Origin of the sequence: Nocardioides terrigena, assembly GCF_003047265.1 — a bacterium.
Taxonomy (GTDB): Bacteria; Actinomycetota; Actinomycetes; order Propionibacteriales; family Nocardioidaceae; genus Nocardioides; species Nocardioides terrigena.
Genome location: NZ_PZYY01000001.1, coordinates 454,311 through 568,625, shown reverse-complemented (window position 1 = coordinate 568,625; position 114,315 = coordinate 454,311). Strand labels below are relative to the sequence as shown.

Here is a 114,315-nt window from a genome sequence, read left to right as displayed (position 1 = left end):
CCCACAACGGCTGGATGCTGGCCACCTGCCCCGTCAGCGCAGCGCTCGTCCACCGGTGGGTGCCGCGCGAGGAGCACCTCCTGCACGAGCTGTTCGGCACCGAGTACGACGCCTACCGGGCCACGGTGCCGCGCTACCTGTGACGTGGTGAGCAGAGCGGGTCGCCCTCGACGGCAGACGCCCGTGGCCCCCGCCATCGGCGGGGGCCACGAGTCGCGGAGATCAGGCCAGCACGCCGCCAATCGTCATCACGCCGTCCGGGTCGTAGGTCCGGATCGCCCGGCGCAGCCGCGCGAGGGTCACCTCGTCGTACGCGTCGACGTACTCCTCCGGCGTGAACGTGAAGTTAGGCAGCCGGTGACCACCCACCCACGGTGCCAGCGCGTCGAGGATCGCGGCGGCGTGGTCCTCCACGCCCGGGATCTCCGAGATGCCGACGATGAGCAGCGAGTACGCCGCGGCGCGCGAGGCGAAGGCGCTCGGGTGCTCCCCCGACCGGGCGAAGGCACCTCCGAGCTGGCGGACCTCGACCAGGATCTGCGGGGAGACCACGCCCGGCCCCGTCAGCGCGAGCAGCGCGTCGACCGCCTCCTGCGGGAAGTCGGTGAGCACGTGGCCAGCCTCGTAGGCCGGGGTCGGGTCGAGCGGGTCCGTGTGGACCGAGTCGATCGCGGTGTAGGGCTTCTCGGCCACGTCGTCCAGGATGACGGGAGCCGCGGCACGCATCGCGGCGAACCGGCGCTCCCCCTCCTCGGCCGACCCCGTCCACACGAAGCGCACCGACAGCGTCAGTCGCCCGGCGAGCATGGGCGGCACTCCTTCCATGTCGGGGAGCTGGAACAGGGCGATCGACGTGGTGCCCAGCTCGGGCAGGTCGTCGGACCAGTGCAGCCAGCGCTCGATGACGGTCGCCGCGTCGTCCCCGTCGAACCACAGCGAGCCGCCGTAGAACCTCGGCTGCTCGACAAGATCGAACTCGATGGCCGTGACGATGCCGAGCATCCCCTTGCCACCGCGCAGGGCGAAGAAGAGGTCCGGGCGCTCCGTGTGCGTCACCCGCCGGAGCTCACCGTCGCCGGTGACGACCTCGATGGCGCGCACCTTGTCGCTGGCCAGCCCGTAGGTGCGGGCCATCGGCCCGAGCCCACCGCCGGTGGTGTAGCCGACGATGCCGACGTCGGTGATCGATCCGGACAGGGGCGCGAGGCCGTACGGCGCGGCGGCCTCCACGACCGCGAGCCACTTCACGCCCGCCCCGACGCGCGCCCAGCCCTCCGGGTGGACGACCACCTCGTCGAGCTCCTTCGTGGTGACCAGCAGCTCGGTGGTGAGGTCGGCCATGGGGCCGTGGCCGGTGGCCTGCGGGGTGACGCGGATGCCGTGCCGGGCCGCGAAGCGCACGGCCTCGACGATGTCCTGGGCGTCGTGCGCCGCGAGGACGGCCGCGGGCCGGACCGGGATGGCGACGTTCCAGGGCGAGACGAGTGCGTCGTACCTCTTGTCGCCGGGCACCGCGACGGTGCCGATGGTGAGTGCGTCCAGCTCCCCGAACGGTGCGGCGTACGCGGTGCTGGTCTGTGCGATGGTCATTGTTCCTCCGTGTGGTGTCGTCGTTGACCCGACGAAGGTGCACCCACACGGTTGAGGAGGACTTGCGCCCGACTTGAGTCCTTGTGCGGAATCAGTCGTCTGACGGCCGTTGCGGGGCGAGAAACAGCCCGTTCGGGTCCGCAGATCGACGGATCCGGTCGAGGCGTTCGTACGCCGTCGCCGACCACCCGCGCCGGGCGGCGGCCTCGTAGGCCATCGAGAGGTACGACGCCCGGGACGTCCAGGGGGCCAGCGAGTCGAGGACCCGCGTGGCGTCCTCGCGCACGGCGCTCCAGCCCGTGCCCACGTCGAGCCCGACGCCCAGCACCAGGAAGGAGCCGTCCAGGTGGTCCAGCGCACCGCCTCGGGGGGCCGGCCGCGCGAGGGCTCCACCGAGCTGGCGCAGCTCGACGAAGAGCAGCTGGCTGCCGGAGCCGGGACCGGCCGTCGCGATGAGGGCGTCCACCGCGTCCGGCGGCAGGCCGTGGACCAGGACGCTGTTGGCGTAGACCGCGGTGGGTTCCTGGGGGTCGAGCTGGAGGTGCGCGATGTCGGCGGCGGGCACCTCCGCGAAGCTGTCGGTCTCGGGCCCGAGGGCACGCAGCGGAGCAAGGGCGCGGGCAGCCGCCCCGGCGTCGCCCACCGCCACCGCGTCGAGCATGACGAGCCGCCGGCCGCGGATGTCGGGGGGCATCCACTCCTCGTCGGGCACCTGGAAGATCCGGGCGACGCTGGTCACCGACTCCGGCGCGTCCGCGGTCCACTCGCCCCACGCGGTGAGGACCCGCCGCGCGTGCCGCCAGTCCCAGGCCAGCATCCCGGCGTAAACCGTGCGGATCGGTAGCAGGTCGAACTCCAGCGCCGTGACCACCCCGAAGCCGCCGTGGCCGCCGCGGGCCGCCCACAGCAGGTCCTGGTCCTGGTCCTCGGTGGCGCGCACGAACGTCCCGTCCGCCATCACCAGCTCGACGGCGGTGATCGCGCTGCACTGCAGGCCGTGCTGCCGGGCGTACCAGCTCACCCCGCCGCCGAGCGAGGACCCGACCACGCCCACCCCGGGGCTGGACATGTGCATCCCGGCCAGTCCGACCTTGCCGGCCCGGGCGATGACGTCGCCCCACAGCACGCCGGCCTCGGCGCGCGCCGTACGGCTGGCGGCGTCCACGCGCAGCCCGGTCATTGCCGAGGTGCGCAGGAGCACGGCGTCGCCGAGCCGCCCCGCGAGCGGAGGCGCTCCGTGGCCGGTGCCCTGGGGTGCGATCCGGAGACCGGACGCCGCGGCGGCTCGCACGATCCGGGCGACCTCATGAGCATCGGCCGGGTAGGCCACCGCCGCTGGGTGCTCGTCCACCTGGAGGTTCCACGGCATCCGCGACTCGTCGTAGAGGGGGTCCCCGGGCAGGTGGACGGCACCGCCGGCCAGCCCGCGGAGCGCCTCGGCGTCCGCGGTGGGGAGGGGCGTGGGCTCGGGCACGGTCACCACCTCATGGGCTGGGCACGCCAGCATGGCCGGGGTGACTTGAGGATGACTTGAGCCGCCGGGCCATCCGCTCGTGGAGGAGCGCCCGCTCGCCGGCCGGGATGTCGGCGTGGATCGCGTCGCGCACCAGCGGGTTGACGAACTCAAGCGGCTGGCCGTCGACGAGGATCTCCCCGCGAGCCAGCACGTCGAGCGCCGCCGCCACGTCCTCCTCCGAGTGCTGCGCCAGGTCGGCCACCGTCACCAGGTCGGCCGCCGGACCGAGTACGGCCACCGCCCGCGCCACCGTGGTGACGGCCGCCGGCATCCGGCGCAGCCGGAGCGTCACGAGCGACGTGATCGCGCGCGACCCCACTGCCCGGACCGTGTCGACGTGGGCCGCGTCGGGCGGGACACCTTGGTCGGCCAGCGCGCGCAGCAGCTGGCGCAGGAGCAGCGGGTTGCCCGAGGTCATCCGGTGGCAGGTGGCCACGAACGTGTCCGCACCACGACCGAGCCGATCCGTGACTAGGTCGGCCGTGCCCTGCTGGGTCAGCGGCGCCGGGTGCAGCACCGAGACCGACTCGTTGCCGGCAAGCTCGGCCAGCAGGTCGTCGGCCTCGTGCGCCTCACCGGTGCGCATCGCCAGCACGACCAGCACGGGCAGTCCCTCGAGTCGCTTCACCAGGTAGGCGAGGAACTGCAGCGACGGCTCGTCGCCCCACTGGATGTCGTCCACGCACAACACGAACGGGGCGGTCTCGGCGAGCTGCGTGGTGAGCTCCCACAGGCCGCGGAGCACGGCGAAGCGGTCGTCCCGGCGTACGACGTCGTCGACGGCCGCGTCGAAGAGCTGCCGCACCACACCGAAGTCGAAGCCCTGCTCCAGGGCGCTGCTCCGTGCCGACCTCACCGGGACTCCGATGCCGGCGGCCAGCCGGCGCACCTCCTCTAGCAGCCGGGTCTTGCCGATGCCGGCGGGGCCCTCGATCAGCAGGCAGCCGGAGACCCCGGCGCCGAGCTCCTCGAGCATGGTGCGCAGGACGGCCATCTCGCGCTCCCGGTCGACGAGCCCGTCGGGGGTCCGGGGTCGCGGGACCCGTCGGGTGGCGTCCTCCGCGACCGCGATCGCGGGCGTGGGAGCGTCGAGGTCCGGCGACTGGGCCAGCACCTCCGCCTCGAGCGAGCGCAGGGCGGGACCGGGGTCGACCCCCAGCTCGTCGGCGAGCACCTCGCGGGCACGACGGAGCGCCGCCAGCGCCGCTGCCTGGCGGTGTGCCCGGTAGAGCGCGAGGGCGAGGAGGCGCCAGCGCTCCTCGCGAAGCGGGTCCTCCGCGACGAGCGCCTCGAGGTCGCCGATGACGAGCTGGGCCTCACCGAGGTCGAGACGTGTGGCGAGGAGGCGTTCCCGGGCCAGCGCCCGGAGCTCGGCGAGCCGGCCGATCTCCGCCTCCGCCCAGGCCTCCCCCGCGTAGTCGGCGTAGGCGGGTCCTCGCCACAGCCGGAGCGTGGTCTCCAGGGTGCACACCGCATCACTCGGCGCCTGGCCCGACGCCGACTCGACGGCCGTCTCGAACTCCCATGCGTCCACGGCGTCCGGCGGGACCCGCAGCACATAGCCGGGGCCGGCGCGGACGATGACGCCGTCGCGTTGCCGAGCCGTCGCGTCGGGCTCGAGCCGCCGGCGCAGGTGGCTCACGTAGGCCTGCAGCGCACCGGTGGCGTTGGCCGGGGGGTGGTCACCCCACACGCAGTCGATCAGCCGATCGGCTGGGACCACCTGGTCCCGCTGGATGATCAGACCCGCGAGTACGGCGCGCTGGCGCCGCCCGCCGAGGTCCACGACCGCGCCGTCTCGCGTGGCCGTGAGCTCGCCGAGCACGTGCAGGTGAAGGTGCGGCTGTCCGTCCACCCCACTTCCTCGCGTCGTCTCCGTCGAGGATAGGGCTCAGTCAGGGGTGCTTGCTGCCCCGAATTTGGGCACGCGGGCTCACGTCGAGACCCTCCGGGGCCTTGCGAGCCCAGCCTCTTGGGGACGGCTGCCGCTACAGGTGCTCGAGCTTGGCGTAGGGGCTCGTGACGCGCACCGTCTTGTCGCCGAAGTCGATCGACACCGCGTGGGCCTCGACATTGATGACTCGCCCGAGGCCGTAGAGGTCGTGGCAGACCTGGTCGCCGACGGCGTACACCTCGATCTCCAGTTCGGGCTTCGGCTGGAAAGGGCTCGAGGACTTGCGCGTGGACCAGGATGAGGACGTCATAGGAGTCCAGTATGCGCCAAGGCCGAGGGAAGTGTCGCTATCGCGGGCGCATCGGCCCACGAGGGGCGGGTTTCTCACCCTGGTTCCTCTCCGTCCTGTCCGCGGAGGGCAGCGACCTTGCGCCCTCTGCCCCGGCGGTGCTGTCGCATCGACCACGACCTCCCTAGTGTCTCCCGCTGGTCAACACCACATCGGTTAGCGCGATCTGCGCCACCATCCACTTGCCCACCCATCCACCAACCTTCTGGAGCCCGCCGCCCAGCAGCACACCGAAACCAGCCCACCGGCGAGCAACGCCCTGTTGGGCTGTTAAACCCTCATGGCGCGCGCCGTCTCTCGCATCCACGTCGAAGGTGCCTCGCGTCCTCCGGTCCGAGCAGGGTGCGGCCCGAGGTCGGGACCCGGACCAAAACCACGGTCATTCTGTCGAGCAGGATCATCACGTGTTCAGGGAAGGGCGACGTATTTCCCAAGACAACAACCGAGCCTGCCACTCTGGATTCGTCAACGCGGCACACGCAGGTGCGGCCCTCGGTAGGATCACTCAAGTTTCCCTCACATGCCGCTTTGAAGATATTTTGAAAGGACCGCATCATGGTTGAAGGCACACTTGGTGCTCCGCAGGTTCCGGACTTCCTTCGCGCCAAGAGTGACCGCGCAGTGAAGCGGGAACTAAAGGGGATCCTTCAGAGCTACCACCACTATTGGGACATCCTTGCGGAGCTTCTTCAGAATTCTCGGGATGCGATAGAGCGACGCAAGGCCGAGCAAGCGAGCGCCGGAGTGCCTGTCGACGAAGGCAGGATCCATGTAATTGTCGACGCGACTCAGCGGTCAGTCGAAGTCATCGACAATGGAACCGGCATCGCTTCCGCATTCATCGAAGAGGTTCTTGCTCCGGGCGGGGGAGATAAGTCATCGCACGATGATCAAGTTGGCGAGAAGGGCGTCGGTCTCACCTATGTGGCATTCAGCGGGGATGACTTCTCATTAGCCACAACGTCCGGGACAGACTCGACCGCTTGCACCCTAACTGGTGCGTCAAGTTGGGTCTCAGCCGACGACCAGTCGGTCTATCCGCCCAAATTCGAACTGCTTGATTCGAAACCAGCTCCGGCGGGATTTGAATCCGGGACATACACCTCCATACGAGTCGGTGGAATCCCTCAACGAGCATCAACGGATCTCTTCTCCCTCACTAGTGACCAGTTAAAGTGGGTCCTGCGCACGCGTACGGCTATTGGAGATACTCACCAGCTCTTGCGGGGCGAGCCCCTGCCCGCAACGACGGTTACCTACGCGTGGACCTCGGTCGACGGCGAGAGCATCACCGCGCCCATTGCGTTTGGATATCCGGAGCTTGCGGGCCCTGGCGCGGCTCCTATCGATGAGGTCAACAGCAACTTGGTTGGCAAGACAGACGCGGCATCGAGAAAATACCTCACTGGGAAGGTCGTGACGGGCCACAGGGTGATCGGAAGTGGAACGGACACACTGCGCGTTTACGGGGTCATGCTTCCAGGCAACCGCGCAGTCGACGCCTTGGCCGAGGCGTACCACTTAGGTGTGGACGAGGACGGTGCAAGCGCAATCCTCAACGCAGGTATATTCGTTGTCACGAAATCAATGCCAACAGGAGTCGCCATTTCTCCAGCTCAGCGAGGCGCATATCCGGCGTACTACAAACGCTGCATCTTTCTGGTCGAATCCGACCGCATCGATTTCGATCTCGGTCGCAAGTCGATGCACTGGCAGCACGAACGCCGACTGCAGAACGCTGTCGCTGACCTGTTCGTTCAATTCGAACGTGTCGCGAAGTACCAAGCCCCCTCGGAGACCTCGCCAGTCGCGCCCACGCCGGAAACTTCCGCTGAGCGCAAGCAGCGAATCAAAAAGATGTGGGAGCAAGCAGAAGGTCGCCATCCCCTCGGCTGGCCGGGTGTGGCATTCGCGAAAGTGCCGACGAACCAGGAGGCCGCCGTCGCAGCACTCTTCCACGAGTTGCTAGGCGCGCAACAGATCAAAAATATCCGGCCTCTTGCCGCCGGCTACTCGACCCAATATGACCTTCTCGCTCACTACGTCGGCGGTGGCGAAGAATTGCCGATCGTGATCGAATTCAAAGACAAACTCGAGAGCGTGCTGTCTGACTTCCGCGATGGCGTGAAAGCAATTGGAGACATCGATCTCTTGGTTTGCTGGGACGCCAATCAAATCAAGATCGCAGAGGTTGGACTACAGCTCAACCCCGAACCCAACCCACCGTACGACGGGGTGACCCACCAGTTGCATCTGCCGGCTGAAATCAGTCCGGAACCTATACCCGTGATTGTCTTGAAGAGTCTCCTCGAGAAGACGGTGGCACCTTAGGCGTCCACCTCAAGGCACTACGAAGCGGACCGCTCCGGGATAGGAGCGGTCCGCTTTCACGTCGGGTACTCGACCTAGGGAGCGGTCGAGCGAGCGCTAAGCATCAAACCCATGACGATCGAGACCGCGAAGGGTTCGCCTGTCGCCGCGCTCGGCGCGAAGCACTTTCAGACTGCATCGAAGCCGAGTTCGACTGCCTTATCCAAGAGCTGCAGGAGTCGCACAGATTGCGCCTCAGACGGAAACCCGGCCTTTCGGCCGATGACCAAGTCAAGGATCCCTGAGTGGATCGGAGACAAGATCCTCTTCTCTCGAGCAAACTCCTCCAAGGCCAACCACTCTGACGCCTGCTTCGCAACCACCTTCGCCTGTGCGTCGATGCCTTTGTCGATCTTCTGAATCTGCACCGCGTCCTTGCGCCGCTCAGCGGCCTTCTCGCGGGTACCCACGGATCGAAGGAGCTCTGGAGACAGATCGTGAGGCACCTGACGGACCAGCTCCCAGCACTGCTCCCTTTTTGCCCACTCGGTTACGTTCAGGACAGGCCTCTTGTCAGACAGCAGGACGAGCTGGACCTTCTCGCCAATCCTCAGGCACTCCTCGACAACTTCGGGGGAGACTGCTTGCCGCGCCCAGATTGCCTCAAGGTCGAAGACACCACCCTTCGCCTGCCTTCCGACTTCGTGCGCAAGCTTGGCGACGGAGTACGTGGTGTAGTTGGCTAGGTAGCCCTTCTCGTACCAAGGCGCTTTGGCAATTGCGGACCGGACGGTCTCGAAGAGGATGCCCTTCGCGACCAGCTGCTTCCAATAGAGCTCGTTGAAGGCAAGATCAGACGCCTCCCACTTCTGCGCGACCAGGTCAGCGAACGCCATGAAGTTGCGCTGGGCGCCCGCGCTGACCATGTGCGGGCGCATTCCCCAGGTCACTTCGTACTTCGCAGCTGCGGTCTTGTCGATCATCTGCGCCTTTGGGTACTCCGCTTCGAACTTGCGCTGTTCCGCTGTGGTGCGCTTGCTCTTTTCGTTCTGATAGGAACCACGTGTCCGCTCGTAGAACCACTTGGTCTGGAAGTTGACCCCCGGCTGAGCGGGAACCAGTACGCGCTGAGAGAGTTCAGCAAGCCTCACGTGGAACGGGCTGTTCGAGAAGAAGTCGGCCTCGCTGACCCGGTTCTGGCTGTTGGCATACCTAGAGATGAGCGGAATCATCTCGGTGGCCACCTGAGGCTCGACGACAACGAGTTTCATCTGGACGTAAACGTCCTCCAAGGAGGATCCCTTGTTCTCACGCTTCACGTAGAACAGCGACGCGGTCGTCTGGCCGCCATTGACGATCTGCAGATCGGTGATGGCAGCGATCCCCGCACCCGTAGTCGAGACCGCCGTTGCGGTCGCCGTGATGCCATTGTTGTAGGCCAAGAAGTTGGCCGGTGAGGCGGCGACCGTCGACCGAATCCCCTTGTTCACCTTCCCCCGATTACTGAGGTACGAACGGACGTTCCCCTCCAACAGACGGCTCCCGTGCCTTCCGTACAAGTCCGCAAGCATGTTGGCCGGCACAGCCGCCAGGTAGGTGGTGAGCCTGCTCGCAGAGTCGACGACCTCGAGAGCGGCCAACCCATCGGGCTGCCATTCGGTGAGGTCGACAACCAGCGACTCGCGGCCCGTCAGGGACTGCTCGACCTGATGCAGCCGCCGAGCGTCCCACGTGTGAAAGTCAACGGGAATCCCACCGACCACCGTTGACTCCAACGCCTTCGTCGTGGCGCTGAGGCTTCCGTCGGTCAAAAGGTAAAGGCGGTAGCGGCTGACATTCCGTCCCCGACGGCGAAGATCCTCGGCTAGCTGGAATTCAGCGGTGCTCTCCTCCCGCCCCTCTCGGAACGCTCCGCTGATTGCCTCCTCTAGGAAGAACTGCAACGCCCTGAAGCGGCTGCTGACGTCAGTGGTCGTTAGCGAGGTCATGTCTTCGCCGCCGTCGTACAACGCCACCGCAAGCGCCACCGAGTTGTCGCTGTCGTCGAGGTCGAAGCCGTGGACAGCCAGCTTGCGGCGAGCGTTGCCAATTCCCTCGAAGTCGAGAACCTGCAGGTTCTCGATCTCCTCCGCGCCGGCCAAGCGTTCAGCGACCTCGCCAAGAAAGGCCTCCTTGCTGAAGGTCTGCTCAACCGCCGCTCGTGCGCTTGCTCGGTTCAGCAGGTCTCGTCGGAACTCCTCGAGTTGCACCCGAATCCCTACACCTTCTCGTATGCGGTTTTGAACGGTTCGAGCGCAGACAGCACCAGCTCGTACCTGACAGCTTCCACACCCAGCACCAGTTCCTGCGCTCGGATCGCGGGGAACTCCGTTGTCACCTTGTACGTGGATACGGATTGCACCTTGAACCATGTCTCGCCGTAGTAGTCATCTGTGAGATCCACGCCGAGTCGCTTCAGCCGGGCATCGAGCTCACCTCGGCCCACACCGCTGTCGTCCAACCGGCCGACGGCTTCTTCGACCAGGAGAAGAAGATTGATCGCATCACCCTCGGCCTGGGGAACTTGGGGAGCCATGAGAACGATGAGTTCCATCTCCTCCGCATCGAGTTGTTCAGCGCTCGAGATCTTCACGGTTCGAGCAGTCGGGCCGACAGCCTTGATTTCGTGCAGCCCAGAAGACGCGTAGTAGAAGTCCTGGGGTGACCCAAGCGGCCCGAGCCAGCCAGCCAGCGCGTCACCGAACGCGTGTGATGCAGACGCTCGCCGGCACAGGAACCAGATCTCACCCACAAGTCCTCGAAGCGCCTCGATTCCCAACCGATGCAAAGGAGTTGGGGTGAGTAGACGCCGCCACTGAGCAAATACCGCCGACATGAGGCGAAGTGCGTCGTCCTCCGACCCAGCTCCCCTGGTGCGGTCCACGACGTCGACCGCAAGGCGGATGAAGACCTCAAGGAACTGAGCATCCTGAAGAGTCAAGGTGAGTACCCAAGCAGGACCGTGCTGCGCTCGGTCAACTACAACGACATCCGCCAACTCAGGGAGCGCCGGCCGTGCGGCACTTCGAACCTGGACTCGTGGACGCCCTAAGTCACTTGCGCCCACATAAATCTCAAGCGGATGTTCCACTTCTGCCAGTTGGACGCCGACACTTCCGAATGCCAAGTCCGTGCGCCACTTATTCTCGAAGCCAGTCTCACTCATCGTCCACCCCGTCCACGTCCAAGAGCTCGTCACCCGCGTGTTCTTCGAATGCAGCTCCTTGCCAAGCCCCGAGCGCGACTGAGTTCAGCATGTACTTGATCTCGGCACCCTTCTCGTCCGCAGCCCCTGGAATGCCGACCTTGACTCCGACGAGGTGGTCGATGCCGGACTCCCTAATGGCTTTCAGCAGTTCAGCGCCGGTCGCATCATGGTTCGTTGCCGGGCCCGACTTCTTGTCGGGCGTCGCCTTCAGGCTCGGCTCGACCAGATAGATGAGCAGAACCGGTTTGCTCAACGAGGAGTAGACCTCGGGCTCCGTGAGGCGGTGATCCACGGCTTCCCCGGCCCTGGCAACATCCGTGCTACCCGCCAATCTGGAGCTGCTTCCCGAGACGCGCAGAGGGATCACATCGACCCCACTGACTCGAACCGCGGCCGATGAGGCGACCGCCCTCGTCGGACGTTGCAATGTGAGGCGGTCCGACAGCGTGACGGCGCTGCCCTTGCCCGGGATGAATCCCACTGTCCAGCGCTTGAATCGCTCGGTCTTCGTGGTGCGGACGAACGAGGCCAACGCGGAGTCGGCGAAGAACGGATCCCCGACAAAGGCCACGTACTCGTCAAGGAAACGCGCCACGATTTCACGATCCACGTCGTGGATCGCTCGCACAGTGCCTGTCCCGTCATCCCACGTTGCACCGGGATGCTCGAACTCGACGGCCGCGACCATTCGACTGACGGCTTCGTGATTGTCCGCAATGACGGGGATGGCGCTGCTCAACCTGACTGTCTCAAGGTTCTTCGCACCGGCAACGTTCACGGTCCAAGCCTTCACCTCCGCGGCCTTCATCTTGTTCCGCGCAGTAATCAGCAACGACTCGGGATGCATGCGCACGCGAAGCCCGAAGTCCTTGGGAGTCAGTCCCTGCTTCTTCATGGCTCTTAGCTGAGCTCGCAGGTCGTCCACGATCCCGGCCACGTATCGGAATTGATGGGCCACTTCCTCAGGAATCCAGACCCGACAGACATCGTCGTAGTTGGGTCGGTATCCAAACCAGCGAGCCATCTGAAGCAGGGTGTCCGAGGCTCCCACGAGGCGGTGGAAGTAGCTGACGGTTAGGCCCTCGAGGGTCAGACCACGGCTCAGGACGTCGCCGCCCACCGCGATCATCCGATCTGTTTCGACCTCTGTCAGGTCGGCAGCGTTCCGCACCCGGTCGGAGTTGATGAGCTTCACTCCCACGCCGTTGACGGCAGCCTTCAGGAAACGGGACAGGGAATCCCAGTCGGCAGCCGTCCCGCCGTACTGCACGCCGTACGTCTCACGCAGTCGGGCCAGCTCGTTATGTTCCAATCCGCCTGCTGAACCCACTGCATGCAACTCGACTGCGTTCCTGATCCGCTCGAACTCGACTTCTATGAGTCCGTGCACCTGGGCCTGCACGCTCTTGAATCGAGAGACATTGACCAGCATGGCGCGCGGGCTGCTGTCCCCCCGTTGTTCACGAATCGCAGAAGCCACGACGAAGGTACGGAGGGCCTCATGCAGCGAGGCGGGAAGAGCCGCAACGTGTAGGTGGGACTTGTGCCTGTAGGGGAAGTGCTCGTCAGCGTCGGTCAGGTCAACCAGGCGATCGGAGTCAATGACGTCCTCGGTCCCGAAGTACGCCGCACTGCCGACGTAGTTCGTGGGCGCCTCCAAAGTCCTGATGTAGTCCTGCGGGAAGAGATCGTCCCCCAGCGTCTCGTCCTCCGTCTCGTGGTCGATGAACACATTCGCAAACGGTGTCGCCGTGAAAGCGAGGTACGACGTTCTCGTTGCTAGGCCCAGCACTTCACGGATCAGTGCGTTGATGACCGTGGGCGAGTCTTGGTCCTTGGTGTTGACCGACGCATAGTCGGACTCGTCGTCAATGACGAGCATTGGAACGTCGAGTTGCGCGGATCCGTTCCGTTGCGCCGCCACCCAGTCGCGAACATTCTCCAGGGCCGTCTTGTTCTTCTTGATGACGAAGACGAGCGGGGTCGGAGAATTGGGGTCCACCAAGATGCTCGTCGCCTGCTTCGAGGTCTTCCGGAAGTCGGTTGCCTGGGTGGTCATGGCTTGCGCGCCAACGAACCCAGCGACGTGCCACTTCCCCACTCCAAAGCTTGCCGACTCGCGTGATGTGTCGCGGCCCAGCAGCCCCTCGTCGACGCGGAACTGGGTCTGCTTGCGAAGTGCTTCGGTCCCACCCGCGAGCAGGATGATCAACTTGTATCCGGCGTCCGCTGCGCGATTGACAACCCCAAGGTAGGTGGCAGTCTTCCCCGACTGAACATCTCCGATGACCAGTCCGCGCCGCTTCCAGCTCCCCTCACGGGTGGGATCCCCGAGGCAGTTGAGCACCTCGCTGGTGGCTTGGTCGAGGCTGCCTACAACGCTCGGAGAGAATCCCTTACTGAAGAGCAACTGCTTGTACGCGACCCAGCGCTGCCAGCTGATGCCGTCGTGTCGCTCCGCCAACCAGTCCACGTACGTGGGTGCAACCAGAGTAGTACCCTCGTCCATAGTGATCTTGACGCGAGACTTCACGATCTTTCCGATGACGATCCAGTCGGCGTTACTCAGATCGTCGTAGAGGCCCACTGACTTGAAGAACGACACCTCCTCATCAATGGCCAATACAGGCACAGGAGGTGTCGGGAACTTCTTGTCCAGCCGGATGAGCAGCATCTGGACCACCTCGTGGTCTGCCAGCTTGTTCGTCTCCTGATGGGCCACATTCATCTCTCGGCCAAGACCTTTCGCAACGTGGATTCGAACTCGCTGGATGAGCCGTAGGGCTCCATCCCCAGCAGCATGGAAATGAAGTCATCCACGTCCGGATGCGTGTCGAGGAAGACAGGTCGCAGGCTCACCGCGCGCTTCACCAGCTCCTCAACTTGAGCGCGATCCTGGATGCTGACTCCGTCGTCACTCAGTCTGTTGTGCGCGTCCACAACCGGAAACGACTGCTCCATCACGTCAAGCAGAGCAGCAAACTGGGCCAGCTGCGCCGGATCCAGTGCCTCACAGAAGTGCCGCAGGAGGGGGTGGTGACGGTTCACCTCGTATCGAAAGTCCTTGTCCCTCTCGACAACCACATCCCAGACCCTGGTAAGAGAGTCGTCCGCCTTGAGCTTGCGACCGCGGAATCGCTGAACGCGCTCACTCGGAGCCACCAGCTGCCCCGCGAGCGTGCGGAGGGCATCCCGCATCTCGCGCGGTGGCGTCGCCTGCGACTTCTTGATGTCGAGCGCCCAGAGATGGTCGAGCGAATTGGGCACATCGACCCGCACGCGAGCGAGCTTGGCCATCTCGGACTTGGGGTTGAGACGGAACCAGGTGCCCCAGATGACGAGCCGGCCACCCCTATAGATGTAGAACCCCTGGCTGTCCCGCAGCGAGCCCGCGACCATCGCCTTCCGCTTCTGCTGGATCGTCATCTTGTTGATGAATGGAAGCGTGTATGCCTGCACAGGAAGCGACACCCCGTCGACCCGAATCGTCTCGTCTCGACGCTGGGTCGCTTTGGAAGACGAGACGAAGGGGTCCAAAGTGTCGACTGAATTCCCGTTGAAACTGATCTGCACTTTTGCGCAGCCGTCGCCGGTGGCGAATCGGTGAAAAACCAGTTCGCAGTGTGACCGCACCCTCATCAAAGCGGCGTCGAAGTCGGCCTGAGTGGATCCCTCCGTCATGGCGAGAAGGTCCAAGTCTTCCCACGACACCAAAGTGCCGTGCTCGCTGTCATCGAACCGCTCCCAGCCCCATAGGCCTTCTGCTTCTGCAGACTCCAGCTCTAGGACAGCCCAAGTTCCCGATGCGACCACGTGCTCCAGGTCCCAACGCAGAACCGTGGTGACGCCGTCACGACGTGTTGCGATCGTCAGCCTTCTGCACTGCGAGAGCGAAGCTGTTTTGAGGCCAAGTCCGAATCGCCCGAGGTCCGTGGCATTGCGCACCTCGTTGGGGCTCCTCGCGGCCAAGCGCATGGCGCTCAGTGCAGTCGCCCGATCCATACCCGCACCATCGTCGAGAATGGACAATCTGAGTGGACCCGACGGCGACGCGAGCACATCGATCTGCGATGCGCGCGCCGCTATCGAGTTGTCCAGCAGATCGGCCACGGCGGTCTCGAACGAGTAGCCAACCGCTCGCATCGACTCCAACAGATGCGGATCGGGCGCGAGCTCGATCTCCTTCAAAGCCTTCCCCCACTGAACTAGACCACCGACGATGCAGACTAGCGTCGCGATCGACTCGTCGCTCCAGAAACTAACGAAAATGGCTTTGCCGGGGGCCAGCACTCACCCCAAGAGGTCGGCCACAACCTCACCGATCCGCTTGGCAAGCAGCGGTGGAACTGCATTACCAACTTGGTGATACTGCTGCGTTCGATTGCCGACAAACAGGTAGTTGTCTGGAAAGGTCTGCAGTCGCGCTGCTTCTCGGACAGTGAGGCTGCGCATCTGCTCAGGATCCGGATGGATGTAGTAGTGGCCATCCTTCGCGATATGCGAAACAACGGTAGTGCTGGGTGACACCCACTGTTGGACCCGGAACCTGTCCGCGAACGGAGCGTCCGTCCTCGATGCGTTCCTATGGTTGGGAGCGAGCTGGGCCGGGAGGTCCATGACCTTGGGTGACTTGCCTCTCCCGGCCAGGTACGACAGGTACGCATACCGCTGCAAGTCGCTTGGCATGTGACGTCGCGCCTCGTGCAGGGTGATCCCACTCAGGGATGAATCGACTAGCCACTCAGCAAGCTCGCCCCTGATTCGCGACCGATACGGCAGCCATCTGTCGCCCAGCTCAGGCACTGCGTCGCGCTGAGGCTCCCGCTCGCCGGCCAAGGCGGCTGCGAGCATGCGTGACTCGTGCCAGGCGGACGGCGAATCGTTCGAGACTGGACTGATTCGGGACCGAATGGCGGGCAGGTCACCGATCACATCCCGCACCGAAACCTGCCCCTGCTTGCCCAGAACCATGGATGCGCGGGACGTCAGGTCCGACCGCACTCCCAACATGATCACCCTGTGGCGGCGCTGGGGAATGCCGTGCTCCTCCGCCCGGATGATGAAGTCAGAGGGCTGCAGGTCCGCAGCCGCCACCGGAACGACCAAAGAGCGAATCTCATAGTCCAGGCCCATTCGCGGACTCTCCAGGTCGGCCTTGATCCGTTCGAAGATCCGCCCGCCCTCGTGTTGCGACGACAGCATCCCCTTGACGTTCTCCATGACGAAGACGGCAGGCTCGAACTTCGCGATGATGTTGAGGTACTCGCGATACAGGACGTGCTTGTGATCGTCCTTGAAGCTTGGATCGCCGACCCTGCGTGAGCGCCCCGCGAGGGAGTACGCCTGGCAGGGCGGGCCTCCGATGAGCACCCACTCCCCGCCACCAGCGTTTCGTAACCGCTCTGCGATGACAGAGTCAGAGATCGCCCGAGTCTTCTCCCCCAGCTCAATCCGCCGGACCTCCTCGTCGGCCTCCTTGGCGTGTCCCTCGACGTCAGGGTGACGGTAGAAGTCCGTGAGACTCGTCCTTCCCGCCAATAGATCGACATAAGGCGCGGGTGTATGTCCAGTCACGCGCCGCAGGCCGCGGAAGGTGGCTCTGAGCTTCAGCGTCTCGCAGGCCCAGGGGTCCATCTCGATGGAGACCGCTGTGCTGAACCGTTGCTCACCGTTTGGGTCGTGCAAGGCCGAGAAGCCTTCGTTCAAGCCGCCGGGACCGGCGAACACGTCAATGACGGGGATGCTCACACTCGTTACGCCCTTCGTTCTCGTACGGCTTCGCAACGGGCCCGGCCCGTTGTTCGCTTGATTGACAGCATCCCTCAACGCACCGACAACGGGACGGGTGCCGCGCTGTTCCGACTTCGACCGGCGGCGTTCTGGTCCCCTGTCGTAGTTTGACCAAGTGGCCACCGAGCACGCCCGACCGGACCCTGCGACTGAGGAAGTTCGCCGCAGGATGCGAACGCAGCGTCGCGGCGACACCGCACCCGAACTGGCCCTCCGCAGCGAGCTGCACGGCTTGGGTCTCCGGTTCCGTGTGGGCGTCAAGGTACCGGGCAACGCGCGGCGAACGATTGACATCGCGTTTCCGAAGCAGCGCGTCGCCGTCTTTGTCGACGGCTGCTTCTGGCATCGCTGTCCCGACCATTCGATCCCAGCCAAGAACAACTCCGACTGGTGGGCAACGAAGCTCGAAGCGAACGTCGCCCGCGACGTTGAGACGACTGCGTTGCTCGTCGACCAGGGCTGGCAAGTGGTCCGCGTGTGGGAACACGAAGACCCGACGGAGGTGGCCGCCTCCATCAAGAAGCTGGTTCGGCCGAGCTGACGCCCAGTGCTGCCTAGATGGCGAGGGTCCAGCGCGAAGCCGCACCGCGGGAGGTCGGCGCGAGCTGACCTTCGTTCCTGAGATGCTGAGCCGCCCACCGGAGGTCGTACTGCCACGTGTAGAAGAGGTCGCCGCTCGCCCGCAGCTGCGGCTCGTTCTGCAACCAGACCTCGCGTGTGACTTCAACGACGGTTCCCGACCCTCCGAGTTGACGCAGAGCATCGAGGACCAGATTCGGCAGGTGTTGCTTGGTGAGCATGATCAGAGCTCATCACAGGATCGGTATACCCAGCAGCAGATTCTGGACTTTCACCGACGAGGACGAGGGCGGACCGCATGACGCGGCCCGCCCTCGACGTACTCATCAGGTCAGCTGCAGCCGCTGGTGCTCCCGCAGCCCTCGCAGACGTAGCAGGAACCAGCCGGCCGCATCTTCGTGCCGCAGGTCATGCAGAGCGGCGAGTCGACGGCGGTGCCGGTGAGCTTCTCGAAGAGCTCGGCCGTGGTCTTGGCCTCGGCGGGGGCCGGCTTGGCCGCAGCCTCGACGACCTCCTCGGCGTCCACGACCTCGGCGACGACCGGGTGGTCCTCGACGAGCTCGGCGGCGGAGCCGGTCTCCTCGACGATCGGCTCGTAGGAGCCGGTCTCGAGGTGGCGCTGGCGCTCGTCGGCCGAGTAGATGCCGAGCATCGAGCGCTCCTCGAAGGACAGGTAGTCCAGGGCCAGGCGGCGGAAGATGTAGTCCATGATCGACTGCGACATCCGCACGTCCGGGTCGTCGGTGAGGCCGGCGGGCTCGAAGCGCAGGTTGGTGAACTTCGAGACGTAGGTCTCCAGCGGGACGCCGTACTGCAGACCGATCGAGACGGCGATCGAGAACGCGTCCATCACACCGGCGAGGGTCGAGCCCTGCTTGCCGAGCTTGAGGAAGACCTCGCCCAGCTGGCCGTCGTCGTGGGCACCCGAGGTCATGTAGCCCTCGGCGCCGCCGACCGTGAAGGACGTCGTGCGCGAGACGCGCGACTTGGGGAGGCGCTTGCGGGTCGGGGCGTAGACGACCTTCTCGACGACCTTGGTCGCCGCGGCGTCCTTGGCGTCGGCCGCGTCCTTGGCGTCCTTCTTGGCCTTGCCGCCACCGTCGGAGAGCGGCTGGCCGACCTTGCAGTTGTCTCTATAAATGGCCGTCGCCTTGAGGCCGAGCTTCCAGGACTGCATGTAGACGTCCTCGATCTCCTCCACCGTGGCGTTCTCGGGGAGGTTGACCGTCTTGGAGATCGCGCCGGACAGGAACGGCTGGGCCGCCGCCATCATCCGCACGTGGCCCATGGGCTTGAGCGAGCGGGCGCCCATCGCGGTGTCGAAGATCTCGTAGTGCTCGAGCTTGAGGCCCGGGGCGTCGATGACGTGGCCGTGCTCGCCGATGTATGCGACGATCGCCTCGACCTGCTCGGGCTGGTAGCCGAGCTTGCGCAGCGCCCGCGGGATCGTCTGGTTGACGATCTGCATGGAGCCGCCGCCGACGAGCTTCTTGAACTTCACCAGGGAGAAGTCGGGCTCGATGCCGGTGGTGTCGCAGTCCATCATGAAGCCGATGGTGCCGGTCGGCGCGAGCACCGAGGCCTGCGCGTTGCGGAAGCCGTTGACCTCGCCGGTGGCGATGACGTCGGCCCAGGCCTCGGTCGCGAGCTTGAGCACGCGGCCGTCCTCGGTGTGCAGCACGCGCACCTGGTCGTTGGCGGCCTGGTGCTTGCGCATGACCCGCTTGTGGGCGGTCGCGTTGCGCTGGTAGCCGGCGTACGGGCCGACGATGCCGGCCAGCTCGGCCGAGCGCTTGTACGACGTACCGGTCATGAGCGACGTCAGCGCGGCGGCCATGGAGCGGCCACCCTCGGAGTCGTAGCCCAGGCCCATCGCCATCAGCAGGGCGCCGAGGTTGGCGTAGCCGATGCCGAGCTGGCGGTAGTCGCGGGTGGTGTCGCCGATCGACTCGGTCGGGAAGTCCGCGAAGCAGATTGAGATGTCCATCGCGGTGATGATGAACTCGACGGCCTTGGCGAAGAGCGCGGCGTCGAAGGTGTCGTCGTCCTTGAGGAACTTGAGCAGGTTGAGCGACGCCAGGTTGCACGACGAGTTGTCGAGCGACATGTACTCCGAGCACGGGTTGGACGCGGTGATGCGGCCGGTCTCGGGGTTGGTGTGCCAGTCGTTGATCGTGTCGTCGTACTGCAGGCCCGGGTCGGCGCACTCCCACGCGGCGACGCTGATCTTGCGGAACAGGTCGCGGGCGTCGACGGTCTCGATGACCTCGCCGGTGCCGCGCGAGCGCAGCCCGAACTCGGTGCCCTCCTCGACCGCGCGCATGAACTCATCGCTGACGCGGACCGAGTTGTTGGCGTTCTGGTACTGGACGGAGGTGATGTCGGCGCCACCGAGGTCCATGTCGAAGCCGGCGTCACGCAGGGCGCGGATCTTGTCCTCCTCGCGCGCCTTGGTCATCACGAACTCCTCGATGTCCGGGTGGTCGACGTCGAGGACGACCATCTTGGCCGCACGACGCGTGGCGCCGCCCGACTTGATGGTGCCCGCGGACGCGTCGGCGCCGCGCATGAAAGAGACCGGTCCGGACGCCGTACCACCGGAGGAGAGCAGCTCCTTGGAGGAGCGGATGCGGGAGAGGTTGAGGCCGGCACCGGAGCCGCCCTTGAAGATGAAGCCCTCCTCCTTGTACCAGTTGAGGATCGAGTCCATCGAGTCGTCGACCGAGAGGATGAAGCAGGCCGAGACCTGCTGCGGCGACGGCGTACCGACGTTGAACCACACGGGAGAGTTGAAGGAGAAGTACTGGTTGACCAGCAGCCAGGTCAGCTCGTGCTCGAAGATCTCGGCGTCGCCGTCGGTCTTGAAGTAGCCGTGGTCGATGCCGGCCTTGGTGTAGGTCTTCACAACCCGGTCGATGAGCTGCTTGAGGCTCCACTCACGCACGTCGGAGCCGACGGCGCCGCGGAAGTACTTGGTGGTGACGATCGTGGAGGCGTTGACCGACCAGAAGTCGGGGAACTCCACGCCGCGCTGCTCGAAGACGGTCTCGCCGGTCTTCCAGTTCTGCTGGACGACGTCGCGACGCTCCCAGGTGATGGCGTCGTAGGGGTGCGTGCCCTCGGTGCTGAAGACGCGCTCGAGGGCCAGGCCCTCGCCCTTGCCCTGCTTGGACGCGGCGCCGGTGCTCACCGTCTCGGTCATGGGTTCTCCTCTGGATCCCTCGTGCTTGGTCAACTCTGGTGGTCAGCCGAACTGCTCGGCTGGGAGTGGTACGCCCGGCACGCCGCTTCCCCACGACGTGCCGGGCAGTCTGTGTCAGCCCGTGGGGGCTGGATGTGCCGCCTCGTCCGGGGCGACCTCGTCGGGGACGAGGCGCTCAGCACGGAGGGTTTCGAGGCTCGCCGCTGACGCGTCGAGCACCTCAACCACCGGACTTCCTTCTTCTCGCTCCGCTCGGAGAAGGGAGATCTCGTCCTCGAAGTCGTCGGCGCTCTGGAAGGCGCGGTAGACGCTGGCGAAGCGGAGGTAGGCCACCTCGTCGAGCTCGCGCAGCGGGCTCAGGATCGCGAGGCCGACCTCGTGGGCCGGGATCTCGGCCTGACCGCTGAGGCGCAGGGCGTCCTCGACGGCCTGGCCCAGGCAGGCGAGCTGGTCCTCGGTGACCGGGCGGCCCTTGCACGCCTTGCGGACGCCGGCGATCGCCTTGTCCCGCGTGAACGGCTCGGTCGCGCCGGAGCGCTTGAGGACGGTCAGCTGCATCTGCTCGACGGTCGTGAACCGCTTGGCGCAGTCGTTGCAGGTGCGACGGCGGCGGATCGAGCTGCCGTCGTCGGCGACGCGGGAGTCGAGCACACGGGTGTCGGTGTTGCGGCAGTAAGGACAGTGCATGTGCGGGCCTCCCCCCTCGCTCGTCCGGTCGGTCGTCGGGGCGCGCTGCAGACACCCCTCATGGGGTGTCAACGCCTGTGGACCAGCCGGTGATTCCTGTGGACAAGTAGCCTCTGGCTGTGAGGTCAACACCCGGTCCCTGTGGACTAGATGTGGAGAACCACAACGGTGTAACTACTAGATGTAGTGGTAACCGTACGTTGGCGCGGGGACATGTGCAAGTGGTTCGAAATGATCATCCGGGGCGTCGCAGGGGGCCTCGGTAAAACCGCAGGTCAGTGCCCTCGAGGGGTTCCAGATCGGGTCCCGGATGGCCCGTTCGGGCGGCGTGTCGGGGGTCTCGCCGGGAGTGTTCCGGCCCCACGGTGAGCCGCCATCGGACACAATGCTCCCGTGGCATCTTCGGGGAAGCGGGCAGGGTCGCGGCGTGGCCCTCGCCAGAGCGGCGGGGTCAACAAGACTGCGCTCGCGTTGGCGGTCGGGATCACGCTGTGCGTGGTCGCGTGGGGCTACCTCGTCTACCTCGCCATCGACTTCGGCACGTCGGCACGCAGCGGCGAGTCCGGCTCCTGGGCGCTCCTGGCGCTGGCCTCGATCGGTGCGATCGCCTGCCTGTTCACCGGGCTGCTGCTGATCGCCCGGCTGATGCGGACACTGGGCATCACCGCGCCCCCCGACGACGAGCCCTCCGAGCCTGCTCCCCCGCGCGTCCCGGGCGGACGCAGAGCGGCCCGCTGAGCGGCGTACGACGTGGTGCCGTGCGCGCCCAACGGGCCGGTGCGGTGACGCTCGCGCGTCGGTGACCTCAGGTCACTCGTGCATCGAGCGCGGGATGCTCGCGTTGGCGATGCGGTTCTCGGCGTCGATCATCCAGGCGAGCTGCTCGAGGCGCTCGAGGATGGTGTGGATGATGTCGGCGGACGTCGGGTCGGCGGCGTCCACCTCGTCGTGGATGCGGCGGCCGGTGCCGGCGACGGCGTACAGCGCGGCGACGATCGCGTCGACGCAGTCCGCGGTGTCGATCTCGTCGGCGGGGAACTCGCTCAGCGACGTCTTCGCGGCGACGGTGGCGGCGCGGGCGTCGGGCGTCACGTAGACGGCGCGCATCCGCTCGGCGACGACGTCGGAGAACTCACGCGCGGCGTCGACGACCTCGTCGAGGGCGAGGTGGAGGTCGCGGAAGTTCTTGCCGACGACGTTCCAGTGGGCCTGCTTGCCCTGGAGGTGGAGGTCGGTGAGGTCCACGAGGAGCTGCTGGAGGTGGTCGGCCAGCTGCTGGTCGGCCTGGAACGCCGGGTGGGCGGTGTGCGTGGGGCGGGGTGCGGTCTGGGTCATCGTGAGTTCCTCTCGTCGGGTGCGAGGGCCACTCAACCCGCTTTTCTGGAACGATTCCAGTAAGGGAAGGCTCTCCTCGTCGCGCTCAGCGGGTCCGGAAGAAGCGGACCGTGTACGCCGCGACCTGGCCAGGCACGCCGTCGACGACGATGCCGCTGACCGTCACCCGGGCCGTGCCGACGGGCCTGCCCGGCCACCCGCGGGCGGGCATCTCCCAGACGAGGGTCGGCTTGCCGACGCCGTTGTCGGGCGTGCGGAGCTTGATGCCCTGTATCTCTTGCCTTCTGTATTCGACCTCGACGCGCGCCTGGGAGAAGTCCGTGTCGTCGGCGCCCGAGCTGAGCGACCAGCGGCCGCGGGGGTCGAGGCGACTCGGGAACCAGCCCGCCGTCGGCCACGACACCCATTGTGGGTTGGGTGCCGCTTCGTCGAAGGGCGAGCCGAAGAGGTGGGTGACGTTGGCAGTGCGGGTGCCACCGATCCCGACGGCGTCGAGGTAGGGGTAGAGGAGCCAGCGCCGGTGGCCGACGCGGTGGTTGCCGCCTCCCCAGTCGTCGAGGTACGCCTCGATCTTGTCGCTGTTGCTCTCCCGCGACGTGCCCTCGTAGAGGTTGGACTCCCCGGCGGCGTCGTAACCCGCGCGCGTCCAGCAGGGCCAGTCCCGCGGCGGGTAGTGGCTCACCGCGTGCTTGGCGGTCATGATCAGCGCGGCCGCCTGGGCCTGCCTCACCGTGCTCGCGTCGAGGGTGAGCGGGGTCAGGCCGGACATCCGACGGGCGAAGTTGATGGCGTTGAGCTGTCGCTTGGTGGATCCGTTGGCGAGCCGTCCCGGTCGGCACCGCTCGGTACTGCCACCTCGCCAGCGCGGCCTGCTCTGCTGCCCGCGGACCCACAGTCGCCGGTAGGCACCCTTGACCGCCGCCTTGCTGCTCGTGTCGATGGCGGTCGTTGCTCGTGGGGTGACGGGGCCGGTGATCTCGTACGTGGCGCGGGGCAGGTCATCTCCCGTGGCGGCGTTTGCCTGGGCGAGCGGCGCAGCCAGCAGGGGCAGGACGAGCAGGGCGGCGAGCGAGCGGCGTACGCGCATGGTCTGGCCTATCGAGCGATGGGAGTGGCGAGAACGTACTCCCCCGCGGCCCCGCGCGTCGTCCATCGTCGTCCGCCGTCGTCCACAGGGCAGGAAGTAGGGGTCGATCTCGCGGCGCTCTTCGCTTAGTTTCTGTTGCGTCGGCCGTGCTCGGGCATGGATCCGGCGATCTCGGGAAAGAAGGTCTTCATGAAGCTTGGCCCCGTACGCCGCGCTCTCGCGGCCGCCTGCGTCCTGCCGCTGGTGCTCGCCGGCTGCTCCGACGCCGCACCCACGCCGGAGATCCCCGACCCGACGACCTCGTCGCCGTCGCCCTCGGCGGACGAGACGGAGACGGGGCCGGTGGAGCCGACGCTTCCGCCGGAGGCGGAGGGGGATGGGGTGGAGGCCGCGGAGGCGTTCGTCTCGCACTTCTACGCGAGCGTCGACTACGCACAGGCAACCGGGGAAACTGAGCAACTGCGAAGCCTCAGCTCGAAGTCCTGCGCAGCCTGCGAGGGCGGCGCAGAGATTATCGAGCGCGTCTACAAGCAGGGCGGCGCGATCACCGGCGGCGACCACGAAGTCGAAGCAGCGCAAGTGACTGGCACTCGGCGCGTTGGGGATGCCGGCTCGCTCTACTACCTGTCCGTTCGAGTGAGCCGCACAGATCAAACCGTCACAGGTTCCAAGGACCTCGATGGCGAATATCCGGCCGCGACGCAGGCCCTGCGCTACGAATTGTTCTCGAGCAAGGTCGGATGGCAGGTATCCAAGTGGTACGCGAAATGAAGGCAATTGTCATGGCGATCGCCGTCGCACTCGCGTTGGTGAGCTCCGCGACAGCGGCATCGAGTCAGGGCGACGACTCTCAGAACCAGCCGCAGCCGTCATCAACGGCAACAGTGAATCCGAATCCGGACGCTGGCATCTACGAGCTTGGAGGCGAGGCAGCCACTCCCCCGGAACCGGGCTCGGCCGACGGAGGAGCTTCATCCGAAGGTGCCACTGAGACTGTTGCGACTCAAACTGCGCTCCCTCCCGGTGAGTGGGTCCAGTCTCAAGCGTGCAACACGATTGCCGCCTCTGGATGCGTCGAGCAATTCAGTTGCCCCGACGGCTCGCCACCCATCGTGTGGACGTACGTCCTTGCTGACGGCGGCCAACTCGGGGAGTACACGCAATGCCCCGAGGATCCTCCGCCAACGGCGGAGACCACCCCGACACAGACCGCCGACATCCCCGCTGAGGTTCTGAACGCCTTTAAGCGAGTCGCGCTCCCCCAGTCCACGATCAACGTGCAACCGCCCGGCGGCGAGACGCTGGTCAACCTCCCGACGATCCTGTCCACGAGCGCGGAGCGGCACCAGATCCCGGTCCACCTCGGCAGGGTCAACATCGACGTGCTGCTTGAGGTGTGGCCGAGCCGGTTCGTGTGGCACCACGGAGACGACACCAGCCAGGAGACCGCGGTCCCGGGCCAGGCGTGGACCGAGGGAGCCGACATGGGCGACCTGATCACCCACACCTACGCCAAGACGTCCGAGGGACTCGACCTCAGCGTCGACACGACCTGGTCCGCCCAGTTCAGGGTCGTGGGCCAGCCCACCTGGCGACCGGTCGACGGCACCGTGACCATCGACGGCACCCCCGTCACCGTCGCCGTACTCGAGGCCAAGCCGCAGCTCGTCCGCTGACCGGGGCGCCGGGAAGATGGCGGCCCACGAGATCCACCGGGTGGACCAGGTGGGCCGCTATGTCCGAGCGACCCGGCCGGGGGCTCGAGAGGGGTTTGCGCGCCGACTGCGACCTGAGGTCGTGGGTACCGCAGGTCGCACTCCGCGGTGCGGGCCTGGAAAGGGGGCCGAGAGTGGACTACGAGCTGAGTCACCGGGCGACTCAGCTCGCAGCGGCCGCGAGCACCCCCGAACAGGCCCCAGAAATGCCGCAAGGGGCGGGCCTGATGGGCCCGCCCCTTGTCTTCCCCGGTCCCGCCAGCCGGGGTCGAGTCGACTGGCGGAGAACTAGAAGGTCAGTCGACGCTGACCGGCACGCGGAGCTTCTGCCCCGCGGAGAGCGCGACGGTGTCGAGCGCGTTGAGGCGCTCGATCTCGCGCATGGTGGTGCGGACGTCACCGGAGTCGGTGAGGTCGGAGGCGATGCTCCAGAGGCTCTGGCCGGGCTCGACCATCACGATCTCGGTGGCCGGCGCCTGGCCGGCCTCGTTGGTGCCGACGGCGACGGAGCCGAGGAAGAAGCCGGCCATCAGGACCAGGGCCAGCGACGCCAGGAGGACGACGACACGGCCCCTCCGCGTCAGCCGCACCGACGACCGCGACGACGTGCGGGCGGTGCGCGAGCTGCGGGTCGGGGCAAAGGCGGGCGAGACGGTGATGGTGCTCATGTTGGCCTCCAGGGGAAGAGTCAGCCGGTGGGTGGTGTCGATCGGTTGATCTGGGATCTGTCTAGAGGAAGCCACCGACAACGCCGCCGAGACTGCCGATGACGTCGTCCGTGGATCGCTCAGGTGTTCGATCGAGCACGTGTTCGACAGTAGAGCGTGTGTTCGAACGACGCAAGGGGTTAGACGAACATTTGTTCGACGTGTCGCACCGCCGACCCCGAGCGACACGCGGTTCGAACAAATGTTTGAAGTCGAGTCCGCGACAGGACTACGGTTGGCGTCAACGCAGCACGGACAGGCCCAGCAGCAGGACCGCTCAGGAGGAACCCCATGGCCAGCAAGGACCGCAAGGGCAAGGTCGTCGAGATGCCCGACGGCCCGCCGGACGCGACCGGACTCACCCCGCGTCAGCAGCGCGTCCTCGCCACCATCAAGGAGGCCATCGAGACGCGCGGCTACCCGCCGAGCATGCGCGAGATCGGCGCGGCCGTCGGGCTGACCAGCTCCTCGAGCGTGGCCCACCAGCTCAAGGTGCTGGAGGAGAAGGGCTTCCTCAAGCGCGACCCCAACCGTCCGCGCGCGATCGAGGTCTTCCTGCCCGAGCTGATGGCCGCGCGCCGCTCCATCTCCAGCGCCGACGAGACCAGCATCGACGAGACCGACATCGGCAACACGGCTCCCCCGGCGACGTACGTCCCGATGGTCGGCCGCATCGCCGCCGGTGGACCGATCCTGGCCGAGGAGCAGATCACCGAGGTCTTCCCGCTGCCCAAGTCGCTGGTCGGCGAGGGCACGCTCTTCCTCCTCGAGGTGTCCGGCGACTCTATGATCGACGCGGCTATCTGCGACGGCGACTACGTCGTCATCCGCCAGGAGCAGACGGCGTCCAACGGCGAGATCGTCGCCGCGATGATCGACGGCGAGGCGACCGTCAAGACGTTCCAGCGCAAGGACGGCCACGTGTGGCTGCTCCCCCACAACGACGCCTACGACCCGATCGACGGCACCCACGCCACGATCCTCGGCAAGGTCACCGCGGTCCTGCGCCGCATGTGACCCACCCCGGCCTCTGGGCCGGTAGACCCCGGGATCCCCTGACACCCGTGTCGGGGGTACCGCCGGGAAAATCCCGATGCGCCCGGGCGCCTCGCCGCGAACACTGGACCGATGGCCTCACTCGTCGCTCCCGCAGTCCGGACCCGTACGGCGCGCACCATCCCGCCGGTCCGTCGGTCGGGTCTGCGCGAGCTCGGCGTCCTCGCGCTCGTGTACGTCGGGTACGCCGTCAGCCGGGTGCTGGCGGACGACTCTCTGGCCCCGGCGGTCACCCGTGCCGTCCGCATCCTCGACCTCGAGCGGACTCTGCACCTCGACGTCGAGGGCAGCCTCAACCGCTGGTTCCTCGAGCACGACACCATCGGGGTGGTGGCGTCGTTCCACTACGCGAGCGCCCACTACCTGCTGACCCTCCTGGTCGTCGTCTGGCTCTACGCCCGGCACCGCGCGGCGTACGGACCGGCACGTCTCGCGCTGGTCGGTGCCACCGGCGTGGCGCTGCTGGCCTACCTGGCCATGCCGACCGCCCCGCCGCGGCTGATGGACGGCTGGACCGACCTGCTCGCCGTGCACTCCGCCGCGGGCTGGTGGGGCGGCGACGCGTCGGCGCCCCAGGGGCTGGGCTGGCTGACCAACCAGCTGGCGGCGTTCCCGAGCATGCACGCCGGGTGGGCGCTGTGGGTCGCCCTTGCGGTCAGCCACGTCACCCGGCGACGGGCCGTCGCGGCGCTCGCCTGGGCACACGCGCTGGTCACCGCCGTAGTCGTCGTCGGGACGGGCAACCACTGGGTCCTCGACATCGTCGCCGGCTGGGCGGTCGTGCTCATCGCCTGGCGGACCGTGGGCCCGCAGCGGCGGTACGACGAGGCCACCGTCGACGTGGGCGGCACCTCGTCACGCCTCGCTGACCGGCGCTGACCAGGAACGTGGTCTGCTCACCGCCCCCGGCAACGCCCCCGCAGGACACACCGGACAGCGGTCAGCCAGCCACCCGGCGAAGCGCAGGAACGTGGCCTGCTCACCGCCCCCGGCGAGGGAGCTCGACCCTCAGCCCGACGCGAGCCGCGCGAGAGCCTTCCGCACGAGAGCGGGGTCGGTGGTGGTCCACATCGGCGGCAGCGAGGCCTTGAGGAAGCCGCCGTAGCGCGCGGTGACCAGCCGGGGGTCGAGGACGGCGACCACGCCTCGGTCGGTGGTCGTGCGGATCAGCCGCCCGGCCCCCTGCGCCATCAGCAGGGCGGCGTGGGTGGCCGCGACCTGCATGAAGCCGTTGCCGCCGGCCTTGTCGGCCGCCCGCTGGCGCGCGGACATCAGCGGGTCGTCGGGGCGCGGGAAGGGGATGCGGTCGATGATCACCAGCTGGCAGGTGTCGCCCGGCACGTCGAGGCCCTGCCACAGCGACAGGGTACCGAAGAGGATGGTGTGCGGGTCCTCGACGAACTGCTTGGCCAGCTCGGGCAGCTGGGCGTCGCCCTGGGCCAGCGTCGTCAGGTGGGGCAGAGCGGTGCGGACGTGCTCGGCCGCGGCCTCGGCGGCCCGCCGCGAGGAGAAGAGCCCCAGGGTGCGCCCGTCGGCGGCGTCGACGAGTTCGCAGATCTCGTCGAGCTGACTCTTGACCAGACCGTCGCGGCCGGGCGGCGGCAGGTGGCGGGCGACGTACAGGATGGCCTGCTGGCCGTAGTCGAACGGCGAGCCGACGTCGATGCCGCGCCACGGCAGCACCCCGTCGGCGGTGTCGGCCGGGGCCGCGGCGCCGTCCTCGACCCGCTCGGTCGGCTTGAGCCCGATCGAGGAGGCCACGGCGTTGAAGTCGCCGCCGAGCATCAGGGTGGCGCTGGTGAACACCACCGTCTTGTCGGACAGCAGCTTGTCGCGCATCTGGCCCCACACCTGCAGCGGCGCCACGTGCAGCCGCGGCGGGATGCGGGTGGACATGTGGGGAGGCGGCTCGCTGAGCCACAGCACGTCGGACTCCAGGTCGGCGGCCATCCGCTCGGCGTTGGCGAAGACGTCCTGCACCATCCCCTTGGCCTGGGTGCGGCCGGGGTCGGCCTCGCCGCCGTCGCCGGCGCTCTCGCGCGGGTAGGCCGACAGGCAGGTGCGCGCGGCGTCGCGCACCAGGGCCAGCGCCTCGCCGAGCTGGTCGGGCATCCGCTCGATCCGCCCGGCCATGGTGGCCTCGAAAGCGTCCGACAGCGCGTCCGCGGCCTCGGCCAGCGCGTCGGCCGAGCCGTCCTCCACGATCCGCTGCGAGCGCCGGGCGGCCCGCTCGACGTCGTTGACGGACAGCTCGTCGGTGGCGGCCTGGGTGACCCGCGCGGTGAGCTCGTGGGCCTCGTCGATGACCACGGCGTCGTACTCCGGGATCATCGGGACGCCCTCGATCGCGTCGATGGCCAGCAGCGAGTGGTTGGTGACGATGAGGTGGGAGCGCTGCGCCTTCTCCCTGGCCAGCTCGGCGAAGCACTCCTGGCCGAAGGGGCACTTGGCCGCCCCGAGGCACTCGCGGTGGTTGACGCTCACCTGGCGCCACTCACGGTCGGTGTGCCGCGGCGCGTTGTCGCGCTCGCCGGAGCCGCCGTCCTCGGCCTCCTTCTCCGCCCAGCCGCGCAGCTCGAGGACCGTCTCGGCCATCGACCCCACCGGGACGTCGACGAGGGCGCCCTGGTCGTCGGGCACGCCCTCGCGGATGCGGTGCAGGCAGGCGTAGTTGGAGCGGCCCTTGAGCACGGCGTACGACGTGTCGACCTTGCTGCCCCCGGGCGCGCCGGCCACCGCCGACATGAGCCGCGGGATGTCGCGCTCGACGAGCTGGTGCTGCAGCGCCAGGGTCGCGGTCGCGATCACCACGCGCTGGTCGTGGAGCAGGCTGGGCACGAGGTAGGCCAGCGACTTGCCGGTGCCGGTGCCGGCCTGGACGAGCAGGTGCTCGCCCTCGGTGAAGGCGCTGGCGACCGCCTCGGCCATCCGGACCTGGCCGGTGCGCTCCTGCCCCCCGAGCGCCGTCACGGCCTCGTGGAGCAGGGGGGTCACACCGGAGTCGGAAGTTGGCACCGGAGCACCCTATGCGCCGACACCGACACAGGCCGAAGCCACTCCACAGGACCGCCACCTGGTGACGGACGGTCCGGGAGGGGACGGGTCAGATGACCGCGCCGGAGTCGTCGAGCTCGCGGACGACCTTCTCCTTCTTGACCCGGCTCATCGGCGCCCGCTCCTGGAGGTAGGTCACCAGCGGCGTGGCGGTGAAGACCGAGGAGTAGGTGCCGACCACGAGGCCGATGAGCAGGGCGATCGCGAAGTCGCGCAGCGAGTCGCCGCCCAGCACGGCCAGCGCCACCAGGATGAACATGGTGCCGAGACCGGTGTTGATCGTGCGTGGCATCGTCTCGATCGCGGCCCGGTTGGCCATCTCGTTGAAGGAATCCTCCGGTCGGGACCCGTGCCAACGCTCGCGGATGCGGTCGAAGACCACCACGGTGTCGTTGACCGACAGACCGATGATGGTCATCGCGGCGGCCAGGAAGATGCCGTCGATCGGCTTCTCCAGCCACGCGAAGATCCCGACGACCAGGATCACGTCGTGGGCCATCGCGACCACGGCGGAGACGCCGAAGGTCCACTTGAAACGCACCGCGAGGTAGAGGAGCTGGGCAGCCAGGGCGATGCCGAAGGCGATGAGGGCCTTGTCGCGCAGCTCCTGGCCGAGGGACGCACCGATCGTCTGGTCGTCCTCCTTGGTGACGTCGCCTCCGATCTCCCGGAGGGCGTCCTCGATCCGCTGCTCCTCCTCGTTGGAGATCACCCCGGTGCGCACGGTGAAGTCGGCGGTGTCGGCGCCCTGCACTACGGCCTCGGTGAAGCCGGCGTCGGCGATCGCCGCGCGGGCCTCGTCGACCGTGACCTCCTCCGAGACCGAGTAGTCGAGCTGGCGACCCCCGGAGAACTCGACACCGAGGTTGAGGCCCTGGGTGACGATGCCCGAGACGGCCAGCACGAGCGCGGCCCCGGAGATCCCGAGCCACATCTTGCGCTTGCCCATGATGTCGAAGTCGGAGCGGTCGAGCCACGCGCGGACCCGGCCGATGTTGCCGAGGCCGCTGACGGCCGGGTGACGCTCGACGGCCTTGTTGGAGACGCTCAGCTCGGAGAGCACCCGGGCGATGACGAGCGCGGAGATCATCGACGCGATGACACCGATCGACAGCGTCACGCCGAAGCCCTTGATCGGCCCGGAGCCGAGGATGAAGAGCAGGGCGGCCGCGAGCAGGGTCGTGACGTTGGAGTCGATGATCGCGCTCCACGCCTTGTTGAAGCCCACCGCGAGGGCACGCCGGAGCCCGGCCGACGGGTAGGCGGCGTACTCCTCCCGCGCGCGCTCGAAGACGAGCACGTTGGCGTCGATCGCCATGCCGATGGCGAGCACGAAGCCCGCGAGGCCGGGCAGGGTCAGGGTGGACCCGAGGGCGAGCAGCATGGCGTAGGCGATGAGGGCGTACGACGCCAGCGCGATCGTCGCCATCGCGCCGACGAGGCGGTAGACCACGATGATGAAGATGCCGGTGAGGATCAGGCCGATGATGCCGGCCTCGATCGAGGCGTCGATGGCCTCCGCACCCAGGGTCGGCCCCACGAGGCGGTCGGAGATCAGCTCGAGCTCGAGGGGCAGTGCGCCGCCCTCGATGAGGGCCGACAGGTCGCTGGCCGTGGCCAGCGTGAAGTCGCCGGTGATGTCGGTGCTGCCGGTGATGTTGGCGCCACACTGCACCTGCACCTCGGGGCTGGAGATGACCTCGCCGTCGAGGACGATGGCGATCCGGCGCTGGTCGCCGGTCGCGCACGCGGCGTCGCCGGAGAGCTTGCCGAAGGCGTCCGAGCCGGCGCCGCTGAAGTCGACCGCGACGGCGTAGCCGACGCTGTTCTCCCGCTGCACCGCCTCGGCGCCGGTGATCTCGTCGCCCTGGAGGGCGGTGGGGCCGATCTCGAGGAACTGGCCGTCCTCGGCCGGGAGGACCTCGTTGCCCTCCTCGCTGGGCTCGGCGTCCGGGCCGTTGGCCACCGCCACGACCGGGTGCACGCTCAGCTGGGCGGTCTGGCCGATCCGCTCCTCGGCCTCCTGCGCCTCGTCGTCGTTGGTGACGCCGGGCAGCTCGACCAGGATCCGGTTGTCGCCCTGGCGGACCAGGGTCGACTCCGCGACGCCGAGGGCGTCCACGCGGCCGCGCAGCACCTCGACGGTCTTGTCGACGTTGGCGGCCGTGGCCTCGGTCGTCTCGGTGTCGTTGGCCTCGAAGACGAACTGCGCGCCACCGCGCAGGTCGAGGCCCAGGTTGGGCTTGACGCCCAGCGCGATCGCGGCACACCCCGCCAGGAGACCGAGGACGAGGAGGAAGCGAAGAACGGCACCGCGTGACATGCGCGACATCCTCTCCCACGACTGGTGAACGCCGTCAATCGCCTCTCCGATCGCGGCGTGACGCGAGTGGCTCACGAGACGGGCCGGGGTCATCCGTGCCGCACGCGCGAAGATGGTTGACTCGTCGTATGCGTAGGGAGGCGGACCGCCGGCCATCGACCAGGCCGACTTCGCGGCCCCCATCGGCACCGACCATCCCCACCGCACGGGGTGCCGGCGAGCTCCTCCGGCTGCTGCGCGAGCACGAGGGACTGACCCGCAGCGAGCTCATCGAGCACACCGGGTGGTCGCGCTCCACGCTCGGCGCCCGCCTCGACTCGCTGACGGCGGCCGGCCTCGTGCAGAGCTCCGGGGTCGGTGCGTCCACCGGCGGGCGGCCCGCCACGCGGCTCTCCTTCCACCCCGGGGCGTACGTCGTCCTGGCCGCCGACTTCGGCGCCACGCACGTCACCGTGGCCCTCACCGACCTCGCCGGCACGGTCATCGCCGAGACCACCAGCGAGCTGCACATCGCCGACGGCCCCGAGCCGGCGCTCGGCTGGCTGGTCGACGCCGCTCGGCAGCTCATGGACGGGGCCGGCGCCACCACCGCCCAGCTGGCCGGCATCGGGATCGGCCTGCCCGGCCCGGTCGAGCACACCACCGGCGTGCCGATCAAGCCGCCGATCATGCCCGGCTGGGACGGCTTCAAGGTCGCCTCCTGGGTCGAGGAGCGCCTCGGCGCCCCGGTCTACGTCGACAACGACGTCAACCTGATGGCCCTCGGCGAGCACGCGAGCGCCTACCCCGGCGTCGACCACTTCGTCTTCGTCAAGGTCGCCACCGGCATCGGCGCCGGCCTGATCAGCGGCCGTCGGCTGCACCGCGGGGCCGTCGGCTCCGCCGGCGACCTCGGGCACGTCCGGGCGCCGCACGCGCCCGACGTACCGTGCGAGTGCGGCAACACCGGCTGCCTGGAGGCCGTGGCCAGCGGCCGCGCGATCGCCGCTGCCCTCTTTCCCGACCGCCCGCGCGAGGACATCGGCACCCGCGAGGTGCTCGAGCTGCTCGAGCGCAACGACACCCGGGCCACCGCCGCCGTGCGCCGTGCCGGGCGCGACATCGGCGAGGTGCTCGCCACGGTCGTCAACCTGCTCAACCCGTCGGTCATCGTCGTCGGCGGCAGCCTCGCCGCCGGCGCCCCGAGCCTGATGGCCGGGATCCGCGAGGTGGTCTTCGCCCGCAGCCTGCCGCTGGCCACCAGCCACCTGGACCTGGTGCCGTCGCGGGTGGGCTCACGGGCCGCCATCACCGGGGCGGCGGTCACCGTGATCGAGGAGTTCCTCCAGCCCGACAGCGTCGACGCGCGGCTGGCCACCCTCGACGTGACCGCCTAGCCGACGGCGTAGGCCTCGAGCTCGCCGGCGAGGTCGGCGTTGGCGCGGCCGCTGACGAGCGAGCCGTCACCGGTGTGCTCCAGCGAGGAGATCTCGCCCTCCTGGTGCAGCCGGTTGATCAGGTCGCCGCGCTCGTAGGGAAGCAGCACGGAGAACTCGACGGTCGGGCGCGGCAGGTCGGCCTCGAGCGCCGTGATGGCGTCCTCGATACCCTCCCCGGTCCGGGCCGACACGACGACGCTGTGCGGCTCCCGGGCGCGCAGCCGGGCCAGCACGAGCGGGTCGGCGGCGTCGGCCTTGTTGATGACCACGAGCTCGGGGACCTTGTCGGCGTGGATCTCGGCGAAGACCCCCCGCACCGCGGCCAGCTGGCCCTCGGGGTCGGGGTGGGAGCCGTCCACGACGTGCAGGATCAGGTCGGACTCGGCGACCTCCTCCAGCGTCGAGCGGAAGGCCTCGACGAGCTGGTGGGGCAGGTGCCGCACGAAGCCGACGGTGTCGGACATCGTGTAGATGCGCCCGTCGCGGGTCGTCGTACGCCGGGTGGTCGGGTCGAGGGTCGCGAACAGCGAGTCCTCGACCAGCACGCCGGCGTCGGTGAGCCGGTTGAGCAGCGAGGACTTGCCGGCGTTGGTGTAGCCGGCGATCGAGACGCTCGGGATGTGGTTGCGCGAGCGCTCCTGGCGCATCGTCTCGCGGGTGCCCTTGAGGTCCTTGAGCTCACGGCGCAGCTTGGCGATCTTGGTGTTGATCCGGCGCCGGTCGGTCTCGATCTTGGTCTCACCGGGACCACGACCGCCGATGCCGCCGCCGTCCGCACCGACCCGCCCACCGGCCTGGCGGGACAGGTTGCCGCCCCAGCCGCGCAGACGCTGCTTCATGTACTGCAGCTGCGCGAGCTCGACCTGGGCCTGGCCCTCCTTGGACTTCGCGTGCTGGGCGAAGATGTCGAGGATCAGCCCGGTGCGGTCGATGGCCTTGACCTTGAGCTTGTCCTCGAGGTTGCGCAGCTGGCTGGGGGCCAGGTCGCCGTCGAGGATCACAGTGTCGGCGCCGGTGGCCTGCACGATCTCGCGCAGCCCGTCGACCTTGCCGCGCCCGATGTACGTCGCGGGGTCGGGCTTGGTGCGGCGCTGGTAGATCGCGTCGAGCACCTCGGAGCCGGCGGTCTCGGCGAGCAGGGCGAGCTCGGCCATGGAGTTCTCGGCGTCGGTCACGGTGCCCTCGGTCCACACCCCGACGAGCACGACGCGCTCGAGGCGCAGCTGGCGGTACTCGACCTCGGTGATGTCCTCGAGCTCGGTGCGCAGTCCCGCGACCCGGCGCAGCGCGTGGCGGGCGGCGAGGTCCTGCTCACCGGTGGTGAGGTCCTCGTCGAGCTCCTCCGGGTCCGGGCCGTCGGCCGACACGAGGTCGACGTCGGAATCGCCGTCCGCGTCGACCTCCTGGTCGGCGTAGCCGCTCTCCCAGTCGGATCCACCGTCGGGGTCGGCGTCCCAGGCGCGGGTCGCGTCGAGCTCGGCGTCGAGGCTGAAGTCAGGTGCGTTCGTCATATGCCGTCAAGAGTAGGCCGACGCTCCTGATACCGCGAGGCGATTAGGAGCCCCCGCCCACCAGCGCGGTCAGGGCCGGCTCGGCCACCTCGCGGGGCAGGTGCCCGAGCATGACGAGCTCGGCCATCCCGTGCACGGTCGCCCACAGGGCCGCGGCCAGCGCGGCCGGGTCACGCCCCACGAAACCCGGGACCTGCACGAGGGCCGCCACCTCGCGGGAGAGCAGCTCCTCGTTGCGCGTGATCAGCGGCGCCATGTCGGCCGCCGGGTCGCCGGGCGGGCAGTACTCCGGGTCGAAGACCAGCGCGAACGACTGCGGGTGGTCGGCCGCGTAGCCGACGTACGCCGCACCGAGGGCGCGGACGCGGTCGACCGGTCCGGCGGCCGCTTCCACGGCCGCCTCCTGCGCCTCGAGCAGCTCGCGCATCGCTCGGACGCCGAGCGCGTGCAGCAGGGCCGCCCGGTCCCCGAAGTGGTGGTAGGGGGCGTTGTGGCTGACGCCCGCCCGCCGGGCCACCTCGCGCAGGCTGATGCGCGCCGCCGGCTGGGTCTCCAGCAGCGACAGCGCGGCGTCCTCCAGCGCGGACTGGAGATTGCCGTGGTGGTAGGCCGAACTGGATCTTGACACGAGCAACATGGTACCGGACAGTGGACACTGTCCAGATTGTTGACGCTGTCCAGATCAGGAGATCACCATGACCCGCATCCTCGTCATCGACGGCCACCCCGACCCCGACTCCCTCACCGCCGCCCTCGCCCGGGCGTACGTCGAGGGGGCGGGCGACGGCGCCGTCCTGCTGTCCCTGCGCGACCTCGCGATCGACCCCGACCTCCACCGCGGCTACCGTGCCGGCCAGGAGGTGGAGCCCGACCTCGCCCGCGCCCGCGAGCTCCTCGAGTGGAGCGAGCACGTCACCGTGCTGACCCCGGTCTGGTGGGGCTCGGTGCCGGCGCTCCTCAAGGGCTTCCTCGACCGCGCCCTGGTCATCGGCTGGGCCTTCCGCTACCGCGACGACGGCCGTCCCGAGGGCCTGCTCGCCGGTCGCACCGGGCGCGTGGTGGTGACCTCGGACTCCCCGCGGTGGTACCTGCCCCTCGTCGGGGACACCACCGTCAAGCAGCTGAAGGGCCGGACCCTGGAGTTCTGCGGGATCACGCCCGTCCGGGTCACGCGCTTCACCGACGTGCGCAACGCGGCCGACGACCGCCGCGCGCAGTGGGTCGACCGGACCCGGCGGCTCGGCGCCGCCGACGCGGGGGTGGAGAGCCGCCCGCGCACCCCCGCCGCCTGACCCGTCCCCCCGGGAGGGTGCACCCGCGCACCCCCTCCTCAGGGGTGAGGTGGAACAACTCTCTGCGGTCCTGTCAAATCCGGAACACCTGTCCACCCGAATGACCTTCGACACACCAGCCGGGCGGGAGCCCGGCGGCCGCCGGGCCCGACCCGGGCTCCGACGGCTTCTGACCTCGCACACGGTGCGACATCCAGATGGAGGAACGAATGTTCGGCAAGACAGTAGTGCGCGACATGATCAGCAGGAGTGCCGAGAACGAGGCGGACCGCCGCCTCTTCCTCAAGTCCGCGGGCGTCGCCGGCCTCGGCGTCGTCGGAGCCGGTGCCCTCGGCGCCGGTGCCGCCGCTCCCGCGCAGGCCGCCGGGATCAGTGACGGCGCGGTGCTCAACTTCGCCCTCAACCTGGAGTACCTCGAGGCCGAGTTCTACTCGTACGCCGCGTTCGGCGAGGGCCTCCCGGACAAGCTCACCTCGGGCAAGGGCAAGAAGGGCGGCGTGAAGGGCGGCCGCCAGGTCTCCTTCAAGACCCCGGCCGTCCGTCGCTACGCCGAGGAGATCGCCGGCGACGAGCTCGCCCACGTGAAGTTCCTGCGCACCGCGCTGGGCTCGGCCAAGGTGTCCCGCCCGGCCATCGACATCCAGGGCAGCTTCACCGCGGCCGCCACGGCTGCCGGGCTGATCCAGCCCGGTCAGACCTTCGACCCGTACGCCAACGAGGACAACTTCCTCCTCGCGGCGTACATCTTCGAGGACGTCGGCGTGACGGCGTACAAGGGCGCCGCGCCGCTCATCAAGAACAAGACGTACCTCGAGGCGGCGGCCGGGATCCTGGCCGTGGAGGCCTACCACGCGGGCATCGTCCGCTCGGCGCTCTACGGCAAGGGCCTCAACAAGGCCGCCAAGGCCATCTCGGACGCCCGGGACAGCCTCGACGGCAAGACCTGGCTCGACCAGGGCATCGGCTACTCGGGGGCGGCCAACCTGGTGCCGACCGACAAGAACGGCGTCGCCTTCAGCCGGTCCGCCGGCCAGGTGCTCAACGTCGTCTACCTCAACCCCAAGTCGGTGACCAAGGGCGGCTTCTTCCCGCGTGGCGTCAACGGCGCGATCAACCGCAGCGCGTGATCGCCGTGGCCGTCACCGACGCACTGGGCGTGCTCGTGCTGGGCCTCGTGGCCCTGCGCACGCTCTGGGTGCTCGTGCACCCGGCCGCCCACGTCGCGAGCCAGCGACCGGGGCACTGGTCGCGTGAGGCCGACCGGGTCCTGCTCCGTCTCGACGGACGCACCCGGACCTGACCGGTCGCGGCCCGGGTGAGCGGGAGGCGACTCCCGTCCGACCTCACCCGGGCCGCGGCCCCCACCGAAGGAGCACCACCGTGTTCGGAATCGGACTGGCCGAGCTGGCCGTCATCGCCTTCTTCGGGGTGCTGGTCCTCGGCCCCGACAAGATCCCCGGCCTGGCCAGCCAGGCCGCCCAGGCGCTCAAGGCCGCCAAGCGGCTGTCCGACGGCGTGCGCGACGACCTGCGCAGCGGCCTCGGCGAGGACTACCAGGACCTCGAGCTGCGCGACCTCCACCCGCGCGAGCTCGTCCGGCGACAGCTCAGCGAGGCGATGGCGAGCGAGCAGGCCGACACCACGACCGACCCCGTCGACGACACCGCCGACGAGTACGACGAGGACTACGACGGCCCACGACACCGAGCCGCGACACCTCTCCACGAAGGGAAGACGGCATGAACTCCACACTGACCACACAGCTCATCGGCGGGCTGGGGGGCACCGAGATGCTCATCATCCTGGCCGTCGTCGTGCTCCTGTTCGGAGCCTCCAAGCTCCCCGAGCTCGCCCGCGGCAGCGGCCAGGCGCTGCGCATCTTCAAGGCCGAGACCAAGGGCCTCACCGACAGCGACCCCGCGCCGGTCACCGACCCGGTCGCGGCCCACGTCGACCCGGCCCCCGCACCCTCCGCTGCACCGTCCGCCGCACCTTCCACGGCGCCGTCCTCCGTGGCGGGCGACCCGACCGCCCCGCGCGGCTGAGCGGGCCGACCATGGCGATCGCGACCGTCGTCGACCTGGTCCAGGGGTCCCCGCGCCGGCCCGTCTCGGCGACGGGACGGATGGCGCTGGCCGACCACCTGCGGGAGCTGCGGGCCCGGATGATCCGGTCCGCCCTGTTCCTGGTGGTGACGTTCGCGGTCGCCCTCTACTTCTTCGACCCGCTGCTCGACCTGGCGCTCGCGCCGTACAACCAGGCACGTGGCCTCGTCGGCGCCGACACCCAGACGACGGCGTACGTCGCGGGCGCCACCGGACCGCTGCTGCTGCACCTCAAGCTGTGCGGCGTCGCGGCCGTGATGGCGTCGAGCCCCTACTGGCTCTACCAGGTGTGGGCGTTCGTGGTGCCGGGCCTGCTGCCGCGGGAGCGACGGTGGTCACGGGTCTTCGCCGCGATCGCCGGCCCGCTCTTCATCGGCGGCGTCGTCCTGGGCTACTACGTCCTCCCCAAGGGCCTCGAGGTGCTGATCGGCTTCACGCCCGACGGGCTCGAGAACCTCGTGGAGTTCGGCGACTACTTCTCGTTCCTGAGCCGGATGCTGCTGGTCTTCGGGCTGGCCGTGGAGCTGCCGTTCTTCCTCGTGCTGCTCAACCTCGCCGGTGTCGTCACCGGCGCCCAGCTGGGCCGGCACCGGTCGCTGATCTTCCTCGGCACGGTCGTCTTCGCGGCTATCGCGACGCCGTCCACCGACCCGTTCTCGATGCTGATGCTGGCCGCGCCGATGGTCGTCCTCTTCGGCCTGGCCGAGGTGGTCGCCCGGCTGATCGACCGCACCCGGGCCCGCCGGGCCGCCGCTCGTCCCGGTGCCCGGGCCGACGACCCCGCCGCAGACGCCACCGGGGACCCGACCGACGACCTCGTCGACGCCTGAGGAGACGAACCCCCGTGTTCCAGACGAAGCCCTTCGCCGCCCCGCCCCGCCGTCGCACCCCGGGCGACACCGACGTGATCGCGCCGCAGTCGCGCCCCGGACGCCTGTGGCCGCTGATGGGTCCCGCGTTCGTGACGGCCGTGGCGTACGTCGACCCGGGCAACTTCGCCACCAACATCACCGCCGGCTCGACCTACGGCTACCTGCTCGTGTGGGTGATCGTGGTGAGCAACGTGATGGCGATGCTCATCCAGTACCTCTCCGCCAAGGCGGGCGTCGCCACCGGCATGAGCCTCCCGGCCCTGTGCCGGGCGCACCTCCCGCGTCCGGTGGTGCGTGGGTTGTGGGCGCAGGCGGAGCTGGTCGCGATCGCGACCGACCTCGCCGAGGTCGTCGGCGGCGCCCTGGCGCTCAAGCTGCTCTTCGACCTGCCGCTGCTGGTCGGCGGCACGATCACCGCCGTGGTGGCCTTCGCGCTGCTCGGCCTCAAGCGCACCACCCACCGGCACTTCGAGTTCGTCATCACCGGGCTGCTCGGCGTCATCCTGGTCGGCTTCGTGTACGACGTCGCGATCAGCGGGGTCGACCAGATGGCCGTGCTGGACGGCACGCTGCCCCGCTTCGCCGGAGCCGACAGCATCCTGATCGCCGCCGGCATGCTCGGCGCCACCGTGATGCCGCACGCCATCTACCTGCACGGCGGGCTCACGGCCGAGCGCTACCGCCCGCGCTCCGAGGACGAGCGCCGGTCGGTGATGCGCAGCCAGCGGATCGACGTGGTCACCGCGATGACCATCGCCGGCTTCATGAACCTCTCGCTCCTGCTCGTCGCCGCCGCGGCGCTGTCCGGCCAGGGCATCGACACGATCGAGGGCGCGCACGCCGGGCTCGGCGACTCGCTCGGCCAGGCGTCCGCGCTGCTCTTCGCGATCGGGCTGCTGGCCTCGGGCTTCGCGTCCAGCAGCGTCGGCACCCTCTCCGGCCAGATCGTGATGGAGGGCTTCCTGCGGCGCCGGATCCCGGTGACCCTCCGCCGGCTGGTCACCCTGCTGCCCGCCCTCGCGGTGATCGCCCTCGGCGTCGACCCGACCACGGCGCTCGTCGGGTCGCAGGTCGTGCTGTCGTTCGGCATCCCGTTCGCCCTGGTGCCGCTCATCTGGTTCACCCGGCGCAGCGACGTGATGGGGTCGCTGGTGAACCGCCGGGTGACGACGGTGGCCGGCGCCCTCGTGGCCGCGGTGATCATCGCCCTCAACGTCGTGCTGCTCGCCCAGCTGGTGTGACGCCCGCCTAGCGTCGGCGCACCCGCACGACCCTCGTCCGGTCGGCGGCGCACTCGGCCACGCCGAGGACGTAGGTCCGCTGGACCGAGGCGTAGTACTTCCCGGGCTGCCGGGGCAGCCGGACCGCGTAGCGGCCGGTCGGGGACGACCTGACCACGGCCAGGCGCCGGTCCTTGCCCGGTCGCTTGTGCCAGAGCGCCACCGCCTGGTCGCGCCGGCAGGAGCGGAGGTCGGAGGAGAGCCGACCGGTCAGCCGACCGGTCGCCTTGCGCACGGTGAGCGACGCGGTGCGCGCGGCTCCCGGGCAGCCGGTGGTGGTCGAGGCGGGGAGGCCGGCGCAGCCGTCGTCCCGGTCGGGCACCGCGTCGCCGTCGTCGTCGAGGTCGCAGTCGTTGCCGGTCCCGTCGCCGTCGGAGTCGACCTGGGCGGGGTTGGCCAGGGTCGGGCAGTTGTCCCCCACGACGACACCGTCACCGTCGCGGTCGCCGTCGCAGGCGTCACCGGTCGCGTCGGCGTCGAGGTCGGCCTGGTCGGGGTTGGCCACCCCGCGGCAGTTGTCGCCGTGGTCCTCGACGCTGTCGCCGTCCGCGTCGCACGAGGACCGCGTCACCGTGATCGACCACGCCGTGAGCCGACCCGCCACCTGGGTGGCGTGGTTGTCGACCACGAGCCGCCAGGTCCGCTGGATGCTGAGGCCGTCGTGCAGGGTGAGCGACTGGGCCGGGAGGTAGCGACCGGCCGGCGAGCCGTCGGCGTACGGCGCGGCGGCCTCGTCGTCGAAGGTCAGCGCTCCGGGCTGCGCCCCGGGACGGTCTCCCGCGGCCTGCAGGACGTTGGTCGCGCCCTCGCTCGCGCCCAGCGCGACGGTGAGCTTGCCGCCGCGCTCGTGATTGATCGTGTACGAGACGTCCACGTCCTCCACGGCGGCGGCGTCCTCCACCACGAGCGGCACCCGGGTCCGCTGGATCTCCCCTGCCGCCGGCGCCGGCGGGAGCTCGACGGCACCCCCGTCGTAGGTGTGGGTCACGACGCACGGCACCACGGTCGCGGCGCTGGCCGGACTCGCGGTGGTGGTGGTCGGCGCGGCAGCGAGGGCGCCCGCCAGCAGGGTCAGCAGAGCGGCACGGATCCCGAGAGTCATCGCAGTCATGGCGCGCACAGGGTAAGCACGACCGGTCGCGCTGTGCACCCGACCGGCAGAAGTCAGGCGCGGTGCCGGCCCGCGCCCACGGACTCGCGGGCGTCCAGGAACCCGAGGTCGACGAACTCCTCGCACAGTGCGCGCACGTCGTACGGCGTGTCCGTGGGGCCGAAGGCCAGCACCGGGATGCCGCAGGCGTTGAGCCGCTGGAGCAGCGGGTGGCCCGACGCCAGGTCACCGACGAGGACGAGCACGTCGACGGCGGAGTCCCGGGCCAGGTCGACGGCGTCGATGGTCATCGCGACCATCGATCGCTGGTCGTGCTCGGTCGGGAAGTGGTGGACCGGCTGGATCGCGTGATGGCGCAGCTGCGGCATCCACTCCTGGGAACCCATCGGGCTCCAGTCGCCGTAGGCACGCGACACGCTCACGGTGCCCTCGTCGACCAGCGCGTCGAACAACCCGTCCAGGGACTCCGGCAGGGTGGTGTGCGCGTCGATGAGCACGCCCATCCGCCGTGACGGCGTGGACCGGGGCAGCTCCTTGCGGCGGCGGGGCAGCGCGGCGCGCGGGTCGTCCGGCGCGGTGTCGACCGCGTCGTCCGACGACTCGGGGCCGGTCCTCTCCTCGGCGGTCGGCAGCTGGATCACGTCGCCGTCCGGGCCGCCGCTCGCCCGCAGGTCGGTCCGGGTCGCCATCCACTGGCGCACGAGGGCGGAGAGCTCGAGGCTCCTGGGCTCGGCGTCGGGCTCGGGCTCGGGCTCGGCGTCGGGCTCAGCCTTGGCCTTGGCGGGGGCCTCGGCTTCGTCGACCGATGCCTCCTCGACCGCCGTGGGATGCACGGGGTACGCGTCCGGGTCGTCCCCGGCGGGCACGGGAGTCTCCGCGCTGACCCTGGGCATCGGGACGTCTGCCTGCGAGACGTCCTCTGCCCGCGGCGCGAGTGCCGCGTCGGCCGCGCCGGCGGCCTGGGCTGCCTCGGCAGCGCGCAGCGAGGAGTGGATCAGCTCGCTGAGCGAGACCTCGCCACCCTCGTCCGCACCGTCGCGCGATGCGGGCTCGCCGGTCCGGCCGTCCCGCGCCTTGGACGCGTTCTGGGCATTGTGCTGGAACCACCGCGATCCGTACGCCATGTCTGGTTCACCATCCCCCCGGAGGCAACTTGTTGTCGCCCCGACAGTGCACCCGTCACGAAGGGCTGTCCGTGGACCTGTCCAGATGTTGACGGTTTGTGGGTGATCTGTCTGGACCAGCGGCCCTCGGTGCTGCCACTCGAGGACCACCCGTCCCACTGGTCACTTGGGTGGCATCCGGATGCCGCCGTCGACGCGGATCGTCTCACCGTTCATGTACGAGTTGGTGAGGCACTCGACGACCATGCTGGCCAGCTCCTCGGCGCGCCCGAGGCGCTTGGGGAAGAGCACCGACTCGCCGAGCTTGGCCTTGAAGGCCTCCGGCTCGGGGAACGCGTCGTAGATCGGGGTGTCGACCAGGCCGGGCGCGACCGTGTTGAGGCGGATGCCCGACGCGGCGAGGTCACGGGCCACGGGCAGGGTCATCCCGACCACGCCGCCCTTGGACGCGGAGTACGACGCCTGGCCGATCTGGCCGTCGAACGCCGCCACGGACGCGAGGTTGACGATCGCCCCGCGCTGACCGTCCGCGTCGGCCTCGTTGCGCGACATCAGGGTCGCCGCCTGGCGTGTCATGTCGAAGGTGCCGATGAGGTTGATCTCCACGACCTTGCGGAAGGCGCCGAGGTCGTGCGCGGAGGCGAGCTCGCCGTCGCGGCCGATGGTGCGCTGGGCCCAGCCGATCCCGGCGGAGTTGACGCACGCGCGCAGCGGGGCGATCTCCGCGGCGGCCTCGACGGCCGCGGCGATCTGCTCGGTGTCGGTCACGTCGACGCGCGCGAAGACGCCCTTGATCTCCTCGGCGAGGGCCTCGCCCTTCTCCGCGTCGATGTCGGCGACCACGACGATCGCGCCGCGGGCGGCGAGGGCGCGGGCGACGGCGGCGCCGATGCCCGACGCTCCTCCGGTGACGATGGCGGAAGCTCCGGTGATGTCCATGCGCGCGAGCATATTCGGCGCTCCCCCCGGCCCGCGCGCGGCATCGGCCCGCCCGTCCCTGCGCGTGTGCGCAGCTCTCGGGTGTGGTCGGGGCCTCTTCCCTGCGCACGTGCGCAGCACTGGAGGTTGATCACACTCATTTCCCTGCTCACCTGCGCAGGAATGGAGGGTGAACCCACGCGTTTGCCTGCGCACCCGCGCAGGAATGGAGGTCGATCCCACCCGTTTCCCTGTGCAGGTGCGCAGGGAAGAGGACCAGCACGCCCGTCAGAGCTGCGCAGGTGCGCAGGGAAGAGGACCGGCACGCCCCTCAGAGCTGCGCAGGTGCGCAGGCAAATGGAGCAGCGCCCTCGCCAGAGCTGCGCAGGTGCGCAGGTGTCAGAGGTCGGTCTCGCCCTCCGCGACCAGCACCGCCGGCCCGGTCATGAGCACCCGGTCGTCCTCGGTCCACACGATGTCGAGGCGCCCACCCGGGACGTCGACGCGGTACGACGTGCCGCGCGGCGCGTCGTCGGCCAGCGCGGTCGCGACCATCACCGCGCACGCGCCGGTGCCGCAGGACCGGGTCTCGCCCGAGCCCCGCTCGTGGACGCGCATCGCGACGTGCCGCTCGCCGCGGCGTACGACGAACTCCACGTTGACGCCGTCGGGATAGACGGCGTGGTCGTAGCCGGGCTCGGTCAGCAGCGAGCCGGCCTGGGCCAGGTCGTCCACGAAGGCGACGGCGTGCGGGTTGCCCGTCGCGACGTGCCGGGCGGCGTGGCCGGTGCCGTCGACGGTGACGGTCGTGGCGTCGTACACCTGCGGGGTGCCCATGTCGGCGGTGAGCAGCCCGTCACCGGCATCGCCGACGACCTTGACGCCGTCGCGGGTGCCGATGGACACCGGGTAGGGCTCGCCCTCGTGGTCGTGGAGGTAGCGGGCGAAGACGCGCACGCCGTTGCCGCACATCTCGCTCGTCGAGCCGTCGGCGTTGCGGTAGTCCATGAACCACCCGTCGTCGCCGCGGACCGCGCGCAGCACCCCGTCGCCGCCGATGCCGGCGCGGCGGTCGCACAGCGCGCGGACCCGGGCGGGGTCGAGGTCACCGTGGACGGTGCCGTCTGCGTCGGGCAGGACGACGAAGTCGTTCTCGGTGCCGTGGCCCTTGAGGAAGCGGTAGCTCACTCCCCCAGTGTGGCAGGACGAACCAGCGCGGCAGCACGAGCCGGTCGGCCAGCCGTCACCGGACCACGCTGTGCCGCAGGCAGGCGAAGTCGCGGTTGCGCGCGACCTCCTCCAGCCGCAGCTCGACGTGGCGGGGCAACACCGGGGCACCGGCCCCGAGGGTGACGGGGGCGTACTGGATCCACACCTCGTCGAGGAGCCCGGCGTCGTGGAACTGTCCGACGAGGTCCCCTCCGCCCACCAGCCAGACGTCCTTGCCGGCGGCGACCTCGAGCGCCGCCGCGTGCACCTGCTCGACCGGGTCGGCGGAGAACGTCACGGCCTTGACCGGCTCGAAGGTGCGGTGCGTCATCACCCAGGTCGGCAGGTCGCCCCAGGGGTCGTCGTCGTGGTCGAGGATCCACTGCCAGGTCGTGGCGCCCATGACGCAGGCCCCGATCCGCTCGCGGAACGACGCGTAGTGCATCGGACCCTGCTCGTCGATGTCGCGCGAGGTCAGCCAGTCGAGCGAGTGGTCCGGCGTCGCGATGAAGCCGTCGAGCGAGCAGCCCGTGTAGTAGATGGTGGTCATGCCTCGTACCTCCTGCGGTTCCAGGTGATCGGATCACCGTCGTCGATCTCGTGGCCGCCGGCGCGGAGCATCAGCCGCGCCAGCTGGCGCCGGTGGGCGCCGAAGGACAGGACGTGCGCGATGACGCTGCCGACCTGGAAGGACTCGGGCGGGTCGCACAGCGCGTCGATGAGCCGGTCGTCCCACGCGCCCCGCTGCTCCACGTCGCGACAGACCGCCAGCCAACGCGGGGCGATCGCCTCGTGCCTCGCACGGAGGCTCGCCGGGTCGTCGGACCCGCGGTCGGGGAAGTCGGCACCCTCGAACGCCGCGACCCAGACCTCCTTGCTGAAGACCTGGTGCTCCAGCACGCTCGCCGCCGACGGCTCCTCGCCGTCGAAGGACAGCACGCTGTGCCGCGGCAGCACCTCGCGCCGGTAGTCCTCGTCGGGGACGGACGCCGCCACGTCGATCAGGTGGGCGGTGTCGTCGATGTCGTGCTGGACCAGCTGGGCGGACACGTGCATGGGATGGACCTCCTCGGACTCGTGGACCCACAGGCTGAGCGGCGGGTGGAAGTGCACGCCGTTGGGCGCGGGGAGCCAGTGCGCGCGGACGTCACCCGGACCGGCGAACATGCTCGGCGGGACGCCGTACGCCCGGACGAAGGCGCGGCCGAACCCCTCGACGGACTCGTAGCCCGCCTCGAAGGCCGCGTCGGTGACCGACAGCCCGCGCGAGATGCGCCAGGCGCTCCGCTCGAGCATCACCCGACGGCGCAGCGCCACCGGCGTCTCGCCCGTGCCGCGCGCGACCTCCCGGCTGAAGTGGAAGCGCGAGGCGTACGCCGAGCCGGCCATGTCGTCGAGCCGCTGGTTGTCCTCGTCGAGCACGGCGTCGAGCAGCTCGCGCAGGCGGTCACGTCCGGTCACGGACCCAGTGTGGACCGGTCGGGTGCCGGAGCACCCGACCGATCTTGCTCACCCCCGAGGCCCGGACGAGGGCCGGGACGGGGGCCGGAACTACCGCGGGTCGACGACCCTCGCCGCTCCGCCGCCGCGCCGCACCGGCTCCGAGACCGCGGTCATCAGCCCGCCGGGGCCGAACTCGATCGCGGTCGCCGCCCCGATCTCGGCGGCGCTGGTGAAGGCGTCGCCGGCCGGAGCCAGCTTGTGGGCCAGGGCCGTGAGCCCGGCGCCGTACGCGGTGATGAAGTCCGGCTCGGCCGTGACGTTGGCGGTGTTGCGCTGCGAGGCCCGCGGCGCCGCGATGGCACCGGCGACGCCCATCCGCAGGTCGATCCGGTTGACCAGCATCTGCAGCACGGTGGTGATGATCGTGGAGCCGCCGGGCGAGCCGAGCGCCATGAAGGGCTTGCCGTCCTTGAGCACGATCGTCGGGCTCATCGACGAGCGCGGGCGCTTGCCGGGCTGGATGCGGTTGGGGTCGGCCGGGTCGTAGACGGTCGAGAAGTCGGTGAGCTCGTTGTTGAGCAGGAAGCCGTAGCGCGGCACCGCCATGCCGGAGCCGCCGGTCTGCTCGATGGTGAGGGTGTACTCCACGACGTTGCCCCACTTGTCGGCCACGGTGAGGTTGGTGGTCGAGATGTTCTCGGTGTCGGCGTCGACCGTCCCGCGAGCGGCGGGCGCCCCGCACACACCGTCGTACGACGCGACGTCACCGGCCGCGGTCGGCTTGGTGAGCGCGGTGGTCGGGCTGATCGCGCAGGCCCGCTCGGCGGCGTACCGGTCGCTGAGGAGCTTGCCGATCGGCACGTCGACGAAGGCCGGGTCGCCGACGTACCTGCCCCGGTCGGCGAAGGACAGCGCGCTCGCCTCGAGGTAGTGGTGCAGCGCCTGGGTGGGCGTCATCGAGGACAGGTCGTAGCGCTCGAGGATGTTGAGCGCCTCACCGACCGTGGTGCCGCCGGACGAGGACGGGTTCATCCCGTAGACGTCGTAGCCGCGGTAGCTGCTGCGGCTCGGCTTCTGGTTGAGCACCTTGTAGTTCTTGAGGTCCTTGCGCGAGAGGTAACCCCGCGGCACCGGGAGCTCGGTGCTCGGCGTGGTGCGCGGCTTGCGCACGATCTTGACCATCAGGCGCGCGAGCCGGCCCTCGTAGAAGGAGTCGAGGCCCTCCTCGCCGAGCATCGTGTACGTCGTGGCGAGCTGCGGGTTCTTGAAGATCGAGCCGACCTCGGGCGCGTCACCGCCGGGGAGGAAGAGCTGGCGGCTGGCCCAGAAGGCGTTGAAGCGCTCCTCGTTGTCCAGCGTCTGCTGGCGGAAGGTGTCGTCGACGACGAAGCCACGCTGGGCGACCCCGATGGCCGGCTTGAGCGCCTTGGCCATCGACAGCGTGCCGAAGCGCTTGAGGGCGCGCGCCCAGGTGGCGGGGGTGCCGGGCACGCCGACGCTCACGCCGCTGGTCACCAGGTCAGGGGTGAAGGGGTACGGCTTCCCGGTCGCAGGGTCGACGAACGCATCGGTGGGCATCTTCGCCGGGGCGGTCTCGCGACCGTCGATGGTGCTGACCTCACCGGTCTTCGCGTCGTAGTGGACGAAGTAGCCGCCCCCGCCGATGCCTGCGCTGTAGGGCTCGGTGACGCCCAGGGTGGCGGCGGCCGCCACCGCGGCGTCGGCGGCGTTGCCGCCCTTCTTGAGGATCTTGAGGGCCGCCGCGCTCGCCTCGGGGTCGACGGTGGAGACCGCGCCGCCGTAGCCGACCGCGGTCGGGATCTTCGCCGTCGGCCGGGCGGCCGGCGCCGCGGACGGCTCGTCGGCGGGTGCCGGTGGCGCGGAGACGAGCAGGCCCGCGACGAGCGCGGACGTGGCGAGGGCGGGTAGGGCGATGCGCATGCGGGCCTCCGAGAAATGACCGACCGGGTGTGGGTGCTCCCACCCTGCGCCTCAGGCGTCCGGTTGTCGATCCCCTCCGGGGTGGAGTGCCGCGACGGCCTCGAGCGTGCGCTCGAGCCGGTGCGGGTCGTCGTACGGGACCCAGACGACGCGGGGGTCCTTGCGGAACCACGAGTCCTGGCGGCGGGCGAAGCGCCGGGTGGCGGCCTGGGTGCGCGCGATCGCGTCGTCGCGGCCCATCTCCCCGCGCAGGTACGCCGCCGCCTCGCGGTAGCCGATCGCCCGGCCGGCGGTGAGTCCCCGCTCGAGCCCGAGGTCGAGCAGCCGCTCCACCTCGTCGACCAGCCCCTCGTCGTACATCCGGCGCACCCGCTCGTCGATCCGCGCGTCGAGGGCCGGGCGGTCGATGTCGACCCCGACCTGCAGGGTGAGCGGGTCGGCGTACTCGAGCTGCGGCAGGCTCGCGGAGTAGGGACGTCCGGTGAGCGCGATGACCTCGAGGGCGCGGACGACCCGGCGGCCGTTGTCGGCGAGGATCCGGTCGGCGGCCTCGGGGTCGAGGCGGGCCAGCCGCTCGTGCATCGCGAGGTTCCCGAGCCGCTCGAGGTCGGCCTCCAGCTCGCGGCGCACGGACTCGTCGGTGCCGGGGAACTCGAAGCGATCGAGGATCGCGCGGGTGTAGAGCGCCGACCCGCCGACCAGCACCGGCGTCGCGCCGCGACCGCGGATGTCGTCGATCGCCGCGCGGGCCCAGCCCTGGAACTGCGCCACCGTGGCCGTCTCGGTGACGTCGAGCAGGTCGAGCAGGTGGTGGGGGATGTCGCGGCGCTCGGCCGGGGGCAGCTTGGCGGTGCCGACGTCCATCCCGCGGTAGACCTGCATGGCGTCGGTGTTGACCACCTCGCCCCCAAGCCGCTCCGCCAGGTCGAGGCTCAGCCCCGTCTTGCCGGAGGCCGTGGCCCCCACGACGGCGACCGTGACGGGGTGGGTCGCGGCGGGCATGGTCGGTAGTGTTCCAAACGAGGCGCGGTCCGACCGGGCCGCACTCCGCACACCGACTTTCGTGGAGGACCAGATGGGTTTCCTGGACGACGCCAAGGCCAAGCTCACCGACGCCGTCGACAAGCACGGCGACAAGATCGCGGACGGGCTCACCAAGGCCGGCGACGCGGTCGACAAGAAGACCGGCGGCAAGTACACCGAGCACATCGGCACCGGGGTCACCAAGGCCCAGGAGGGCCTCGACAAGCTCGACGGCAAGAACGACGACTTCTCAGCCACCACGACCGAGCCGGCTCCGGACCCCGACGTGGTCCCCTACCCGGGACCCGAGCCCACCACCGACCCGGCTCCCGTGCCGACCCCCTCGCCCGACGCGCCGGGCCTCCCCACCGACCCGACCAACCCGGCCACGGGCTCGGCACCCCGCCCCTGAGGCGCGGTCGCCGTCGCTCGCCCCTGAGGGGGTGAGCGACGCCCGGTGGCCACCACTAGGTTGGCTGCCGTGACGGATCGCTTCGTGGTCGTGCCGGCCTCCTACGTCTACCTCCTGCGCGAGGGCGACGGGGGGACCGAGGTGCTGCTCCAGCTCCGGCAGGGCACGCCCTACATGGACGGCCACTGGGCCGCCGCTGCGGCCGGTCACGTCGAGCGCGGCGAGACGGCGTACGACGCTGCCCGCCGCGAGGCGGCCGAGGAGCTCGGGCTGACCGGCGCCGACCTCGACTTCGAGTTCACCATGCACCGCACCCGCGGTGGCGAGGCCATCGACGAGCGCGTCGACTGGTTCTTCACCGCCCGCTCGTGGGAGGGCGAGCCGCGGGTGATGGAGCCCGACAAGTGCGCCGAGCTCCGCTGGTGCCGCCTCGACGCGCTGCCCACCCCGGTGGTGCCGCACGAGGCGTTCGCGCTCAGCCGGCTCGGCAGCGGCGAGCGCTACCTCGCCCACGGTTTCGACCATTTCCATCAGGCCCATCTCAACGAAGACCCGGAGGGACAACGATGAACAACGAGGACCTCGGCCCGCTCCCCGAGCCGGTCATCGAGGACAAGGAACCCAACCCCGGTGGCGTCGACGCGGTCGGCGGTGACCCGGAGGACGTCAACCTCGCCCGGGACCTCGACCCCGAGGACAACCCGGCCGTCGACGACGTGCTCCCCGACGAGATCGCGGAGGCCGACGACAAGAAGCAGGCCCCTGAGGGCGAGGCGGACGACCAGGAGTCCGGCACCGAGCAGGACCCCGAGGCCGGCCAGGAGTCCGAGGACGGGTCGGTCGAGCCGCCCGCCTGAGCCTCGCGGTCGTCAGTAGGTGTGGGATCGGTGTCACCTGGTGGCACCGATCCCACACTCATCTCCGCACGGCTGTGGCACCCCGGTCCACCCGCGGGCCGCGTGCAGCGCGGCGACCTTGGCCGCCGTCGAGCACGCCCGATCGAAGACCTGGCCCCAGCCGATGCGCACGGTGTCCTTGCCCACCAGGGCCGCGTCGAGGTCGCGCTCCATGTCGGTGTCCCGCTGGCGCGCCGAGTCGTGGCCGAGTCGACCGTCCAGCTCGACGACCAGCCCGTCCTCGTGCTCGACGTCGCGGTAGACCACCCGGTCACCACGCCCGTCACGCACCTGACGATCACCCTCGGGCAGCCTGTGCGGCCGCACGACCCGATCCAGGTAGCCGTGCTCCAGGACCGAGCACGTCCCTGCGGCGATGTCGGCCAGGACGCTGCTCAGCCACGCCCGACGTGGGGCGCGGCCACGCGCTGCCAGCTCGTCGGCCAGCCTCTGCGCGGTGGACCGTCGTCCCTGCACCACGTCGGCCAGCACCCGGAGCGCGTCGAGGTCGGAGACCGCACGGCAGGCCACCGCGATGGCCGCGTCGTCGTACCGCAGGCGAGGCGGCCCGACCGTCCACACCGCGCGCTCGTCGAGCCGGTCGACCCGTGTGATGCGTACGCCGGGCGGGGCCAGGACCGTCCGCGACCTGGCCACCGCCACCTCGATGGTCGCCGGGTCCCGCCGCTTGCCCGGACCCTCGTGGGTGCGCAGTGCCGCCTCCCCCGCGAGCGCGGCCGGCCAGGCGTGCAGCACCGCCGCCCAGGACCGCTGCAGCCAGGTGGGGTCACCCGTGTGTGCCAGGTAGATGCCCGGGTGCACGACAGAGAGCTCGCGGCGCCGGATCAGGCGCCGAATACTGGCCGGGGTCTCGCCGCAGGCCAGCAGCTGGGCCCTGGACACGACACCGTGCTGGTCGGCGACGGACCCGCCCGGGGGCCAGGGGCGTGGTGAGGTCATTCCGGCGTTGTTCCCGCCGGGAGACGGGCTCAGTCATCCGGGTACCGGACCTGTGGACAACGGACTGTGTGGCTCTGGTGTCACCTGGTGGCACCGAAGCCACACACAACCGCGGTCAGCTGCAGGCGGGCGCGGGGGGCAGCGGGGCGGGCACGCCGATGCTCGGCATGCCGAGCCCGACGCCCGGCCCGGAGGAGGTCGGCGCGGAGGTGCGGGCCTCCCACGCGTCGCCGGCACGGGTGCGGCGTACGTCCAGGACCGGACCGTCGGCGACGAGGTGGTGCGGAGCGGCGTACGTGATCTCGACGACGACCATGTCGCCCGGCCGGACCCCGGCGGCGCCGTCGGGGTTGAAGTGCACGAGGCGGTTGTCCCGGCCTCGCCCGGAGAGCCGGTGGGTGGCGGCGTCCTTGCGGCCCTCCCCCTCGGCGACCATGAGCTCGACGCGGGTGCCGACCAGGGCCTTGTTCTCGTCCCAGGCGATCTGGGTGACCAGCTCGGAGAGGCGCAGGTATCGGTCCTTGACGACCTCCGGCGGCACCTGGTCCTCCATGGTGGCGGCCGGGGTGCCGGGGCGCGGGGAGTACTGGAAGGTGAAGGCGCCGGAGAAGCGGGACTCGCGCACCACGCGCATCGTCTCGAGGAAGTCCTCCTCGGTCTCGCCGGGGAAGCCCACGATGATGTCGGTGGTGATCGCCGCGTCGGGCATGGCCGCGCGGACCCGCTCGATGATGCCGAGGAACTTGGAGGAGCGGTAGGAGCGGCGCATCGCGCGCAGCAGCCGGTCGGAGCCCGACTGCAGCGGCATGTGCAGCTGGTGCATCACGTTGGGCGTCTCGGCCATCGCCTCGATGACGTCGTCGGTGAACTCGGCCGGGTGCGGCGACGTGAAGCGGACCCGCTCGAGGCCCTCGACCTCGCCGCAGGCGCGCAGCAGCTTGGAGAAGGCCTGCCGGTCGCCGAACTCCACGCCGTAGGCGTTGACGTTCTGGCCCAGCAGGGTGATCTCGGTGACGCCCTCGGCGACCAGCGCCTCGACCTCGGCGAGGATCTCGCCGGGGCGGCGGTCCTTCTCCTTGCCCCGCAGGGCCGGGACGATGCAGAACGTGCACGTGTTGTTGCAGCCGACCGAGATCGAGACCCACGCGGCGTACGCCGAGTCCCGCTTGGTCGGCAGGGTCGAGGGGAAGACCGACAACGACTCGAGGATCTCGACCTGCGCCTCCTGGTGCGAGCGGGCGCGGTCGAGGAGGGCCGGCAGCGAGCCGATGTTGTGGGTGCCGAAGACGACGTCGACGTACGGCGCCCTGTCCGTGATCGTGGCGCGGTCCTTCTGCGCGAGGCAACCGCCGACGGCGATCTGCATGTCGGGGTTGGCGGCCTTGATCGGCGCCAAGTGGCTGAGGTTGCCGTAGAGCTTGTTGTCGGCGTTCTCGCGGACCGCGCAGGTGTTGAAGACGACCACGTCGGCCTGCGCGCCGGCGGGAGTGGCGACGTACCCCGCGTCCTCCAGCAGCCCGGTGAGGCGCTCGGAGTCGTGGACGTTCATCTGGCACCCGTAGGTGCGGACCTCGTAGGTGCGTGCAGGCGTCTCAGGCAGCGTCTCGGGAATGGCAGTCATGACCGGTCAAGGGTACGGCGGGCGCTCGGGGCCGAGGGAATCGCACGCGTCTACCCTCGGACCCATGCCGCGCCTGCACGCCTTCGAGCTGCTGCCCGACGACGAGGGACGCGAGGCCGTCCTCCGCGACTGGCAGGCGCTGCGCGACGCCGGGCTCCCCTCGCAGCTCGACCACAAGGGCATGACCAACACCCCGCACGTCACCGTCCTCACCGCCGAGACCCTCGGGCCGGAGCACGATGAGGTCGCGATGACCCGGCTCGGGACGTCCCTCCCGGTCGAGTCGCGGGCGTCGGGGATCGCGCTGCTCGGGGGCGCTCGGGTGTCCGTCGTCCGGCTGCTCGACGTCCCCGACGCGCTCATCGGTGCGGTGCTCGCACTGCGCGGCGAGGTGCCGCACGCCAAGCACCCGGGATGGCTGCCGCACGTGACCCTGGCCCGGCGGGTGCCGCGCTCCGCGGTCCCGGCCGCGCTCGAGGCGATCGGCCACGAGGACCTCGCCCTCCGCCTCGTCGAGCTGCGCCGCTGGGACCCCGACGCCGGGACGGTCCGCACCCTCTGACCCTGCTCGGTCGAAGCAGCAACGGACCGCGCCTCCCGCTGCTAGCGTCCGGCTCCTCGTCACGATCCAGGGGGACATGAGGATGAGGACCAGCGCCCTGCTCGCGCTCGCCGGCACGGCGGCACTGCTCTGCGTCGTACCGCCCGTGGGCGCGGTCGTCGCCCCCTGCGATGGCCAGCGGCCCACCATCGTCTCCTCGGCGCGCGTCGTGGAGGGCACGCCCGGCCCGGACGTGATCGTGGTGCGCGCTCGCCGTGCGTACGTCGACGCCGGCCGCGGCCACGACACGATCTGCGTCCGAACCGGGCGCGCAGGCCTCGGGGCGTACGTCGTCCCCGGGCCCGGGAACGACCGCGTGCTGGTCGAGACCCACACCCGCGTCATCGCCTCGCTCGACGAGGGCAGGGACACCTACCTCGGCGGCCCGGGCGTCGACTCGGTCTGGACGGGCGTCCGGGGTCGGGTCAACCGGGACCGCATCCTGCTCGGCGCCGGCGACGACTCGGTGGGGGTGGATCGCGGTACCGCCCACCGCGGTGTGACGATCGACGGCGGCGGCGGCCGGGACGAGCTGAAGCTGTCGTCACAGGGCGGCTCCCTGTCGGTCGACGCCGCATCCCGCCGGGCGACCCACCGCGGTCGTCCCTTCGTGCGATGGCAAGGGATGGAGCGGTACGTGCTGAGCACGTCGGGCCCGTCGTCGTTCACCGGCTCCGAGGGTGACGACGCCGTCCGGATGGAGGGCGGTAGCCCGCAGACCCTCCGCACCCTCGGCGGGGACGACGAGGTCACGCTCGGGATCGATGTGCACGCGCCCCCGCTCCTGCTGGACCTGGGCGACGGCACCGACACGCTGCACGTGTCCGGCCGGGCGCGCACCCTCACCGCCGACCTCTCCACGCAACGGCTGGACCTGTCGGACGGGTCGCAGCAGGCGTCGTACGCGTTCTCGGGCGTCGAGGGTCTCGTCGTGCAGCTCCCCCACTGGGTTGACCCGGGCGCGGACACCCGCGTGGAGCTGATCGGCTCCGACGCGGGCGACGTGCTGCGGGCGAGCGCCTGCCACGTGGTCCTGCGCGGGCGCGGGGGTGACGACCACCTGCGTGTGGGGGTGGACACGGAGGAGCTGGACCCGCTGTTGAGACCCTTCCCCCTCACCCGCGAGTGCGTCCGGACGTCGGAGGTGTACGGCGAGTCCGGTGACGACGTCCTGGAGAGCCGGGGCCGGGAGCACGTTTATCGCATCACCATGGACGGGCCCTTCGGCACGGTGGAGACGCTCGGGACCAGGAAGACCGTCGTCGCGGACCGCCTCGACGGTGGCGACGGCGATGACTCGGCAGGCGGCGGCACCGGCGTCGACACCTGCGTGGCCGAGCGGGTCAGCGGCTGCGAGTCCTGACCGGACGACCCCACCCCGCCTCCGGGTGTCCCCGAGGCCGATCAGTGCCGGTCGACGGCACCGGCGAGGACCTTGGCCCCTGCCCCGCCGAGGGCGGACGGACGAGGATCGAGGCATGGAGGCGCCGACGAACCGCCGCGACGTGTGGACCCGCTGGATCGCGTGGACCACGGCCGCGGAGGTGGCGGGCTACACCGCTACGGGGGTCGTCGGCGTCGCCACCCGGGCCGCGCGGGGACGGCCCCGTGGCCGGACCGGCCCGAGGTGCTCCCCGATCGGCGAGCCGGGTGTTGACGACGGCCCTCGCTCGGCTCGCCGGTCCGGGGGGTGGTCACGGGACGGCGCTGCTACGGCTGCCGGCCCGTGACCGCGAGGTCGCTCAGGTGAGGTGACGCCGCGCGAGCAGCTCGCCGAGGTCGGCGAGCAGCCGCGCCGGCTCACGCATGCAGGTGTCCACGTCGGGCTCGACGTCCGTCAGGGCGTACGCCGCGCCGATGCCGCCGGCGGCCAGCTCGTCGTCGTCGAGCAGCCGGCGCCCGCAGACCGCGACGACGGGCACTCCCGCGGCACCGGCCGCGGTGGCGACCCCGACCGGTGCCTTGCCGCGCAGGCTCTGGGCGTCCAGCGAGCCCTCGCCGGTCACCACCAGGTCGGCGCCGGCCACCCGGTCGGCGAAGCCGAGCAGGTCGAGCAGCAGCCCGATGCCGGGGCGCAGCTCGGCGCCCAGCGCGGCCACGAGGGCGAAGCCGACGCCCCCCGCGGCCCCCGCCCCGGGGGCATCGCGACGGTCGGCGCCGGTCGAGGTCGCGACCACGTCGGCCCAGTGCGACAGGGCCGCGTCGAGCTCGCCCACCTGCTCGGGCAACGCGCCCTTCTGCGGCCCGTAGACCGCCGCAGCGCCCTCGGGACCGGTCAGCGGGTTGTCGACGTCGCAGGCCACCACGACCCGCGCGTCCGCGAGGCCGGGGTGCAGCGCGTCGAGCGCGAGGGCGGAGACGTCCACGAGAGCAGCACCGCCGTCCGGGACCGCGGGCGAGGCCACGGCCCCGAGCGCGGCCAGCAGGCCGGCACCGCCGTCGGTGCTCGCGCTGCCGCCGATGCCCACGACGAGCTCGCGGCAGCCCGCGTCGAGCGCGGCCGCCATTACCTCGCCGAGGCCCCGGCTGGAGGCGGTGAGCGAGGCCGGCACCCCACCGGGCAGGCGCTCCAGCCCGCACGCGTCGGCCATCTCGACCACCGCGGTCGTCCCCTGACGTGCGTACGCCGTCTCCACCGGCTCGCCGGTCGGGCCGGCCACCGTCACCGGCACCCGCTCGAAGCCGGCCGAGATCGCCGCGTCGAGCGTGCCGTCGCCCCCGTCGGCCACCGGCAGCAGCTCTACCTCGGCGTCCGGGTGCACCCGCCGCAGGCCGAGCGCGACGGCCCGCGCGACGTCGTACGCCGGGAGGGTGCCCTTGAACTTGTCGGGGGCGACGAGGACCCGGGTCATGACTCGGGCACCGCGGTCGAGTCGCGCACGACCAGGTCGCACTCGGCCGTACGACGTCGCGGTCGCGCCGAGGGCTCCTTGAGGGCCATCAGCAGGGCCTGCTCCCCCATGTCGACCATCGGCAGCCGCACGGTCGTGAGCGCGGGGGCCAGGTCGACCGCGACGGCCACGTCGTCGAAGCCGGTGACCGACATCCGGCCCGGCACCGCGATGCCCCGGTCGCGCAGCACCGACAGCACCCCGATGGCCATGTCGTCGTTGAGGGCGAGGATCGCGGTGACGTCGGGGTGGGCGGCCAGGATCTCCTCCGCCGCCTGCTTGCCGCCGAGGCGGGTGAAGGGCGCCTCGACCACCGGCACGTCCGCGAAGGGGATCCCGGCCGCGGCGAAGGCCTCCTCGATCCCGGCCAGCCGGTCGGCCACGGTGGTCAGCGACCGCATGCCGGCGACGACGGCGATCCGACGGTGGCCGAGGTCGAGCAGGTGCCGGGCGACGGCCCGGCCCCCGGTCAGGTTGTCGGGCAGCACGGCGTCGGCGCTGAGGTGGTGGCGCCCGATCACCGCGACCCGGCCACCGAAGCGGCGGTAGCTCGCCAGGTCGGCCTTGGCCGCGGCCTGGTCGGCGGGGTCCACGAAGCCGGAGCCGGCGATGACGATCGCGCCGACGCGGTTGGCGATGAGGGTGCGGATCTGCTCGAGCTCCTGCTGGGGGTCGCGGCCGGTGTGGCAGATCTGGACGGTCAGCCCCTCCCGGGCTCCCACGCGCAGCACGCCGCTGGCGATCTCGGTGAAGTAGGGGTCGCCGATCTCGTGGACCACCAGCCCGACCGACCGGGACGCGCCGCCCGCGAGGCTGCGCGCGTGGACGTTGGCGACGTACCCCATGTCCCGGGCGACCCCGCGCACCCGCTCGGCGACCTCCTCGCTGACGCCCGCCGTGCGCGACAGGCTGCGCGAGGCGGTTGCGATCGAGACGCCCGCGGCCTCGGCGACGTCCTGCAGCCGCAGCGTGGGCCTGCCCTTCGCCAACGTGTCCCCCTCCGGGTCCTCGGACACGAGTTGTGCTGTGACCCTTGCCACATCCGTCGTGTGTTGCCTACAGTAACCGAAAGCGCTTACGAAAGCGCTTACGTTCAGCGTAGAGGAGCGACATGAAGGTCACAACCCACCACCGCCTCGGCGTCCTGGCCCTGGCATCCGCCCTCACCCTCACCGGGTGCATGAGCTCCGGCTCCAGTGACGAGGGCGAGGAGGGCGAGGGTCCCATCACCATCGGCATCTCCCTCCCGCTCACCGGCGACTTCAGCGAGCCGGGCAAGGGGGTCCAGCGCGGCTACGAGGCCTGGGCCGACTACGTCAACGACAACGGCGGCCTGCTCGGGCGCGACGTCGAGCTGACGATCCTCGACGACCAGTCCAACGCCGACCGGGTCGCCTCCGACTACGAGAAGCTCATCAACCAGGATGGCGTCGACCTCGTCTTCGGCCCCTTCTCCACCCGCCTCGTCGTCCCCGCCGCCCAGGTGGCCAAGGACTACGGTTTCCTCTTCGTGGAGCCCGCCGGCGCCGCGGAGGAGGTCTTCACCCAGGGCTTCGACAATCTCTTCTACGCCGCCCCCGCGGTCGCGGACGACCACTACAACTACCTCGCCGACGCCATCGAGGCGCTGCCCGAGGCGGAGCGGCCCAAGACCGCGGCGTACGCCGCCATGGACGACCCGTTCGCGATGGGCACGGCCTACGGCCTCAAGACCCGCCTCGAGGAGATGGGCGTCGAGACCGTCGTGGACGAGGTCTACCCGCCCAACACGACCGACTTCGGCTCGATCGCGGCCAAGATCGCCGACAGCAAGGCCGACGTCGTGGTCGGCGGCACGCAGTACCAGGACGCCGTCAACATGATCGTGTCGCTGCGCCAGCTCGACTACCAGCCCAAGATGGCCGCCTTCTCGACCGCACCGACCAACCCGGAGTTCCCCGAGGCCATCGGCGACGAGACCGAGGGCATCCTCTCCCCCACCGGCTACACCCCCGAGGCGGACTACCCCACCAACGCCGAGTTCGTGGAGTACTACACCGAGCGCGAGGGGACCCCGCCGGCCGAGGACGAGGCCAACGCGTGGACGACCGGCCAGGTCGTGGCCGCCGCCGTCGAGGCCGTCGGCTGCGCCGACCCCGACCCGGAGTGCCAGCAGCAGCTCATCGACTGGCTGCGCGACAACGAGGTCGACACCGTCGTCGGCCCGCTGACGTGGGACGCCGAGGGCCGCCCCGAGGGCGCCCACCTCATCCAGCAGTACGTCGACGGAGAGATCCGGATCGTGCTGCCCGAGGACGCCGCCGAGGCCGACCTCATCCTCGAGAAGCCCGAGTGGTGACCGGTAGCCCGACCCACCGAAAGGCAACCTGATGTCCCTGTTCTTCCAGAGCCTGGTGCTGGGCGTGCTGCTGGGTGGGCTCTACGCCCTCCTGGCCGCCGGCCTCACCCTCTACTTCGGCGTGATGCGGGTCGTGATGATCGCCCACTCGGCGTTCCTCATCCTCGCGGCCTACCTCGCGTGGTTCTTCACCACCGAGACCGGCCTCGACCCGCTGCTCTCGCTCGTCGTGACCGTGCCGCTGTTCTTCGTCACCGGCGTGCTGATGCAGCGGCTGCTCATCTCGCGGCTGCGCCCGGCGACCCTGACGATGATGTCGGTGCTGCTGACCTTCTCGATCGCCCTGGTGATCGAGGGGATGCTCGGCTTCGTCTTCAGCGGCACCCAGCGCCGGATCCGGCTCCCCTACAGCGGTGAGAGCATCGAGCTCTTCGGCGCCAACATCGCCGTGGTCAAGCTGATCGCCTTCGGCCTGGCGGCCGTCTCGCTCGGCGCGCTCTTCCTGATCCTCAAGATGACGCAGTTCGGGCAGGCGCTGCGGGCCACGATCCAGCACCCCGACGCGGCCCGCCTGATCGGCATCAACACCGACCGGATCGCCGGCTACGGCTTCGGGCTGGGGCTCGCCACCGCCGCCATCGGCGGCACGGCACTCGCCCTGGACTCCACGATCTACCCGTCGCTGCACTGGCACTGGATCGGCCCGCTGATGGCGATCATCGTGGTCGGTGGCCTCGGGAGCATCCCGGGCGCCGCGATCGCGGCCATGCTCCTCGGCCTCGGCCAGAGCCTGCTCCAGATCCCGCTCGGGACGACCTGGGCCCAGACCATCTTCTACGTCGCGTTGTTCGCCACCTTGATGGTGCGACCGCAGGGATTCTTCGGAGGTCGTCTTGCCCAGCGCTTCTGACACCACGAGCCGCGGAGGGATGCTCACCAAGGGCATGGGCCTCCTCGTCCTGGCCGCCGCCGTGCTGGCCTTCCCGAGCCTGGCCCCGGACCCGTTCATCCTGTCGGTCGGCGTCGTCATCATGAGCTACGCCGTGCTCGCCACGTCGTGGAACTTCGTCGGCGGCTTCACCGGCTACATCTCGCTCGGCCACGCGTCGTACTCCGGTCTCGGCGCCTACGGCACCGCCCTCCTGGTGATCCACACCGGGATCAACCCGTGGGTCGCGATGATCCTCGGCGGCCTCGGGGTCGCGGTGCTCGCGGTGCCGATCGGCATCGCCAGCCTCCGGGTCCGCGGCGCCTCCTTCGTGATCGTCTCGATCGCGATGGTGCTCATCCTGCTGCTGGTCTTCCAGTCGTGGGGCGAGGTCACCGGCGGCTCCAACGGCCTGCGGGTCCCGCGGCCCTTCGACGAGTCGGTGCTGCGTCCCGAGCAGCACGAGCGCTTCTTCTACCTCCACGCGGCGCTGCTCGCGGTGGCGCTGCTGGTGTGGTGGGCGATCGACCGCTCCCGCTTCGGCACCGGCCTCAAGGCGATCCGCGAGGACGAGGACAAGGCCCAGTCGCTGGGCGTCCCCACCTTCAACTACAAGCTGACGGCGTTCGTCATCTCGGCGTTCTTCACCGCCCTCGGCGGCGGCATGTACGCGTTGTGGTTCGGCTTCCTCGACCCGATCTTCCAGTTCTCGATCCTGGTCGGCTCCTACATGGTGCTGATGAGCCTGCTCGGCGGGATCCGCAGCCTGCTCGGTCCCTTCCTCGGCGCGGTGATCGTCGGGTACGCCGTCGAGTTCTTCAAGAACCAGTACGGCGACACCCAGTTCCACCTCGTCGCCATGGGGCTCCTGCTCGGCGTCGTCGTGCTCTTCATGCCCGACGGGATCATCCCGGCGGTCTCCCAGCTCATCGACCGGTTCCGCCCGCAGGCCGCCTCCATCCGCGAGGTCAGCGCCGGCGAGCTGGCCGAGCAGCGGCGTACGGCGTCCGGTCCGGGTGCGAGCACCGCGGCCGACCCGGCCACCGACGACGAGTCGACCGACCGCCTCTCCGAAGGAGTGCAGCGATGACAGAGACCGCGACCGGCACCCGCATCGGGCTTGCCACCGAGTGCCTGAGCAAGTCGTTCGGCGGCGTCACCGCCGTGGACGGCGCGTCCGTGCAGTTCCACCACGGCAAGGTCAACGCCCTCATCGGCCCCAACGGCTCGGGCAAGACCACGTTCTTCAACTGCGTCACCGGGATGATCAAGCCCGACTCGGGGCGCGCGACGTACCTCGGGGACGACATCACCGGCAAGGCGTCGCACAGGATCGCCCGCGCCGGCATCGGCCGCAGCTTCCAGCTGTGCCGGGTCTTCCCCCGGATGACCGTCATGGAGAACATGCTGGTGGCCGTCCGCTCCACCAGCCTGCGTCACCTGGCCGCCCCGGCACGCAGCACCGCCGAGGTCGACCGGGCCCGCGAGCTGCTGAGCCGGGTCGGCATCGACCACCTCGAGAACAGCGAGGCCCGGGACATCTCCTACGGCCAGCAGAAGCTGCTCGAGCTGGCCGGCGTGCTGATGGCCGACCCCGAGACGATCATGCTCGACGAGCCGGCGGGCGGCGTGAACCCCGCCCTCATCGACCGGATCGCCACCCTCGTGCGCGACCTCAACGCCGAGGGCAAGACGTTCCTCATCGTCGAGCACAACATGGACCTCGTCATGAGCCTGTCCGACCACGTCGTCGTCTTCGACCGTGGCCGGCAGATCTGCGAAGGCCCGCCGTCGGTCGTGCAGAGCGACCCCCGAGTCCTGGAGGCCTACCTTGGCATCTGAATCAACGCGCGGCAGCGTGGCGCCGCAGGCGACACCCTCGCGCCCAACGGAACAGCCCCTGCTCGAGCTCACCGACATCGAGGCCGGCTACGGCCGGGCGGCCCTGGTGCTGCGCGGCCTCACCGTGACGGTCCCGCCGGCCACCGTGGTCTGCCTCGTCGGCCCCAACGGCGCCGGCAAGTCCACGGTCCTCAAGGTGGCCAGCGGGATGCTCACCCCCCGCTCGGGCACCATCCGGGTCGCCGGTCAGGACGTCACGAAGAACTCGCCGCAGCAGATGCTGACCGCCGGGCTCTCCCACGTCCTCCAGGGCCACAGCGTCTTCAAGGAGATGACGGTCGCGGAGAACGTCCTGCTGGGCGCCTACTCCGTCAAGGACAAGTCCGTCGTGTCCGACCGCGTCGACTTCGTCAAGAGCCTGTTCCCCGTCGTCGCCGAGCGGTGGACCGCCCTCGCGGGGGCCCTGTCCGGAGGCCAGCAGAAGCAGGTGGAGTTCGCCCGCTCGCTGATGGTCAGCCCGCAGGTCGTGCTCCTCGACGAGCCGTCCATGGGCCTGGACCCCAAGGCCACCGGCACCGTCTTCGAGCAGGTCGTGCGCATGCGCGACGCCGGCACCGCGGTGCTGCTCGTCGAGCAGAACGCCCGCCGTGCCCTCGAGACCGCAGATCTCGGCTGCGTCCTCGACCTCGGCCGGGTGCACATCTCCGGACCGGCCGACGAGCTGCTCCGCGACCCCCAGCTGGCCGAGCTCTACCTGGGCGGCCGTCCCTCGACCGCCCCCACGACCTGATCCAGGAGACACCGTGTCCGACACGACCTACCGCATCCTCATGAACGGCGTCACCGGCCGGATGGGCTACCGCCAGCACCTGCTGCGCTCCATCCTCGCCATCCGCGACGACGGCGGCATCGCGCTGCCCGACGGCACCCGCCTCCAGGTGGAGCCGGTGCTGCTGGGCCGCAACGCCGACAAGCTCGCCCGGATGGCCGACCAGCACGGCATCGCCGACTGGTCGACCGACCTCGACACCGTCCTCGCCGAGGACCCGGCGCCGATCTACTTCGACGCGCAGGTCACCAGCGAGCGCAAGAAGGCGATCCTCAAGGCCGCCGCGGCCGGCAAGCACGTCTACACCGAGAAGCCGATCGCCGAGTCGGTCGAGGAGGGCAACGAGCTCGTCGACGCGGCCGCCCGGCACGGCATCATCAACGGCGTCGTGCACGACAAGCTCTACCTGCCGGGCCTGATGAAGCTCAAGCGGCTCGTCGACTCCGGCTTCTTCGGCCGGATCCTCTCGGTCCGCGGCGAGTTCGGCTACTGGGTCTTCGAGGGCGACGGGCTCCCGGCCCAACGCCCGAGCTGGAACTACCGCGCCCAGGACGGCGGCGGGATGGTCCTCGACATGTTCTGCCACTGGAACTACGTCCTGGAGAACCTCTTCGGCGGCGTCGAGGCGGTCACCGCCAAGGCCGTCACGCACATCCCGGAGCGCTGGGACGAGCAGGGCGAGCGGTACGACGCCACGGCCGACGACGCGGCGTACGCGATCTTCGAGCTGGCCGGCGGGATCATCGCCCAGGTCAACTCGAGCTGGGCGGTGCGGGTCGAGCGCAAGGAGCTCGTCGAGTTCCAGGTCGACGGCACCCACGGCTCGGCGGTCGCCGGCCTCTTCAACTGCCGCATCCAGCCCCGCGAGTCCACGCCGATGCCGGTGTGGAACCCCGACCTCCCCACCACCGAGGACTTCCGCGGCCAGTGGCGCGAGATCCCCGACAACCAGGAGTTCGGCAACGGCTTCCGCGCGCAGTGGGAGGAGTTCCTGCTCGACGTGCACCACGGCCGGCAGCACCCCTACGACTTCGCCGCCGGCGTGCGCGGCCTGCGGCTCGTCGACGCCGGCCTCCAGTCCTCGGCCGAGGGCCGTCGGATCGAGATGCCGTGAGTGCTCCCTCGATCACCAGTACCACCCGCCACAGGTCCGCCGTCGGGATCCCGGGTCCCGACGGCGGATGGCGCGACGTCGAGCTCCGTGAGCCGCGGGAGTGGCAGCAGCGACCGGGTGGCTCGACCAGCCGGGTCTGCTTCGCCGCCGCCCACGTGGTGGCCGACCCGCGCGGCGAGAACGTGCCCGGCGCCCCCGCTGTCGTCGACTGGGACGCGACCCTGGCCTTCCGGGCGCACCTGTTCTCCTACGGCTTCGGCGTCGCCGAGGCGATGGACACCGCACAGCGCAACATGGGCCTCGACTGGCCGGCCGTGCAGGAGCTCGTCCGCCGCAGCGCCGACCAGGCCCGCGAGCACGGCGCCCGGATCGCCTCCGGCGCCGGCACCGACCACGCCACCGACCTCGCCTCGCTGGCCGACGTGCGCGAGGCCTACCTCGAACAGGTCGCGTACGTCGAGTCGTGCGGCTCGCAGGTCATCGTGATGGCCTCGCGGCACCTCGCCGCCCTGGCCCGCACCCCTGACGACTACCTGTCGGTGTACGACGCGGTGCTCGGCCAGGTGCGCGAGCCCGTCGTCCTGCACTGGCTCGGCGAGGTGTTCGACCCGCACCTGCGCGGCTACTGGGGCAGCACCGACGTGGACGCCGCCACCGCGACCTTCCTCGACCTCGTCCGCGCCCATGCCGACAAGGTCGACGGGGTCAAGGTCTCGCTGCTCTCCGCCGAGCACGAGCTCGGCCTCCGGGCAGCGCTCCCTGCGGGGGTGCGCCTCTACACCGGCGACGACTTCAACTACCCCGAGCTGATCCGGGGGGACGGCACCCACCACTCCGACGCGCTGCTGGGCGCCTTCGCGGCAATCGCGCCCGCGGCCGCCGCGGCGCTGGCGGCGCTCGACGAGGGCGACCTCGCGACGTACGACGCGGAGATGGCGCCGACGCTGCCGCTCTCGCGCCACGTCTTCGAGGCCCCGACCTACCACTACAAGACCGGCATCGCGTTCCTGTCGTGGCTCAGCGGCCACCAGCCGGGCTTCACGATGGTCGGCGGCCTCCAGTCGGCGCGCAGCGCCGTGCACCTGGGTCGGCTGTTCGAGCTGGCCAACGACGCCCGGCTGCTGCCCGATCCCGACCTCGCCGCCCACCGGCTCGGCGTGTGGCTCGAGGGCGCGGGGGTCACCCGATGACCGCCACGACAACAGTCACCGGCACCGACGTCCCCAGCGGCGCCCCTGCCCGCACGACCACCCCGGAGCCCGGCGACCCGCGGCTGGCGCGGCTGTCGCTCAACCAGAAGACGGTCGACGGCTGGTCGCTGCGCGAGGCCATCGACGGGTGCGGGCGGGCCGGCCTCCCCTCGATCGGGGCGTGGCGCGAGCCGGTCCTCGAGGTCGGGGTCAGCACGGCCGCCGGCTGGCTGCGCGACGCCGGGCTGCGCGTCTCGTCGGTCTGCCGCGGAGGCTTCTTCACCACCGCCGACCCGGCCGAGCAGCGCGAGCGCCACGACGACAACCGCCGCGCCCTCGACGAGGCCGCCGAGCTCGGCGCCCCGTGCCTGGTGCTGGTGCCCGGCGGCCTGCCCGCCGGCGACCGCGACCTGGTCGGCGCCCGGGCACGGGCCGCCGCCGCGGTCGAGGCCCTGGTCCCGCACGCCCTCGAGGTCGGCGTCCGTCTCGCCATCGAGCCGATGCACCCGATCTTCGCCGCCGACCGCGGCGTCGTGTCCACGCTGGCCCAGGCCCTCGACATCGCCGAGCCGCTCCCGGTGGAGGCCGTCGGCGTCGTCGTCGACACCTTCCACGTCTGGTGGGAGCCGGGCGTCGAGGAGCAGGTCGCCCGCGCCGGCGCGCGCATCGCCAGCTACCAGGTGTGCGAGTGGATCACCCCGCTCCCCGCCGACACCCTGCTCTCCCGCGGGATGATGGGCGACGGGCACATCGACTTCCCCCACCTCACCGCCTGCGTCGCCGCTGCCGGCTACCGCGGCGACGTCGAGGTGGAGATCTTCAACGCCGACGTCTGGGCCGCCGACGGCGACGCCGTCCTGGCCACCCTCGCGCGTCGCTACGTCGAGCTCGTGGAGCCGCACCTCTGACCCACGGCTCCCGGTCGCGCACCACTCACATCAACTCGGAAAGGACGTGAGCACATGCAGCACAGACGGAGGACGATCACGCTCGGGATCGCCGCGTGGGCGGGGGCGCTGGCCCTCACCCCGACCCTGGCCGGAGCCGCCCCGGAGGCGGCCGTCGGGCCGGAGCAGGTGCACGTCGTCGCCCCGGCGACGCCGCAGCACTGGGACCCGCTGACCGACGACCTGTGGGACTACGACGGCAACCAGCTCGTGCTCACCCGGCCGGGCACGAACCCCAACGACGGGGTGCGACGCCCGTTCGAGTACGCCATCGTCTCGAAGGGTCCCGAGCTCACCGACGTCACCATCGACACGGAGGTCCGGCTCGACGAGTCGGTCACGGTGAGCAACCGCGACGTGATCGTGGTGTGGAACTACCAGGGCCCGAAGCGCTTCTACTACGCGCACTTCTCGCAGGACAACACGATCTATCCCCACAACGGGATCTTCGTCGTCGACAACGCCGACCGCCGCCGCATCGACGACCAGTGGAACGGCTCGGTGGGCGCTCCCCCCGCGGTGACGGACGCCGAGTGGCACGACGTGCGGGTCGAGTACGACGCCGCCAGCGGCGAGATCGCGGCGTACGTCGACGGGGCGAGCGAGCCCCTGATGACCGCCACGGACACCACCTTCTCCGGCGGACGGGTCGGCTTCGGCTCGTTCGACAACTACGGCCGCGCGCGGCACTTCCGCGCGGTCGGCACGGTCTCGTGACCGTCTCCTGATCCCCGTCGGTCCCCTGACTGCGTCGGGGGACCGACGAGGGCTGCCACGGACCCGGCCAAGGAAACCGCGGCAGCAGTTGTCTCCAACCACCACAACAGTAGGGACACCCCATGCGAACGACACGCTGGTGGGTCGCTGCCGCCACCACTTCACTGATGGCAGCGGCTCTCTCCCCCCTGGCCACCCCGGCCACCGCGCAGGACCCCTCCGGGCCCGGCGCACCCCCGATCCCGCCCGACCCGCTCCCCTCCACGCTCGGGCTCGTGCTCGAGGAGTACGCCCAGCTGCCGGCGTCGACGCCCAACGGTCCGTGGACCGACGTCCGCATCGGCACCCGCCACAACCGGATCAACCACATCGGTGAGATCCCCGACGGCTCGGACCGGCTCTACGTCCCGGACCTCAACGGCCAGCTCTACTTCCTCGAGGACCGTCAGCCGTCGGTCTACCTCGACGTCAAGGCCGAGTTCCCGGAGTTCCTGGCCTGGCGCGGACTGGGCTCGGGCTTCGGCTTCGTGACCTTCCACCCCGAGTTCGAGGACAACGGGAAGTTCTACACGACCCACACCGAGAACCCGACCGCTCCCGGTGAGCAGACCTACGAGGGGCAGCCGCTCCGCTCGAGCGGCGTGCAGAGCGTCGTCACCGAGTGGACCGCCGACGACCCGGCCGCCGACACCTTCGACGGCACCCGTCGTGAGCTGTTCCGCTACCGGTTCGCCTCGCAGATCCACGCCATCCAGCAGATCGACTTCAACCCGACCGCGGAGCCCGGCGACGAGGACTACGGCCTGCTCTACCTCGCCGTCGGCGACGGTGGGTACGGCGTCGAGTCCGACATCCCCCAGCGGCTGTCCGACCCGTCCGGCAAGATCCTGCGCATCGACCCGGCCGGCACCGACTCGCCCAACGGTCAGTACGGCGTCCCCGACACCAACCCGTGGGTCGGCGAGCCCGGAGCGCTCGGAGAGATCTGGGCGATCGGCATGCGCGACCCGCACCGGTTCAGCTGGGACGCGGAGGGCAAGCACGAGATGTTCCTCGGCCACATCGGCCAGCGCGCCATCGAGGCCGTCTACGAGGTCGACCGGGGTGACGACTTCGGCTGGCCGGACGTCGAGTCGCGCCTGGACTACCAGAACGACACGCAGTGCCGCCTCGACCCGATGACCGAGGAGCAGGCCGCGAAGGGCTACGACTTCCCCGTGGCGTCGTACGCGCACGAGACACCGGCCAACTGGGGCTGCAACTCCGACTCGGGCCACGCCATCTCCGGCGGCCACGTGCACCGGGGCGACCTGCCCGGCCTGAAGGGCAAGTACGTCTTCGGCGACCTCGTCAAGGGCGAGGTCTACTACACCACCGCCGCGCACATGCGCGACGACTCCGCCCGCGAGGCGACCGTGCAGGAGCTCCAGCTCTACGACACCGCCGGCACGCGGATGCGGATGTCCGACTTCGTCGGTGACGGCCGTGTCGACCTGCGCTTCGGCACCGACGACGACCGCAGCCTCTACCTGCTGGCCAAGGCCAACGGGATGGTCTGGAAGGTCGTCGACACCACCCGGGCCCCGGTGCCGCAGGACGTCGAGCCGGCACTCGCGGACGACGTCGTGGCGGCGTACGACTTCGAGCACCCCTTCGCCGCCAACGACTCCTACGAGGTCGACCAGGGCCCGAGCCGGACGCTGATCCGCCTCGTCAACGGTGGCGAGCAGATGCGGGTGGACGACGGCGCCTACCCCGGCTCCAACAACGCCCTCCAGCTGCACAGCACGGCCGAGTCGCCGACCGGCACTCCGTGGAAGGCGGGGGTCTACGAGTCCGACAGCGACGGCGTGGCCTCCCTGTCACGGTTCGCTGGCGCCGAGGGCATCACCGTGATGGGCTGGTTCAAGATGGGCGGCACCAACCCGACGGCGGGCTTCAACGCCATCGGCCTCGCCGGCGTGCTGTCGGGCAACTCCGACGGGCACGGCGTCCGTGCCCTGCTCGAGCTGATCAACGTCAACGGCGAGCTCAAGCTGGTCGCCCTCGGCCGGCGGCTCGACACCGGGTCGTCGCAGACCTTCGCGGCCACCGCGCCCTGGCAGGAGCTGCTGCCGGACGGGGAGTGGGTGCACCTGGCGGCGACGTTCGACTACACCGCCGGCACGATGGCGCTGTACCGCAACGGCCAGGCCGTGGACGGGTTCTACACCAACCCGGGCGACCCGTGGCAGGTCGACGGGACCGGGACGTCCCCGACCAACCCGCGCGGCATCAAGATCGGCGGGTCCTTCCCCCAGGACGGGTCGCAGCGCAACCCGTGCAACTGCCGCATGGACGGGCTGATGTTCCTCGACGACGCGGCCTCCGCGTCCGAGGTGGCCCGGCAGTACCGCCGCCTCCTGCGGTGAGCACCCTCCCGCGCGAGTGAACGCGCGCGGGGAACCGACCCGCCCGGCGACCCACGTGGTCGCCGGGCGGCGTCGTTCCGGTCACGATTGCGTGTGCCCCCGCGACGTCGATGGCCCCCGAGGGTCGCCGGGCTATAGGTTGCGCTCATGACGACGATGGAGCACGGGTCCGTCAGCGCCGGCCGCGGAGAACCACTGGTCGTGCTCGACGGGGTGCAAAAGTACTTCGGGCAGATGCAGGCCCTCAAGGACATCGAGCTCACCGTGACCCGCGGTGAGGTCGTCGTCGTGATCGGACCCTCCGGCTCCGGCAAGTCCACCCTGTGCCGCACGATCAACCGCCTCGAGACGACCGACGCCGGCACCATCACCCTCGACGGCCAGCCGCTCCCGCAGGAGGGCAAGGCGCTCGCCGCCCTGCGCGCCGAGGTCGGCATGGTCTTCCAGAGCTTCAACCTCTTCGCCCACAAGACGATCCTCGAGAACGTCACCCTGGGGCCGATCAAGGTCCGCGGCATCGGCAAGGCCGAGGCCGAGAAGAAGGCCCGAGAGCTCCTCGACCGCGTGGGCGTCGGGCACCAGGCCGAGAAGTACCCCGCCCAGCTCTCCGGTGGCCAGCAGCAGCGCGTCGCGATCGCTCGCGCGCTGGCCATGGAGCCCAAGGTGATGCTCTTCGACGAGCCCACCTCGGCCCTCGACCCGGAGATGATCAAGGAGGTCCTCGACGTCATGGTCGACCTCGCGCAGGGCGGCATGACGATGATCGTGGTCACCCACGAGATGGGCTTCGCCCGTACGGCGGCCGACCGGGTGGTCTTCATGGCCGACGGCGCGATCGTCGAGGAGAACACCCCCGAGGAGTTCTTCACCAACCCGCAGTCGGATCGGGCCAAGGACTTCCTCGGCAAGATCCTCAAGCACTGATCGACCCACCAACACACGAGGGAGAAGCAGATGCGATTCATCCGGACCAAGGCCGCTGTGGCCGGCATCGGACTGGCACTCAGCCTGGCGGCCTGCGGCGACGCGGGCTCCGACACCGAGTCCGTCGACGTCGAGGTGTCCGAGGACGCCAGCTTCGACGACGGCACCCGCATGAAGGAGCTCGCCGACGCGGGCACCATCAACGTCGGCGTCAAGTACGACCAGCCCGGCCTCGGCTTCAACGAGACCGGCTCGGACATGCCCACCGGCTTCGACGTGGACATCGCCAAGATCCTGGTCGCCAGCCTGGGCATCGACCCCGAGGACACGTCGAAGGTCAAGTACATCGAGACCATCTCCGACAACCGCGAGCCCTTCCTCCAGGAGGGCAAGGTCGACCTGGTGCTGGCGTCGTACTCCATCACCGACGAGCGTCGCCAGGTCGTCGGCCAGGCCGGCCCCTACATGGTGACCGGCCAGCAGCTGCTGGTCCCCGAGGACTCCGACGCGGCCGGTCCCGAGGACCTGCAGGGCAAGGAGGTCTGCTCGGTGACGGGCTCGACCTCGCTCGACAACGCCAAGGCCGAGGGCATGAAGCCGGTCGGCTTCGACACCTACAGCCAGTGCGTCGACAAGGTGCTCGACGGCACCGTCGAGGCGATGACCACCGACGGCACGATCCTCGCCGGCTACGCCGCGCAGAACGAGGGCCAGCTCAAGGTCGTCGGCGACCCGTTCTCCGAGGAGCGCATCGGCGTCGGCTACTCCAAGGACTCTCCCGAGATGTGCCAGTGGATCGTCGACACGCTGACTGCGGCCAACGAGGACGGCAAGTGGGCCGAGGCCTTCGAGGCCAACCTCGGCGCCTCGGGCGTCGAGACGCCCGAGTTCCCCGAGATGGACTCCTGCGAGTCCTGACCTGACGCACCACTGATCGGTCCGGACCCGCTCGACGCGGGTCCGGACCGATCACTGCACCACCGGACCACCACAGGAGAGGAGCGGCGTGGACGCCGTACTCGAAAGCCTTCCCGACGTCTTCAAGGCGTTCGGCTACACCGTGCTGCTCTTCCTCGTCTCCGGGGTCTTCTCCCTCATCGGCGGGACGATCCTCGTCGCGATGCGCGTAGGCCCCATCTCCGTGCTCGCCAAGGCCGCTGCGACCTACGTGACGATCGTGCGCAACACGCCCCTGCTCGCCGTGTTCTTCTTCTTCTCCTTCGCCGCTCCGAAGATCGGCATCAACTTCAAGTGGGTCGACGTCCACATCGGGACCTTCGACTTCACCTCGTTCTTCTCCACCGCGGTCGTGTCTCTCACGCTCTACACCTCGACGTTCGTGTGCGAGGCTCTCCGCTCGGGCGTCAACGCCGTGCCGCTGGGCCAGGCCGAGGCGGCCCGGGCGGTCGGACTGCCCTTCACCGGCGTGATGCGCCAGGTGGTGCTCCCCCAGGCCTTCCGCGCGTCTGTGCCGCCGGTGGCCAGCGCGCTGATCGCCCTGCTGAAGAACACGTCGGTGGCAGCCGTCTTCGGCGTCATCGAGGCGACCGCGCAGATGAAGATCATGACCAACAACAACGCCGATGAGCGGTGGGGCATCTTCATCGCCTTCGCCATCGGGTACGTCGTGCTGGTCGAGCTCGTCTCGCTCGTCGCCGGCACCTTCGAACGACGCTGGAGGATCGCGTAATGGCTTCTGGAGTCCTCTTCGACGCGCCGGGACCCAAGACGGTCGCCCGGCACCGCATCTACACCATCGTCGCGGTGGTGGTGCTCCTCGCGCTCGTCGCCTACGCCGTCAAGCGGCTCTACGACGCGGGTCAGTTCGAGTACGCCCTGTGGGAGCCGTTCGTCACGCCCAACATCATGCGGGCGATCGGCGAGGCCTGGCTGGACACGATCACCATGGCCGTCCTGGCCGTGCTCGGCGCCCTGGTCTTCGGCCTCGTGTTCGGCGTCGGCAAGCTCTCCGACCGCAAGCCCGTGCGCTGGGTCAGCTGGCTGGTCGTGGAGTTCTTCCGGGCCGTGCCCGTCATCATGCTGATGATCTTCTCGTTCTACGCGATCTTCAACAGCATGTCGATCGAGGACGGCGCCTACTGGTCGGTCGTGCTGTCCCTCACCGTCTACAACGGCGCCGTGCTCGCCGAGGTGTTCCGCGCCGGCGTCAACGCCGTCCCGCGCGGGCAGGCAGAGGCGGCGTACGCGATCGGGATGCGCAAGTCCCAGGTGATGAATGTGATCCTGCTGCCCCAGGCGGTGAAGATCATGATCCCGGCGATCATCAGCCAGATGGTGGTGGCCCTGAAGGACACCAGCCTGATCCTGATCGTCTTCGGGGTCGGCCTGACCAAGATCCTCAAGTCGTTGCCGCTGAGCTTCAACAACATCGTGCCCACCACGATCGTGATCTCGGCCCTCTACGTCATCACCAACCTCGCCCTCACCTACCTCGCCACGCGGGCGCAGCGGCGCTTCGTGGGCGAGAAGGAGATGCTGCAGGTCAGCAACGTCGCCGAGCCGGTCAGCAACGTCGCCTGATCCCGCTCGCCGGCCCGTGGCGCGCCTGCCGCGTAGTTGGGGACGATCTGGTGGTCGGATCGGCCGGATCACCGACGAGATCGTCCCCAACTACGCTGCGGTCGGCGCGGGATGGGGCGCGGCAGCCCAAGTCACGCCCCGTCCGCGGGGACGAGTCCATGCCGGCGTGCCAGCGCGGCGGCCTCGGTCCGATTGGCGGCACCGAGCTTGGCCAGGATGCGGGAGACGTGCACGCTGACCGTCTTGGTCGAGATGTAGAGCGCCGCGCCGATCTCCCCGTTCGTGCGCCCGAGAACGACGAGCCCCAGCACCTCGGCCTCGCGGGACGTCAGGGATCCCTGTGGTGCGGCCCCCGCACCGACGTCCAGCCGTGACCGCGCGGCCACCTCCTCACACCGTCGTCGCAACGGGCCCGCCCCGAGCCGGTCCGCCGTCGTACGGGCCTCGGCGAGCGTTGCCCGGGCCGGCTCGCGCTCCCCGTCGCGGAGCAGGCGCTCCGCCTCGAAGACCCGGCAGTACGCCGCGTCCAGCGGCCGCTCCACCGTCGTCCAGCCCGCCGCGGCCCCGCGCCATGAGGCCGCGGTGTCCTCGTCGGTGGCACGCGCGACGTGCGCCGCGATCTCCGCGTGCAGCACGGGGAGGGCCCGACTCCCCCGGTCGCGCCGCAGCAGGGCCGGCGCCTCGGCCAGCAGCCCGCGCACCTCGGCGTCGGTGGTCCCCCGCACGACGGCGCCGCGCAGCGCGAAGACGTAGGCCTCCAGCACGTCGTCCGAGAAGTCGTCCTCGCGGCACATCCGCTCGAAGTCCCGGTACGCCGCGCAGGTGGCCGCGGCGTCCTGCTCGGCCGCGGCCAGCTCGACCGCGAGGAAGGCCCGGATCACCGACTCCATCGGACGCGCTGCGCCGGCAGCCCCGACGAACTCCGGCTCGGGGATCCGGTCGCGGTGCATCCGCGCGCGCTCAAGGTCGCCCCGGCGCAGCCACAGGCCGGCTGCGGCGAACTCGTGGGCCGAGGCGATGTCACCGCCGATGGCACCCTTCTGCGCCAGCTCGAGGCACTGCTCCGCGCGCTCCCAGTCGCCCGTGTGCAGACCGCAGAACGCCAGCAGGATGTGCTCGGCCACCCACAGGTGCGGGTGCAGCTCGGGACTGCGGATGGCCGGGAGGTTGTCCTCCCCCACCCGGATCGCCTCGCCGTAGCGCGCACTGTTGGCCAGCCCGAAGCTGAGCGAGCACCTGGCCCCGACGGCGCCACCCGGATCGTGCTCGGCCGTCCACACGACCGCCTCGCGCAGCAGCTCGACCGCGCGCTCGGGCTCCCCGCGGCGGAGCAGGAGGAACGCCATCCGGTCGAAGACGAAGAGGACGACGTCGCGTGACGGCCCGGTGTCGAGGCGGGCCAGCGCCTCCTCCATCACGGTGAGGGCAAGATCCGGCAGGTCGTCCGTCCAGGCGTCGGCCAGCCGGGCCAGGACCTCCGTCGACCGGATGTCGCGTGGGGCGGCGAGCACCCGGGCCAGGGTCGCCTCGGCGTCCTGCGGCGGGATCACCGGGTCGAAGACCTCCTGCTGCGCGCGGAGGGCGAGCTGGCGCATCAGGCGGAACCACACGTCGCGCAGCCAGTCGCCCTCCCCGGAGAGCTCGGTGTCCATCAGCTCCACCACCACGTGGGTGTCACCGACGGCCCACAACGCGCTGACGTACGACGCCAGGGCGCGGTCGCGGGCCAGCACCGCGGCGTCGTCCCCGGGAGTCGGCCACAGCTCGATCGTCCGGGCCCACCAGCGGCAGCGCACGGGGTCGTCGTCGGCGGCCTCCGTGGCCAGCGCCGCGGCGTGGACCGCCTCGAACGCCTCGGGCCCGCCGACCTCGTAGCGGTGGCGAGCCCGCTCGATGAGCACCGCGAGGTCGCCCGGGTCGTCCTCCAGCACGCGCTCGAGGTGCTCGGCCCAGGCCCGGTGCAGCCGGAGCCGTTCCTCGGCGAGCAGCTCCGCCTCGACCGCCTCGATCAGCAGGGCGTGCCGGAAGCGCAGTCCCCCCGTCTCCGGGTCCGAGAGCAGGATCCCGCGTGAGCGCACCTCGGCCAGCGCCGCGTCGAGACCGTCGCCGAGGCCGCTCACGACCCGGAGCGCCGACGACGTCAGCAGCCCGTCTCCGACGGCCGCGGCGTCGAGGAGGGTGCGGGCGTCCGGGGAGAGCGTGCCCAGGGAGGCGTGGAGGACGCCCTGCAGGGATCCGGAGACGCGGCCGCCGTAGGTCACCAGCTCCTCGACGAAGAAGGGCAGCCCGTCGCTGGCGGCGCAGATGCGCTCCACCTCCGCGTCACCGAGCGTCCGGCCGGCGAGTGCCCGCGCCTGTGCGGCGACATGCTCGCGGGCCAGCGGCGCCAGGACCAGCACACGGCCGGTGCGACCCAGCTCGACCAGGTGGTCCGGAAGCCGGTCGGGGGCGGCCGGGTCGGTCCGCACGGTGCCGAGCAGCAGCAGCGGGCTGCCGGTGGCGACCCGGGCGAGGTAGGAGACGAGGTCGTGGGTGGCCCCGTCCATCCACTGCAGGTCGTCGAGCAGCCAGCAGACCGGCCGACCGACCCGGTCGAGCAGGCTGAGCACGGCCGCGGTGACGGCACCGCGGTCGACAGGGTGGGGGGAGTCGTCGCCCAGCGAGGGGACGAGCGGCGCCAGGTCGGCGACCGCCCGACCGAGCAGCCGGCGTACCTCCGCCTCCCCGACACTCCGCACCAGCGCCCGCACCAGCTCCGCGGTGCCACCGAAGGGCACCTCGCCGCCGGCCAGCGAGACGCCGTGGCTGACGGGGCACCACCAGCCGTCGGCGGCCAGGACCGCGGCCACCTCGCCGGCCACCCTGGTCTTGCCGATCCCCGCCTCACCGGCCACGAGGGCGGTGGCGACGCCACCGACGGCCGCGCGCGACCCCGCGGCCAGGAGCTCCTCGAGCTCGGACTGCCGACCGACGAACGCAGACGTGTCGGACACCCCTCCAGAGTCGCGCAGTCGAGCGCGTCCGTCACGACCCCGGCGAGGCTACTTCTGCTGCGCCGGCCGCTGCGTCACGTGCAGCCGGATGACGCCCTCGATGACGACGGTGCCGTCGCGTCGTACGCCGCGCACCCGGACGCCCACCTCGGGGTCCTCGCCGGTCCACTGCTCCGGGTCGGTCTCGGCGATGCAGGTGACGTCCGAGTCGGCCTTGGCCGTGTAGGCGACCTCCATCCCCTTGGGGATCCAGCGCCGGTCCGAGGGGATGGTGGCCTCGGCGAGCGCGCCCATCGCGGCCTCGAGCCCGTTGCACAGCGCGATGGCGTGCACGGTCCCGATGTGGTTGGTGACCGACCGGCGCTTGCGGATGACCAGCTCGGCGCGGTTCGGGCCGATCTCGGTGAAGCGCGGGTGGATCGAGGCGAAGTACGGCGCCTTCTGCGCGAAGAGCACCGAGAAGATGCGCTTGCCCTGAGGCAGCCGGGACGTGGACTTCCAGAGGTCGAGGACGCGAGTCATGCCCGCATCCTACCCACGGGTAACTTCGCCGGCCCGGCGGCCGGACGGACCGAAGGACCCGCCTCGGTCGCGCACTACGCCGGCCGCGCCTCCGGGTTGGCGGTGATCGGTCCGTACGACGGCGAGACCGCGCCGCCGGAGCTGCGGGTCAGCGCGACTCGAGGAGCTCCACCCGGTTGCCGTGCCCGTCGGAGCAGTGGCAGCGCACGTGCCCGGGGAAGCTGTCGCGCTGCGAGTGGTCCACCTCGAACCCGAGCCCCTCGAGGCGGGCGGCGACCACCCCGAGGTCGGCGACCACGAACGCCGGGTGCGCCTTGCGGGCCGGGACGAACGGGTCCTCGACGCCCACGTGGAGCTCGGCCACGACCCCGCCGGCGTCGTCGTACGCCCGGAACCAGGCGCCGCCCCTGGCCCGCAGGTCTGCAGGCTTCTCGACCTCGGTCATGCCCAGCCCGTCGACCCAGAAGCGGCGAGCCACGTCCTCGCCGTCCGCAGGGCAGGCGACCTGCACGTGGTGGAGCCTCATGGCGACCTCCCGGTCCTCGACGGCGACTCGGTCGCGACGATCCTCGTCCGCCAATTGTCTTGATGTCAAGATTCTCGACGGATCTGGCAGAATGCGGCCATGCGGGACGAGGTGGACGGTCTGGTCGAGGCGTGGGCGCGCGAGCGCAGCGACCTCGACCTCGGGCCCGTCGAGGTCTTCAGCCGGATCAGCCGGCTGTCCCGGCACCTCGACCTCGCCCGTCGCGACGCCTTCACCGCCCACGGGATCGAGTCGTGGGAGTTCGACGTGCTGGCCGCGCTGCGCCGCGCCGGGGCGCCGTACGAGCTCTCCCCCGGTCGCCTGCTGCGCGAGACGCTGGTGACCAGCGGGACCATGACCAACCGGGTCGACCGGCTCGCGTCGCGCGGGTTCGTCGAGCGGCTCCCCGACCCGCACGACCGGCGCGGGGTCCTGGTGCGGCTCACCATGGAGGGCAAGGCGACCGTCGACGGCGCGTTCGGTGCCCTGCTCGGCGCCGAGGCGGCCCTGCTCGACGGGTTGCCGCCGCGCGACCGGGCCACGCTGGCCCGGCTGCTGCGCACCCTGCTCGCGCCGTTCAGCCCCAGCGACACGTAGACGCGCGGACACAACCCCGCTCCCACGACCGGGCCACGCCTGCGCCCCGCGGGCTCGCGGGAGTTGTGTCCGCGTGTCTACGAGGCGGGCCGGCTGCTACTCGACGGACTCGGAGACCTCGAGCCACTCCAGCTCGAGGTCGTCCTTCTCCGCCGCCAGCTCGCCCAGCTGGGCGCCGACCCGCGCGAGCAGGTCGTAGTCGCTGAGGTTGGCCTCCATCTCGGCGTGGAGCGCGGCCTCCTGCTCGGCGATCCGCGCCAGCCGCTTGTCGATGCGGGCCAGGGTCTTGCGGGCGGTCCGCTCCTCGGCGCTGCCGGAGCGCGGCCGGGTGGAGCCGCCCGCCGGCGCGGCGGACGAGGCCGCAGCCGGGGCCGTGGCAGCGGCGTACGACGCGGCGTCCGCGGCCCGCACGTGCACGCGGCGCTCGAGGTACTCGTCGACCCCACGGGGCAGCATCGAGATCTTGCCGTCGCCCAGCAGCGCCCAGACCGAGTCGGTGACCCGCTCGAGGAAGTAGCGGTCGTGGGAGACGACGACCAGCGTGCCCGGCCAGCCGTCGAGGAAGTCCTCGAGGACGTTGAGGGTCTCGATGTCGAGGTCGTTGGTCGGCTCGTCGAGGAGCAGCACGTTGGGCTCGGTCAGCAGCAGCTTGAGCAGCTGAAACCGCCGGCGCTCGCCACCGGACAGGTCGCCGAGGCGCGCGGTCAGCCGGTCACCGGTGAAGCCGAAGCGCTCCAGCAACGAGGTGGCCGTCAGCTCCTGGCCGTCGGCGGTGCGGGTGACGCGACGGATCGACTCCACCGTCGGGAGCACGCGCCCGGCGGGGTCGATGTCGTCGAGGACCTGGGTGAGGTGCTGCATCGCGACCGTGCGCCCGTGCTTGACCTTGCCGGACCGCGGGGCGAGGTCGCCTGACAGCAGCGAGAGCACCGAGGTCTTGCCGGCGCCGTTGACGCCCACGATGCCGACCCGGTCGCCGGGGCCCAACCGCCAGGTGGCGTGGTCGAGCAGCTGGCGCTCCCCGCGGTAGAGGTCCACGTCCTCGACGTCGAGGACGTCCTTGCCGAGGCGCTGGGCGGCGAAGCGCTGGAGCTCCATCCGGTCGCGCGGCGGCGGCACGTCCTCGATGAGCTGGTTGGCCGCGTCGATGCGGAACTTGGGCTTGGCCGTGCGGGCCGGGGCACCGCGACGCAACCAGGCGAGCTCCTTCTTCACCAGCTGCTGGCGACGCTGCTCGGAGGCGCCCGCCTGCCGCTGGCGCTCCGCCTTGGCCAGCACGAACGACGCGTAGCCGCCCTCGTAGGAGTCGACCGCGCCGTCGTGGACCTCCCACGTCGTCTGGCAGACCTCGTCGAGGAACCACCGGTCGTGGGTGACGACGATGAGGGCGCTGGTCCGGCCGACCAGGTGCTCGGCCAACCAGGCGACCGCCTCGACGTCGAGGTGGTTGGTGGGCTCGTCGAGCACGATCAGGTCGTGGCGCCCCAGCAGCAGCGCGGCCAGCGCGCAGCGCCGGCGCTCCCCGCCGGAGAGCCCGAGCACGGCCCGGTCCAGCGAGATGCCTGCCAACAGCTCCTCGACGATGCCGCGCATCGTGGAGTCGGCGGCCCACTCGTGGTCGGATCGACCACCGAGCACGGCCTCGCGCACCGAGTGGGTGTCGACCAGCTCGTCCCCCTGGTGGAGGTAGCCGATCTCGACACCGCGGGTCATCGACACCCGGCCCGAGTCGGGCTCCTCGAGTCCGGTCATCACCTCGAGCAGGGTGGTCTTGCCGTCGCCGTTGCGACCCACGATGCCGATCCGCTCCCCCACTGCGACGCCGAGGGAGACCTCGGCGAGCAGCGGGCGGACGCCGTACGACTTGGAGACCCGCTCCAGGTTGATCAGGTTGCTCATGCGATCTCCACGCTCATCCCACCTCGACGACTTGGGCGCCCGGGACCGGGCCCGCGGCGACGAGCACGACCTCGTGGCCGTGGCCGCGGAGCGCCACGGCCAGCGCGTGCGCGGCGGTGGGCGACTCGGCGAGGAACAGGCAGGTCGGACCCGAGCCGGACACGAGGCCCCGGATCGCGCCCTCGGACTCGCCGCGGTCGAGCAGGTCGCCGAGATCGGGCCGCAGGTCGAGGGCCGGCTCCTGGAGGTCGTTGTGGAGCACGGCACCGAGCCGGTGCGGGTCGGAGGTGGCCAGCGCCGCCAGCAGGGCGTCGGCGGGCGCGGGGTCGGCGTCCGCGCCGGGGAACATCTCGTCGAAGCGGCGATAGACCGCGGGCGTGGAGAGCCCGCCGGCGGCAGACGGTACGACGACCCACCACCACGGCCCGGCGTCCGGCACCGGGGTCACCAGCTCGCCGCGACCGGTGCCGAGCGCGGTGCCGCCGATGAGGGCGAAGGGCACGTCGCTGCCGAGCTCGGCCGCGAGCGCGAGCAGCTCGTCGTCGGGCGTCTGGGCGTCCCAGAGCCGGTCCAGGGCCAGCAGCGCGGCGGCCGCGTCGGCGGAGCCGCCGGCCATGCCGCCGGCGACCGGGATCTCCTTGTGGACCAGGAAGTCGGCCACCGGCTCGCGTCCGACACGCGCCGCCATCAGCGCGGTGGCCCGGGCGACGATGTTGTCGGCGCCGAGAGGGACGCCGGTGACGTCGACGTACGCCGCGCCGTGGGTGACGACGCGGAGCACCGAGTCCTCGGTGGCGACCATCTCGTCGTGCAGCCCGATCGCCTGGTAGACGGTCACGAGGGGGTGGAAGCCGTCCTCGCGCGCCGCCCCGACCCCGAGGTGCAGGTTGATCTTGGCGGAGGCGCGGACGTCCACGCTGGGTGGGGGCAGCCGCCCGGGGCTCACCATCCGCGGCCGTCGCTCTCGCGGCGGCTCTCGTCCCAGGGCATGCCCTCGGCGATCCGGGCGAAGTCCTCCACGCCGATCACCTCGCCGCGCGTCGTGGGGTCGACGCCGGCGTGCACGAGCGCAGCCTCGGCGCCCTCGCTGGAGCCGGCAAGCGGGCGCAGCGCGGCCCGGAGCTGCTTGCGGCGCTGGGCGAAGGCCGCGTCCACGACGGCGAAGACCTGCTCGCGCGTCGCGGTGGTCGTCGGGGGCTCGCGCCGGGTCCAGGCGACCAGGCCGGAGTCGACGTTGGGGGCGGGCCAGAAGACGTTGCGTCCGATGGAGCCGGCTCGGCGTACGTCGGCGAACCAGGCCGCCTTCACGCTGGGCACGCCGTAGGTCTTGGACCCCGGCGGCGCGGCGAGCCGGTCGGCGACCTCGGCCTGCACCATCACCAGCCCCCGCTCGAGGGAGGGCAGCAGCGTCAGCATGTGGATCAGCACGGGCACCGAGACGTTGTAGGGCAGGTTGGCGACGAGGGCGGTCGGCGGTGGTCCGGGCACGGACTCGACCCGCATGGCGTCGCCCAGCACGACCTCGAAGCGGTCGACGTGGTCCGGGGCGTGGGCGGCGATCGTCTCGGGCAGCAGGCCAGCCAGGGCCTCGTCGAGCTCGATGGCGACGACCCGGCCCGCGACCTCGAGGAGCGCCAGCGTCAGGGAGCCGAGGCCGGGGCCGATCTCGACCACCACGTCGTCACCGGTGACGTGCGACTCGCGCACGATCCGGCGGACCGTGTTGGGGTCGATGACGAAGTTCTGGCCGCGCTGCTTGGTGGGCCTCAGGTCGAGCCTGGCGGCCAGCTGACGCACCTCCGCCGGACCGAGAAGGCTCGGTCCGGCGGAGGGGGTGGTCATGCGACTCAGGCTAGTGCCCGAGGGGTGCCGTCACTGGGGCAGGCCCAGCTTGGCGGAGCAGGACGGCCACGAGCCGTAACCGCCCGCGGCGTCGCGGAGCCGGGTCGCGACGGCGATCTGCGTCTCCCGCGAGGCGTCGCTCGGAAGTCCGGTGCCGCCGTACGCCTGCCACGTGCCCAGGTTGAACTGGAGGCCGCCGTAGTAGCCGTTGCCGGTGTTGATGGCCCAGTTGCCGCCCGACTCGCACTGCGCGAGGGAGTCCCACACGGTGCCGCCGGAGGCGAAGTTGGGCTCGCTGACCGGCTCCTTGGTGCCGACCCGGACGATCGCGGCGACGGGCGCGCGCTTGACGTCGGAGGACAGGACCTTGCGGGCCACGAGCTGGTCGTTGCGGAAGCGGAGCTCGTAGGTGACGTCGCGGACACCGGCACGGCCGGCGCGGACGGTCTCCTCCTCGCCCTCCAGCATGGAGTCGTCCTCACGGGTGATCGTGTCGAACCCGATCGTCTGGCCCTTCTCGCGGCGCGAGACGACCCGGATGTCGGTCACGACGACCTTGTCCCCGTCGGAGATCTCCTTGGACAGCGCCGGGGTGACCTTGTCGCGCCTGCTCAGCTCGACGTCCATCTCGGCGAGCACCTCCTCGACGGTGAGGGCGGTGAGCTTCTTGCGCTTGAGCTTGCCGTCACCGACCTTGACGGCGAGCACCTTGGGGGTGACGACGTCGAGGGTCATGCCGGTGCGACCGAGCGGCGCGCTGCGGCTGGTCGACAGGTCGGCGCCCTCGAAGCGGCGACCGATCTCGCCCAGGGCGCTGGCGATGGTCGTGGAGTTGACCCAGTAGGTGCGCTCCTCGCCGTCGACGCTGAGGGACAGCGGACGACCGAACTGCACCGAGATGCGGGTGCCCTCCTCGATCGGCTCGTCGAGGGCCGGGGCCACGAGGTCCTTGTCGGTCACCTCGATGCCCTGCTCGGTGAGCACGTCACCGACGGTGCCACCCGTCGCGCTGACGGTCTGGGCCTGCCCGTCGAGCGACAGGGTCACCGACTTGTTGAGGGCGGCGTAGCCGACCGTGGTCCCACCGACCGCGGCGACGATGACGGCGACGAGGGTCACCAGAAGAGCCCTGGACTTGCTGAGATGGGCGATGCGTGAGCGCACGATGCTCCGAACGTCGAGCTTCCCGGGCCTCGGGCGTCAGCGCGTCCGCGTGCAGCCGTGGTCATCTCGGGAACGATCACGTCGTGCGAGCGGGGGCTCGCGGAGGGGCTCATACCCACCTCCGGGCGCTGGCGGATCAATCCCGATCCCGGCCAACAGTCACAGGACGATAACGGTGATGGAGGCTCTGTCAAACTCCCCGCGCCCCGCCGCGCGGGTCGCGTGACACTCGTCTCGGTGGCCCGGCCCGGCTCCTCAGGCGGGCAGATCGCCCCACCCGTCACACCCGTCCCACCTCACCAGGTCCCGCCGAACGCCCTCTCGGTGTTGGTGTCGATGGCGTGGCAGAGCCCCTCGAGGTCGTCCCCGCGCACCTCGGCCATCGCCCGCACCGTCAGCGGCACGAGGTACGACGCGTTGGGGCGGCCGCGGTACGGCGTGGGGGTGAGGTACGGCGCGTCCGTCTCGACGAGCACCCGGTCCAGCGGGGTCACGGCCAGGGCGTTGCGCAGCGGGGCGGCGTTCTTGAAGGTGACCGTGCCGGCGAAGCTGAGGTGCGCCCCGCGGTCCAGGCAGCGCCGGGCGAAGGCGTCGTCGCCGGAGAAGCAGTGCATCACCCAACGCTCGGGTGCGCCCTCCTCGTCGATCACCCGGAGCACGTCGTCGTGGGCGTCGCGGTCGTGGATGACCAGGGTCTTGTCCAGCCGCTTGGCCAGGTCGATGTGCCGCCGGAAGCTCTCCTCCTGCACGGCCCGTCCGTCCTCACCCGTGCGGAAGTGGTCGAGCCCGGTCTCGCCGACCGCCCGGACCTTGTCGTGGGCGCCGGCCAGTCGCTCGATCTCGGCCATCGCCGCGTCGAGGTCGTCGACGCGCGGGGCCTCGTTGGGGTGCAGGGCGACCCCGGCCACCAGCTCGGCGTGCTCGGCGGCGGCCTCGACGGCCCACCGCGCACCCGGCAGGTCGCAGCCGATCTGCACGATGCGGGCCACGTTGACGTCCCTGGCGCGCCGGATGGCGGCGGCCGTCTCGACCCAGTCGCCGTCGGCGATGTCGAGGTGGCAGTGGTTGTCCACCACGGGCAGGGGCAGCGGCTCCGGCGCCGGCGGGCGCTCCCGGTCCCGGCGGGAGCCCGACGCCTCCTCGCTGGCGGCGCGGCTGCGGGTCGGCCGGTCGAGCGGCTGGTCGGACGACTGGTCAGGCATGGCCCGAGGCTAGCGAGGAGGTCAGGTCAGGTGGACCGCGGCGTAGACCTCGCGCTTGGGCAGCCCCGCGCGACGGGCGACGTCGGCGATCGCCTCCTTGCGGGTGGCCCCGGCGGCCTCCTCGTCGGCCACCGCGGCGCGCAGCGCGTCCGGGTCCTGGCCGACCTCGGCGGCCGGCACGGCCCCCTCCACCACGATGGTCACCTCGCCGCGTACGCCGTCGGCGGCCCAGGAGACGAGGTCGGCGAGCGGCCCGCGGCGTACCTCCTCGTGCGTCTTGGTGAGCTCGCGACAGACCACGGCGGGGCGGTCGGCGCCGAGCACCTCGGCCATCGCGGACAGCGCCGCCTCCGTGCGGTGCGGGGCCTCGAAGAAGACCATCGTCCGCTCCTCGCGGGCCAGGTCGGCCAACCGCCGCGACCGCTCCCCCGCCTTGCGCGGCAGGAAGCCCTCGAAGCAGAAGCGGTCGACCGGCAGCCCGCTCACGGCCAGCGCGGTGAGGACGGCGCTGGGTCCCGGGACGGCGGTGACCCGGACGTCGTGCTCGACGGCCGCGGCGACGAGGCGGTAGCCGGGGTCGCTCACGCTGGGCATCCCGGCGTCGGTGACGAGCACGACCCGCTCACCGGCGAGCAGGGCCTCGAGCAGGAGTGGCGTACGGGCCGACTCGTTGCCCTCGAAGTAGGACACGACCCGACCGCCGAGGGTGATGCCGAGGTCACTGGTCAGCCGCTTGAGGCGCCGGGTGTCCTCGGCGGCCACGACGTCGGCCCCGGACAGCTCCGCGGCCAGCCGGGGCGGCGCGTCGGCGTACTGCCCGATGGGCGTCGCGGCCAGCACGAGCACACCGGGAGCGGTCATGGCTGGAGGGTATCGGTGGACCGTCGAACTAGAGTGCCCGCGTGACCGCGCCGCCCACCGTCAGCCTGTCGCGGACGGCCGCCGGCAGCGAGGTGCCGTCCGCCGCCGAGCGGGCCCGGCCGCGCTGGCGCGACGAGGACCCCGTCGTCGGCTGGACCGGCGCGCTGCTGGTCGCCGGCATCGCGTTCTTCCTGCGCTGGTGGCGGCTGGGCACGCCGCACCAGTTCTCCTTCGACGAGACGTACTACGCCAAGGACGCCTGGTCGATGCTCAACCACGGGTACGTCCGGGAGTACGTCGAGGACGCCGACAAGTCGATCCTCAACGGGCAGCTCGAGGGGTTGTGGGAGCCCGGACCGTCCATGGTCGTCCACCCCGACGTCGGCAAGTGGCTGATCGCGCTCGGGGAGAAGGCCTTCGGGATGGACCCCTTCGGCTGGCGGATCGCGGCCGCGGTCGTGGGTGCCCTGATGGTCCTGGTCATGTGCCGGTTCGTACGCCGCGTCACCGGCTCCACCGCGCTCGGCCTCGTCGGCGGGCTGCTGCTCTCGCTGGACGGCCTGCACCTCGTGCTGTCCCGATTGGCGCTGCTCGACATCTTCCTGGCCTTCTTCATCCTGTGCGGGGTCCACTGCGTCGTCGCGGACCGGCAGTGGTTCCGCGAGCGGCTGGCCGCCGGTACGACGCGCCGGCTGTTCCGGCCGTGGCTGCTGGCCGGCGGGATCGCCTTCGGCCTCGCGGTGGGCACAAAGTGGACGGCGCTCTTCCCGCTCGCCGCCTTCGGCCTGATGGCCTTCGCGTGGAGCTGGGGCGCCCGGCGGTCCTTCGGCCACCCCCGCGCGCTGCTGCGCGCCGTGGTCCTCGACGGGGTGCCGGCCTTCCTCCACCTCGTGGGCATCGCGCTCGTCGTCTACGTGGCCACCTGGAGCGGCTGGCTCGCCCACGCGGCGGAGTACGAGGACGCGCTCAGCAACACGCAGTACACGACCTACGAGGGCGGCACCCAGTGGCCGACGGCCACCGAGGCGGACGCGGAGGGCACCGGCGAGGTGGTCCAGTCGCTGCGCTCGCTCTGGTACTACCACCAGGACGTCTACACGTTCCACGCCCACTTCCTCAACGACAGCGAGCACGTCTACGCCTCGAAGCCGGCGGGGTGGCTGCTGATGAGCCGGCCCGTCGGCGTCGACGCGCAGCTCGACATCCAGCCCGGGTCGCAGGGGTGCGACGCCCCCGAGGGCTCCACCTGCCTGCGCCAGGTGCTGCTGCTCGGCAACCCGCTGATCTGGTGGGGCGGGGCGCTCGCGCTGGTCTTCGCGGTGGTCCGCTGGGTCGGCGCCCGGGACTGGCGCTTCGGGGTCGCGGTGGTCGGCACGGGCTCCACATGGCTGCCGTGGCTGATGTACGACGACCGGCCGATCTTCATCTTCTACGCCGTGGCCTGCCTGCCCTTCGTCGTGCTCGCGCTGACCCTGGCCCTCGGCTCGATCGTCGGGCGCTCGGACGTGCCCAGCCCGCGGCGTACCGCCGGGGTCGTCGTCGCCGGCTCGTACGTCGTCCTGGTGCTGCTCGCCTTCGCGTGGTTCTGGCCGATCTGGACCGACCAGCTCATCACCAACTCGGAGTGGCTCGACCGGGTGTGGTTCACCCGCTGGATCTGAGCCCCGGGACCGGGCCCTGAAATGACGAACGGCCCGCCGATCGGCGGGCCGTTGGTGCTGGGTGGAGGTGAGGGGACTCGAACCCCTGGCCTTCTCGATGCGAACGAGACGCGCTACCAGCTGCGCCACACCCCCCAGACGAGGAGAAAAGATAGCACCGGCGGCGGGGGCGGACCCAATCAGCCCCGCCCGTCCCGGTCAGCGGAGCAGCACCGACTCGACCTCCTCGAGGGCCTGCCGGGCGTAGCCGCGCCACATCCGTGCGAAGACCGGCATCGCGAGCCGGCCCGCTGCCGTCGGGGTCACGTCCCACTGCCAGGTGATCCGGGTGCCGGTGCCGACGGGCTCGAACGACCACCGCCCCTCGACACGCTCGACCAGCGGCCGCATGGGACCGCGGACGTCGCTGATCGAGTAGGCGGCGCGGTGCGGTCGCTCGACCGACGTGAGCGTCTCGAGCAGGGTGCCGCCGTCGGTGGTCACGATGGTGCGCGTCTGGCCGACCTCGCGCCACGGGCCGATCTGGCCGCGCACCTCGCGGATCGGGGGCATGGCCAGCATCCGGCGGCGGAAGATCTCCGGCAGCGGGTGCTCGAGCACCCCGACGAACGCCTCGTCCACGGGCACCGGGACGGCTCGGGACTGCGACAGGTGCAGGGTCATGCCCGCCAGCGTACGGCGGTCGGGACCGCTCAGGAACCGGTGGCGCGGCGGCGCTCGGCCTCGCGCTCGGACCGCTCGGCCGCCTGCTGCTGCTCGGCCTCGCGGGCGAGGGCCGAGTCGCTCTCGCTGCGACCCGACGACCAGACACCGGTGGACTCCAGGTCGATCGTCTGGACCGTACGCCGCGTGGCGGCGGGCTTGGAGACGTACGTCGGCAGCGTCGTGGGCACCATGTCCCAGGACCCGGGGGCCCGCATGACCGGGGCGGCGACCGGGGCGGCGAGCGGCACGTCGACGGGCTCGACGACACGCTCCTCGACCGGCTCCTCGGCGTCCGACTGCGCCTCCGCGTGGCCGACCTCCGGGGAAGGGGGCTCGGTCGCCGTGGCCCGGGGTGCGACCGAGGTGCGACGGGCGGCGGCCCGCTCCCCCTTGACCATGACGCGGCAGGCGACGAGCCACGCGACGAGCAGGGTGGCGGGCAGGGCGACCCACGGCCACGTGACGATCTTCGCCACGGCGAGGCCGATGACCACGGTGTTGGCGAGCAGGACCAGGCCGAGCACGCGGCGACGACGACGGGCGGCGCGCTGGGCGGCCGCGCGGCGTACGGACAGCGGGGTGGCCGGCAGCGGGGCGTCGGACAGCGGGGTGCCGGACAGCGGGGTGCCGGCGGAGGACGAGCGGGTCGAGGCCTTGGTGGAGACGGTCGGCACCGACGCGGAGCGTCCGGGGGTCACGACCAGGCGGGCCTCGCGGCGACCGACCGGCTCGCGCCGGGCCAGCACCCGCATGGTGTGCGAGAAGCGCTCGACGGAGCGGCTCCGCACCGCCTCGTCATGGTGCTGGAGCGCCTTGGGGATGAGATAGACGGCCCAGGCCACCGCCAGGGCGACGAAGATCAGTGCGCTCGGGTCCACACGCCCGAGGTTAGGTTCGCCAGCACAGCATGGGGCGGATGTCTACAGGTGTGTCGCGAAACAACTGGTGTGACTCGTGGGAAAAGGTCTCAGGAGAGCCGGTCGAGGACGCTCCCGTGGGACTCCTCGACGGTGATGGCGAAGATCCGGTGGTCGCGCCAGTCGCCGTCGATGTGCAGGAAGAGCGGGGCGTAGCCGATCTCCCGGATCTCGAGCTTCTCCACGACCCGCAGCGAGTTGGTGTTCTCCGGGCGGATGCAGATCTCGATGCGGTGCAGCCCGACCTCGGCGAAGCAGTGGTCGATGACCATCGCCACCGCGGTCGGCATCACCCCGCGACCGGCGAACTCGCGGCCCAGCCAGTAGCCGATCGAGGCGAACTGTGCCGAGCCGCGCACGATGTTGTTGACCGTCACCTGGCCGGCGAACATGCCGTCCACCTCGATCGCGAACGGCATCGCGTGGCCCTGCCGGGCCTGGCGGAGCAGCCGGCGCGCCACCTGGCGGTAGCTGCCGGCGCGCCTGGCACTGCCGGGCGGCATGGTGGCATCCCAGGGCCGCAGCCAGTCGGCGTTGCGGCTGCGGACCTCGCGCCAGGCCCGACTGTCGCCGGCCTCCAGCGGCCGCACGACGACGTGTCCGTGGACGAGCCGCGCGGGCCAGCCCGGGCTCACGGGTGGTCGCTCCCGACGACCTGCTCCACCGCGTGCCGGAGCACGGGCTCCAGCACGGCGAGCGCGTCGCGGACGCCGCCGCGCGAGCCGGGGAGGTTGACCACCAGGCACTGTCCCGCGACCCCGGCGAGCCCGCGCGACAACATCGCGGTCGGCACCCCGGCCTGCAGGCCGTAGGCCCGGATGGCCTCGACGATGCCGGGGACCTCGCGGTCGAGCAGCGGCCGGGTGGCCTCGGGCGTGCGGTCGGTCGGGGTGAGGCCGGTGCCGCCGGTGGTGAGCACCACCCGGGCCCCGCCGTCCACGGCGTCACGGATCGCCGCACCGACCGGGTCGCCGTCGGGCACCACCGCGGGCGCCCCGCAGGCGAAGCCCTGCTCCACGAGCCAGTCGACGATCACCGGACCGGTCGCGTCGTCGTACACACCGGCGGCGGCGCGGTTGGAGGCCACGACGACGGCGGCGGGGAGCAGGTCGGTCAACGGACCCAGTCCCCGGACCTGCCGCCGGTCTTGGTCTCGACGCGCACGTCGGTGATGACCGCGCCCTTGTCGACGGCCTTGACCATGTCGATGACCGTCAGCGCCGCGACGGACACGGCGGTGAGCGCCTCCATCTCCACCCCGGTGCGGTCCGTGGTGGCGACGGTGGCCACGATCTCGACCGCGTCGTCGGCGACGACGAGGTCGACGGTCACCGACGAGAGCGCCAGCGGGTGGCACAGCGGGATGAGCGAAGGCGTCTGCTTGGCGCCCATGATGCCGGCGAGGCGGGCCACGGCGAGGGTGTCGCCCTTGGGCATCCCCTCCCCGCGGAGCAGCTCGACGACGGCGGGCGAGACGAGCACCCGACCGGACGCGGACGCCGTACGGGCCGTGACGTCCTTGGCGGAGACGTCGACCATCCGGGCGGCGCCGTGCTCGTCGACGTGGGTGAGCCGGTCGGAGGTGGCCATCAGAACTCCTCGTCGAGCTTGAGCACCTGCACCATGTCCCCGGCGCTGAGCGAGGTCACCTCGGGCGGCACCACGATGAGCGCGTTGGACGTCGCGAGGTCGCCGATGAGGTGCGAGCCGTGGCCGCCGACCGGGGAGACGAAGGCGCCGCCGCGGTCGGTGGCGTACGCGCCGCGCACCATCTGCTGCTTGCCCTCGGGCGAGCCGATGCCGTGGGTGAGCCGGGCCCGGCCGAGCGGACGGGAGTAGGGGAGCTTGCCCATCATCCGGCGGATGGCGGGCAGCACGAAGGTCTCGAAGGAGACGTACGCCGAGACGGGGTTGCCCGGGAGCGTGAAGATCGGGGTGGCGTCGTCACCCACCGTGCCGAACCCCTGCGGCTTGCCGGGCTGCATCGCGACCCCGCCGAACCACACCGTGCCGAGCTGGCCGAGCGCCTCCTTGACGACGTCGAAGTCGCCCTGGCTCACTCCCCCGCTGGTGACGACCAGGTCGGCCCGCACGAGCTGGTCGCTCAGCGCGTCGGTGAAGGTGCGCGGGTCGTCGGGGACGATGCCGACCCGGTAGGCGATGGCGCCGGCCGTGCGGGCGGCCGCGGCCAAGAGGTAGGAGTTGCCGTCGTAGATGGAGTCGTGGCCCAGCGGGGCGCCGGGCTCGCGCAGCTCGGAGCCGGTCGAGATGACGACGACACGGGGGCGCGGGCGGCAGCGGACGGTGGCCCGGCCGACGGCGGCGAGCAGCCCGAGGTGGCGGGGCCCGAGGACGGTGCCGTGCTCCATGAGGAGGTCCCCCTCCTCCACGTCGTCGCCGCGGGTGCGGATGTGCTGGCCGGCGGACGGCACCTGGGTGATCCGCACCTGGGCGACACCCCGGTCGGTCCACTCGTAGGGGACGACGGCGTCGCAGCCGCGCGGGACGGGCGCGCCGGTCATGATCTTGACCGCGGTGCCGGGCGAGAGGGCCACCAGGTCGGCGCGACCGGCGCCGATCTCGCCGACGACGGGCAGGTGCACCGGCTGCTCGGGGGACGCGGTGAGGACGTCGTCGCGGACGACGGCGTAGCCGTCCATCGAGGAGTTGTCGAAGCTGGGCAACGCCATCGGGGCGTGCACGTCCTCGGCGACGGCCAGGCCCAGGGCGTCCATCAGCGGCTGGGGGAAGTCCGGAAGGGGCGAGACCGAGGCCAGGATCCGCTCGACGAGGTCGGGGACCGGCAGCAGGTCAGCCATCGGCGTCCCCGGTGAGCACGGTGCCGGGGGCGACCCGCTGCGCCGAGGGCGACTCGAGCTCGACGTCGCCCACGACGCGGACGCCGTGGCCGAAGGTGAAGTCGCCGTCGACCTTGAGCGAGTCGGCCTCGCGCAGCGACGGGGCGCCCTCGGGGAAGCGCTTGTCGAAGTCGCCGACCAGCTTGTAGAACTCGCCGTCCAGCTCGATGTAGGGCACCTCGTCGGACGCCTGGTCGAGCACGAAGTCCTTGCCCAGGTCGTAGATGTCCGAGCGCAGGACCAGCAGGTCGTTGGTCGTCTTGACCGGGACGAAGCGGTCGCGGCCGACCTCGATCGTCCGCGCCCCCTCGAAGACCTCGATCGCGGCACCCATGGCCGTCTCGATCTGGATCACCTCCGGCGTGGACGGGTCGGCCGGGTCGAGGTGCTTGACGTTGCGGATGAGCGGGAGCCCCAGCACGCCCTGCCGGGCGTCGAGCGCGTCGCTCATAGCCTGCAGGTCGAACCACAGGTTGTTGGTCGAGGTGAACTGGTGCCGGGTCAGGTCGGCCAGCGCCTCGCGGTCGGAGTCCAGCGTCTGCGCCGACTCGCGCAGCACGATCCGGCCGTCCTCCTTGCGCCGGGCGAAGTGGCCGCCCTTGCGGTCGGAGGGGGTGCGCCGCACGGCCTCGATGGCGAAGGGGGCACCCGTCGAGGCGAACCACCCGGCCACCCGCGCGTCCGGCACGGCCCCGAGGTTGTCGGAGTTGGACACGAAGACGTAGCGGTAGCCCGCCTCGATCAGCCGGCCGAGCAGGCCGGAGCCGCGCAGCGCCGTGTAGAGGTCGCCGTGCCCGGGCGGGCACCACTCGAGGTCGGGGACCTTGGGGTACGACGCGGGGAGCAGGCCGGCGGCGAGCAGCTTGGGCTCCTTGTTCTGCAGGAACTCCAGCGGCAGTCCCTCGACCGGCAGGTCGTCGTAGCGGGCCAGCGCGGCCATCGTGTCGCCGGAGGTGCGGAACGAGTTCATGAACATCAAGGGCAGCGTGGCGTCGTACTGCGAGCGCAGGTGCAGCACCTGGCGCGCGATGATGTCGAGGAAGCTCAGCCCGCGCCGCACGCACAGCAGCGACTTGGCGCGGTCCATGCCCATCGAGGTCCCGAGGCCGCCGTTGAGCTTGACCACGGCGGTGTGCCGGATCGCCTCGGCGGCGACGTCGTCGGCCACCTCCACGTCGGCCAGCGCCTCCATGTCGAGGGGCTCGATCGACGACTCGGGGATCATCCCGGTCTCGCCGTGCTCGAGCAGCCGGTAGTAGTGCGCGAACGTGTCGATCGCGACCGGATCCACGCCTGCTTCCTGCATCTTGGCGCGTGCGAGCTCGAGGCCTTTGCTACCCATGCTCCGATCGTAGGCTCATCTCGTGGCAACACCACCCGAACCCCCGTCAGGGGAGACCCACCCGACCTCGCGGGACGCCAAGCGCGACCTGCGCCGACGGCTGCTGGAGGCCCGTCGCGGGCGCTCGGTGGCCGACCTCGGCGAGACCGCCACGGCCATCGCGGACCACGCCCTGGCGTGGGATCCCGTATGCCGCGCGCGCACGGTCGCGGCGTACGTCTCGGTGGGCGCGGAGCCCGGCACCGGGCCGCTGCTCGAGGGTCTGCACGCGGCGGGTGTGCGCGTGCTGCTCCCCGTCGTGCTCCCCGACCTGGACCTGGACTGGGCGGCGTACACCGGACCGGAGTCGCTGGCCGCCGCACGCCTGGGCCTGCTCGAGCCCACCGGCGCGCTGCTCGGCGTGGATGCGGTGCGTGACGCCGACGTGCTGCTGGTGCCGGGCCTCGCGGTCTCCCCGTCCGGGGAGCGGCTCGGGCGCGGCGGCGGGTGCTACGACCGGGCGCTGGCCCGCGCGACGGGACGGCCGGTCGCGGTGCTGCTCCACGACGAGGAGGTCGGGGTCGACGTGCCCACCGAGCCGCACGACCGGCCGGTCACGCACGCCGTCACGCCCGCCGGTGTGCGCGCCCTCGGGGCCGGCTGACGGGTCCGCGCGACCTCAGTCGTCGTCGGGGTCCGGGACGAGGGTCATCGAGTCCTCGCCCGCCTCCTCGACGGCGGCGCGCGAGAAGGCCCACGGGAGGTAGTCGCCGGCGACCCACAGCTCGGTCTGGTCGGCGTAGTGGGAGGACGCAGGGTGCCCCGAGACGCCGGTGAGGTTGATGTACCGCGAGCGGTCGAGGTCGGCCAGCGAGACCACCATCCGCATCGACGGCGCCGACGTGACCTCGTAGCCCAGGGAGGCGTCCCAGGCGGTCGCGTCGACGATGCTGGAGCCGCCGCCGACCTCGTAGCCGTCCCGGTTGAGGAGCCGCTCGACCGGCGCGATGCCGGACTCGCCCAGCGTCGAGCTGCGCAGGTCGAGCCGGTGCAGGTGACCCCACCTCCACTGGCCCGGGTCACGGGCCTGGCGTCGCGTCATCTCATCGCGGGCGTCCACCATGGCCTGGCGCAGCACGTCGTCGCGCGACTCGGTCTCCTCGGTGTCGACGTCGTCCCACCAGGGACCGGCCGGGTCCTCGAGCAGCTGCTCGACGACGCCGAACCAGCGGTCGCCGCCGTCGGGCCGAATGTCCTCGCGCAGCTCGTCGTGGAAGGTCAGGCGCAGCAGGTTGCTCCACACGACGTTGTAGTAGGCCGCCGCCGCGCTGTCGGCGGGCTGGGAGAAGTCCCAGTCGGCGAGGAGCTCCTGCCCGTCGCGGTAGTAGCCACTGGGCAGGTCCTCCACGTCGAGCAGGTAGGGCACCAGGGTGGCGGCCATCGGGTTGGTGGAGTCGAGCTGGAGCCGCGTCATCTCGTCGACCGAGAGCTCGCCCTCCTCCTCCAGCACCTGGCGGATGCGGGTCGACCGGTAGCCGCGGTCCCAGTCACCGGTGAGGAAGTAGGGATAGTCGGGCCCGATGACGGCCTGGTTGGCCGTGACCACGAAGCCCTCCTCCGGGTCGAGCACGCTCGGCAGGCCGTCGAACGGGACGAACTCGCCGGTCCAGTCGTTGGCCGACACCCAGCCCTCGGCCGGCATCCGGCCGTCGTTGCCGGACTTGCGGATCGGGATCCGACCCGGCGCCTGGTAGCCGATGTGGCCCTCGCGGTCGGCGTACACGAGGTTCTGCGCCGGGACCTCGAAGTCGGCGGCGGCCGCCCGGAACTCGTCCCAGTTGCTCGCCCGGTTGAGGGCGAGGATCGCGTCGGCGGTCGTGCCGGGCTCGAGCGCGGTCCACTGGAGCGCCACGCCGTAGCCGTTGCCGCGGCCGGTGGGGTCCGGCTCGTCCGTCGGGGCGTTGGCCCCCACCGAGCTGAACTCCTGCGACACGTCGCTGATCAGCGGGCCGTGGGCAGTCTCGCGGATCTGGAGCTCGAAGTCCTCGGCACCGCGGACCTCGATCGTCTCGGTGCGGATGTCCAGCGGCTGCGCCTCGTCGTCCTGCAGCCACGTCTCCCCCTCGACCTTCTCGAGGTAGAGGTCGGTGACGTCGGGCCCGAGGTTGGTGAAGCCCCACGCGATGTCGGCGTTGTGGCCGATGATCACGCCCGGGACGCCGGAGAACGTGAAGCCGGAGGAGTCCAGCGTGCAGTCGGCGGTGATCTGGCGGCAGTGCAGGCCCATCTGCAGCCAGATGCCGGGCATGCTGACGCCGAGGTGCGGGTCGTTGGCCAGCAGCGGCGCGCCGGTCGCGCTGTGCTCGCCGTCGACCACCCAGGAGTTGGAGCCGATGCCGTCGCCGCGGCCCATCAGGTCGGGGACCCGGGCCACCGCGTCGCGCACGCCCTCGAGGGCGTCGACCATGTCGCGTGAGTACGCCGGACGGCGCGGGTTGCGGGTGGCGTTGCCGGAGGCGTTCTGCTCGAAGACGCCGTCGACCACCCCGCCGCTGCCCACGATCGGGGGGTGCCGGTCGTACGGGTACTCGGGGTAGAGCCGGGCCACCTCCTCGGGCGTGTGGTCGAGGCTGGCCAGCACCCGGTCGACCTCGTCGGTCATGTTGCCGCGCAGGTCCCACGCCATCGCCTTGAGCCAGGCCAGCGAGTCGACGGGCGTCCACGGCTCGGGCTCGTAGGAGAGACCGGTGGCGGCGAGGAGGGTGTACTCGACGGCCATCTCGGTCGGGCCGTGCGACTGAATGTAGGCGTTGACCCCCTCGGCGTACGACGCGAGCGCCTCGCGGGTCTCGGTGTCGAGGATCGCGAGCTCCTGCTCGGCGACCCGGCGCCAGCCCATGGTGCGGATCACCTTGTCGGTCTCGAGGCCGTCCTCGCCGAAGAGCTCCGAGAGCCGGCCACTGGTGACGTGGCGACGCACGTCCATCTCGAAGAAGCGCTCCTGGGCGTGCACGTAGCCCTGCGCCCGCAGGAGGTCGGCGTCGGTGTCGGCGTAGACCTGGGCGATGCCGTGCGTGTCCCGGATCACCTCCACCTCGGCCCCGAGGCCCGGGACCTCCACCTCCCCGGTGGTGGCCGGGACCGGGCGCAGCGCGAAGGCGACGGTGACCACGAGCAGCAGCACGACGAACGTCGCGATGCCGATGACGGCGTACGCGGACCACCGCAGGACGCGTGGCGCGGCCCGGAACGTCTGCCACCACGTCGGGTCCGTCTCGGGGGGTGCGGGCTGCTCGCTCATCGTGTGGGCATTGTGCCGTACCCTTGGCAGTCGGGAACGGCGAGTGCCAGCGTGTCCCCCGCACCGTCCCCCGCACCTCCCCCGATCCACCGCAGCCCGGAGTCACGAAGGTCCCGATGCCCACCTACCAGTACCTCTGCACCGAGTGCGGTCACGCGTTCGAGCAGTTCCAGAGCTTCAGCGACGACTCCCTCACGCACTGCCCGGAGTGTGACGGCCGGCTGCGCAAGGTCTTCAACGCCGTGGGCGTGGTCTTCAAGGGCTCGGGCTTCTACCGCACCGACAGCCGGTCCTCCTCGACCGCGTCGGCCCCCGCGACGGCGGGCTCCTCCTCCTCCAAGGACTCGGGGTCCTCCGGGTCGTCGTCGTCCTCCGACTCGGGCTCGTCCTCGTCCTCGTCCTCGTCGGGATCCTCGAGCTCGTCCGGATCCTCGTCGTCCTCCTCGGGCCCGTCGTCGTCCACAGGGTCCTCCTCGAGCTGACCCGTCCCCAGGGCCTTCTCGACCCCCGGCCCGGGTCCGTACTGCCGCCTAGCGTCGGCGCATGCCCCTGATCGACGACGTACGCCGCCGCTGGCGCACGCTGCGCCGCCACGTCCTGGCCCGCCGGCGGCCCCTCGCCGCCGCGTGTGCCGCCGTGGCGGTGCTCGTCGGGCTGCGGGTCGGCGCGGGTCCGCCGCCCGCGACGGTGGCCGTCCCGGTGGCGGCGCGCGACCTGTCGGCGGGCGTGGTCGTCGGACCGGCCGACCTCACGACCGCGGCCTTCGCACCGGGCACCGAGCCCTCCGGGCTGCCCGACGACCCCGTGGGCCGGGTCCTCGCAGCCCCGGTCGGGGCCGGCGAGCCGGTCACCGACGTCCGCCTGGTCGGTGCGGGGCTGGCCGACGCGCATCCCGACCTGACCGTGATGCCGGTGCGGCTGCCCGACGCCGGCGTCGTGTCGCTGCTGCGCCCCGGTGACCGCATCGACCTGCTGGCGGCCGACCCCGGGTCCGGCGAGGCCACCCCCGTCGCCGACGACGTCCTGGTGCTCGCCGTGCCCGCGGCGGACGACGCAGCCGCGGGCGACTCGTCGGCGCCGCCGGGGCGCCTCGTCGTGCTCGGGATCAGCCCCACGGCCGCACCCGACGTGGGTCTCGCGGCCGTGACGCTGTTCCTCGTGGTGGCCTTTTCGCGCTAGCGTCGTGCGTGTCCCAGCACCTCACCGGCTCCGGTCTCGGGGTCACGCAAGGAGTCACCCCATGAGCGGATTCAAGAACTTCCTCCTCCGCGGCAACCTCATCGAGCTGGCGGTCGCGTTCATCATGGCGGCGGCCTTCGCGTCCGTCGTCACGGCGACGGTCGCGCTCATCATGGACCTCATCGGCAAGGCCGGCGGCACCCCCGACTTCTCCAGCTACTCCCCCGGTGGGGTCTCGGTCGGCGCCTGGCTGACCGCGGTGGTCTCGTTCGTCCTCATGGCCACGATCGTCTACTTCTTCATCGTGCTGCCCTACACGAAGGCCAAGGACCGCTACTTCCCGGCCGAGGAGGCCGGCACCCCCGCCGACGTGGCCGTGCTCGAGGAGATCCGCGACCTGCTGCGCGCACGCAACGGCCAGGTCTGATCCCCGCGCGGCACCCGGTCAAACGACCGACACCGGACGGCTCGCCCCCTCGGGGCGGGCCGTTCGTGCGTATTCAGCCGTGGTGCGGTGGCACCTGGTCGCGGTAGTAGCGGTCACCGAGCGCCTGGCCGTGCGCCCCGACCCCGAAGACCGCGTCGAGGCGGCGGCGGCGTACCCACTCCGGCTCGACCTCGTCGTCGGGCGACGGGGTGGCCTCGACGTCCTCCGTGACGGCAGGCTCCGCGCCGGCCTTCGCGTCCTCGCCGGGCCGGCCGTCGTCAGGCGCGGGCCCGGGCGTCACGCGCACACGCCCGGGACGGGATCCTCCGTGGTCGCCGTCTCGGTCGGCGAGGGCTCCTCCGTGGGCGAGGCCTCCTCGCTCGGGGACTCGCTGGGAGTCTCCTCGGGCACCGGGGTCTCGGACGGGGTCTCGCCCGCTCCGCCGCCCTGCGCCTCGCTCGAGGTCGCCGGCGGCTCGGCCGTGATCGCGGTGTCGAGCACCGAGCGCGGGAGGGGCTTGTCCTCGTTGATCAGCTGCCAGATCGTGTCGGCGTCCTCGGTCCAGAAGACGCTGCCGAAGTGCTCCGAGTCCCGGGGGTAGTACTCCGTGGGCACGGTCACGAACTGGATCTCGTCGAGACCGACGTTCTGCAGCTGCATGGCGATCTTGCCGATGCGGGTCACGGTGCCGAGGCCGGTGTCGGTCTTGAGCGAGTCAGTGGCCGCGTCGAGGAAGCGCACCACCTTGTCGAGGCGGGTGAGGGTGCCGGCCGACTTGACCTCGCGGATCAGTGCCGCGATGAAGGTCTGCTGCCGGCGGATCCGGCTGATGTCGTTCTGCTGGGCGAGCTCACCGACGTACCGGGCCCGGACGTAGTCGAGCGCCTCGTCGCCGGTCAGCAGGGACGGGTCACCCGCGGGGACGAAGATCTGGTGCGCCGGGTCCTTGATGTCCTCGGGGACGCAGACCGGCACGCCGCCGACGGCGTCGACCATCTCGCCGAAACCGTTGAAGTCCACGACCACGAAGTGGTCGACGAAGACGTCGGCGTTCTCCTCGAGCTGCGCGACGGTGCACAGCGGGCCGCCGACGGCGAACGCGGTGTTCCACTTGACGTCGCTGGCGGCATCGCTGCCCTCGCAGTCGGGGCGCTGGATGATGGAGTCGCGCGGGATCGAGATGGCGTAGGACCGCGTCCGGTCGGCGGAGAGGTGGACGAGGATCGTGGTGTCCGAGCCACCACCGCCCGCCTCGCCGTCGATCTCATTGCCCTCGCCGGAGCGGGTGTCGTCGCCCATCACCAGGATGTTGAGGGGCTCGCCGTTGCCGCGGTAGATCTTCTCCGGGCGGTCGTCGCCGAGCGCGGAGAGCGACTCGGTCTCGATGTTGCCGTTGAGGTGGCGGTAGAAGAAGACGACGCCGAGGGCAGTGACCAGGGCCAGCACGACGCTGCTGGCGAGGACGACACGACCGACGGTGTGCTTGCGCTTGACCTTGCCCTTGCGCTTGGGCGCGGGCGGGTCGGTGGCAGCGCTGTGGGCTCCTGACACTGTTGCTTCACACCTTCGTCGGTGGGGTACCTCAGCGGCACCCCGGGGTCAACATCGCAACCTACGCGACGTCGACAAATTGTCGCCGCAGACTCGAGCAGGACAAATTCCTCATCCCCGGTCGCATGACAGGATGACGCGGTCCACTCGTCCTCGGCTCCAGGGACTCCTCGTCGTGCCGCACCGCTCCACCCGCCCCCTCCGCCGTCCGCTGGCCGCCCTCGTGGTGGTCGCCGGGCTCGCCCTCGTCGCGCCGGTCGCCAGCCCTGGCACCAGTCCCGTCGCCCGCTCGGCGACCGCCGGCGCCGGTTCCCCCGCCCCGGGCACCGCCACCACGGCCGGTCGCGGCACCGCGGTCGCCGAGGAGCCGCCCAACGTGGTCATGGTGCTGACCGACGACATGCGCAAGGACGACATGCGCCACATGCCGCACGTGCGCGAGCTCCTCGTCGACCGGGGCATGACCTTCCGCCAGGCGCAGTCACCGCACCCGCTGTGCTGCCCGGCCCGCGCCGAGATCCTGTCCGGGCAGTACGCCCAGAACAACGGCGTGCACCACAACTCCGGCCCGTACGGCGGGTGGCAGGCGTTCGACCCGAGCTCCACCATCGCGACGTGGGCGCAGGACGAGGGCTACCGCACCGCACTGCACGGCAAGCACCTCAACCACTTCGAGCGGGGCTCGGCGGCCGACCCGGGGTGGACCAACTTCGACATCCTGATCGAGCCGGCGACCGACTACGCCAACTTCGACTTCTTCGGCGGCACCTCCTACCGCAACGACTACGTCACCACCCGTCTCGACCAGCGCACCGTGTCCGACCTCGAGCGCTGGGCGGGCCCCACGCCGTACCTGGTGATGGCCAACCACGTGGCGCCGCACATCTGGATGCCACGGTCGGCCCGCGGCGACGGTGACGGGGACCGCGGCGGACGACCGCCCAAGGTGGCTCCCGAGCACAAGCGGGCGCTGGCGCGACTCAAGCCGGCCGCCTTCAAGGCCCCGAGCTTCAACGAGGCCGACATGAGCGACAAGGAGAAGGGCGTCCGCTCGCGGGCCAAGGTCTCGCGCCGCGAGATGAGCACGCTCAACCTCGCCCGCATCCGGTCGCTGCTCTCGGTCGACGACGCGGTGAAGCACCTCGTGGACACGCTGCGCGAGACCGGCGAGCTCGACAACACCTACATCGTCTTCACCAGCGACAACGGCTACGCGCTGGGCGAGCACCGCTTCACCGGCAAGGACCGGCTCTCCGACGAGATCCTCGACGTACCGCTGGTGGTGCGCGGTCCCGGCGTCCCGGCCGGGAAGAAGTCCGACCGCCTCGTCTCGCTGGTCGACCTCACCGCCACCCTCACCTCCCTGATGGACCTCTCCCCCGACATCACGCTGGACGGCGAGGACTTCTCCGACACCCTCCTCGGCGGCAAGGCGACGCACCGGCGCGACACGATGCTGATCCAGACCGGTGGCAAGGCCACCGGCGTGCGCGACCCCGGCTGGACCTATCGCGGCGTCCTGACCGAGCGCTACGCCTACGGGCGGCGGGTCAACGACCGGCTCAGCGACGGGTTCCTCTACGACCGCGCCCAGGACCCCTACGAGCTGCGCAACCTGATCCGCTCGAAACGCTACGCCCCCGTACGCCGCGAGCTGGAGCGCCGCCTGCGGGCCCTCGGCGACTGCGCGGGCAACGAGTGCAACCGGCACTTCGGCCGGACGCCCAAGCCGCGGGGCTGACGTCGCCGCCGGGGGTCGCCTTGGTCATGGCCCCGCCCTGCTGACAAAATGACCGCGCCCCGCGTGGGCACGCCCCAGTAGCTCAGTGGATAGAGCAGCCGCCTCCTAAGCGAAAGGTCGCAAGTTCGACTCTTGCCTGGGGCACAGGTGAGGCAGGCCGGACCCGTCCTCGGGTCCGGCCTGTGCCATGTCGACCCGGCACTTCCGACGCGCTGGATCGTGCCGACCGGGCACTTCCGTCGCGCTCGACAAGGCACGACGCCGCGGGCGCGCAGCGTCACGAGCCCGGGAGGACGTCCTTCACCGCGTCGACCACCTTGGCGACGACCGGGCGCTCGTCGCCCCCACTGGCCCACGCCGGGTCCTGCGGCATCGGGCCCATCGGGTCGGCGTGCTCCGGCGGCGCGGTGCGCGGGGCGAGGGCGCGGGTGATCGCCTCCGACAGCCCGACGAGCCGGTGCTCCGCGGGCAGCAGCAGCTCCACGAAGTCCTCGTCGCTCGCGACCATGTCGTGGTGGAGGCTCTCCACCAACGCCTCCACGGTCGGCCGGGGCACGTCGGTGAGGCTGCCGACCAGCGTGCCGACGAGTGCCGTCGGCAGCAGCGGCACGTGGACCTGCGGCCGGGCGAGTCCGGCGTGCGTGGTGTAGGTGTCGAGCAACGCGCCGTAGCGCAACGTGTCGGGTCCGCACACGTCGAAGTGCCGCGACGGGCCGTCGTACTCGAGGGCACCGACGAGCGCGGCCAGCACGTCGACGACCGCGATCGGCTGCACGAGGGAGTCCATCCAGGTCGGCACCGTGTGGACCGGCATCCGCTCGCTGACCTGACGGATGATCTCGAACGACGTGGACCCGCTGCCGAGGAGCACGGCGGCCCGCAGGACCACCACGGTGGCGGGGGTGTCGAGGAGGATCCGCTCCACCTCGCGCCGGGAGGTGATGTGCTCGGACAGCTCGTCGTCGGGGGCGTCCGGCACGAGCCCGGAGAGGTAGACGACCCGGCCCACCCCGTGGGTGCGCACGGCGCTCGCGAAGTGGGAGGCGGCCGCCCGGTCGGTCTCGGCGAAGTCGTCGCCGCCCATCCCGTGGATCAGGTAGTAGACCGCGTCCACGCCCTCGCACGCGTCCGCGACCTGGGCGGGATCCAGCGCGTCCATCACGACGGTCTCGACCCGGCCCGCCCACCACGGCATCTCCCGCTCGGGGTCGGACGTGGTGGTGCGCACGTCGTGGCCGCCCTCGAGGAGCAGCGGCACCAGCCGGCCGCCGACGTAGCCGGTGGCACCGGTGACCAGGATCTTCACAGCGTCTCGAAGCGCAGGCCGCCGGCCTGCACGCGGGCCAGCAGGTTGTCCCCCATCGCCTGGGCGGTGGTGACCTGCCCGGCGGTGGACGGGTTGTCGTCGAGGACCAGGCACAGCGCCGACTCGGCGAGCATCATCGACGTCTCGGTGTAGCCCGGGTCGCCGCCCGACACCCGGGTGTGGACGGTCCGCCCGCCGGACTCCCCGACGAAGTCGACGGTGAACCACGACTTGTCGCGACGCGCCTCGTCGGGGCCCTCGCCCTGGGCGACCCGGTCGAGCAGGAACCGCCGCACCGGACCGACCTGGGCGGCCGCGGCCAGCGCGCCGACGACGACCGCGCCGCCGGCGGCGTACCGGATCGTCTTCGTGCCGGCGTAGTGGGAGTAGCGGAAGTCGGGGCCGTACGCCGGGAGGGCCGCGCCGCTGCGGGCCACGACGATCGGGTCGATGGTCGGCAGCGGGAGCAGCCAGTAGCCGAGCACGGAGTCCTTGTGCGGCGTGCCCGACACCGCACGGGAGCGACGGCCGTCGGCCGGCTTGCCCTCGGCGCGGCGGCGGGCGGAGTACGCCTCCTTCATCCGGCGGGCGCGGGCGAACTGGTTGAGCGCGGAGTGGATCGTGCCGCCCGACGCCGTCCCACCGGAGCGGACCACCCCTCGCAGAGTGATCGGCGCGTCGTCCGGCAGCTGCTGCACCGTGTAGAGCGCGCCGAGGTCGTGCGGTATCGAGTCGAAGCCGCAGGCGTGCACGATCCGGGCGCCGCTGGCGACCGCGGCCCGGTGGTGGCGCAGGTACATCCGGTCGACGAACTCCGGCTCCCCGGTCAGGTCGACGTAGTCGGTGCCGGCGTCGGCGCACGCGGCGACCAGCGGCTCGCCGTACGCGAGGTAGGGGCCGACGGTCGTGATGACGACGCGGGCCCGCTCGGCGACCTGGACCAGGCTGGTCGGGTCGGTCACGTCGGCGTGCAGCAGCTCGAGGTCGTCGGCGCTGCCGGAGATCGTCGCCAGGTGGTGACGGACCTCCTCCAGCTTGTCGCGGTTGCGCCCGGCGAGCGCCCAGCGCAGCCCGTCGGGCGCGTGGCGGGCGAGGTACTCCGCGGTCAGCCTGCCGGTGAAGCCGGTCGCCCCGAAGAGCACGATGTCGAAGTCACGGTCAGCCTTGCGGTCGTCAGCCATGCCGCCATCCAAGCAGTCGCCGGAACCCCCTCGTCCGGGGCGGCGTCCCACAGCCATGACGAAGTGGATCTCGGTCGTGCTGGGGCTGGTGGCCCTGGTCGCCGGCACCGTCCTCACCACCCTCGCCGTGGCGGGGCAGGGAGGACCGGCAGCCGCCGACCGGCAGGGTCCCGAGGCCGACCCCGCGAGCGACCTGCGGCTGGCGTCCGCGAGCCTGCGGGCCGCCAGCTCGTGTGCCGACCTGCTCGCGCAGTACGTCGACCGGGGCCTGGCCCAGGTCGGCCCCTACGGCTGGGACGCCGGGCCGATCGTGATGTTCGACGCGACGGGGTCGGCCACCCGCTCGGAGGCGTCGGCGAGCGCTCCGACGCTCCCCGCGACCACCGGGTCGCAGAGCACCGCGTCCGGCACCAACGTGCAGGAGGCCGGCGTCGACGAGCCCGACGTGGTCAAGGTAGTGGGCGGCCTGCTGTTCCGCGTCCAGGACGACGTCCTCACGACGTACGACGTCGCGGGTGCCGCGCCGCAGGAGCGGTCGTCCCTCACCCTGGACGGACTCGGCGACGGCGAGCTCCTCGTCAGCGGCGACCGGGTGGTCGTGCTCGGCACCGTCGACGGCGCGTACGACGCACAGCTGACGACGCGGGTCGTCGTGCTGGACGCCTCGGACCCCGGCGCCCCGCAGGTCGTGAGCACCACTGATCTCGACGCGGAGCTGACCGCCGCACGCCTGCACGACGACCGGGGTGACGACGTCGTCCGGCTCGTGCTCCGGTCCTACCGTCCCGCCCTCGACTTCGTGCAGCCCGGTCCCCGCCAGGGCGAGCGGACCGCCCTGGAGCGCAACCGGCAGGTCGTCCGGGACTCCACGCTCGCGGACTGGCTGCCCGGTGTCGACGGCGAGCCGGTCGTGGACTGTGCCGACGTCGCCGTCCCGACCGACGACGACGCCGTGCTGGGCACCACCACGGTGGTGGGCTTCCGGCCCGGCGGCTTCGACCCGCTCGCGAGCCCGACCTCGACCGCGGTGGCCACGGACGCGGCGACGTCGTACTCCTCCCCCGACCGCGTCTACCTCGCGACCGCCGCCCCGTCGGGCTGGTGGGGCTCACCGACGATCGACTGCATCGACCGGTGCCTGCCCCCGTCGCCCGGGGGTCCGGGCAGCACCGACGGGACCACCGACCTCTACGCCTTCGCCCTCGACGGCGTCGCCACGACCTTCGTCGCCGGCGGTGAGGTCGAGGGGTCGGTCCGGGACCGCTGGGCGATGGACTTCTCCGACGGCACGCTGCGGGTCGCCGTCGGTGCGACGTCGAGGACCGCCGACGCCAGCTCGGTGCTCACCCTGCGCGAGGAGGGGACCGAGCTCGTCGAGGTGGGCCGCGTCGACGGGCTCGGGGTCGGCGAGGAGATCAAGGCGGTGCGCTGGTTCGACGACCTGGCGATCGTGGTGACCTTCCGCCAGGTCGACCCGCTGTACGCCGTCGACCTCACCGACCCGGCGTCCCCGCGACTGCTGGGCGAGCTCAAGATCCCCGGCTACAGCGAGTACCTCCACCCCCTCGGCGGCCGGCGGCTGATCGGCATCGGTCAGGACGCGTCCCCCGACGGCATGGTCCGCGGCGCCCAGGCCGCGCTCTTCGACGTCACCGACCTGACGTCGCCCGCGCGCCTCGACACCGTCGCCTACCCCCGGTTCTCCGTGGCCGGGGCGGGCACCGACCCCCGCCAGTTCACCTGGCTGCCGGACCGGCGGATCGCGCTGACCGTGGTCTCCGAGGCGTGGCGGGGACGCACCGGCTGGGTGTCCGTGCTCCGGCTCGGCCGGGACCGGATGGACGACGACATGGTGCCGGTCGAGGTCGGCGACGAGGTGGCCCAGGTGCGGCTCGTGCCGCTGGCCGACGGCCGGGTCGTGCTCGTCACCGGCGACGGGGTGTCGTTCTTCGCCCTGTGAGCGACGGGACCGGCCGCCTACGCTGGGGGCATGTGCCGCAACATCCGCCCGCTCAACAACTTCGAGCCGCCGGCCACCAGCGACGAGGTCACCGCCGCCGCGCTGCAGTACGTCCGCAAGGTCGCCGGCACCACCAAGCCGTCCCAGGCCAACGAGGACGTCTTCTACGCGGCGGTCCGCGAGATCGCCCACATCACCCAGCACCTGCTGGACGACCTGGTGACGACAGCGCCCCCCAAGGACCGTGAGGTCGAGGCCGCCAAGGCGCGCGCCCGCGCCCAGGCCCGGTACGCGTGACCCTCCGCGCCGAGCCACGGGACACCTCGAGCGTCGACGAGGTCCTCGACTTCCTGGCGGACCGCCCCCTCGTCGCGCTCACCGGGGCCGGGCTCTCCACCGACTCGGGCATCCCCGACTACCGCGGTCCGGGCGCGCCCGTGCGGATGCCGATGACCTACCAGGAGTTCGTCTCCGGACCGGTCCCCCAGCAGCGCTACTGGGCGCGCAGCCACCTCGGCTGGGCGCGGATGGGCCACGCCGAGCCCAACGCCGGGCACCGGGCGATGGCCCGCCTCGACCCCGACCTGCTCATCACCCAGAACGTCGACGGCCTCCACGAGGCCGCCGGCTCGCGGCAGGTCGTCGCACTGCACGGGCGGGTGTCCGAGGTCGTGTGCCTCGGCTGCGGCGCGATCACGCCCCGGGCCGCGCTCCAGGAGCGCCTGGCCGAGCTCAACGCCGGCTGGCTCGCCGAGCACGCCTCGGCGGCCATGCGCCCGGACGGCGACGTGGAGCTGGAGGAGACCGACGGCTTCGTGGTGCCCGGCTGCGACGGGTGCGGCGGCCTCCTCAAGCCGCACGTGGTCTTCTTCGGGGAGAACGTCCCCGCCGAGCGGGTGGCTCGCTGCTACGCCGCGGTCGAGGCCCTCGGCGACGACGGCGTGCTGCTGGTCGCCGGCTCGTCGCTCACGGTGATGAGCGGGCTCCGCTTCGTCAAGCGGGCGGCGCGGGCCGGCACCCCCGTCGTGATCGTCAACCGGGGCACCACCCGCGGCGACGACCATGCGACGTACACGTTGGCCGTCGGGTGCAGCGAGTTCCTCACCGACCTCGTCGAGCGCCGCGGCTGAGCACCGGCGCTCGGCAGAGGCGGGACCTGCTCAGAGGCGGCGGACGAAGATGTGGTCGGCCGCCTCGTGCACGACCTCGGCGGTCTCGCCGCCGGAGCCGACCAGGATGCCCTCGGCCGTCGTGGCGACGGTCACGGTCTTGTCGGGCACGGCGCCGACCCGGCGCAGGGTGCCCATCAGGTCCTCGTCCTTCTGCATCTCCTCGGAGATGCGACGCACGAGCACCCGCGACTCCTCGGGGCCGGCGACCGCGGACAGCGGCTCGACGCCCTCCATGAAGCCCTCCCCCAGCGCGCTCTCGCCGAGCTCGTCGAGGCCGGGGATCGGGTTGCCGTACGGCGACTCCGTCGGGTGGTCCAGCAGCTCGACGAGGCGACGCTCGACGGTCTCGGACATCACGTGCTCCCAGCGGCACGCCTCGGCGTGCACGAGCTCCCAGGGCAGGCCGATGACGTCGGTCAGCAGGCGCTCGGCGAGGCGGTGCTTGCGCATCACCCGGGTCGCGAGGCGACGGCCCTCCTCGGTGAGCTCGAGGTGCCGGTCACCCTCCACGGTGAGCAGGCCGTCGCGCTCCATGCGGGCGACCGTCTGCGAGACGGTGGGCCCGCTCTGGTGCAGGCGCTCGGCGATGCGGGCGCGCAGCGGCACGATGTCCTCCTCCACGAGCTCGTAGATCGTGCGGAGGTACATCTCGGTGGTGTCGATCAGGTCGCTCACGGCGTCATTGTGTCCCATGTCCGGCAGTCCCGCCGACGTGGCACAGTGAGGGGGGTGACCGAGCTGATCGTCCCGCGGCGCTTCTGCGGACCGCCCGACTCGGGCAACGGCGGGTGGACCGCCGGAGCCCTCGCCACCACGCTCGCCCGCGAGCCCGACGACCACGTCACGAGATGGCCGACGATCGAGGTCTCCCTGCGGCAACCGCCGCCCCTCGACAGCCCGCTCGACGTCGCCGTCGGGGACGACGACACGGCCACCGCGACCTTCGGCGGGGCCGTGATCGCCACCGCCCGGCTCGTGCCCGAGGCGGCGCTCCTCGAGGTGGACACGGTGGACCCCGCCGTCGCGCGGGCGGCCGAGGCGGCGTACGCCGGTCACGCCTTCCACCCGTTCCCGACGTGCTTCGCCTGCGGCACGGGGCGCGAGGAGGGCGACGGCCTGCGGATCTTCCCCGGCGCCGTGGGTGACGACGAGGGTGCGCCCGACCGCGTGGCCGCCACCTGGACGCCGCACCGCAGCATCGGCGAGGACGTCCACACCGACGTCGACGAGGAGCCGCGCGCCTCGGTCGCCGCGACCTGGGCGGCCCTCGACTGCGTCGGCGGCTGGGCCGGCGACCTCACCGAGCGGCTGATGGTGCTGGGCCGGATGACCATGCGGATCGACACGCTGCCCGTCATCGGCGAGGAGCACGTGGTCGTCGGGTCGGGGCGCCGGCGCGAGGGACGCAAGACGTTCACCGCCGCGACCCTGTACGACGCCGACCGGCGGGTCGTCGCGACGGCGGAGCACATCTGGATCGCGGTGGACCCGGCCCTCTTCGGCGGGCAGCGCCCGTCGGATTGACCCATCGGATTGACCCACGCCCCGGCGGCTGGTGAGAATAGTGGGCATGGCTGATTTTAACGATCCAATCCAGGGCGGACCCACGTGGTGGCGCAACGCCGTCGTCTACCAGGTCTACGTCCGCAGCTTCGCCGACAGCGACGGCGACGGCATCGGCGACCTCCCGGGCATCACGTCGCGACTGCCCTACCTGCGCGACCTCGGTGTCGACGCCCTGTGGATCACGCCGTTCTACACCTCGCCCCAGCACGACCACGGGTACGACGTCGCCGACTACACCGACGTCGACCCGCTGTTCGGCACGCTCGGCGACGCGGACGCGCTGATCGCGCGGGCGCACGAGCTGGACCTGCGCGTCATCGTCGACCTGGTGCCCAACCACACCTCCGACGAGCACGTCTGGTTCCAGGCCGCGCTGGCCGCCGGCCCGGGCAGCCCGGAGCGGGCGCGCTACATGTTCCGCGAGGGCTCCGGCCCCGACGGGTCGCTGCCGCCCAACAACTGGGGGTCCGTCTTCGGCGGTCCGGCCTGGACCCGCGTCGACGACGGCGAGTGGTACCTCCACCTCTTCGACTCCACCCAGCCCGACCTCGACTGGCGCAACCCCGAGGTCGGCGACATGTTCGAGGACGTGCTGCGCTTCTGGCTCGACAAGGGCGTGGACGGCTTCCGCGTCGACGTCGCCCACGGCCTCTACAAGGAGGAGTCGCTGCGCGACCAGGTCGTCGAGGAGGGCGAGCGCCCGTCCTCCGGCCAGGTCAACAGCGACCACTCGATGGTGTCCCTCGAGCTCAAGGACGAGCCGATGTGGGACCAGCCCGAGGTGCACGACGTCTACCGCCGCTGGAGCGCCGTCCTCGACTCCGTCGGCGACGACCGGATGGCGGTCGCCGAGGCGTGGACCCAGACCCCCGAGTCGATGGCCGCCTTCGTCCGCCCCGACGAGCTCGACCAGGCCTTCAACTTCGCCTGGCTGCTGGCCGAGTGGTCGGCCGAGTCGTTCCGCGAGGTCGTCGTCGACACCCTCGCGGCCGTCGCCCCGGTCGGCGCGTCCCCGACGTGGGTGCTGAGCAACCACGACGTGGTCCGCCACGTGACCCGCTACGGCGGGGGCGAGCAGGGCCTGGCCCGCGCCCGCGCCGCGACGCTGGCGATGCTCGCGCTGCCCGGCTCCTCCTACCTCTACCAGGGCGAGGAGCTCGGACTCGAGCAGGTCGACGTGGCCCCCGAGGACCGGCAGGACCCGTCGTGGTTCCGCACCGGCGAGGTCGGCCGCGACGGCTGCCGGGTGCCGATCCCGTGGGGCGGCGACTCGGCCCCCTTCGGCTTCGGCCCGGGCGAGGCCCAGCCGTGGATCCCGCAGCCCGACGAGTTCAAGGGCCTGACCGTCGAGGCGCAGACCGGGGTCGCGGGCTCGACGCTGGAGTTCTACCGCGCCGCGCTCGCCGCCCGCCGCACGCACGCACTGCCGGCCGGTGACGAGGTCACCCACGCCGCGGTGACCGGTGACGTGCTGGAGCTGCACCGCGGTGCCCTCCGGGTGCTCCTCAACTGCGGCACCACCTCGGTCCCGCTCCCCGAGGGCACGGTGCTCGCGAGCAGCCGCTCGGTCACCGACGTGCTGCCGCCCGACACCTGCGTCTGGCTCGGCTGAGCCGCACCCGGACGCCCCACGGCCCGCCCCCTCGATCGAGCAGGGGGCGGGCCGTGCGTACGTCGGGTGGTCAGCGCTCGTCGAGCGTCGCGTTGTAGCGGGAGAAGCGGGACACCAGCTCGTCGAGGTCCTCGGCGGTCCAGTCGGCGAGTCTTTCGTCGAGCTGCTCGATCCGGAGCCTGCTGACCTGGTCGACCCGGTCCTTCGCCTCGGTCGTCGCCGTCAGGATGGTGGCGCGGCCGTCGGCGGGATCAGGGGTGCGCTCGACCAGGCCGAGCTCGACGAGGTGCTGCACCTGGCGCGACACCGCACCCTTGTCGAGGTCGAAGGCCTCGGCGATGTCCGCCGAGCGTCGCGGCCCCGCCTCGATGAGGTGGGCGAGCATGACGTACGACGAGGGCTGCAGCGACGGGTGCACGAGGGCGGCCCGCTCGCTGAGCGCGCGGCGTACGCGTCGCATCAGGATGCCCATCTCCTGCTCGAGGGCGTGCAACGTGCGGATCCGGTCGTTCACCGCTCCAGCACCGCCGTCGCCCCGGGCGCCAGGGCGGCCTCGCGGGGCTCGTCCTCCAAGGTCTCGCGCATGGGCACCTCCTGGATGAAGAGTACGGCGACCAGCGCAGCGACGGCGAAGGGCGCGGCGACCAGGAAGATGTGACCGGTCGCGACGCCGAAGGCGTGCTCGACCACCACCCGCACCGGCTCCGGCAGCGTGGCCAGGTCGGGGATCTGGTGGGTGTCGCCGACAGCGCCCTGGATGCCGAGCTTCGCGAGTCCACGGGAGATCTCGTCGGCGACCTGGTGGCCCAGCACCGCACCCAGCGCCGAGACGCCCACCGAGCCGCCCAGCGAGCGGAAGAACGCGACGAGCGCGCTGGCCGCGCCCATGTCGGCCTGCGAGGTGTTGTTCTGCACGGCGAGCACGAGGTTCTGCATCGTGGCGCCGAGGCCGAGCCCGAGGACCGCCATGAAGGCACCCACGACCCAGAGGTTCGTCGTGTCGTCGATGGTCGAGAGCAGCAGCAGGCCCACGATCACCAGGACCATGCCGCCGACCAGGAACTTCTTCCACTTGCCGGTCTTCGTGATGAGGCGACCACTGATGATGCTGGACACGAGCAGCCCGCCCACCATGGCGACCGACATGAGGCCGGCCTTGGTCGGGGACATGCCACGGGCGAGCTGGAAGTACTGCGACAGGTAGACGGTCGCGCCGAACATCGCCAGGCCGATGAGCACCGAGGCCAGGGTGGCCAGCGACGTCGTGCGGTCGCGGAAGAGCCGCATCGGGATGATCGGGTCGCGGGCGACCTTGATCTCGACGTAGATGGCCGCGGCCACGACGACCAGGCCGCCGAGGACCAGGGCGATGCTGGTGGTCGAGGTCCAGGCGAACTGGCTGCCGGCGAGCGAGACCCAGACGAGCAGCAGCGAGACGCCGCCGACCAGCAGGGTGGCCCCGAGGTAGTCGATGTGCACCTCGCGCTTGACCACGGGGATGCGCAGCGTCTTCTGGAGCACGACGAAGGCGACCAGGGCGACGGGGATCCCGAAGAAGAAGCACCAGCGCCAGCCCACGGTGTCCACCAGCAGGCCGCCGACGAGGGGGCCGGAGATGGTGGCCATCGCGAAGACGGCGCCGATGTAGCCCGCGTAGCGACCACGCTCGCGCGGCGGGACCATGGTGGCGATCACGACCTGCACCAGCGCGGTGAGCCCACCCACGCCGAGGCCCTGGATGGCGCGGGCGCCGATCAGGACTTCCATGGAGGGCGCGAAGCCGGCGATCACCGAGCCGATGGAGAAGATCACCAGCGCGCTCTGCACCAGGATCTTCTTGTTGAACTGGTCGGCGAGCTTGCCCCAGATCGGCGTGGTCGCCGTCATGGTGAGCAGGGTGGCCACGACGACCCAGGTGTAGCCGGTCTGGCTGCCGTCGAGGTCGGTCACGATCCGCGGCAGCGCGTTGGACACGATGGTGCTCGACAACATGGCGACGAACATCGCGAGCAGGAGGCCGCTGAGCGCCTCCATGACCTCGCGGTGGCTCATCTGGCCGGGCTGCCCGGACGCCGGCGGGGCCGCGACCGGTGCGGTGGTGGGCTGGGGGTGGGACACGGACGCTCGATTCATGTGAATATAAGGTTGCCACCGGCAACTATATTCCTCGGAGCGCTCCCCTGTCTGCCCGACGGGTACGTGACGTCGGCCACGGAGTGCCACCGAGCGCCACGGAGCGCCCGCGGCGCGACCCGCCTGGGGTGGCCCGGACATGCAGCGACCCGCAGGCCTGCTGCCCCTGCCGGACTTGTTCGGTCGGAGGGGCCCCGGGGGATGACGTCCGGGGGCCTGCGGGTCGGGTGGCTGCGATGGATTCGCCGGCAGCTCGTCGGCGACTAGGGCTGGTGCTGCCTAGCGGGCAGCCACCTCACTCATCCGAAAAGACTTCATTCTTCGGACCACCTCCTTTCCGTGTGCCACCACCGTAGGTCGCGATCCAGCGGCGGCCAAGGGGTTTTCGTCCACGTTCTCGCGACGGTCCTCGCGACCCGGTCAGGCCGCCTCGAACTGCGACCGGTAGAGCGCGGCGTACTCACCGTCGCGCTCCAGCAGCTCGTCGTGGTCGCCCTGCTCGACGATGTCCCCGTCACGCATCACCAGGATCAGGTCGGCGTCGCGGATCGTGGAGAGCCGGTGCGCGATGACGAACGACGTCCGGTCGGTGCGCAGGGCGGCCATCGCGTGCTGCAGCAGCAGCTCGGTGCGGGTGTCGACGGACGAGGTCGCCTCGTCGAGGATGAGCAGGTCCGGGGCCGCGAGGAAGGCCCGCGCGATCGTCACCAGCTGGCGCTCTCCGGCCGAGAGGTTGGATCCCTCCTCGTCGATGAGCGTGTCGTAGCCGTCGGGCAGCGAGTGCACGAAGCGGTCCACGAAGGTCGCCTCCGCGGCACGGTGGATCTCCTCCTCGGTGGCGTCGGGCCGGCCGTAGGCGATGTTGTCGCGGATGGTGCCCGCGAACAGCCAGGTGTCCTGGAGGACCATGCCGATCTGCTGCCGCAGGGCACTGCGGGGCATGGAGGTGATGTCGACGCCGTCGAGGGTGATCCGGCCGCCCGAGACCTCGTAGAAGCGCTCGATGAGGTTGACCAGCGTGGTCTTGCCGGCGCCGGTGGGACCGACGATGGCGACCGTCTGGCCCGGGTGCGCGACGAGCGAGAGGCCCCGGAGGAGGGGACGCTCGGGGTCGTAGGAGAAGGAGACGTCCTCGAAGCGCACCTCGCCGTGGCGGTCCGTGGCCGGCTCCCCGGCGGCGTCGGGCTCCTGCTCCTCGGCGTCGAGCAGCTCGAAGACCCGCTCGGCGGACGCGACGCCCGACTGGAGCAGGTTGACCATGGAGGCGACCTGGGTCAGCGGCTGGGTGAACTGGCGGGAGTACTGGATGAAGGCCTGCACCTCGCCCAGCGACATGGTGCCGCTGGCGACCCGCAGGCCGCCGAGGACCGCGATGACGACGTAGTTGAGGTTGCCGACGAACATCATGATCGGCATGATCAGGCCGCTCACGAACTGGGCGCCGAACGACGCCTTCCACAGCTCGTCGTTCTCCTCGGCGAAGACCCGCTCGGCCTCCTCCTGGCGGCCGAAGACCTTGACCAGCGCGTGCCCCGAGAAGGTCTCCTCGATGTGGCTGTTGAGCCGGCCGGTACGACGCCACTGCTGGACGAACATCCCCTGCGAGCGCTTCATCACCGCGCCCGTCACCAGCATCGAGACCGGCACCGAGACGAGGGCAACGAGGGCGAGCACCGGCGAGATCCAGAACATCATCCCGAGCACCGCGACCACCGTGAGCAGCGAGGTGAGCAGCTGGCTCAGGGTCTGCTGCAGGGTGGTGCTGACGTTGTCGATGTCGTTGGACACGCGGCTCAGCAGCTCACCGCGCGGCTGGCGGTCGATGTAGGCCAGCGGCAGCCGGTGCACCTTGTCCTCGACGTCGGAGCGCATCCGGCGCACCGTGCCCTGGACGACATCGTTGAGGATCCAGCCGGCCAGCCAGCCGAGGGCGGCCGCGCCGACGTAGATCGCGAGCACGAGGAGCAGCACCTCCCCCACGGCGGTGAAGTCGACGCCCTGGCCGGGCACCACGTCCATGCCGCTGACCATGTCGGCGACCTGGTCGTCACCGCGCTGGCGGAGCAGGTCGACGGCCTGGTCCTTGGACAGCCCGTCGGGCAGCCGGCCGCCGATCACGCCCGCGAAGATGAGGTCGGTGGCCCGACCCAGCACCCGCGGGCCGACCGCCGTCGCGAAGACGCTGACGACGGTGAGCGCGATGACGGCCAGCGTCCTGGTGCGGTAGGGCGCCATCCGCCGGACGAGGCGCCGGGCCGACGGCCCGAAGGCGCTGGCCTTCTGGGCGACCACGATGCCGGCACCCATCGGCCCGCGACCGGGCCCGCCGGGGCCGGCCTCGATGCGCTCGGTCTCCTTGAGCGTGCCGGGCTTCTGCGCGGCCTCGGCGCCGCTCTTCTCGCTCGTGCTCATGCGACCTCACCCACCGTCAGCTGCGACTCGACGATCTCGCGGTAGGTGCCGCAGGTCGCGAGCAGCTCGTCGTGCGTGCCGCGACCGACGACCCCTCCGTCCTCGAGCACGACGATGAGGTCCGCGTCGCGGATGGTGGAGACCCGTTGCGCCACGATCACCACCGTGCTGTCGCGGGTCACCGGCGCGAGCGCGGCCCGCAGCCGGGCGTCGGTCGTCAGGTCGAGGGCGGAGAACGAGTCGTCGAAGAGGTAGATCTCCGGTCGGCGGATCACCGCACGGGCGATGGCCAGGCGTTGTCGCTGGCCGCCGGAGAAGTTGCTGCCGCCCTGGGAGACGCTCGCCTCGAGCCCGTCGGGCATCGCGGCGACGAAGTCGCGCGCCTGGGCGATCTCGAGGGCGTTCCACATCTCCTCCTCGGTGGCGTCGGTCCTGCCGTGGCGCAGGTTGTCCGCGACGGTGCCGGAGAAGAGGAACGCCTTCTGCGGGACGAGGCCGAGCCGCGACCAGAGCAGCTGCGGGGACAGGTCGCGGACGTCGATCCCGTCGACGCGCACGGAGCCGGAGGTGGCGTCGAAGAGACGCGGGACCAGGTTGAGCAGGGTGGACTTGCCTGCGCCGGTGGAGCCGATGATGGCGACCGTCTGTCCGGGACGGGCGCTGAGGTCGACGCCGCGCAGCACGGGCGACTCGGCGCCGGGATAGGCGAAGGTCACGCCGTCGAGGACGAGGGTGCCGTGCTCGGTGACCTCGGTGACCGGGTCGGCGGGGGGCACCACGCTGCTCTCGGTGTCGAGCACCTCGACGATGCGGTCCGCGCACACGGCCGCGCGCGGGATCATCATCATCATGAAGG

At 70.9% G+C, this 114,315-nt stretch carries 104 protein-coding genes, 2 tRNA genes and 1 pseudogene (2 of these 107 running past the window's edge); 48 read left to right on the top strand and 59 right to left on the bottom strand.

What is annotated here, in order from left to right; genetic code table 11:
* A protein-coding gene (locus DAE25_RS02650; RefSeq protein WP_107764652.1) for a methyltransferase family protein crosses the window boundary here: on the top strand, positions 1-143 show its 3' portion. Its footprint begins 307 nt before the window's first position; the window shows 143 of its 450 coding nt (coding positions 308-450); its start codon lies beyond the left edge, outside the window; the stop codon is at positions 141-143.
* Between the two features lie 79 nt (positions 144-222).
* Here DAE25_RS02650 and DAE25_RS02645 read toward each other — a convergent pair whose 3' ends face one another.
* The 4 genes from DAE25_RS02645 to DAE25_RS02630 all read right to left on the bottom strand — a co-directional run bounded on the left by DAE25_RS02645 (position 223) and on the right by DAE25_RS02630 (position 5,310).
* Positions 223-1,590 carry an FAD-binding oxidoreductase gene (locus DAE25_RS02645; protein ID WP_107764651.1) on the bottom strand — a complete coding sequence of 456 codons (1,368 nt, stop codon included), beginning with the start codon at positions 1,588-1,590 and terminating at the stop codon, positions 223-225.
* 91 nt (positions 1,591-1,681) lie between these two features.
* A complete protein-coding gene (locus DAE25_RS02640; protein WP_199907393.1) occupies positions 1,682-3,064 on the bottom strand; it encodes an FAD-binding oxidoreductase in 1,383 nt (460 codons plus the stop codon).
* A gap of 10 nt (positions 3,065-3,074) precedes the next feature.
* On the bottom strand, positions 3,075-4,961 hold the full coding sequence (locus DAE25_RS02635; protein WP_107764649.1) for a BTAD domain-containing putative transcriptional regulator: 1,887 nt from the start codon (positions 4,959-4,961) through the stop codon (positions 3,075-3,077).
* A 133-nt stretch (positions 4,962-5,094) separates the two neighbouring features.
* Positions 5,095-5,310 (bottom strand): hypothetical protein, encoded by a 216-nt coding sequence (locus tag DAE25_RS02630; RefSeq protein WP_056887738.1) that lies wholly within the window; start codon positions 5,308-5,310, stop codon positions 5,095-5,097.
* Between the two features lie 594 nt (positions 5,311-5,904).
* Between DAE25_RS02630 and DAE25_RS02625 the strand changes: the two genes are divergently transcribed.
* The gene (locus tag DAE25_RS02625; protein WP_107764648.1) at positions 5,905-7,680 is read left to right on the top strand and encodes an ATP-binding protein; all 1,776 of its coding nucleotides are present in this window, start codon (positions 5,905-5,907) and stop codon (positions 7,678-7,680) included.
* 167 nt (positions 7,681-7,847) lie between these two features.
* On the opposite strand, the gene DAE25_RS02620 is transcribed toward DAE25_RS02625, so the two are convergent.
* Genes DAE25_RS02620 through DAE25_RS02600 form a run of 5 tightly spaced genes read right to left on the bottom strand, consistent with a single transcriptional unit; the run spans position 7,848 to position 16,654 of the window.
* Positions 7,848-9,908: an AIPR family protein gene (locus DAE25_RS02620; RefSeq protein WP_159083527.1), complete on the bottom strand. Its 2,061-nt coding sequence runs from the start codon at positions 9,906-9,908 to the stop codon at positions 7,848-7,850.
* Positions 9,909-9,916: 8 nt separating this feature from the next.
* A complete protein-coding gene (locus tag DAE25_RS02615; RefSeq protein WP_107764646.1) occupies positions 9,917-10,864 on the bottom strand; it encodes a PD-(D/E)XK motif protein in 948 nt (315 codons plus the stop codon).
* A complete protein-coding gene (locus tag DAE25_RS02610) occupies positions 10,857-13,628 on the bottom strand; it encodes a Z1 domain-containing protein (RefSeq protein ID WP_159083526.1) in 2,772 nt (923 codons plus the stop codon). Before DAE25_RS02610 ends, DAE25_RS02615 begins: the two co-directional genes overlap by 8 nt.
* 2 nt (positions 13,629-13,630) lie before the next feature.
* Positions 13,631-15,196: an ATP-binding protein gene (locus DAE25_RS02605; protein ID WP_107764644.1), complete on the bottom strand. Its 1,566-nt coding sequence runs from the start codon at positions 15,194-15,196 to the stop codon at positions 13,631-13,633.
* Positions 15,197-16,654 carry a DNA cytosine methyltransferase gene (locus DAE25_RS02600; RefSeq protein ID WP_107764643.1) on the bottom strand — a complete coding sequence of 486 codons (1,458 nt, stop codon included), beginning with the start codon at positions 16,652-16,654 and terminating at the stop codon, positions 15,197-15,199. It lies immediately after the preceding gene.
* A gap of 157 nt (positions 16,655-16,811) precedes the next feature.
* On the opposite strand from DAE25_RS02600, the gene DAE25_RS02595 reads away from it, so the two are divergent.
* Complete coding sequence (locus DAE25_RS02595) at positions 16,812-17,237, top strand: very short patch repair endonuclease (protein ID WP_234410806.1); 426 nt, start codon at positions 16,812-16,814, stop codon at positions 17,235-17,237.
* A 13-nt stretch (positions 17,238-17,250) separates the two neighbouring features.
* On the opposite strand, the gene DAE25_RS02590 is transcribed toward DAE25_RS02595, so the two are convergent.
* The 3 genes from DAE25_RS02590 to nrdR form a co-directional block, all read right to left on the bottom strand.
* Entirely contained in the window at positions 17,251-17,496 is a 246-nt protein-coding gene (locus DAE25_RS02590) for a hypothetical protein (protein WP_107764641.1), read from the bottom strand.
* Between the two features lie 110 nt (positions 17,497-17,606).
* Positions 17,607-20,477, bottom strand: a complete 2,871-nt coding sequence (locus tag DAE25_RS02585) for a vitamin B12-dependent ribonucleotide reductase (protein ID WP_107764640.1) — start codon at positions 20,475-20,477, stop codon at positions 17,607-17,609.
* A 114-nt stretch (positions 20,478-20,591) separates the two neighbouring features.
* Complete coding sequence (gene nrdR, locus DAE25_RS02580) at positions 20,592-21,164, bottom strand: transcriptional regulator NrdR (RefSeq protein ID WP_107764639.1); 573 nt, start codon at positions 21,162-21,164, stop codon at positions 20,592-20,594.
* 393 nt (positions 21,165-21,557) lie between these two features.
* Between nrdR and DAE25_RS02575 the strand changes: the two genes are divergently transcribed.
* Positions 21,558-21,902, top strand: coding sequence for a hypothetical protein (locus DAE25_RS02575; RefSeq protein WP_159083525.1), 345 nt, complete (start codon positions 21,558-21,560; stop codon positions 21,900-21,902).
* A 72-nt stretch (positions 21,903-21,974) separates the two neighbouring features.
* Here the strand turns inward: DAE25_RS02575 and DAE25_RS02570 are convergent, their stop codons facing one another.
* Together DAE25_RS02570 and DAE25_RS02565 are read right to left on the bottom strand one after the other, a co-directional pair.
* On the bottom strand, positions 21,975-22,499 hold the full coding sequence (locus tag DAE25_RS02570) for a Dps family protein (RefSeq protein WP_056887733.1): 525 nt from the start codon (positions 22,497-22,499) through the stop codon (positions 21,975-21,977).
* 85 nt (positions 22,500-22,584) lie between these two features.
* Positions 22,585-23,586 (bottom strand): CAP domain-containing protein, encoded by a 1,002-nt coding sequence (locus tag DAE25_RS02565; RefSeq protein WP_159083524.1) that lies wholly within the window; start codon positions 23,584-23,586, stop codon positions 22,585-22,587.
* A 156-nt stretch (positions 23,587-23,742) separates the two neighbouring features.
* Here DAE25_RS02565 and DAE25_RS23000 point away from each other — a divergent pair, with 156 nt between their 5' ends.
* Positions 23,743-24,357: a DUF6318 family protein gene (locus DAE25_RS23000; protein WP_159083523.1), complete on the top strand. Its 615-nt coding sequence runs from the start codon at positions 23,743-23,745 to the stop codon at positions 24,355-24,357.
* A gap of 506 nt (positions 24,358-24,863) precedes the next feature.
* Entirely contained in the window at positions 24,864-25,262 is a 399-nt protein-coding gene (locus tag DAE25_RS02555) for a hypothetical protein (protein ID WP_107764636.1), read from the top strand.
* A gap of 335 nt (positions 25,263-25,597) precedes the next feature.
* On the opposite strand, the gene DAE25_RS02550 is transcribed toward DAE25_RS02555, so the two are convergent.
* A complete protein-coding gene (locus tag DAE25_RS02550) occupies positions 25,598-25,969 on the bottom strand; it encodes a LysM peptidoglycan-binding domain-containing protein (protein WP_107764635.1) in 372 nt (123 codons plus the stop codon).
* 330 nt (positions 25,970-26,299) lie between these two features.
* On the opposite strand from DAE25_RS02550, the gene lexA reads away from it, so the two are divergent.
* Together lexA and DAE25_RS02540 are read left to right on the top strand one after the other, a co-directional pair.
* Entirely contained in the window at positions 26,300-27,025 is a 726-nt protein-coding gene (gene lexA, locus DAE25_RS02545) for a transcriptional repressor LexA (RefSeq protein WP_056887728.1), read from the top strand.
* Positions 27,026-27,136: 111 nt separating this feature from the next.
* Positions 27,137-27,943, top strand: a complete 807-nt coding sequence (locus DAE25_RS02540) for a phosphatase PAP2 family protein (protein ID WP_107764634.1) — start codon at positions 27,137-27,139, stop codon at positions 27,941-27,943.
* Positions 27,944-28,072: 129 nt separating this feature from the next.
* On the opposite strand, the gene DAE25_RS02535 is transcribed toward DAE25_RS02540, so the two are convergent.
* Both DAE25_RS02535 and secD read right to left on the bottom strand, forming a co-directional pair.
* On the bottom strand, positions 28,073-30,079 hold the full coding sequence (locus tag DAE25_RS02535) for an ATP-dependent DNA helicase (RefSeq protein ID WP_234410805.1): 2,007 nt from the start codon (positions 30,077-30,079) through the stop codon (positions 28,073-28,075).
* 88 nt (positions 30,080-30,167) lie between these two features.
* Positions 30,168-32,441, bottom strand: coding sequence for a protein translocase subunit SecD (gene secD / locus DAE25_RS02530; protein WP_107764632.1), 2,274 nt, complete (start codon positions 32,439-32,441; stop codon positions 30,168-30,170).
* Between the two features lie 128 nt (positions 32,442-32,569).
* Between secD and DAE25_RS02525 the strand changes: the two genes are divergently transcribed.
* The gene (locus DAE25_RS02525; RefSeq protein WP_107764631.1) at positions 32,570-33,817 is read left to right on the top strand and encodes an ROK family transcriptional regulator; all 1,248 of its coding nucleotides are present in this window, start codon (positions 32,570-32,572) and stop codon (positions 33,815-33,817) included.
* On the opposite strand, the gene hflX is transcribed toward DAE25_RS02525, so the two are convergent.
* The gene (gene hflX / locus DAE25_RS02520) at positions 33,814-35,370 is read right to left on the bottom strand and encodes a GTPase HflX (protein WP_107764630.1); all 1,557 of its coding nucleotides are present in this window, start codon (positions 35,368-35,370) and stop codon (positions 33,814-33,816) included. The two genes, DAE25_RS02525 and hflX, sit on opposite strands and share 4 nt — an antisense overlap.
* A 43-nt stretch (positions 35,371-35,413) precedes the next feature.
* Entirely contained in the window at positions 35,414-35,998 is a 585-nt protein-coding gene (locus DAE25_RS02515) for a TetR/AcrR family transcriptional regulator (RefSeq protein ID WP_159083522.1), read from the bottom strand.
* 67 nt (positions 35,999-36,065) lie between these two features.
* Here DAE25_RS02515 and DAE25_RS02510 point away from each other — a divergent pair, with 67 nt between their 5' ends.
* The 7 genes from DAE25_RS02510 (at position 36,066) to DAE25_RS02485 (ending at position 40,880) form a co-directional block, all read left to right on the top strand.
* Complete coding sequence (locus DAE25_RS02510) at positions 36,066-36,662, top strand: NAD(P)H-dependent oxidoreductase (RefSeq protein WP_107764628.1); 597 nt, start codon at positions 36,066-36,068, stop codon at positions 36,660-36,662.
* 236 nt (positions 36,663-36,898) lie between these two features.
* Positions 36,899-37,789: a ferritin-like domain-containing protein gene (locus DAE25_RS02505; protein WP_234410804.1), complete on the top strand. Its 891-nt coding sequence runs from the start codon at positions 36,899-36,901 to the stop codon at positions 37,787-37,789.
* A gap of 5 nt (positions 37,790-37,794) precedes the next feature.
* A complete protein-coding gene (locus DAE25_RS22995; protein WP_159083521.1) occupies positions 37,795-37,962 on the top strand; it encodes a hypothetical protein in 168 nt (55 codons plus the stop codon).
* An 80-nt stretch (positions 37,963-38,042) separates the two neighbouring features.
* Positions 38,043-38,405 (top strand): sec-independent translocase, encoded by a 363-nt coding sequence (locus DAE25_RS02500; protein WP_159083520.1) that lies wholly within the window; start codon positions 38,043-38,045, stop codon positions 38,403-38,405.
* Positions 38,402-38,707 (top strand): twin-arginine translocase TatA/TatE family subunit, encoded by a 306-nt coding sequence (gene tatA, locus DAE25_RS24185; RefSeq protein WP_107764625.1) that lies wholly within the window; start codon positions 38,402-38,404, stop codon positions 38,705-38,707. Before DAE25_RS02500 ends, tatA begins: the two co-directional genes overlap by 4 nt.
* An 11-nt stretch (positions 38,708-38,718) precedes the next feature.
* On the top strand, positions 38,719-39,597 hold the full coding sequence (tatC, locus tag DAE25_RS02490) for a twin-arginine translocase subunit TatC (RefSeq protein WP_107764624.1): 879 nt from the start codon (positions 38,719-38,721) through the stop codon (positions 39,595-39,597).
* Between the two features lie 77 nt (positions 39,598-39,674).
* Entirely contained in the window at positions 39,675-40,880 is a 1,206-nt protein-coding gene (locus DAE25_RS02485) for an Nramp family divalent metal transporter (RefSeq protein ID WP_456093761.1), read from the top strand.
* A 7-nt stretch (positions 40,881-40,887) separates the two neighbouring features.
* On the opposite strand, the gene DAE25_RS24245 is transcribed toward DAE25_RS02485, so the two are convergent.
* From DAE25_RS24245 to miaA, 8 genes are all read right to left on the bottom strand, one after another.
* Positions 40,888-42,030 (bottom strand): thrombospondin type 3 repeat-containing protein, encoded by a 1,143-nt coding sequence (locus DAE25_RS24245; protein WP_107764623.1) that lies wholly within the window; start codon positions 42,028-42,030, stop codon positions 40,888-40,890.
* A gap of 53 nt (positions 42,031-42,083) precedes the next feature.
* Positions 42,084-43,154, bottom strand: coding sequence for an NYN domain-containing protein (locus DAE25_RS02475; RefSeq protein WP_107764622.1), 1,071 nt, complete (start codon positions 43,152-43,154; stop codon positions 42,084-42,086).
* Between the two features lie 162 nt (positions 43,155-43,316).
* Positions 43,317-44,093 (bottom strand): SDR family NAD(P)-dependent oxidoreductase, encoded by a 777-nt coding sequence (locus DAE25_RS02470; protein WP_107764938.1) that lies wholly within the window; start codon positions 44,091-44,093, stop codon positions 43,317-43,319.
* A 378-nt stretch (positions 44,094-44,471) separates the two neighbouring features.
* Positions 44,472-45,260, bottom strand: a complete 789-nt coding sequence (dapF, locus tag DAE25_RS02465) for a diaminopimelate epimerase (protein ID WP_107764621.1) — start codon at positions 45,258-45,260, stop codon at positions 44,472-44,474.
* A 55-nt stretch (positions 45,261-45,315) separates the two neighbouring features.
* Positions 45,316-45,831, bottom strand: a complete 516-nt coding sequence (locus DAE25_RS02460; RefSeq protein WP_107764620.1) for a dihydrofolate reductase family protein — start codon at positions 45,829-45,831, stop codon at positions 45,316-45,318.
* Positions 45,828-46,742, bottom strand: a complete 915-nt coding sequence (locus DAE25_RS02455; protein ID WP_234410803.1) for a helix-turn-helix domain-containing protein — start codon at positions 46,740-46,742, stop codon at positions 45,828-45,830. The genes DAE25_RS02460 and DAE25_RS02455 overlap by 4 nt, the downstream gene beginning before the upstream one ends.
* A 90-nt stretch (positions 46,743-46,832) precedes the next feature.
* Positions 46,833-48,665, bottom strand: coding sequence for a gamma-glutamyltransferase (gene ggt / locus DAE25_RS02450; RefSeq protein ID WP_107764619.1), 1,833 nt, complete (start codon positions 48,663-48,665; stop codon positions 46,833-46,835).
* Positions 48,666-48,716: 51 nt separating this feature from the next.
* Complete coding sequence (gene miaA / locus DAE25_RS02445; protein WP_107764618.1) at positions 48,717-49,667, bottom strand: tRNA (adenosine(37)-N6)-dimethylallyltransferase MiaA; 951 nt, start codon at positions 49,665-49,667, stop codon at positions 48,717-48,719.
* A 73-nt stretch (positions 49,668-49,740) separates the two neighbouring features.
* Here miaA and DAE25_RS24075 point away from each other — a divergent pair, with 73 nt between their 5' ends.
* The 3 genes from DAE25_RS24075 (at position 49,741) to DAE25_RS02430 (ending at position 50,957) form a co-directional block, all read left to right on the top strand.
* Positions 49,741-50,100: an antitoxin gene (locus tag DAE25_RS24075; protein WP_107764936.1), complete on the top strand. Its 360-nt coding sequence runs from the start codon at positions 49,741-49,743 to the stop codon at positions 50,098-50,100.
* A 69-nt stretch (positions 50,101-50,169) separates the two neighbouring features.
* On the top strand, positions 50,170-50,670 hold the full coding sequence (locus DAE25_RS02435; protein WP_056887714.1) for an NUDIX hydrolase: 501 nt from the start codon (positions 50,170-50,172) through the stop codon (positions 50,668-50,670).
* On the top strand, positions 50,667-50,957 hold the full coding sequence (locus DAE25_RS02430) for a hypothetical protein (protein ID WP_107764617.1): 291 nt from the start codon (positions 50,667-50,669) through the stop codon (positions 50,955-50,957). The genes DAE25_RS02435 and DAE25_RS02430 overlap by 4 nt, the downstream gene beginning before the upstream one ends.
* A 33-nt stretch (positions 50,958-50,990) precedes the next feature.
* On the opposite strand, the gene DAE25_RS02425 is transcribed toward DAE25_RS02430, so the two are convergent.
* Both DAE25_RS02425 and miaB read right to left on the bottom strand, forming a co-directional pair.
* Positions 50,991-51,956: a type IV toxin-antitoxin system AbiEi family antitoxin domain-containing protein gene (locus DAE25_RS02425; RefSeq protein ID WP_107764616.1), complete on the bottom strand. Its 966-nt coding sequence runs from the start codon at positions 51,954-51,956 to the stop codon at positions 50,991-50,993.
* A 115-nt stretch (positions 51,957-52,071) separates the two neighbouring features.
* Complete coding sequence (miaB, locus tag DAE25_RS02420) at positions 52,072-53,577, bottom strand: tRNA (N6-isopentenyl adenosine(37)-C2)-methylthiotransferase MiaB (protein ID WP_107764615.1); 1,506 nt, start codon at positions 53,575-53,577, stop codon at positions 52,072-52,074.
* A 64-nt stretch (positions 53,578-53,641) separates the two neighbouring features.
* Between miaB and DAE25_RS02415 the strand changes: the two genes are divergently transcribed.
* Both DAE25_RS02415 and DAE25_RS02410 read left to right on the top strand, forming a co-directional pair.
* Complete coding sequence (locus tag DAE25_RS02415; RefSeq protein WP_107764614.1) at positions 53,642-54,139, top strand: 2'-5' RNA ligase family protein; 498 nt, start codon at positions 53,642-53,644, stop codon at positions 54,137-54,139.
* Between the two features lie 82 nt (positions 54,140-54,221).
* Positions 54,222-55,541, top strand: a complete 1,320-nt coding sequence (locus tag DAE25_RS02410; RefSeq protein WP_107764613.1) for a hypothetical protein — start codon at positions 54,222-54,224, stop codon at positions 55,539-55,541.
* A 379-nt stretch (positions 55,542-55,920) separates the two neighbouring features.
* Here the strand turns inward: DAE25_RS02410 and DAE25_RS02405 are convergent, their stop codons facing one another.
* Together DAE25_RS02405 and DAE25_RS02400 are read right to left on the bottom strand one after the other, a co-directional pair.
* Positions 55,921-57,030 (bottom strand): glycerate kinase, encoded by a 1,110-nt coding sequence (locus DAE25_RS02405; protein WP_107764612.1) that lies wholly within the window; start codon positions 57,028-57,030, stop codon positions 55,921-55,923.
* Entirely contained in the window at positions 57,027-58,085 is a 1,059-nt protein-coding gene (locus DAE25_RS02400) for a LacI family DNA-binding transcriptional regulator (protein ID WP_234410802.1), read from the bottom strand. Before DAE25_RS02400 ends, DAE25_RS02405 begins: the two co-directional genes overlap by 4 nt.
* 95 nt (positions 58,086-58,180) lie before the next feature.
* Here DAE25_RS02400 and DAE25_RS02395 point away from each other — a divergent pair, with 95 nt between their 5' ends.
* The 14 genes from DAE25_RS02395 to DAE25_RS02330 all read left to right on the top strand — a co-directional run bounded on the left by DAE25_RS02395 (position 58,181) and on the right by DAE25_RS02330 (position 72,850).
* Positions 58,181-59,407 carry an amino acid ABC transporter substrate-binding protein gene (locus tag DAE25_RS02395; protein WP_107764611.1) on the top strand — a complete coding sequence of 409 codons (1,227 nt, stop codon included), beginning with the start codon at positions 58,181-58,183 and terminating at the stop codon, positions 59,405-59,407.
* A gap of 31 nt (positions 59,408-59,438) precedes the next feature.
* Positions 59,439-60,317, top strand: a complete 879-nt coding sequence (locus DAE25_RS02390) for a branched-chain amino acid ABC transporter permease (RefSeq protein ID WP_107764610.1) — start codon at positions 59,439-59,441, stop codon at positions 60,315-60,317.
* Positions 60,301-61,425, top strand: a complete 1,125-nt coding sequence (locus DAE25_RS02385; RefSeq protein WP_234410801.1) for a branched-chain amino acid ABC transporter permease — start codon at positions 60,301-60,303, stop codon at positions 61,423-61,425. The genes DAE25_RS02390 and DAE25_RS02385 overlap by 17 nt, the downstream gene beginning before the upstream one ends.
* Positions 61,422-62,177, top strand: a complete 756-nt coding sequence (locus tag DAE25_RS02380; protein ID WP_107764608.1) for an ABC transporter ATP-binding protein — start codon at positions 61,422-61,424, stop codon at positions 62,175-62,177. Before DAE25_RS02385 ends, DAE25_RS02380 begins: the two co-directional genes overlap by 4 nt.
* Positions 62,167-62,967: an ABC transporter ATP-binding protein gene (locus tag DAE25_RS02375; protein ID WP_234410800.1), complete on the top strand. Its 801-nt coding sequence runs from the start codon at positions 62,167-62,169 to the stop codon at positions 62,965-62,967. The genes DAE25_RS02380 and DAE25_RS02375 overlap by 11 nt, the downstream gene beginning before the upstream one ends.
* Before the next feature lie 13 nt (positions 62,968-62,980).
* Entirely contained in the window at positions 62,981-64,120 is a 1,140-nt protein-coding gene (locus DAE25_RS02370; protein ID WP_199907391.1) for a Gfo/Idh/MocA family protein, read from the top strand.
* Positions 64,117-65,310 (top strand): dihydrodipicolinate synthase family protein, encoded by a 1,194-nt coding sequence (locus DAE25_RS02365; protein WP_234410799.1) that lies wholly within the window; start codon positions 64,117-64,119, stop codon positions 65,308-65,310. The genes DAE25_RS02370 and DAE25_RS02365 overlap by 4 nt, the downstream gene beginning before the upstream one ends.
* Complete coding sequence (locus DAE25_RS02360) at positions 65,307-66,218, top strand: sugar phosphate isomerase/epimerase family protein (RefSeq protein ID WP_107764606.1); 912 nt, start codon at positions 65,307-65,309, stop codon at positions 66,216-66,218. Before DAE25_RS02365 ends, DAE25_RS02360 begins: the two co-directional genes overlap by 4 nt.
* Positions 66,219-66,272: 54 nt before the next feature.
* Complete coding sequence (locus tag DAE25_RS02355) at positions 66,273-66,974, top strand: hypothetical protein (RefSeq protein ID WP_107764605.1); 702 nt, start codon at positions 66,273-66,275, stop codon at positions 66,972-66,974.
* Between the two features lie 122 nt (positions 66,975-67,096).
* Complete coding sequence (locus DAE25_RS02350) at positions 67,097-69,385, top strand: PQQ-dependent sugar dehydrogenase (RefSeq protein ID WP_107764604.1); 2,289 nt, start codon at positions 67,097-67,099, stop codon at positions 69,383-69,385.
* Between the two features lie 147 nt (positions 69,386-69,532).
* Positions 69,533-70,309 carry an amino acid ABC transporter ATP-binding protein gene (locus DAE25_RS02345; RefSeq protein WP_107764603.1) on the top strand — a complete coding sequence of 259 codons (777 nt, stop codon included), beginning with the start codon at positions 69,533-69,535 and terminating at the stop codon, positions 70,307-70,309.
* Between the two features lie 30 nt (positions 70,310-70,339).
* Positions 70,340-71,227 (top strand): glutamate ABC transporter substrate-binding protein, encoded by an 888-nt coding sequence (locus DAE25_RS02340; protein WP_056887697.1) that lies wholly within the window; start codon positions 70,340-70,342, stop codon positions 71,225-71,227.
* A gap of 88 nt (positions 71,228-71,315) precedes the next feature.
* Positions 71,316-71,999 carry an amino acid ABC transporter permease gene (locus tag DAE25_RS02335; protein WP_107764602.1) on the top strand — a complete coding sequence of 228 codons (684 nt, stop codon included), beginning with the start codon at positions 71,316-71,318 and terminating at the stop codon, positions 71,997-71,999.
* The gene (locus tag DAE25_RS02330) at positions 71,999-72,850 is read left to right on the top strand and encodes an amino acid ABC transporter permease (protein WP_056887695.1); all 852 of its coding nucleotides are present in this window, start codon (positions 71,999-72,001) and stop codon (positions 72,848-72,850) included. The genes DAE25_RS02335 and DAE25_RS02330 overlap by 1 nt, the downstream gene beginning before the upstream one ends.
* 131 nt (positions 72,851-72,981) lie before the next feature.
* Here the strand turns inward: DAE25_RS02330 and DAE25_RS02325 are convergent, their stop codons facing one another.
* From DAE25_RS02325 to DAE25_RS02315, 3 genes are all read right to left on the bottom strand, one after another.
* Complete coding sequence (locus tag DAE25_RS02325) at positions 72,982-75,843, bottom strand: ATP-binding protein (protein WP_107764601.1); 2,862 nt, start codon at positions 75,841-75,843, stop codon at positions 72,982-72,984.
* A gap of 48 nt (positions 75,844-75,891) precedes the next feature.
* Positions 75,892-76,365, bottom strand: coding sequence for a hotdog fold domain-containing protein (locus tag DAE25_RS02320; protein WP_107764600.1), 474 nt, complete (start codon positions 76,363-76,365; stop codon positions 75,892-75,894).
* A 148-nt stretch (positions 76,366-76,513) separates the two neighbouring features.
* Positions 76,514-76,891 carry a VOC family protein gene (locus DAE25_RS02315; RefSeq protein ID WP_107764933.1) on the bottom strand — a complete coding sequence of 126 codons (378 nt, stop codon included), beginning with the start codon at positions 76,889-76,891 and terminating at the stop codon, positions 76,514-76,516.
* A 99-nt stretch (positions 76,892-76,990) separates the two neighbouring features.
* Between DAE25_RS02315 and DAE25_RS02310 the strand changes: the two genes are divergently transcribed.
* Positions 76,991-77,488: a MarR family winged helix-turn-helix transcriptional regulator gene (locus DAE25_RS02310; RefSeq protein ID WP_107764599.1), complete on the top strand. Its 498-nt coding sequence runs from the start codon at positions 76,991-76,993 to the stop codon at positions 77,486-77,488.
* Positions 77,489-77,584: 96 nt separating this feature from the next.
* On the opposite strand, the gene DAE25_RS02305 is transcribed toward DAE25_RS02310, so the two are convergent.
* The 6 genes from DAE25_RS02305 to rsmI form a co-directional block, all read right to left on the bottom strand.
* On the bottom strand, positions 77,585-79,387 hold the full coding sequence (locus DAE25_RS02305) for an ABC-F family ATP-binding cassette domain-containing protein (RefSeq protein ID WP_107764598.1): 1,803 nt from the start codon (positions 79,385-79,387) through the stop codon (positions 77,585-77,587).
* A 13-nt stretch (positions 79,388-79,400) separates the two neighbouring features.
* The gene (locus DAE25_RS02300) at positions 79,401-80,336 is read right to left on the bottom strand and encodes a 4-(cytidine 5'-diphospho)-2-C-methyl-D-erythritol kinase (protein WP_107764597.1); all 936 of its coding nucleotides are present in this window, start codon (positions 80,334-80,336) and stop codon (positions 79,401-79,403) included.
* Complete coding sequence (rsmA, locus tag DAE25_RS02295) at positions 80,330-81,229, bottom strand: 16S rRNA (adenine(1518)-N(6)/adenine(1519)-N(6))-dimethyltransferase RsmA (protein ID WP_107764596.1); 900 nt, start codon at positions 81,227-81,229, stop codon at positions 80,330-80,332. The genes DAE25_RS02300 and rsmA overlap by 7 nt, the downstream gene beginning before the upstream one ends.
* A gap of 30 nt (positions 81,230-81,259) precedes the next feature.
* Positions 81,260-82,348: a ubiquitin-like domain-containing protein gene (locus DAE25_RS23705; RefSeq protein ID WP_325050357.1), complete on the bottom strand. Its 1,089-nt coding sequence runs from the start codon at positions 82,346-82,348 to the stop codon at positions 81,260-81,262.
* A gap of 341 nt (positions 82,349-82,689) precedes the next feature.
* The gene (locus DAE25_RS02285) at positions 82,690-83,595 is read right to left on the bottom strand and encodes a TatD family hydrolase (RefSeq protein ID WP_107764594.1); all 906 of its coding nucleotides are present in this window, start codon (positions 83,593-83,595) and stop codon (positions 82,690-82,692) included.
* 21 nt (positions 83,596-83,616) lie between these two features.
* Positions 83,617-84,456 carry a 16S rRNA (cytidine(1402)-2'-O)-methyltransferase gene (gene rsmI, locus DAE25_RS02280; RefSeq protein ID WP_107764593.1) on the bottom strand — a complete coding sequence of 280 codons (840 nt, stop codon included), beginning with the start codon at positions 84,454-84,456 and terminating at the stop codon, positions 83,617-83,619.
* Between the two features lie 41 nt (positions 84,457-84,497).
* On the opposite strand from rsmI, the gene DAE25_RS02275 reads away from it, so the two are divergent.
* Positions 84,498-86,117, top strand: a complete 1,620-nt coding sequence (locus DAE25_RS02275; protein ID WP_107764592.1) for a dolichyl-phosphate-mannose--protein mannosyltransferase — start codon at positions 84,498-84,500, stop codon at positions 86,115-86,117.
* 62 nt (positions 86,118-86,179) lie between these two features.
* Here the strand turns inward: DAE25_RS02275 and DAE25_RS02270 are convergent.
* From DAE25_RS02270 to DAE25_RS02235, 8 genes are all read right to left on the bottom strand, one after another.
* Positions 86,180-86,252 (bottom strand) — tRNA-Ala (locus DAE25_RS02270).
* 63 nt (positions 86,253-86,315) lie between these two features.
* On the bottom strand, positions 86,316-86,780 hold the full coding sequence (locus tag DAE25_RS02265) for an SRPBCC family protein (RefSeq protein WP_107764591.1): 465 nt from the start codon (positions 86,778-86,780) through the stop codon (positions 86,316-86,318).
* Positions 86,781-86,809: 29 nt separating this feature from the next.
* Positions 86,810-87,700: a divisome protein SepX/GlpR gene (gene sepX, locus DAE25_RS02260; RefSeq protein ID WP_107764590.1), complete on the bottom strand. Its 891-nt coding sequence runs from the start codon at positions 87,698-87,700 to the stop codon at positions 86,810-86,812.
* A gap of 89 nt (positions 87,701-87,789) precedes the next feature.
* Positions 87,790-88,374: a GNAT family N-acetyltransferase gene (locus DAE25_RS02255; RefSeq protein ID WP_107764589.1), complete on the bottom strand. Its 585-nt coding sequence runs from the start codon at positions 88,372-88,374 to the stop codon at positions 87,790-87,792.
* Complete coding sequence (locus tag DAE25_RS02250) at positions 88,371-88,856, bottom strand: MogA/MoaB family molybdenum cofactor biosynthesis protein (RefSeq protein WP_234410798.1); 486 nt, start codon at positions 88,854-88,856, stop codon at positions 88,371-88,373. The genes DAE25_RS02255 and DAE25_RS02250 overlap by 4 nt, the downstream gene beginning before the upstream one ends.
* Positions 88,853-89,329, bottom strand: coding sequence for a cyclic pyranopterin monophosphate synthase MoaC (moaC, locus tag DAE25_RS02245; RefSeq protein ID WP_056887683.1), 477 nt, complete (start codon positions 89,327-89,329; stop codon positions 88,853-88,855). Before moaC ends, DAE25_RS02250 begins: the two co-directional genes overlap by 4 nt.
* Positions 89,329-90,558: a molybdotransferase-like divisome protein Glp gene (gene glp, locus DAE25_RS02240; RefSeq protein WP_107764588.1), complete on the bottom strand. Its 1,230-nt coding sequence runs from the start codon at positions 90,556-90,558 to the stop codon at positions 89,329-89,331. Before glp ends, moaC begins: the two co-directional genes overlap by 1 nt.
* Positions 90,551-91,939 (bottom strand): UTP--glucose-1-phosphate uridylyltransferase, encoded by a 1,389-nt coding sequence (locus DAE25_RS02235; protein ID WP_107764587.1) that lies wholly within the window; start codon positions 91,937-91,939, stop codon positions 90,551-90,553. The genes glp and DAE25_RS02235 overlap by 8 nt, the downstream gene beginning before the upstream one ends.
* A 22-nt stretch (positions 91,940-91,961) precedes the next feature.
* Here DAE25_RS02235 and DAE25_RS02230 point away from each other — a divergent pair, with 22 nt between their 5' ends.
* A complete protein-coding gene (locus tag DAE25_RS02230; protein ID WP_107764586.1) occupies positions 91,962-92,582 on the top strand; it encodes a 5-formyltetrahydrofolate cyclo-ligase in 621 nt (206 codons plus the stop codon).
* A gap of 15 nt (positions 92,583-92,597) precedes the next feature.
* Here the strand turns inward: DAE25_RS02230 and DAE25_RS02225 are convergent, their stop codons facing one another.
* Positions 92,598-95,219, bottom strand: a complete 2,622-nt coding sequence (locus DAE25_RS02225) for a penicillin acylase family protein (protein WP_107764585.1) — start codon at positions 95,217-95,219, stop codon at positions 92,598-92,600.
* A 116-nt stretch (positions 95,220-95,335) separates the two neighbouring features.
* Here DAE25_RS02225 and DAE25_RS23700 point away from each other — a divergent pair.
* Positions 95,336-95,428 (top strand): annotated as a pseudogene (locus tag DAE25_RS23700) (FmdB family zinc ribbon protein); the annotation flags it as partial.
* A 62-nt stretch (positions 95,429-95,490) separates the two neighbouring features.
* Here the strand turns inward: DAE25_RS23700 and DAE25_RS23695 are convergent.
* On the bottom strand, positions 95,491-95,682 hold the full coding sequence (locus DAE25_RS23695; protein ID WP_234410843.1) for a hypothetical protein: 192 nt from the start codon (positions 95,680-95,682) through the stop codon (positions 95,491-95,493).
* 80 nt (positions 95,683-95,762) lie between these two features.
* Between DAE25_RS23695 and DAE25_RS02215 the strand changes: the two genes are divergently transcribed.
* Together DAE25_RS02215 and DAE25_RS02210 are read left to right on the top strand one after the other, a co-directional pair.
* Positions 95,763-96,398, top strand: a complete 636-nt coding sequence (locus tag DAE25_RS02215) for an SAF domain-containing protein (RefSeq protein WP_107764583.1) — start codon at positions 95,763-95,765, stop codon at positions 96,396-96,398.
* A 61-nt stretch (positions 96,399-96,459) separates the two neighbouring features.
* Positions 96,460-96,825 carry an MscL family protein gene (locus DAE25_RS02210; protein WP_107764582.1) on the top strand — a complete coding sequence of 122 codons (366 nt, stop codon included), beginning with the start codon at positions 96,460-96,462 and terminating at the stop codon, positions 96,823-96,825.
* 73 nt (positions 96,826-96,898) lie between these two features.
* Here DAE25_RS02210 and DAE25_RS02205 read toward each other — a convergent pair whose 3' ends face one another.
* Together DAE25_RS02205 and DAE25_RS02200 are read right to left on the bottom strand one after the other, a co-directional pair.
* Positions 96,899-97,126: a hypothetical protein gene (locus DAE25_RS02205; protein ID WP_159083519.1), complete on the bottom strand. Its 228-nt coding sequence runs from the start codon at positions 97,124-97,126 to the stop codon at positions 96,899-96,901.
* Entirely contained in the window at positions 97,123-98,376 is a 1,254-nt protein-coding gene (locus DAE25_RS02200; RefSeq protein WP_107764580.1) for an LCP family protein, read from the bottom strand. Before DAE25_RS02200 ends, DAE25_RS02205 begins: the two co-directional genes overlap by 4 nt.
* 133 nt (positions 98,377-98,509) lie before the next feature.
* On the opposite strand from DAE25_RS02200, the gene DAE25_RS02195 reads away from it, so the two are divergent.
* Positions 98,510-100,117, top strand: coding sequence for a sulfatase family protein (locus DAE25_RS02195; RefSeq protein WP_107764579.1), 1,608 nt, complete (start codon positions 98,510-98,512; stop codon positions 100,115-100,117).
* A 71-nt stretch (positions 100,118-100,188) separates the two neighbouring features.
* Positions 100,189-100,261, top strand: a tRNA-Arg gene (locus tag DAE25_RS02190).
* 133 nt (positions 100,262-100,394) lie between these two features.
* On the opposite strand, the gene DAE25_RS02185 is transcribed toward DAE25_RS02190, so the two are convergent.
* Positions 100,395-101,423, bottom strand: coding sequence for an NAD(P)H-binding protein (locus DAE25_RS02185; protein WP_199907390.1), 1,029 nt, complete (start codon positions 101,421-101,423; stop codon positions 100,395-100,397).
* Positions 101,420-102,604 (bottom strand): saccharopine dehydrogenase family protein, encoded by a 1,185-nt coding sequence (locus DAE25_RS02180; RefSeq protein ID WP_107764930.1) that lies wholly within the window; start codon positions 102,602-102,604, stop codon positions 101,420-101,422. The genes DAE25_RS02185 and DAE25_RS02180 overlap by 4 nt, the downstream gene beginning before the upstream one ends.
* 55 nt (positions 102,605-102,659) lie before the next feature.
* Between DAE25_RS02180 and DAE25_RS02175 the strand changes: the two genes are divergently transcribed.
* From DAE25_RS02175 to DAE25_RS02165, 3 genes are read left to right on the top strand one after another with little or no spacing between them, the layout of a single operon-like run.
* Entirely contained in the window at positions 102,660-104,564 is a 1,905-nt protein-coding gene (locus tag DAE25_RS02175) for a beta-propeller domain-containing protein (RefSeq protein ID WP_159083518.1), read from the top strand.
* Positions 104,565-104,594: 30 nt separating this feature from the next.
* Positions 104,595-104,861, top strand: coding sequence for a DUF2277 domain-containing protein (locus DAE25_RS02170; protein WP_107764577.1), 267 nt, complete (start codon positions 104,595-104,597; stop codon positions 104,859-104,861).
* A complete protein-coding gene (locus DAE25_RS02165; protein WP_107764576.1) occupies positions 104,858-105,694 on the top strand; it encodes a Sir2 family NAD-dependent protein deacetylase in 837 nt (278 codons plus the stop codon). The genes DAE25_RS02170 and DAE25_RS02165 overlap by 4 nt, the downstream gene beginning before the upstream one ends.
* 30 nt (positions 105,695-105,724) lie before the next feature.
* Here the strand turns inward: DAE25_RS02165 and DAE25_RS02160 are convergent, their stop codons facing one another.
* A complete protein-coding gene (locus tag DAE25_RS02160; RefSeq protein WP_056887670.1) occupies positions 105,725-106,411 on the bottom strand; it encodes a metal-dependent transcriptional regulator in 687 nt (228 codons plus the stop codon).
* 54 nt (positions 106,412-106,465) lie between these two features.
* Between DAE25_RS02160 and DAE25_RS02155 the strand changes: the two genes are divergently transcribed.
* Both DAE25_RS02155 and DAE25_RS02150 read left to right on the top strand, forming a co-directional pair.
* The gene (locus tag DAE25_RS02155; protein WP_199907389.1) at positions 106,466-107,260 is read left to right on the top strand and encodes a hotdog family protein; all 795 of its coding nucleotides are present in this window, start codon (positions 106,466-106,468) and stop codon (positions 107,258-107,260) included.
* A gap of 46 nt (positions 107,261-107,306) precedes the next feature.
* Entirely contained in the window at positions 107,307-108,914 is a 1,608-nt protein-coding gene (locus tag DAE25_RS02150) for a glycoside hydrolase family 13 protein (RefSeq protein ID WP_107764929.1), read from the top strand.
* A gap of 70 nt (positions 108,915-108,984) precedes the next feature.
* Here the strand turns inward: DAE25_RS02150 and DAE25_RS02145 are convergent, their stop codons facing one another.
* The 4 genes from DAE25_RS02145 to DAE25_RS02130 all read right to left on the bottom strand — a co-directional run.
* Positions 108,985-109,428: a MarR family winged helix-turn-helix transcriptional regulator gene (locus tag DAE25_RS02145; protein WP_234410797.1), complete on the bottom strand. Its 444-nt coding sequence runs from the start codon at positions 109,426-109,428 to the stop codon at positions 108,985-108,987.
* A complete protein-coding gene (locus tag DAE25_RS02140; RefSeq protein WP_234410796.1) occupies positions 109,425-111,047 on the bottom strand; it encodes an MDR family MFS transporter in 1,623 nt (540 codons plus the stop codon). The genes DAE25_RS02145 and DAE25_RS02140 overlap by 4 nt, the downstream gene beginning before the upstream one ends.
* Before the next feature lie 420 nt (positions 111,048-111,467).
* The gene (locus tag DAE25_RS02135) at positions 111,468-113,459 is read right to left on the bottom strand and encodes an ABC transporter ATP-binding protein (RefSeq protein ID WP_107764574.1); all 1,992 of its coding nucleotides are present in this window, start codon (positions 113,457-113,459) and stop codon (positions 111,468-111,470) included.
* Positions 113,456-114,315, bottom strand: the 3' portion of a protein-coding gene (locus DAE25_RS02130; protein ID WP_107764573.1) for an ABC transporter ATP-binding protein. The gene runs 874 nt beyond the window's last position; the window shows 860 of its 1,734 coding nt (coding positions 875-1,734); its start codon lies beyond the right edge, outside the window; the stop codon is at positions 113,456-113,458. The genes DAE25_RS02135 and DAE25_RS02130 overlap by 4 nt, the downstream gene beginning before the upstream one ends.

Coding starts and splice junctions, on each gene's coding strand:
- DAE25_RS02645 (WP_107764651.1), bottom strand. CDS start 1,590: ATGACCATCGCACAGACCAGCACCGCGTACGCCGCACCGTTCGGGGAG.
- DAE25_RS02630 (WP_056887738.1), bottom strand. CDS start 5,310: ATGACGTCCTCATCCTGGTCCACGCGCAAGTCCTCGAGCCCTTTCCAG.
- DAE25_RS02625 (WP_107764648.1), top strand. CDS start 5,905: ATGGTTGAAGGCACACTTGGTGCTCCGCAGGTTCCGGACTTCCTTCGC.
- DAE25_RS02615 (WP_107764646.1), bottom strand. CDS start 10,864: ATGAGTGAGACTGGCTTCGAGAATAAGTGGCGCACGGACTTGGCATTC.
- DAE25_RS02590 (WP_107764641.1), bottom strand. CDS start 17,496: ATGCTCACCAAGCAACACCTGCCGAATCTGGTCCTCGATGCTCTGCGT.
- DAE25_RS02585 (WP_107764640.1), bottom strand. CDS start 20,477: ATGACCGAGACGGTGAGCACCGGCGCCGCGTCCAAGCAGGGCAAGGGC.
- nrdR (WP_107764639.1), bottom strand. CDS start 21,164: ATGCACTGTCCTTACTGCCGCAACACCGACACCCGTGTGCTCGACTCC.
- DAE25_RS02570 (WP_056887733.1), bottom strand. CDS start 22,499: ATGACCCAGACCGCACCCCGCCCCACGCACACCGCCCACCCGGCGTTC.
- DAE25_RS02565 (WP_159083524.1), bottom strand. CDS start 23,586: ATGCGCGTACGCCGCTCGCTCGCCGCCCTGCTCGTCCTGCCCCTGCTG.
- DAE25_RS23000 (WP_159083523.1), top strand. CDS start 23,743: ATGGATCCGGCGATCTCGGGAAAGAAGGTCTTCATGAAGCTTGGCCCC.
- DAE25_RS02550 (WP_107764635.1), bottom strand. CDS start 25,969: ATGAGCACCATCACCGTCTCGCCCGCCTTTGCCCCGACCCGCAGCTCG.
- lexA (WP_056887728.1), top strand. CDS start 26,300: ATGGCCAGCAAGGACCGCAAGGGCAAGGTCGTCGAGATGCCCGACGGC.
- DAE25_RS02540 (WP_107764634.1), top strand. CDS start 27,137: ATGGCCTCACTCGTCGCTCCCGCAGTCCGGACCCGTACGGCGCGCACC.
- secD (WP_107764632.1), bottom strand. CDS start 32,441: ATGTCACGCGGTGCCGTTCTTCGCTTCCTCCTCGTCCTCGGTCTCCTG.
- DAE25_RS02525 (WP_107764631.1), top strand. CDS start 32,570: ATGCGTAGGGAGGCGGACCGCCGGCCATCGACCAGGCCGACTTCGCGG.
- hflX (WP_107764630.1), bottom strand. CDS start 35,370: ATGACGAACGCACCTGACTTCAGCCTCGACGCCGAGCTCGACGCGACC.
- DAE25_RS02510 (WP_107764628.1), top strand. CDS start 36,066: ATGACCCGCATCCTCGTCATCGACGGCCACCCCGACCCCGACTCCCTC.
- DAE25_RS02505 (WP_234410804.1), top strand. CDS start 36,899: ATGATCAGCAGGAGTGCCGAGAACGAGGCGGACCGCCGCCTCTTCCTC.
- tatA (WP_107764625.1), top strand. CDS start 38,402: ATGAACTCCACACTGACCACACAGCTCATCGGCGGGCTGGGGGGCACC.
- tatC (WP_107764624.1), top strand. CDS start 38,719: ATGGCGATCGCGACCGTCGTCGACCTGGTCCAGGGGTCCCCGCGCCGG.
- DAE25_RS24245 (WP_107764623.1), bottom strand. CDS start 42,030: ATGACTGCGATGACTCTCGGGATCCGTGCCGCTCTGCTGACCCTGCTG.
- DAE25_RS02475 (WP_107764622.1), bottom strand. CDS start 43,154: ATGGCGTACGGATCGCGGTGGTTCCAGCACAATGCCCAGAACGCGTCC.
- DAE25_RS02470 (WP_107764938.1), bottom strand. CDS start 44,093: ATGGACATCACCGGAGCTTCCGCCATCGTCACCGGAGGAGCGTCGGGC.
- DAE25_RS02460 (WP_107764620.1), bottom strand. CDS start 45,831: ATGACCACCATCTACTACACGGGCTGCTCGCTCGACGGCTTCATCGCG.
- ggt (WP_107764619.1), bottom strand. CDS start 48,665: ATGCGCATCGCCCTACCCGCCCTCGCCACGTCCGCGCTCGTCGCGGGC.
- miaA (WP_107764618.1), bottom strand. CDS start 49,667: ATGCCCGCCGCGACCCACCCCGTCACGGTCGCCGTCGTGGGGGCCACG.
- DAE25_RS24075 (WP_107764936.1), top strand. CDS start 49,741: ATGGGTTTCCTGGACGACGCCAAGGCCAAGCTCACCGACGCCGTCGAC.
- DAE25_RS02430 (WP_107764617.1), top strand. CDS start 50,667: ATGAACAACGAGGACCTCGGCCCGCTCCCCGAGCCGGTCATCGAGGAC.
- DAE25_RS02425 (WP_107764616.1), bottom strand. CDS start 51,956: ATGACCTCACCACGCCCCTGGCCCCCGGGCGGGTCCGTCGCCGACCAG.
- miaB (WP_107764615.1), bottom strand. CDS start 53,577: ATGACTGCCATTCCCGAGACGCTGCCTGAGACGCCTGCACGCACCTAC.
- DAE25_RS02415 (WP_107764614.1), top strand. CDS start 53,642: ATGCCGCGCCTGCACGCCTTCGAGCTGCTGCCCGACGACGAGGGACGC.
- DAE25_RS02410 (WP_107764613.1), top strand. CDS start 54,222: ATGAGGACCAGCGCCCTGCTCGCGCTCGCCGGCACGGCGGCACTGCTC.
- DAE25_RS02405 (WP_107764612.1), bottom strand. CDS start 57,030: ATGACCCGGGTCCTCGTCGCCCCCGACAAGTTCAAGGGCACCCTCCCG.
- DAE25_RS02395 (WP_107764611.1), top strand. CDS start 58,181: ATGAAGGTCACAACCCACCACCGCCTCGGCGTCCTGGCCCTGGCATCC.
- DAE25_RS02390 (WP_107764610.1), top strand. CDS start 59,439: ATGTCCCTGTTCTTCCAGAGCCTGGTGCTGGGCGTGCTGCTGGGTGGG.
- DAE25_RS02380 (WP_107764608.1), top strand. CDS start 61,422: ATGACAGAGACCGCGACCGGCACCCGCATCGGGCTTGCCACCGAGTGC.
- DAE25_RS02360 (WP_107764606.1), top strand. CDS start 65,307: ATGACCGCCACGACAACAGTCACCGGCACCGACGTCCCCAGCGGCGCC.
- DAE25_RS02355 (WP_107764605.1), top strand. CDS start 66,273: ATGCAGCACAGACGGAGGACGATCACGCTCGGGATCGCCGCGTGGGCG.
- DAE25_RS02350 (WP_107764604.1), top strand. CDS start 67,097: ATGCGAACGACACGCTGGTGGGTCGCTGCCGCCACCACTTCACTGATG.
- DAE25_RS02345 (WP_107764603.1), top strand. CDS start 69,533: ATGACGACGATGGAGCACGGGTCCGTCAGCGCCGGCCGCGGAGAACCA.
- DAE25_RS02340 (WP_056887697.1), top strand. CDS start 70,340: ATGCGATTCATCCGGACCAAGGCCGCTGTGGCCGGCATCGGACTGGCA.
- DAE25_RS02330 (WP_056887695.1), top strand. CDS start 71,999: ATGGCTTCTGGAGTCCTCTTCGACGCGCCGGGACCCAAGACGGTCGCC.
- DAE25_RS02320 (WP_107764600.1), bottom strand. CDS start 76,365: ATGACTCGCGTCCTCGACCTCTGGAAGTCCACGTCCCGGCTGCCTCAG.
- DAE25_RS02315 (WP_107764933.1), bottom strand. CDS start 76,891: ATGAGGCTCCACCACGTGCAGGTCGCCTGCCCTGCGGACGGCGAGGAC.
- DAE25_RS02310 (WP_107764599.1), top strand. CDS start 76,991: ATGCGGGACGAGGTGGACGGTCTGGTCGAGGCGTGGGCGCGCGAGCGC.
- DAE25_RS02305 (WP_107764598.1), bottom strand. CDS start 79,387: ATGAGCAACCTGATCAACCTGGAGCGGGTCTCCAAGTCGTACGGCGTC.
- DAE25_RS02300 (WP_107764597.1), bottom strand. CDS start 80,336: ATGGTGAGCCCCGGGCGGCTGCCCCCACCCAGCGTGGACGTCCGCGCC.
- rsmA (WP_107764596.1), bottom strand. CDS start 81,229: ATGACCACCCCCTCCGCCGGACCGAGCCTTCTCGGTCCGGCGGAGGTG.
- DAE25_RS02285 (WP_107764594.1), bottom strand. CDS start 83,595: ATGCCTGACCAGTCGTCCGACCAGCCGCTCGACCGGCCGACCCGCAGC.
- rsmI (WP_107764593.1), bottom strand. CDS start 84,456: ATGACCGCTCCCGGTGTGCTCGTGCTGGCCGCGACGCCCATCGGGCAG.
- DAE25_RS02265 (WP_107764591.1), bottom strand. CDS start 86,780: ATGACCCTGCACCTGTCGCAGTCCCGAGCCGTCCCGGTGCCCGTGGAC.
- moaC (WP_056887683.1), bottom strand. CDS start 89,329: ATGGCCACCTCCGACCGGCTCACCCACGTCGACGAGCACGGCGCCGCC.
- glp (WP_107764588.1), bottom strand. CDS start 90,558: ATGGCTGACCTGCTGCCGGTCCCCGACCTCGTCGAGCGGATCCTGGCC.
- DAE25_RS02235 (WP_107764587.1), bottom strand. CDS start 91,939: ATGGGTAGCAAAGGCCTCGAGCTCGCACGCGCCAAGATGCAGGAAGCA.
- DAE25_RS02225 (WP_107764585.1), bottom strand. CDS start 95,219: ATGAGCGAGCAGCCCGCACCCCCCGAGACGGACCCGACGTGGTGGCAG.
- DAE25_RS02215 (WP_107764583.1), top strand. CDS start 95,763: ATGCCCCTGATCGACGACGTACGCCGCCGCTGGCGCACGCTGCGCCGC.
- DAE25_RS02210 (WP_107764582.1), top strand. CDS start 96,460: ATGAGCGGATTCAAGAACTTCCTCCTCCGCGGCAACCTCATCGAGCTG.
- DAE25_RS02195 (WP_107764579.1), top strand. CDS start 98,510: ATGACGCGGTCCACTCGTCCTCGGCTCCAGGGACTCCTCGTCGTGCCG.
- DAE25_RS02180 (WP_107764930.1), bottom strand. CDS start 102,604: ATGGCTGACGACCGCAAGGCTGACCGTGACTTCGACATCGTGCTCTTC.
- DAE25_RS02175 (WP_159083518.1), top strand. CDS start 102,660: ATGACGAAGTGGATCTCGGTCGTGCTGGGGCTGGTGGCCCTGGTCGCC.
- DAE25_RS02170 (WP_107764577.1), top strand. CDS start 104,595: ATGTGCCGCAACATCCGCCCGCTCAACAACTTCGAGCCGCCGGCCACC.
- DAE25_RS02150 (WP_107764929.1), top strand. CDS start 107,307: ATGGCTGATTTTAACGATCCAATCCAGGGCGGACCCACGTGGTGGCGC.
- DAE25_RS02140 (WP_234410796.1), bottom strand. CDS start 111,047: ATGAATCGAGCGTCCGTGTCCCACCCCCAGCCCACCACCGCACCGGTC.
- DAE25_RS02135 (WP_107764574.1), bottom strand. CDS start 113,459: ATGAGCACGAGCGAGAAGAGCGGCGCCGAGGCCGCGCAGAAGCCCGGC.